This window comes from Nostoc sp. DedSLP04, from assembly GCF_034530775.1.
In the GTDB taxonomy this organism is placed as follows: Bacteria; Cyanobacteriota; Cyanobacteriia; order Cyanobacteriales; family Nostocaceae; genus Nostoc.
Map to the genome: position 1 here is coordinate 1 of NZ_JAVRCL010000013.1, position 93942 is coordinate 93942.

Below are 93942 nucleotides of genomic sequence, written 5' to 3' on the forward strand. Positions count from 1 at the left end.
GAAAGATGATTTAGTCAACGTCTTCAATGATGGGGGTCTAGCCAGTATCGATACTCACTTATCTAATGGTGGGAGTTTTGATAGCCAGCGCTGGGCAACTGGCCAAGGCGGGTTTTGGGATGCTCAAAAATGGCTAGTCGGCGATTTTAACGCAGATGGGAAAGATGATTTAGTCAACGTCTTCAATGATGGGGGTCTAGCCAGTATCGATACTCACTTATCTAATGGTGGGAGTTTTGATAGCCAGCGCTGGGCAACTGGCCAAGGCGGGTTTTGGGATGCTCAAAAATGGCTAGTCGGCGATTTTAACGCAGATGGGAAAGATGATTTAGTCAACGTCTTCAATGATGGGGGTCTAGCCAGTATCGATACTTATATTTGGTAATGATAAGCTTTTATAGCTGTTGCCAGGAAACCCTCTAATATCGTGTCCGGTTAAAGACTTATCATTAAGACGGCAGGGGAGCAGTTCTTGCTGGGGGCAGGGAGAAAGAGGGTTTCCTGGTTTTTGCACAGATGTGGGAATTATAACTAATTAGGCGGACATGATATAAAAACAAAAAACCCGCCGTAGCGGGTTGCACAACAAAACTATGAACAATGAAAACTTGATTTAGCTGGAATACCTCATTTCAGCTTCCAGTTGACGGATTAACTGTTCGTCGCCATTTGCTCTAGCTATTTCCAAGCGATGCTCTAGGCTTTTTTGAATATTCGCTCTGTGAGTTTCTCGTGATTTGCTCAAACTTTGTAGTCTATTTTGACTCATAGTGATTACCTGCTTTAGTTTTTCAATTTATGTCTTGTATTCCTAACATAACACATATTTTGTAGCTGTTGCTACAGAAAATATATTTTTTATATAATTTGGCTAAAATATGTCTAATAACCAGATAGATAAACAACCACTCGTGACTTTACTGAGCGATTTCGGCGATCGCGATGTTTATGTAGGCATAATGAAGGGAGTCATAGCCCAAATCAACCCCAGACTGACGGTGGTAGATTTAACCCACCAAATTCCGCCGCAAGACATCAAAGCAGCCCGGTTTAGCCTGATGAATGCTTATGCCCATTTCCCACTTGGGACAGTGCATCTGGCAGTCGTAGATCCAGGTGTGGGAAGCAAGCGACGGGCGATCGCAGTAGAATTTGCTCAAGGGTTTTTGGTCGGCCCAGATAATAGTATCTTTAGCGGGGTACTCAGTCAAAGCCCCGCGATCGCAGCCGTCGAACTTACAAATCTTAATTATTGGCGCACTCCTCAACCAAGCAAGACTTTTCACGGTAGGGATATCTTTGCACCAGTGGCAGCTAATCTTGCAAGTGGTGTCCCCCTCAAACAGCTAGGGCAAGAAATCGATTTAGGAAGTTTGGTAAACCTGGATATAGGCGACTGCAAGCAGACAACCACTGGTGTAGTGGGTTGCATTCAATATATTGACCACTTTGGCAACTTAGTGAGTAACATTCCAGCCAGTTACGTGCAAGGCAAAAGTTGGTATGTGCAAGTTGCTGGATTGAGTGTACCAGGGTGTGAAACTTACAGTGAGGTGAAAGTGGGAGAGATAATAGCTTTAGTTGGCAGTCACGGTTGGGTAGAAATTGCCATTAATTGCGGAGATGCTCACTCACAATTACAGATTGATTTACAAGATCCGTTAGAAGTGTTGTTTTTTTAAGACAATCAGACCAGTGAATCTTGCTAAAGTTAAGACAGTGAAAAATCACCAGGCTGCAAAGTGCCTGTTGGTAATTTGTAGTCAAGTCAAAAAAAGGGGAAAATTCTAGATATAAAAAGGAGGATGGGCAACTACACACCACTTAAAAACAAGCATTTTCATTCACCGTAGGCAGTGCCAATTTGACAAAAATTTCCAGAAAGCAACTGCTAAAAGATGTAAGTTTAGGAATGGTGACATGAAGTTACCTTATTGCTCATAATAATAAAAGTAACCCTTGAGCAATTTCCTGTTGTACTCTACTAGAGAATCATAATTATATTCTTAGCTATGACTACACAAACACTCTCTGCACCAGAAGTTTATCAAGGTCAGTTTGGGGAATTTACAATTACTCAAAGCGATCGCACTGGCGTAATTATCTATCGCGCTGGGTTAATGGTAGCAGCACTGAGCTTTGCCATAGGCAGCGCCTTGATTTTACTCAACAATAACCCAACAGTTGTAACTTTACTGACACCTTTATATGCTTGTTTTAGCATCGCACTTGGTGTAAGTTTATTTACCATCCATATCTACATGGCATCACTGCACCGAGCATTGCAAGTTTTTTGGGCGATTGGTAGTATCGCATCAGTGATTCTGGCGATCGCTAGTAGTGAACCTTTAGCTCTTGCGATTTACAATCAGCCAATTACCTTATTTGGAGTTGGTTTTATCTTTGTAGCTTTAACAGGTATTTATTTTAAAGAGGCTTTTTGCTTCAATCGCCTGGAAACCAAAGTATTAACCCCAATTGTACCGCTACTGTTGTTAGGACATTTGGTAGGAATTTTACCAACTCAGGGAGAAAGCATTTTATTAGGAACTTGGGCAATATTATTTTTAGTGTTTGCCCTGCGAAAGACAGTCCAAGCAATTCCTGCTGATATTGGAGATAAGTCTGTGTTTACCTACTTGAAAGAACAACGTTTAGCTAAGGTTTAATGCGGATAAAAAATCGTCGGTGTCAAAAATTTCCCAAAATCAAACTAATCAAACGCCAAGAAATGTGGACACTTACGGCTCAAGGGTGGGCGATTGCGATCGCTTTGATTGTTTATTTAATATTTTTCATTTTTAGTCATGTACACTCATTTCTGGCCGTAACTTCCCCGATCCAATCAGCAGAAGTATTAGTTGTTGAAGGATGGCTACCAGATTACGCTATAGAAGAAGCTTTGACTGAATTTCAAAACGGTTCTTATCATCAAATAATTACTACCGGAGGTACATTAGGAAAAGGAAGTTATCTTACTGGATACAAGAACTTTGCAGACGTGTCGGCTGACACCTTCATAAAACTCGGTTTAGAAGCAGAAAAAGTAGTAGCCGTTCCGACACCTTTTGTGGTTAAAGATCGTAGTTATGCATCTGCTGCGGAATTTGAGCGTTGGCTATCCAATTCAAATTTAAAGATAGAATCGATTAATCTTTTTTCCTTGGACGTTCATGCCCGTAGGAGTTGGTTTCTTTTTAAAAAAATACTTACCCCTCAAATTAATGTTGGTGTGATTGCTGCGACAACACAAGATTATAATCCAAACAAATGGTGGAACTCTAGCGAAGGCGTGCGGATGGTTATTGATGAAGGTATAGCTTATCTTTATGCACGGTTTTTGAATTGGAAGGCCTAATAGTTATAATTCGTAATTCGTAATTCGTAATTCGTAATTCCCCAACTTATTTAATAAATCGGGGAGCTATCTAGTGAGCGTTTTATGTTTAATTAACGTGAGTTCGACAAGCCCTTTTTTGACCTCTCCCCCAACCCCTCTTGGACACCCAGAGGAAAGCAAAAACCCTAATTTTTCGTTGCTCCTCCCTTTCCCCGTGGGAGAGGGAGGTTGTCCGGGAGAGGTTCATCGAACTCACATTAATTAGATTGACCTACTTACCCAGGATTTGTAATAATGCTTGCCGATAAATTTTCAAACCCTCTGCATTCAGATGGTCGCCATCACTGGTTAAATTTTCTTTAAGAACATTATTTTCATATAATGGTGCTAGTCCGGCTGCGGCAACTGGTACTTTTTCTGTTTCAGCCACTTGATTAATCAGAACATTAATTTGTTCAACTCTTTTAAGTGGGGCTGCTACTGTTGGATCTGAGCTTGCTGCCACTGTCGAATAAAAAGCCGGAATTAGAAAAATCTCTTTAGTTCCCATTGTGCGGATAAGTGCGATCGCTTCTTGGAGATTTTTGCTAAATAACTCATCACTGATTTGATACAAAGCATCATTTCCACCTACGGCAATAATGGCTTTTTCGCATTTCACCTTGGTAGGAATTAAACTTTTCAGTTGTTCTAGTAATGAGATTGTACTCAGACCGTTTAACCCAAAATTAAAAGTACCACTCCCAAGGGTATTGCCAAGTCCCGCCGAAATAGAATCTCCAAATAAGCAACCTGAGAATTGTTTATCTTGGGCGGCGAGTGTTTGATATTGTAGGGCAACTTTCCCTAAAGGTGAAGAACTTACGTCATCTTTCGGCGGCGCATCAGCAGAACTAGCAGAGGGATTTGCCATACCGACTAGCTTCTGAATTTTTGACACATCAACAACTAATCGATCGCTGGGATAAGCTTGTAGAAAGCTGGCTATCCCTAGACCTTCTGGCGATCTTGCTCCGATGATAATAGCCGATCGTAGTGCTTGTATACTAGCTCGATCGCGACGAGCGATCGCTTGGGATGCAAAAGATAAAATTTGCTTGCCCATTCCTGTGTTTATCAACTTATCTAAAGCCACAATATCAAGCGACATTTTCACCTGAAGGGCTTCTTGAAATTTCTGTTTCTCTTTAGCGCTAAGGTAATCTAGAAAAGACTTCAGATCGGCAGAAACCTTTTGTGTCTTGTCATAGTTGCGTATATCTGCCACCGGGATCGATTGCTCAAACAATCCGTACCTGACGGTAACTTTTTCGGCTGCCAAACTAGGCAACAAACCAAGTCCACTATGCACCAGTAAAAATATTAAGCACCCAGATAGGCTGATTAAAAGACGATAGAAATATTTCATCACAGAAGATAAGAAGATAGATAGTCAATAGTTAATAGTCAAGAGTCAAGAGTCAAAAGTCAAGGGGAATTGGGAATTGGGCATTGGGCATTGGGCATTGGGCATTGGGGATTGGGCATTGGGCATTGGGCATTGGGGATTGGGGATTGGGCATTGGGCATTGGGCATTGGGCATTGAGCATTGGGAATTGGGCATTGGGGATTGGGGATTGGGCATTGGGCATTGGGCATTGGCGCAGCTTCTCGTAGAGAAGTATTAGGTTAGGTATGGAGAAGAGACAAGGGAGAGACTTGTTCAATAATTCCTCCATCTGCCCCTCTGCTCCCTCATCTCACATCAACAGCCACCCCTAATTTGGGAATACTCAATCCAGTGGCGTGAGGATAGAACGGTGGTAGAAGAAGGTGCATATTGGCTAGCTTGGGCACAAATTTCGGGAATTGGGCCAGTATTACTGCGACGGCTGCAACAGCATTTTGGCACGCTGGCAACAGCTTGGAACGCTACTAAGGTACAGTTAGGAGAAGTAGAGGGTTTTGGTTTTCAGACACTAGAAAAAGTAGTACAACAGCGATCGCGTTTGCACCCAGAACAACTATTTACCAAGCACCAGCAGGAAAATTCTCATTTCTGGACGCCAGCAGATGCAGATTATCCCCGTTTACTGCTAGAAACTCCGAGTCCACCGCCAATTTTGTACTATCGCGGTGAAGTCGAACTCCAAGAAAATCTCGGACAAAAACCAATGGTTGGGATTGTCGGAACCCGCCAACCCTCAGAATATGGTATCCGTTGGACTCGCCAAATTAGTACAGCTTTGGCTAAAAATGGCTTTACAGTCGTTTCTGGTATGGCAGAGGGAATTGACACAGAAAGCCACAACGCCGCCAAGAAAGCAGGTGGACGAACGATCGCAGTTTTGGGAACTGGTGTAGATGTCATCTATCCGCATAAAAATCGGGATTTGTACAAGCAAATTTTGACGGCTGGGTTAGTTGTAAGTGAGTACCCGACAAAAACTCCACCCGACCGGACTCACTTTCCCCGTCGCAACCGCATTATTGCAGGCTTAAGCCGCGCCATTCTGGTAATGGAAGCGCCTTTAAAATCTGGTGCCTTAATTACTGCTACCTACGCAAATGAATTTGGTAGAGATGTCTATGCATTACCTGGAAGACTTGACGATTATCCATCCCAAGGATGCTTAAAGTTACTGAGTCAGGGAGCAACTTTCATTCTTAAAGAACTAGACGAACTGTTAACAATGCTAGGAGCAATACCACAAATTGATGCGATTGAAGCTTCTACAGCACCAGAACAGTTAATGCCAACTTTATCGCCAGAATTGCAAACAGTAATGAATGCGATCGCAAGTGATGCTTTACCCTTCGATTTTATTGTCCAACAAACCGGTATGGCTGCTGGCTCAGTTTCCAGTGCTTTGTTACAGTTGGAACTTATGGGTTTTATTTCGCAACTACCAGGTATGCGGTATCAAAAAAGTTAAGAATTAAAAGATAACAACATTATTTAGATTTATTTTTCGCAATTTAATCATCAGATTTATAACAGTTCGTAGTGTTCGCGTAGCGTCTGGCAGAGAGGACTTTAGTCCTCAAAATAAGGGGTACCGCTTACTACAAACTACAAATCCGATTGTTTTGTGACACTTGCGTAAGTCCTAACAATATAAAAATTTTATTTTTTTATATAAAAAAAATTGCAGAAGTGGGGAAAATAGGAAGGTTGAGTCCACTCTGGGGATAAGGGGCGAGGGTAAAAGTATGGAATTTCCCCTTACCCTTTAACCTTTAACATGCACCCCAACCGGAAAGCAAAAGTTACTTTTACAAGATGTCTACTGTCGATCGCAAAGTAACAAAAAATTACATTGCTAGCCAATATATATAGAATAGAGATGCCTTAATTTCGCGTTTCTGCATTTTACTTGTTTTGGCGATCGCAAAAAAATCCCTTAATTCTTATTATTTGTCGTTACCCACATCTTTTTATCTTTAGCTTAGTTGTTATTGTGCCTCGAAATACAATTCCAAGGCTAATAGTTCAAGTTCTCTTAACTGGACTAAACAACAATTCACCTCAAGTTCGGTTAAACACTTATCCGAACATGATTTAAGTCCACTTGAGTGAACAGTAGCTCTGAGCCACAGAACTTAAGTTTTAGACAAGATATGGTTTAGCATAATACTTTAACTGTCACCAAAATGTGGGTAATGACGAGACTTTCAATTATGGGGATTCTCTTTTTGCTTGTTAAAGCCTGAATTGGTTCAAATGACTACGGGGATTATAAGTACGTATAGCCCGGATTTTTTCATAATATTCCCGCTCTTGTTGGCTGAGGTCTTTTGGTGGAACGATCGCCACTTTCACCAACTGATCGCCGCGTCCACCTTTGGAGAGGGGCCAACCTTTGCCACGTAAACGTAGAGATTGACCAGAACGCACCCCTGCTGGTAGTTTGACATTAACTGAACCATCGGGAGTGGGTACATCAATAGACGCTCCCAGAGTCGCTTCATCTGGTGTGATTGGCACTTCGCATACCAAGTTATCGCCTTCCATTTGGAAGAAGGTGTGCGGCTGAAGTTCGACTTTTAAGTATAAATCTCCCCGTTGTTGAGTCATGGGGTTAATCTGACCTTTGCCCCGCACCCGTAGGCGAGTACCAGTTTTAGCTCCAGATGGGATATTGACATCTATTGTTTCATTACCTAAACTGAAGCGCTTTTTCACACCATTAAATGCTTCAGCAAAAGTTAGAGCGATCGCAGCTTCGCTATCCTGCCCAGTACCCGCACCTCCATCTTGAAACCCAAAATCGTTAAAGCTGCTGCTAAAATGAGTTGAGGTACCTGGAGAAGTGCGGTAAGAGTGACTTCGTGCCTGACTTTGGCGCGCCCCACCACGAGGGGGAGGGCCACCAAAGCGTCCTAGCAACTCATTAATGAACTCATCAAAATTGCCATATTGACTGAAGTCAAAGTTACCCATATCGGGAGCAGCACCACCAGATGGGAAACCTTCACCAGCTTGTTTCCAATATTGACCGAATTGGTCGTACTTTTTGCGTTTATCTGGGTCTGACACAACTTCGTAGGCTTCGCTAACTTCTTTGAAGCGTGCTTCTGCCTGTTTGTTGTTTGGGTTGACATCAGGGTGATATTTGCGGGCTAGTTTACGAAAGGCTTGTTTAATTTCTTCTGAACTGGCAGTCTTGCTGACTCCCAAAATAGCGTAATAGTCCTTGAAGTCGGTTGCAGCCATCTACCAGCCTCCTAATTAGAAATTCCCGTTATGTTTATTTTTGAAAATGAGATATTTAATTTGCCTGGTATAGTGCCAAACAAAAGAATATGATTTTAAATTAACAAAAAATATAGAAAATCAAGTGTGGTTCTCGCTCACCAAGGAATCGCAATTCCCGTACTCCGATTTTTCTGATAAGCGGCTCAGGCTGTCTAATCCTTCTCCTCGACTTGGGGGAGCATCCCGGAGTTGACGGTGCATCCGCAAAATAATTTCTTCTGGAACTTGGCGCGATCGCTTTTTATTCCGTGCCAAACACAACCAAACTGGTGTATCCACCCAAATTCCCCCAATGTCGGTAAAGCCCAAGTTACGGGCTAAAGCAATGACTTCACGACGATTGCGGCGCTGGGCATTGGTGGCATCAAAAATAGCTGTATTAGTTGTGGAAATAGCTTGCTGAAATTGCCGTTCAATTTCGCGCCAAATCAGTAGCCACGGCCCTTGAACAGCTTGGGAACCGAACAATTTCCCCCGAATGGCATCGGTAGAAATTAGCGCCATTTCAGGGGATTCTGTCAGTAATTGTTTTGCTAAAGTTGACTTCCCGCTACCTGGAAGACCAATCAGTAAAAAAAGTGAGGAGTGAGAAGTTAGAAGTGAGGAATTAAAAGTGATGAGTGAGGAGTAATCAGAATTTTTAGTCATTAACTCATAACTCCTAACTATCAAAATTTTTAGTCATTAACTCATAACTCCTAACTCCTAACTCTTAACTATCAAATGATAGTTCCATCAGGAATTACAGCATTTTTCAGTACGACAACGATGCCACTACGGATGTAGAAACCTTGACTTTCTCGGTCGGCTTCTTGCACGTTATCTTTATTGATGATTTTGACATCGTGACCGATACTGGCATTTTTATCAATGATCGCACCGCGAATAATTGAGTCAGTACCAATACCTACAGGAATGTCACCTTTTTCTACATTACATTGACGTTCTACAAAAGCTTGATAAAAATCTGCACCCATGAGTAAGGACTCTTCGATGACACAACCAGATTCAATTCGCGATCGCACTCCCAACACTGAATGTTGAATGCGGCAATTTTTCAAAATGCAACCTTCGCCAATAATTGATTCTGTGATTTGGCATTCTAAAAGTTTACTTGGAGGTAAGTAGCGAGCACGGGTATAAATTGGCGCTTCTTCATCGTAGAAACTAAAGGGTGGCTGGGGCTGCTGAGTTAGAGCTAAATTGGCATGATAAAATGCTTCGATTGTTCCAATATCTTCCCAGTAGTCATCAAAAAGGTAAGCTTGAACGTTGTAATCTTTAGAGGCATCAGGAATAATTTCTTTGCCGAAATCAGTCCTTTCTACACCTTCTCTCAACAACTTGAACAAAACCTCTTTTTTAAAGACATAAATCCCCATTGAGGCGATGTAAGGCTGTTGCTGGGCTTGTTCTTTTGATAATCCCAGTACGCTTGTATCAACTTGCATTTGGTGTAACGCTTCACCTTTGGGTTTTTCGCTAAAATCGATGACTCTACCAGAATCATCAATTTTCATCAAGCCAAAATCTGAGGCGCGACGCTCATCAATGGGGATGACTGAGAGAGTAATATCAGCCCCCGTTTCCCGATGGCGCTGGATAAACTGGCGATAATCCATACGGTAGAGGTGATCGCCTGAGAGGATTAGATATTCTTCTACATCCCATTCTTCCATTAACCACAGATACTGACGTACAGCATCGGCTGTACCTTGGAACCAGTTGGGGTTTTCTGGTGTTTGTTGTGCAGCTAGAACTTCCACAAACCCTTCATTGAAGCCAGTAAAGTTGTAGGTACGGGCGATGTGACGATTCAGGGAAGCTGAGTTGAATTGTGTCAGGACGTAGATTTTGAATATTTCGGAATTTATGCAGTTACTAACAGGGATATCGATTAAGCGATACTTCCCCGCCACTGGTACTGCTGGTTTAGCGCGGAGTTTGGTTAGTGGGTAAAGCCGAGTACCCGCGCCACCACCAAGAATGATTGATAATACTTTCTTCACAAAATTTCTCCCGACTGCCTTTCAACTCTCATCTTCAGTTTAGGACTGTCTGCCACCACAGGTAAGGGGGATCGTCTGATTCTTTGGGATGAATTTTACAGAATGCTACTAGTAATGGATAGTGCGGCTGATAAGGAGAAAAGATAGAACATTTGTATTAATATAGGTGAAAAGTATAGTAAGTTTCGACTACACAGCCCTCGCGTAGAATTTTATCTCTATGACAGGCAGCTTGCAAGGCGAAGAGGTAAATCGTCTGTAACAAACCTCGTTATAAAAATAAATCTAAGAAAGTTCTATGTGTAATCCGTAAAATATTGTTTTTATAGTGTATCCACTTACAGTTAGCTAAAAGCCAGCTATTAAGAGGATGTTTGAAAAGTCTAATTTACTACTAGCCTTGGCGACTAAAAGGCGCACGCTAGGTGTTTCAAATCGGCAAAACCGCCCAACGCACTGGATAGGCTACACAGACACAACCCACATCTGGGGGTTAGAAAACTCTTAATTTTGAATTAGTCCACATTCGCGTAGCGTTCCGCAAGAAAAGTGGACTTTGCTTGTGTACTAGGGAATTTTATTTGCCTAATACTTTTCAAACATCCTCTAAGTTAACTTTCTAACTTAATTTAAAAACAGGGTAACAGATATATGCCGAACTTTAGAATGGGTTGGTTGCCAGATCGTCCAGATTTTAGAGACTATTGCCTAGAGAAGATAATCGAAGACTCTAAGAACAAAGAAAGAATTAGACTCCAACAAACAACTTTAGTAAATGATTTCACGTTACAAATAAAGAACAGAACAGTGGTTCAAAAGAACGGGAGGGAAGATAAAAAGCAAACTAGCCTGCTCTTACCCTTCAAAGAAGCAACAGACCAAAGTTCGGCAAGTTTGCAATATCCAATAAATATACATTTACCTTCTCATGTAGATTTGCGGCAATGGTGTTCTCCAATTGAGGAGCAAGGAAACCTCAAGTCATGTACAGCAATAGCTGGCGTTGCGTTGGTAGAATATTTTGAAAGAAAGGTAATGGGCGAAGATATAAATGCTTCCAGCCTCTTTCTCTACAAAGTTGCACGAAATTTGATGCACTTAACTGGAGACACTGGAGCATCGACGCGCTTCGCAATGAAGGCAATGGCACTTTTTGGTATACCTCCAGAGGAGTATTGGCCTTATGAAATTGAGAATTTTGACGAAGAACCACCTGCTTTTTGCTATGCCTATGCCCAGCATTATCAAGCAATTCAGTATTTCAGGCTTGACTTACCTATACTTACAAAAGAACAAGCATTAGGTAATATTAAACATTTTTTAGCTGCTGGCGTTCCTGCCATGTTTGGGTTTACAACCTATAGTTCTATTTTAAATAATAAAACAGTAAAAACAGGAAAAATTCCTTATCCTAACTATGGCGAAAAGATGGTGGGTGGTCATGCAGTTGTTGCCGTTGGTTATGACGACAATAAGTCAATTGACCATCCCAACTATAAGTCAATTAACAATTCCAACAATAAGTCTCTAACTCTAGGAGCTTTCCTAATTAGAAATTGCTGGGGTGAAGATTGGGGTGAAGATGGTTATGGTTGGCTACCCTATGAGTATGTGTTAAAGGGGTTAGCTACTGACTGGTGGTCATTACTGAAGAATGAATGGGTTGACGAAGGGCAGTTTGGTATATCCCAAAATAGTCATATTCTAGGAAGTGATCTAGACCATAAAGTACCAACTACAACTCGAATACCTCCAGAAGACAAACCAAAAACTAAGATAGAAAAGTCAAACAAAAATATAACCATAACAACTGTAAAAAAATGATTCATTGCTTTCATTTATACACACAGGAATCAGAATTTTCATTCAACCAAGCTGGAATATTTTTGCTTGTCCGTAAGTAGTCTTCGAGAAAATTACAGCTGTAATCCAATAAAGTTTTCCATTGAGGATTAGCATTAGTTTTTTGATCCAGTTTCCACCGCCATAATCTGACAGTTCTGTCATCACTAGCAGAGGCAATTACCTCTCCATCGGGACTAAACTCTAATCTATTGACTATGGCGGTGTGTCCTTTTAGAGGCTCACGAAAAGTTTGTCTTAAAGTAGATTTCCTTTCTTTAAAAATTTTGATAGCTTTATCTACCTCCCACACTTTTACAGTTTCATCAGTACCACTAGAAGCAAGATATTTCCCATCATGGCTAAAATCTAATGCAAAAATTTTGTCATCATGTGCTTTGATTATTCCTATATTATTCAACTTTCCATCTTTTAGATCCCATAGTTTTATCCATCCTTTACTATCACCAGAAGCAAGAATATTGTCTTTTATATTGAATCTCACTATTTGTACGACTACATCATGAGCATGAAAGCCAACAGTATTATTATTTTTATCGATATCACTATTTTTCAAATTCCAAAGCCTGACATTACTATCATTACCAGAGTAAAAAATTATTGAATCATCATTAGGATTAAATTCTAAGCTGTATATTTTATATTCAGGTTGTTTAAGAAATTTAAGTCTTATAGTTTCCATACTATCTATATGCCGAATAAAAATACTACCATCAAAGCTAGAAGAAGCAATCAATTTATTTTTTGAGCTAAAGGCAACGTCAGACACAACTTGTTCATGGTCAGGAAAATTTTTCAAAAATTTAACTTTTTTACCTTCTATCTTCCAAAGTTTTACAATTTTGTCTTCACTTCCTGAAGCTAATAATTTGCCATCATCACTAAATCTTATACTTCCATACACTCCTATATGTCCAGGTACAGTGTCCAACAGTTGTCCCTGAGAACTCCAAAATTTAATTTTTTGATCGGAGCTAGCAGAGGCAATATTTTTGCCATCAGGGCTAAAGCTTACACCCCAAACTTTGTCTTGCTTTCCTTCTAGACGATTATGCTCCCGCACTTTATAAATTATTGATTGCAGTTGCCTCATTTGTTCAGGGTCTTTTTCATCTATTTTTTTTAGTCGCTGTATTGCTTGCACACTTGCCATTAATGCTTCGATTTGTCTATTATCTTCAAACAATGATTGAGAAAGTTTAATCCATGTATTGACTTCTCCTCTTTTTACTTCTGCATTATTTTTTTCGGATTTAAACCACAACCATGCTAACGCAATTAATACAACTCCTAAAACTGCAAATGTTTGAGTTCTTTGCCTTTCAGCTTTAACTTTAGCTTTTTCCTGTTTAACTTTTTCCGCTTCTGCATTAGCTCTAGCTTCTGCCACTTCTCGCAATTGACGTTCTTGCTGTAGTTGAGCTTGAATTTCTCTGTCGCGTCTCTCCAAACTCTTATACAAAAATTCTGCTTCTAGTGACGTAAGTCTTGGCTGAGTCTTATTCACCCACTCAGAAATTACAGCCAATTTTGCACCCGCTAACAGTGCTTCATCCGATTTATTAAATCTTTGTAGCCATTCCTGGCAATCTTCCTCTAAAGAACGACTTAGACGAATATTTTCTAGATTTTCGGTAATCCAAGTATTTAATAATTTCCACTCAGATAAAAGTGCTTCATGAGCAACTTCTACAGTATCTCGATCGGTGATAATTAAACGTTGTTGAGAACCTGCCAGTAATCCTACAACCCGTTGTAATTGTTGGGGAGAATCTGAAATTGCTTCTAATCTATCCCAGCTAGCACGCCGTCGCGTCACTTCTCCAGCTTCACCTAACTGTACTAATTCCATAAATAAGCAACGCGCAAAGGCTTGATCTATAGTTGTTAAACTTTGATACAAAATTGTCGCTCGTTTGTCTAAAGCTCCTTTAACGCCGCCAATTTCCTCATAGCCTTCATGAGTTAAAAGTGGTTTTGGCGATTCAGGTTCTTCAATACAAACTCGCCACAATTCTTTAAGCGCATATTGTAGTATGGGTAATGCACCTGGACGGTTGACTACATCAGCGAAAATTTGTGAAACTAAACCATGCTCAAATGTTACACCATGCAATTTTGCTGGTTTTTCAATTGCTTCTTCTAACTCAGTAAAAGACATTATTGGCACGATGAATGATGTCGGAGGGAAACTATTAATGAGAGTAATAATTTCTACATAGTCAGCGCATTTATTTAAAAAATCACCGCGAATAGTCAAAATTATGCGTGTTTGTCTCTCAGCCGTCTTGACTTCTTCTACTATTAAGCGGATAAAAGCTTTGCGTTCTTCATCGTCTTGGCAAAGGGTAAATATTTCTTCAAATTGATCGATAAACAATAATTGGGGTTGATTTTGCTGCTGTTGTTGAGCTAAAATATCAACCAATTTACCTAAAGGATGCTCTCCTGGTGTAAAAGATGCGATCGCCCATTGACTACTTCCAGGCAGGCGATCGCCTTTCAGTTGCGGTAACAAACCCGCTTTTACCAAAGAAGATTTACCACTACCTGAATAGCCAATGACAGCCAAAAATCGACTCTCTGCTAAACGCAAAATTAGTGTGCGAACTGCTTCATCTCGTCCACAAAAATATTGTGCTTGTTCTGATTCAAAAGCATAAAGTCCCCGGTATGGATTTTCTTGATTGAAAGCAATCTTTTCTCCTGTAGGAATATCTAATTGAGGATAAGTAACCAGAGTAATGGAACGTCCCCAACCCATGCGAATCGGCTCCTGTACGGAACCTTTCAATTCGTTGCTGACAAAATCAAATAAGCGATCGCCACTAATTCGCCTACTATTACTACTTGCATTTTCTATTGCCAATCCCTTAACAACTGCGCTTGTGAAAATACTATATTCTTCACTCTTAATTACTCCGGCGCGTTCAAAGCCACGACAAGCTGTAATTAAGTAATAATCTTTTTGCGAACTGAAAGCGTTAAGAGTTCTTTCTATTAATTGTCTTTCTAAGAAATAGCCGCTATGACAGCAATCGAGTAGCATCACTAAACTACTCAATTGCGACTCTTGAATTAAATCGTTGAGGCTATCCAGAGGAATACCATATTTTTGTTCAACATTTTCGTTATCCTTAAATTCAATCTGACAATCGGAACTTGCCAAATATCCCTTTTGTTGCCCTAAATTGTCAGAAATAGTAAAACCGTGTCCGCTAAAATAAATCAGCGCTTCATTATTATCAGCTTGCTCTAGTAAAAAAGTTCTCAAATCTTGCCCAAGTTGAGCGCCAGTAACTTTTGACGCTGCCATTTCATAGCCGTTTTTATCTTTATTCCAGCGCTGAGGTAGTCTTTGCACAGACTGGAAATCACCATACTGCTCTAGGAGTTGTGCTATAGCCTCAGCATCATTTGTAGTCTTCGACAAACGCGATAATGATGGGCTGACATACTCGGCGATGCCAATAACAAGCGCGTATCGTGCCATTTAACACACCTTGGGTTGGTAAATGCGGGATAATCTTGACAGACACAATGATGGCTGTGTTGCTAACAACAACACCATCTGTTATTTTTCCGTAAGCAAACTGAAATTTATTCAGATACGTTACAAAACTTTAATCGAGGTAGCTTATGTCAGAAGTACAGCAAATATTTTTCCAAGCAGATGGAGAGATTGAGCAGATTGAGATTAACGTCACAGCCACCGAAATAACTTCGGAAATTGAGGAGGACGATGATGGCATAGAATACAAGGATGTACGAACAGATGCGATCGCTCGGATGCAACAAGCTCGGCAAATGATTCGCTCTTATACTATCTATGCTCTAAGTGCTTTTAAAGACTTTAATACTGCGGATATTGAGGAGGTAAGTCTTAAATTTGGCATTAAGCTGGGTGGGAAGGCTGGCATTCCTTATATTACCGAAGGCTCTGCTGAAAGTAATTTGGAAATTCAAGTGAAGTGTAAGTTTCCAGAAAAACCAAAACCTGATTCACAGTAACAGCAAAAAATTATCTACACATCATAAGGGTAAGCAATGCCGATTAAACGCCCAACTTCGGTGTATTTATTCTCCTATTAACCAAACCTAATTGCTGCGATCGCTTCAAATACTTCACCCAAGGTTGCTCTGATAACTGGGAAATAGCATTTGGTGAAAGTGTTGCTGTGAAAATATCTTTGCCACTACTAACACCACTGACACCAAAGCTTTCTAAAACAGCAGTTGCAGCAGAGTTTAAAATTGGTTCGGTATGGATAAAAACTGCCAAACTAGTTTCTTCTGAATCTTTAACATCATTTAGCACTGTCGCAAGAGCGGCATCTAGTTTCTGATAATTCACCAGTAACTCCTTGGTAAACAGGGTAGGCAATAATTGTCTACCCTAACTTATCAAATTTATCGGTTGTTGTTACCTACCCTTGTACAGAAATAATATCCATCAGTCTCAGTCTAATTACAGATTCAAAGCGTTAATTACTCCATAACCCCATTTATCATCAAATGTGCCTGCGGGTTTGCCGGGAATTGCACTATTTTTACGTAGTAAGTCTTTCACAGCAACCGGATCGAGTTTAGGATCTCGCTGCAACAGCAGTGCTACTAACCCACTTACAAACGGTGTCGCCATACTCGTACCAGCCTGCACCACAAACTTGGAATTAATCATCGATGAGCGGTCAAAATTTGCATCGGCGGAAAGCGTCGAAACAATCATTGCTCCTGGTGCTGCTACATCGGGCTTCTGTCCATCATTGCGTAGAGGGCCTTCACTACTGAATTCCGAAATAGTGTCCAATTCTAAGCCCATTTCTCGCACTTGGCCATCAATATCTGTGTACTTGGTTTTAGTAGTATAGGCGGCAACTGTAATTGCACTGCTGGCGGCTCCCGGCGAACCAATTTTTAAGGCATCTTTCACACTTTTACCTGTGAAAAACACTGATGAACTATCATCTAGCGTCCACACATTTAAACATGTGTCAGTTGAAGAAGTGTTGCGGACTCGCAGCTGCCAAATACCTCCCATGACTTGCGAGGGGTCAATACCGCGTATTTGCACAAAGAAATTATGGTCGCCGTTGGCTTGGTCTGGTGCTGGTGTCGCTAATTGCACCCGTGCATCTGGTAACTGGTAATCTTGGGCGGCATTACCTTCAGTAATGATTTTTTGGAAGGGAGTAACAAAACCGTTAGGACTCCGCACAGATACTTCCAATTCGCTGTCTTTGGCATACCAAGCGTTTAACCAAACTATGCCTACTTGATTCAAAGGAACATTGAAGCGCATACCACGAGTGCGTCCACTGGGTATGATTGCTTGTCCATGAATGTTATCGTTTCCTTCGTTACCCGCAGCACAACAAACAATTCTTCCTGGCCCAGTTTCGGCATCAATAACTTTAGATAAGGAATCGCTACCATCATGAGCATCAGCGTGTCCGCCCAAGCTGAGATTCACCACTGCTGGGCGTCCCAACTCCCTAGCAACTCGGAAAATATAACGCACACCATCTGCAATGTGGGCATCCTGTAAATCTGACCTGACGACAACTAATTCCGCTTCTGGTGCGACACCGCCATAACTAGCATCAGCACCGGCGGCAATTCCCGCAACGTGAGTACCATGACCGCCAGTATCCTGAGAAACTGTCAGTTGTGCTCCCGTAAATTCAGCCCCATAGCCGCCCTCTGTGACTCCTGGCCCTGGCAATGTTTGATCCCAAATGTGTAAAATTCGTCCAGCAAAGGCAGGGTGTTTCGGATCGATACCACTGTCTATAATGCCGATGATTACTCCTTTACCAGTCAGTCCGGTTTGATTCTTAAATTCCGGCAATTTGACTGTTCCCATTGCAGTGTCCATCCTCAAATGAAGTTTGCGTGATGGCTTAATCCGCCGAATCACATCTTCTTCAGATAAGACATCTAAACTATCTATCGGTAAGAAAGCTGTCCGCACACTCCCAGAGTTTTGATTGACTTCAATATTATATTGTGATAAATAACTTAAGTCTGCATCGGAGTCGCAGTAAATAAAAACGACGCTCTTAGTGGGCTTAACCGGGCTTTTGTGGGCAATGATGCCAAGCGATCGCTTGTGTGTAACTAAAGCTCGATCTCCTTCATTTTGATAGTCTTGATATGCCAAAAGTAGCCCAGGGGAAAGTTTTTCGTGTCTCATTTTTACCTCAAACTCAATTTATTTGCTGTCAACTAAGTAGTGATTTTAGTAGGATAAGTCGCTCTCACATTAATGCAGTCTATGTATTTTTTTAGCCTTGATTATTTGATGCGACTATAGTTATCTATTTTTTTATAGATAACATCAAATAAGCTTAGGAAATGGTAAGTTCTTCCTAAGACAATTGCTAATTCATAACTCATATTTTTGAATTCTGTCTCCCCGATCGTAATTTTCTGTGGCTCGTGATACATTTTTGAGCAGCCGCATCTCAGAATTACCCAAGACTGGAGTCACTAGGAAATTTTATGAAGCTATTAAACTAATCCAGTTTCTCCCGAAATCATTACGGACAAGGTAAATAAAATAAAATTAAGAAGAATTAAGGAATAAGTAAAAAAGATAAATTTAATAAATCTCTGCATTCACCTTTTTGAATGGGTTCTGGTGCTGCTCCTAATCAAACCCCGATGTTCATCCAATTAAGACTGATAACATTTGCGTATAAAACAGCATCAAAAAGGCTAAATCGCTAATGACTACTGAGAAATGACAGATTCTCTATCATAAGTAAGAGTCATAAAGAAGCTAATATTTGCAACGATCGCTTCTGAACGTACAAAGAGTTATTCATGCAAATTCAAACACCAGACTGGGTGAAGCACGCTGTTTTCTACCAAATCTTCCCAGATCGTTTTGCCAGAAGCAAACAGCCGCGCAAACGGTTATTGCAAGAAGCCCGTTGGGAAGATTGGGACTCTATGCCAACCCTCCAGGGCTATAAAGGCGGCGATTTATGGGGCATTATGGAGGATTTAGACTACATCCAGAATTTAGGGATTAACGCGATTTACTTCACACCCATTTTTCAATCCGCCAGTAATCATCGCTATCATACCCACGATTATTATCAAGTTGACCCAATGCTGGGGGGCAACGAAGCTTTTAAGGAATTGCTCGATGCAGCCCATCAACGGAATATCAAAGTCGTTCTGGATGGGGTATTTAACCATTCTAGCCGGGGTTTTTTCTTTTTCCACGACGTTTTAGAAAATGGCCCCCATTCGCCTTGGGTAAATTGGTTCAAAATAGAAGGCTGGCCCCTTTCAGCATACAATGGCGAATTTCCTGCCAACTACGTAGGCTGGGCGGGAAATCGCGCCTTGCCAGAATTTAACCACGATAATCCAGAAGTACGAGAATACATTATGGAAATTGCCGAATATTGGATTAAATTCGGCATTGATGGTTGGCGATTGGATGTACCATTTGAAATAAAAACTCCTGGTTTTTGGCAGGAATTTCGCGATCGCGTCAAAGCCATCAATCCTGAAGCTTATATTGTGGGCGAAGTCTGGGGAGATTCACGCGAGTGGTTGGATGGAACGCAATTTGACGGCGTGATGAATTATCTATTTGCTGGGCCAACAATTGCCTTTGCAGCAGGCGATCGCGTAGTCTTAGAACAAGTCCAAAGCCGCGACTATCAACCCTACCCACCCTTATTTGCTGCCGAGTACGCCACCAAAATCCAAGAAGTACTGCAACTTTACCCTTGGGAAATTCAGCTAACTCAACTCAATTTGCTTGCAAGTCACGATACAGCCCGATTGATGACCATTGCAGGCGGCGATATAGGCAGTATAGAATTGTCAACTTTGCTGTTACTCACCTTTCCCGGCGCGCCCAGCATCTACTATGGTGATGAAGTTGGTTTACCTGGTGCAATAGATCCCGACTCACGCCGTGGTTTTCCTTTAGAGAGTAACTGGAATCAAGAAATTTTCAATACTCACCGCCAGTTAATTGCCCTCCGCCACACTTACCCAGCCTTGCGTACTGGTGATTACCAAGTTCTCTATGCTCAAGGACAACTTTATATCTTTGCGCGAACTTTGGGGACAGAGGAATTAATAATTGCCATCAACGCTGGCACAAGTTCGGCAACAGCGAATGCAGATGTCGCTACTTTGCGTACTCAACCCAACAAGCCTTTATATGGCACTGCTGAAGTTGAGTGGAATAGTAAAGGAGATCGGCAGTTGTCATTGACTGTTCCCGCACGCAGTGGGTGCATTTTGGGGACTGGGGATTAGGTATTGGGGACTGGGGAACTGGGGAGAAGTTGCAGTAAGTTTTTTTCCTCTGCCCCAATGCCCGATGCGCCATGCCCCATGCCCAATTACATTACCTTCCCGCCACCATTGCAGGCACCAACACTGCATCGATAACGTGGATCACGCCATTGTCTGCCAGAATATCTGTTTTTAGGACATTGGCGTTATTTACCTTAAATTTACCGTCGGCAGATTCAATGGCGACAATTGACCCTTCAAGCGTCTCTGCCTCGTTAATCTGTACCAAATCATCAGACCTGACATCCCCACTAGCGATATGATACGCCACAATTTTCTGGAGCTTGGGGATATCTTGTAGTAACGAGTCTAAAGTTCCCTCTGGCAGATTAGCAAAAGCTTCGTCAGTCGGTGCAAAGAGCGTGAAAGAACCAGGGCTTTTCAAAGTTTCTATGAAATTTCCAGCTTCAGCAGCTTTTATTAGAGTATTGAAATTACCTGCTGCGATCGCAGTTTCCACAAGGTCAGCCATGAGGGTGCGTTATTTAATACTACAAGTTACTTATAAAGTGACTAAAATATCTTAGCCTCTATCAATAGAGAGGTTGCTGGCGATTTAACAGACAGCAGTAGACTGATTTAGTACTGTTACACTGGAGAATGACCCCAAGAACCACTGATTATGCTAAAGCGTTCTAAGTTCGAGACAACTCAATCTCAGATTATGCACCGTGCTGAGGATCTGATTAGTGCAGCCTCAAATCGATACCGCATTACGGTTCAGGTAGCAAATCGTGCTAAACGTCGGCGTTACGAAGACTTTGAAAGTAACGAAGATGCGATGATGAAGCCGGTGCTAAGGGCAATAATCGAAATGTCCGATGAGTTGACTCAACCAGAAATTATCGGCGAACTATAAGATTGAGTGCTGAGTGGTAAGTGCTGAATTCTGAATCAGGCAAATTCATCTTTTCACTCAGCAACGCCCAAAATATTGTTCTATGAAAAAGAAAAAATTTCTATTTAAATCAATTTTCTCAAAACTCACAACTCAGCACAAGCGAAACGCCGAGCTACCGCTAACACTACTACTACTTACCTTAATACTAGTGAGTGTAATTGTTTTAGGTTCAGGAGCGGATAAATCAATACATAGAAATTTATTTAGTATCCAACCTGCTTCTGCCCAGAGAATCACGCCTAGCGATGTTTGGCAGCTGGTGTATCAACAATTGCCAGATTTTCCACGGGAAAATAAGTATATCAGTAAAGAAAATGGGAAAGTTGCCGAAAACAACACTTTAGCAAATCGCCTAATTAGATATCACATTTATACCAAAGGGCGGGCCCCCATTTATCGCTTAGATTGGAAGTTGACTTTAGCTGATTACCTGGGTGTGAACGAAATTATGTATGATACTACCTATCCAGGGAATGACTCACTACGGGAAAATCCGATAGAAGGCGATCGCAAAGCTATCAAAAGTCTCACCCGCAGCCAACGAGATGCCCTAGTACAAGTCTTAGTCAATATATTTAATCCTGCTTCCCAAAATACCCTATCCCCTAATTCCAATACCGCACCCAGTCCGACTACATCAACTACCCCACAGCCACCACAACGAGGAGGTGCCGAACTCCTAAAATGATAAATTTTCCTTGTTTTGAAACAACTCGGTTTTGACCGAGAAGGGTGTGGGGTGTGGGGTTGCAGGTATTAGATAAAGAACGTTCTCTCGCACCCAACGGGTACAAGCCCCTGTTTTTAAATATGGAAAAAATCAAAAGATGTATGTAGTGACACGTATGTGCAAGATATACAGCGTCCGTTTTGAAACCCCTGCTTTTAAGTATGGGGTTCCCCACACCCCACACCCTATCCCCTACACCCTTTTCATTCAGCACTCAGCTATATTTGCCAACAATTTGACTCACCTTGATAAAGGTACTGTGCGCCTCTACCCGTTTACCTTATTTAACGTGAGTTCGATAAACCTCTCCCTGCCTTGAACTAAAGTTCAAGGCTGTCCCTCTCCGACTCGGAGAGGGACGATTTTGCCAAGTAAAATCAGGGAGAGGTCTTTTTGATTGAGCGAATTTTGCGGACACTATATAAGCCGTCGAATTCACGTTTATTTAGACAGAAATCGCTATAACTCATTGAGAATGCTAGAAGTTATTAGGCAAAGGTAACAAGTCACAGTAATATAAATGTACTAATATAATTCAAAGCAGAGAAACTCATGCCATACCAAAAAAAACAAGAGGGTGGTTATTGCTGAGAGACTAATGCTACCTTAAAGCCACAAATTGATTCACCATCACTGCCAATGCCAACATACCCAAAATTGTCATTAATCCCGCAGGCATAAACTTGCGTGTTTTTGCCAGTCTCAATGCAAAGAAAACTACTAAAACAGCAGTAACTAACACTGCTAAAATCGCACCCCAAGTTTGTCCTTGGAGTTGAAAGTAAGCGGCCAGTATTAGTAATAAACCGCTAATGCTACCACTTAAGAGTGAAACCTTACTTGTAGCTTGAATGTAGCCAATAACCCCACCAACAATCGCTAATATACCGTAGGCAAAAGCAGCAATTATACTTAAATTCATTGTTAAAACCTATGTAGACTTTGACTTTACTGCCAGGGTCAGCAGACAATTTACCATAGCTATCTAGCTATACCACACAGTTGATTTATGGATAATCAAGCGATGCCAATGGCAAATACTTCTTCATATACAAAGATTCAATATCTCCAGCGTCAAGCAGCCTCACTTTTACTGTACCAATCTGTTCTGCAAGGCGAAGTCGGGATAGCATTTCTGGAACTGTTGCAAGCTATACGTTACACTGACACCGATGCACGGGGTTGTCTCCAAGCTTACGGCAATTACTTTTACGCTTTGGCTGCTAGAAATCAAAACTGGGAAGACTATTTAATTACTCAAATTCTCTTTTGTGAGAATCCTTTTACAAGGCTGGCGGGAGTGCAAGAATTTGAAGATTTGCCCCCAGCTTTAATAACAGCAGTTCAGCATGATTTACAAGTATTGCAAAGCCTCTATGAGTGTAGCAGCGCTTCTTTGAGCGAGTGGGTACAAAACGTAGCTCACATGCCGATTTCACCAGTAGTGTGGTATAAAGAGCAAGAATTGCTAGGAGTAGAGACAAAATTCATTACATATCTACAAGAGTTAGATAATTGGGGTGATGCTGTAGAAGAGTTAGCAGCTTATTATCGGCAATGTGGCTCTGGTTTATTTGCAGAATATCGCGCTTTACGATGGCAATCTGGGCAGTTTATCGGTATTAGATATTCTGACCCGGTTAAACTGAGTGCGCTTGTCGGTTACGAATCTCAAAAAGATGCTTTGCTGAAAAATACAGAGTTTTTATTGTCAGGAGAGATGGCACTGCATGTATTACTTTACGGTAGTCGCGGTTCTGGCAAATCTTCTTTAGTGAAATCTTTGTTGAATGAATATAGCGATGCCTCCGGCAAGGGCAAAGCCCAACGCAGCCTCCGCTTATTAGAAGTGGCAAAATCTGATTTAAAAGACCTACCAGAAATCGTGGAACATTTACGGGGTGTGTCACAAAAATTTATTATCTTTGTCGATGACCTTTCATTTGAAGAAGATGATGATGCCTTTAAAGCCCTCAAGGTAGTTTTAGAAGGTAATTTAACGGCACGGCCGCAAAATGTAGTTGTGTATGCTACTTCCAATCGCCGCCACTTGATTCGGGAGTTTTTTGTGGATAGACCTGCACCAAAGGATAACGAGGAAATCCATGCCTGGGATACGATGCAGGAGAAGCTTTCGTTTAGCGATCGCTTTGGTTTAACCTTAACTTTTGAACCAGCCAATCAGAAAACTTATTTAAAAATTGTACAACATCTAGTGGCACAAGCTGAAATTAATATTACCCAAGAAGATTTAGAATTTCAGGCATTACAATGGGCAACTCGTCATAATGGTCGTTCTGGACGTACAGCACGGCAGTTTGTTGATTTTTTAAAAGCAGATTTAACAATTTTTCATGCAAATAAAAATATATCCAACACTTAACATTAAAATTATTTCATTAATGATTGCGCTTTTTTGTAAATCACAGAACAATGTTATGCAATATTAACTAAAATTAAAGATTTCATAACAATTACGATCCCAAATCTGGGAAAAATATCTTGACTAACAAACAGAACAATAAATTACAAACCACTTACATTAAGTATTTTATGTATATGTGTTGTTTAATTACGAGTTACGTTAGCGTAGCGGTAGCGAGTCCACGTACTCTTTCAGAGAAGCAAGCTACGCTTTTAGCGTCTCGTAGAGAGCGTCATTACGAATTATAAATTACTATGAAAGCTACTTATTCAGATAATTTAACTACGCTAAAAACCAGCAATATGCAATCAGTAACGATCGGCAATAGATTTATACTAGTGATAGTTGCCTTTAGTGTGAGTTTTGGTCTTAGCCTTGTCCCAAGCTGGGATTTTAATAAAGCCTTTCTCACAGGTGTAATTACTGCCGTTACTATCCATACAACAGTATTATTCATAGACAAGCGGCGTAGAAATTATGAAATGTTTGTTTTAGGTTCGCTCCGCAAGCGAATTAAAGATATGGAGGAATTAAAGGCTCGTGTTGTCAGAGAAATAAATCAAATTGAAGAACATCATAATTTACTATATGCTGAATCACAACAGCTGCAAAATCAAGTTATAGAAAGTCGTAGCCAAAGAGATAGTTTACATCGAGAATTAAGAGCATTTGCCGGACAAAAGAAGCAATTAGAAACAGAAGTTAATAGCCTGCAACTTGAAATTAATAATTTGCAGAATAATCAAACTGAATTGAACAATGCTTTTTCTATTCTCACCGCAGAAAAGCGCCGTTTAGAGTCAAATTGTAATGTATCTCGCGCTGAAATCGCCCAATTGCAAAGTCAAATTTCCGAGCTACAACACGAGAAACAAGAAATTGAAAGTAATTTAACTCTTTTAGGCAGACTCAAACCCCAATTAGAAGAAAAATTATACGAACTGCGAATTGCAATTCAAGAGCTAGAAGTTGAGACAACCCAAAATAATCAATTGCTGGTAGCAACGAAAACCGAAAGAGAAAATATCCAAGCTATTCTTAATTATTCACAAACCCAACTCGCAGAACACAAAGCCGAATTACAGCAATTACAAGGCCAAGTTTCATTATTGCAAGAAGAACGAGACTCATTACAAAATCAAGTATGGGAATTACTACAACAAGTAGAAACCTTAAATCCAGAGCCTTTGTCGGATAATTCCCAAGAAGATGATATTGAGTTGTTTCCATTTTCCGAAATAATTGAATCTTCTGATATCATTGAAAAATCGGAAGTTGAGACATCGGAAAATATCTCTGAAGAATGGACTAATTTTCTCGGAAATCTTCCGGGATATGAGTTACAAGTATTAAAAGCTATAATTGAACAAGATAATCCCAATAGTGCTATTAAAAAAATTGCTGAAGCAAATATCACTATGCCAAATTTATTAATCGATTCTATAAATGAACGTGCAAATGATACTATTGGGGAATTAATAATCAATTTTGATTCCGAAAGTCCAAAAGTTTATCAGGAGCATATAACAGATGTCAAAAAAATGATTGCGATGTATGAAGGCCTCATGGCTAGACATACTTCGTCAAATTAAATTGTTATTGCCGTCGTAAGATTTAGTAGTAAGATGATACCCCTTACTTACTTACCGCGTGCTTCTGCGTTTAGAATCAAGTGAAGTGTAATACATGGCAAAGTTCAAAATCTCGAAGAAAATCTCCACTGCTTTAATCAATTCCCTTGGTGCGGGGGTAGTACCAAGAGTGGGAGTTGAATATATCGCAGTAGGTCGAGAAAAAGAACTAACAAGCCTATTACAAAATCTCGATGATATTGCAGAAGGTGTCGCAGCATTTCGCTTCATAATTGGTAACTACGGTTCTGGGAAAAGTTTTTTATTACAACTAATTCGTAATCGAGCGATGGAGCAAGGTTTTGTAGTAGCTGATGCTGATTTATCTCCCGAACGGCGATTAGCTGGAAGCAACAATGAAGGTGTTGCTACCTACCGAGAATTAATGAGCCACCTCGCTACAAAAACTCGTCCTGATGGTGGTGCTTTAGTCTCAATTTTAGAAGGATGGATTAATAAAATTCAACAAGAAGTGGTTAAAGAAACTGAAATGCGTCCCAATGACGATGGTTTTGATGACCAAGTTGAATCGAAAATTAGGGAAGTGGTTCAGTATATTGAAGATTTAGTTCACGGTTTTGATTTTGGTAGCGTGATTATCGCTTATTGGCGTGGCTACCGATTGGATGATGATAATTTAAAAAATGCAGCGATGCGCTGGTTGCGCGGAGAATTTACTACTAAAGTTGAGGCGAAAGCAGCTTTAGGAGTGCGCGTTATTATTGATGATGATAGTTGGTATGACTATATAAAACTGTTTGCGAAATTTGTCGCTGAGATTGGCTATAAAGGACTGTTAATTTTAGTTGATGAAGCTGTTCATTTATATCAAATATCTACTACAGTCACGCGGGAAAAAAATTATAATCGACTCCTGGCAATGTTTAACGATACTATGCAATGTAAAGCAGAACATCTTGGCATTGTCGTTGGTGGAACAACCAAGTTTTTAGAAGACCCCAAACGAGGACTTTTTGCAGACCAAGCTTGGCAAAGACGCACCAAAGAAAGTCGTTTTGTTGCACAAGCTAATGTTCAAGAACATTTAGGGCCAGTGATTCGGCTAAATCCGTTGAGTGAAGCAGAAATATTAACGCTTTTGCAACGTTTAGCTGAGATTCATGCGCTCAATTTTGGCTATGAACAGACTTTGACAAATCGTGAGTTGAAGGAGTTTGTGCAAGAAATTATTAATCGCCTGGGTGCAGAAGCATTACTGACACCAGGAGAAATTGTGCGAGATTTTATGAGTGTGCTGAATATTATTCACCAAAATCCAGGAATTGCGTTTGCTGAATTAATTCATGGTTCTAAATTTAAACCTACTGCTATGGGTAAAGATGCAGATGTGGATGAGGATGGCGCAGCAGAATTTAGTTTGTAGTTTACTCTTTAGTAATTGGTAAGCCTAGCCAATCGCTAAGTTCATAAACTAGCTAGTCAAGTTTTGGGATAGTAATATTAAAAGCACGCCCTAAATCTGTGAAGATTTCAGACTAATTTCTCCCACTCCAAATTATTAAGTAAGGTTGATTAAACATATTTTTAGTTTTTTCTATTCTATTAATATGTGTTTTTAATGATGATAAATCATTTTTGAAGTTAATACCAAAACAATAATAATAGGAATAAAACTCAATAAAACCTGCAATTCTCATCGAATTCATCTGTTTTCAGTATTGGTTAAAATAGCTTTTGGTTGATTAGCATTAAATAGAGAAGCAGACAACAGAATAATCGGCTTGTTTGTTTGGTTTTCTGCATAATGAACCATTCCGGCAGATTCAACTAAAGAATCTCCCACTGTAAGCTGTATAGTTTTCCCTTTTTGAAGAATCAATTCTGCGCCGTTAGCTTTCCTTACTTTGGCTTCTCCTTCCACAACAGTATAAGTTAAACTTCCCGCCTCTACTCGTTCAATCTGCATTCCTGGATGAGTATGAGTAGGGAGTTTTGCTCTTGGTGCGATGGTATAGCGTACAAGCTCAAGAATCTGCTTTTTATCTTGAGTAGGATAACCACTCGCTAAAACTTCACGGGTAACAGATTGAGTGTAAGTATTGGGTGAGGAGATTTCTTGGCTCTTAACAACTACACTGCCAAAAGCTAGGATAGCTAAGGGAAGAATCAGAGACAGTTTTCTCATATTAAAAGTTTTTTGTTTGGGCAATACTTTTAATTACATCATTTTGTGTTTAGTTTGTCTAATAAGCATAAGTAGCTTAATTCACTTTAGAAAATGAGCGAAAATCATTCACTAGCACTCTCTGGAAACAACCGATTCAAGTCTAATAATGCATCTTTAAATCCAGGAATTGCCACTGACTGATTAGATAGAGAAATCTGCTTGCTGAGATAGCTAAACTTAGTTTGAGCGTTTTGATATGGCTGGCTATGACGCTCAAGTTGACGAGCCGGTAAATTTACAATCCAGTAATCAGAAATTTCAGCTTCTGCATACAATGACAACTTGATTGTTTGGTCGTAATCTATGGTTTTATCCGAAATTTCAATTACTAACAAAATATCTTTGGGATAGGGATGATGAGCGAGATAATCTTCATCTCTCCCTTGTGCAATGACAACATCCGGCTCAGGCTCACTCTGATTAGGAAGGGCGATGGGATCTTGTCCACGGATGACTGCTCCATCGCCTAGAAGCCGATCCAATTGACGGCATAAGATAGAACTACAAACTGTATGAGGTGTTCCCTTTGCTGTCATTTGAATCAGTTCTCCGCGAATCAATTCAATACGATCGCCCTCTGTGAGAAATCCGAGTTCAATCAATTGATGGTATTGGGCGATCGTAAATCGCTTAGGTGTTACAGCATTCATGAGACATCTTTCCAAGAGTACTTGTCACTAGCAAAGATTAAACTGACTGCGTTGTTTACCGCCCCAGGTTTTGCAATGCTTCAAATTGCTGCCAACAAAGATACAATGCACGCGGTACGTGAAAACATCCTTTCCATTTGCCGCCTTTGAGGTTCAACAATACTTCCCCACGCCGATTCAGGTAGCCAAACCATTCACCATACTCGGAATCAGCAAAGTGTGACCAGGCGTAATCGTGCATCTTTTGATACCATTCCCAACACACCTCACGCCCTGTCAGCCGATAACCCATCGCTAATGCAACCAATGACTCTAGGTGAACCCACCACAGCTTTTGATCCCATTCTAATTGTTGTGGGGGATGAGCATCTGCATCCATAAAGTAATACAATCCGCCGTACTCGTTATCCCAAGCAAAATTCAGAATATTTAGCACCACCTCAACGGCTTGGTTAATAGTTTTGGTGTCGTTTTTCCGACGTGCGATGTCCATGATAAACCACATCGCTTCGATCCCGTGACCTGGATTAATCACCCGTCCCTCAAAACTATCGATGTGGGAACCGTCAGGGGCAACATTTTCGTACATTAGTCCCCGTTCTTGATCGAGAAAATCGGTCATCACTTCGCGGACTGTCTCAGCGAGGACATTCTCTAGTGTTTCTTTTGGTAGCAACCATTCCATTTCTAGAGTCAGGTTGGCTAAAATCATCGGTACAGCCAATGATTTCATCGGGCGTGTGCCGGGATAGGTTTTATTATATTTGCCCTTGGGGTTATCTTTGCGGCGTAATACGTTGTTATAAGCTTGCATCGCTACATCCTTTGCCCATTCTTCGCCGCCAGCGAGTGCATATTGACTAAATGCCATCGCTGCAAAGCAATCAGAAAAGATGTTGTAAGGGTGAACTAATGGTTTCCCTTCACGAGTGAGGGCAAAGTACCAGTTACCATCGCTATCTCTGCCATGTTGGGCGAGAAAATTAGCACCGTTGCTAGCAATTTTTAGCCAATTTTCGCGCTTTTCTAGCTGGTTGTAAAGCATGGAAAAAGTCCACACTTGGCGGTTTTGCAGCCAGATGAATTTGTCTGTATCATAAATTTTGCCTTCGCGATCGAGGCAGGTAAAATAGCCGCCTTGCTGCCAATCGAGAGAATATTTTTCCCAAAAGGGGAGTACGTCGTTGAGGAGGGCGTTTTTGTAAAGTTCAGCGTTCGCTTGAAAGTCCTTCTCCATAAATTTGCTTCTCTTTTTGTACTAAATCTAACAGCTTAACAGTTATCATATTTTGGCTCTAATATGGAGCGTAGGCGTAGCCCTTCGTAGACATTGTGTCAGGCTTTTACAAGATTTAGTCAACAGAAGTTATACTTCTATCTTGGATCTTGCACCATTCTCAATAACCGTAGGGTAGTTTTTTAGAGATGAGGTTGTTATGAGTCAGATTGAACGAGTTGCGATCGTTGGAGGAAACCACGGTAATGAGCTAACAGGAGTACATTTAGTCAAAAAGTTTCAGCAATATCCTAATTTAATTAACAGGGCAAGTTTTGAAACTCTGGCATTACTTGGCAATCTCAAAGCTATTGAAGAAGGAAAACGATACATTGAAAAAGATTTAAATCGTTGTTTCACTAATCAAGGTTTACAAAATCCCCAACTCTTAAGTTATGAAGATATGCGGGCAAAAGCAATTCAACAGATATTGCAACCGCAAAATCAGCCCTTTGTAGATGTAATTGTTGATTTGCATAGCACAACTGCCAATATGGGGTTAAGTCTGATTTTTTGTGATATGCATCCTTTCTTGCTCCGGTTAGGCGCTTATTTAAGTTCTATCAATCCTTTGGTGAAAGTCTTTATTAATCAGGAATCCAAAGAAAATGGTTTTCTCCGTTCTTTGTGCGAATTGGGTTTTGTTATAGAAGTTGGTGCTGTAGCTCAAAATGTTTTAAACGCCAAATTATTTCAGGAGACAGAACAGCTTATTTATGCAGTTTTAGATTATTTTGAAAGGTGCAATCAGGGTAATATTCCGCAGACAAGCAATCACCTTACACTTTATAAATACATTCAGACTATCGATTATCCGAGAAGCGATGCTTACGGTGGGCTGCCCCTACGTGGGGAAATTCAAGCTATGATTCACCCCCAGCTTCAGTTTAGGGATTATGAACCTTTGCATCCAGGCGATCCAATGTTTCTGACTTTTGAAGGAAAAGATATTTTCTATGAGGGAGCGTCTACTGTTTATCCTATTTTTATTAATGAAGCAGCTTACTACGAGAAAGGAATTGCGATGTATTTAAGTCAAAAACAGGAAGAAATAGTTTAATTTGTTCATCGCCTTTGCCTCACTTTTATCTTTATTTTTATTCCCTAATACTTTTAAACCACAAATCCTAAAACTACATTTAAAAAATAATTTTGAGTATTATTATTTAGTATGACTTTATAATCATACTAAAATTTGCTAGACTTATACACTTGTCCTATATAGGCAAATTACAGTAAAGCGTAGACCCATATTTACTTGCGGTCAGACATCACTTTAGTCGATTTATTTAGCTATCAAAATTAAGCAGACAAATATTTTTAGCAATTAATATTAATTTTCTGCTTGCAATAACCAAAAGCCGCTATAAGTCATACCAGAATCATCGGGTTGAACTAACAAAAAATGCAATCCTCGGCAATGCTTTTTACGTTGTTCAAATGCTTGGGCTGCTGTGGTAACTTCTGGATCTTCAAATGTGGCAACAATCCACCTATCTACCAAGCTAGCTTCTAATATTAAGCCATCCGGTGCGCCAGAAATGTAGTTCAAGCTGACGGCACGGGCTTGCTGCAACCACCGTGCTAGGCGCATTGATTGCCGTCCCCCATAAATTACTACACCAGGAACGGGAACTGTTGATGCCAAACCTAAATTGATGGGTTTGAAATGTTCTGGAACGTGCAAAATGGGAATAGGGCGATCGCTAAATCTCGTTTCTACATCACTAGCAGCTAAACTTGCAAAACGCCATTGTTCTCCCCAAAGGTTTTCTGGTAATGGTGTTGGGGGTGGTTTATCCAGGGTTGAGGGATATTGCTTTTCTTGTAACCACTGCTTTAACGCCAAGGTGTGGCGGGTAGGTTCGACATTTATACTTAAGTTGCGTCCAGCCGCCTCAATTAAGCTTAGAGATTGAGGACGAAATACCTGAATTACATCTGGCAATTTTTCACCAGCAGCTAGCTCAAGTTGAGTCGCAACCCAATTAGAATTTGCTGCTGACTGGAGACAGGCGGCTTCATATTGAAAGTTGCGAGTTGCGTCACAAATCAACAAGTCCCATAAAATTTGTCCAGACGCATCTTGTGAGGGACGACGATAAAAATCAACTTGCCAAATTTTCATAATTATGTGGGCATTGGGCATGGGGCATGGGGCATTGGGCATTGGGCATGGAGGGATGGGAGAGATTGGTAAGAGTTAAAATTGAAAGTTTTAAGTTCAGAGGCTCAACTTCCGAGTTCAAAGGTTTAACTTCCGAGTTCAAAGGCTCAACTTCCGAGTTCAGAGGTTCAACTTCCGAGTTCAAAGGCTCAACTTCCAAGTTCAAAGGCTCAACTTCCGAGTTCAGAGGCTCAACTTCCGAGTTCAGAGGTTCAACTTCCGAGTTCAAAGGTATAATTTCCGAGTTCAAAGGTATAATTTCCGAGTTCAGAGGTTCAACATCCGAGTTCAAAGGTTCAACATTCAAGCTCATCTTCCCATGCCCAATGCCCAATGCCCAATGCCCAACACCAATTTATAAAGCCTGAATCCATTCTTTGACTGAATATTCAGTCCAGATGCCATTTTTCCAGTAAGGATCGTTTTCAATTAACTGGCGCACAGTGGCTTCGTCTTCGGCTTCGTAAATCCCAAAAACTTTTGTAACATCCTTGGTGGGGCCGATAGTAATCAGCACACCGGATTCTTTCTGTTTTGCTAATCCGTCTAAATGAGCTTGACGATAGGGGGCGCGTTTTTCGATAACGTCTTCGCAGTAAGTTCCCCAGAGTACATATTTTGGCATGGTTAAGACTATTTTGGATTTTGGATACTTCGACTTCGCTCAGTACAAGTTTTAGATTTTGGATTTTAGATTTTGCAGCCAGTGCATCGGGGAGTGAGGAATTATATCATGTTCGCTTGGTTACTTATTAAACTTCAAGAACCCCACCCCGCCAAAGCTACGCTTTGTCTCCCCTCCCCGCCTGCGGGGAGGGGTTGGGGGTGGGGTGTAATAATTGTGGAAATCAAACTAATTACCCGGACTTGATATTATTAATTTCTCACTCCTAGCAAATGACAAATGACAAACGACAAATGACAAATGACTAACTTCTCAAGTTAACGCCGAATTTTTCCACCAAAGCTTCGCGGACTTTATTGTGTACTGGTTCAACTTCTGCCTCAGTCAGAGTACGATCGCTAGCCCGATAAATTAAGCGGAATGCTAAACTCCGTTGTCCTTCGGGGACGTTTTCGCCGCGATATTCATCAAATAATTCCACCGATTCGAGTAAATCTTTACCAGCTTTGGTAATTACTTTTTCAATTTCGACAACTGAGATTTTCACGGGTGCGAAAAAGGCGATGTCGCGATCGCTAGCTGGATATGTAGAATAAGGCTGGAATCTGGAGACGAGAATTTCATCTTCTCCCAGAGAATCTAAAAGCACATCTAGATCCAATTGAAAGACATAAACGGAATCTGGTAAACCTTTTTCTCGTCGCAGTTGGGGATGGAGTTGTCCAAAAATCCCTAGTCTGTTACCCCGAATCCACAGGGAAGCAGTACGTCCTGGATGTAAGCGATCGTCGCGGCGATCGGGTTGAAATTCGATTTGCAAGCTCAGTTGCCGAAATACACTTTCTAAAATGCCTTTGGCTTCAAACCAGGTGATAGGTTCTTCGCGTCCACTTTTTGACCATTTGCCAAGGCTGCGATCGCCTCCGATAATTCCCGCCAAGGCTTCTGTTTCTTGCAAACCGTCTTCTTCTTGCCAGAAAATTTGCCCGATTTCAAAACCGTTAAGGGCACCATTACCCTGCTCTAAATTGTATTGAAAGGCATCAATTAACCCAGATATCAAATCGGTTCGCAGCGCTGAATATTCAACAAATAAGGGGTTTGACAGTACTATATTTCTGTCTTCTCCTGGTTTGACTAAAGAATAGTGGATTAATTCTGTCAACCCTTCAGCCCGCAAAAAAGCTCGTAACTTGCGAATCAGTTCCTCGTCTAAAGGCAGATAACCAGCTTCCGCTTTTTCTGGTAAAGTATCGCAGAATTTGTTGTAACCATAGAGACGGGCGATTTCTTCAATTAAATCAATTTCTCGCTCTAAGTCGCGGTAACGATAAGGTGGCACAGAAACAGACCATGTAGGTTGATGGCTGCTATCTTCTCCTGAAGAAGTTAACTGACACCCCAATGCAGTCAGGATGCGCTCAACATCTTGTCCTTGGAGTTCGCCTGTGTCCTCTTCTAAATCGATGGGCCCCAATATCTGATTAACTCGTTCTAAACGCAGGGCGATAGAACGACTCCAAGTAGACGGATCGGGGCGGGTGTCGGCAATTTCTTGCTGGACAATAATTCCACTGGCTAATTCGCTAATTAAGGATAAAGCGCGGCGATTAGCTATTTCCAATTCAGCTCGGTTAACTCCTCGTTCGTATCTGCCAGAAGCCTCACTTCTTAAGCCCACACTCCGAGAAGAACGGCGAATTGCCACGGAATCAAATAAAGCTGCTTCTAAAACTAGGCTTTGAGTCCCTTCATAGACTTCTGTTTCTTCCCCACCCATGACTCCCGCCAGCGCAACGGGTTTTTCGTTAGCGGTAATTAACAAATTTTGGATTGTTAGGATGCGAGTTTGTCCATCCAGGGTTTTGAGCGATTCTCCATTATTGACAAAGCGAACGCCGATGGTTAAATTTTCACTACCTGCAACAGATTTTAGGCGATCGCCATCAAAGGCGTGCAGTGGTTGTCCCCATTCCAACAAAACGTAGTTAGTAATGTCTACCACATTACTGATGGGACGTACCCCAGCCGCCCGCAAACGCTGTTGCAACCATTCGGGAGACGGAGCAATTTTCACCTGTTCAATTACCGTACCGATGTATGCAGGACAAGCTTGGGTATCGGCAATTTTTAAAGCTAAATTTCCGGTATTTTTGGGAATAGATACTTCAGTAGGTTCAGGAATGCTCAACTTTCCACCCGTTAAAGCGGCTACTTCTCTGGCTACACCTACCATACTTAGAGCATCAGCGCGATTGGCAGTTGCGGTCAGGTCTAAAATTACATCATCTAAACCCAACAACGGCCGGACATCACTACCCAATGGTAAATTTTCCTGGGTAAAAATATGAATTCCGTCTACATCGGTGGGCAAACCGAGTTCCTTTAAAGAACAAATCATCCCCTGAGATGGGACACCACGTAGTTTTGCAGGTTTAATTTTTAAATCAATTTTAGGTAAGTAAGTACCCGTAGTTGCCACAGGCACATAGATATCTGCCTTCACATTGGCAGCGCCACAGACAATATTTAAAGTTTCACCTGTACCGATATCCACTTGGCAAACACTCAATTTATCGGCGTTGGGATGGGGTTGACGCTCAAGCACTTTGCCGATCACCACGCCATTTGCCCAAGTGCGGCGGTCTTCAATCTCTTCAACCTCAAACCCTGCCATTGTCAGGGTTTCGGCTAATTCTTCTGGACTAAGTTTTATCTCTACTAGTTCGCGCAGCCAATTTAGAGAAATACGCATGGAGTGTGCTTGTTTTAGGAATCGTCTTTTGCTCTTATTTTAGGGTGCCTGCTAGCGATCGATGGCTACTCGTCCCGCAAGGCGTACCCTTTCACTTGAACAATCCTACTACGTTAGACTGGCAATGTAAAAATAAGTAAATACTGAGAATATATCTACGCAGGGAAGAAATACCGATTATCCAAAATCCGGCTACAGATGTCAAGCTGAAAATCCAGATTCAGTCTAACTTTTTTAATTACGAATTACGAATTACGTAGCTTGCTTCTCGCCAAAGGCGAGTATTACGAATTACGAATTACGAATTACGAATTACGAATTATTTAGTCATCTAATTTTTACTAACAACAATTTTAGCAATGTAGTCTTTGAGTGCGATCGCCTTTTTGCTATTTGGGTACGGGGAAACCCCTATCAATCTCACCGAATACTTATCTAAAAATTGAATTGGTAAAGCATCACGACCTGGGACAAGGGTTAGCGTTAATGTTGAAACTTGCTGACCATTTTTTATGATGTCTAATCCAATAATAACTTGCCCTTGCCAAATACAAGTTACATCAGAAGGACACCGAGAATCCTGGATAACTTTTGAAAATTTGATTTCAATATTGTCAGTGGGGAGGTAAGCTGTCCTTCCATATCTCAGATAAAATGGAGTATTTAAAGTAGTTCCAACTCTAGCCATCAATTGTTGATGATTACCTTGAGCAATTGATTGAACTTCTATGCTTGAAGGCTTGATATTTGATAATATTCCATAGCTAGGAAGACAATTTGCTCCACCAATCAATGTTAATATAACTGCTGGGCTTACTACACTTTTCATTTTTTATACTCCATAATTAGGAAATTTTATTATTAGTTGAGCCAGAAAGCAGGCTGATAAATTGTTCTATGTTCTGCTAGAGTGAAGCTTTAAAAGATAAAACGCAATTAGCTAACTTTTGTGCGTAGGCGCAGCCCTTCTCCTATCGGAGACGCTCTTGCTAGCTTGCTTCCCCGGAGGGATACGGGTGCGCTCAGGAAGCGCCCGTCGTAGACATTGCTTCTTGGATAACCATTACGATTGAGAACCATTTGGTTTCTCACGCTTGAGCTAAAATACCATAAATCGAGCAATCTAAATACACAAGCTTTTTTCTGATTTCAAAAACTTCAACAGCGCTTTTCCAACAATTCGTTGCTTAATTTATCTTGAGGATTCACTCTAGTTTTACTTTCTAGCACTATTAGTCCATAGTTTAGCAATTATTACATTATGTAAAAGGGACATTATTTTTTCTCTATTCTCAACAAGCCCAGCTTATTGAAATGAGCAACGATCGCGATTTCACAAGGCGTAGCCCATCGGAGATATGGCTTTGAGACTTGGAAAATAAATCAAATGAGAAATGCTGATTTTTCTCGTTGGTTCTTAACATTGGTTGCGATCGAGAGTAATTTAGATGCGTTTGCTCTAGCGATCGCAGAACTTGAATCTTTAAAACTCGATAAAACCTCACAAGTAATATTTTCTCACTCAATAGACTACAAAAATTACACTTTTCTCTTTTTTGTAGTGTAATTATATTGCATTGTGTTGTCGAACTCCAAAGAGATAAATTTGCCCCTCTTTGAGCCGAACAAATTACTGTACAAACTGCCTCTAAAGCATTCACTATCAGGATTATCGGACAATTTGCTGAAATTTATCTCAACAATATCGAAAGAATAGACAATCCAATCTAAAGAATAGGCAATCCAATCGAAATTTTGTTCATTTTAAATGTAAATCTGATTTTATATACTTTTACTAAATATGGTGATTGCTGTTTTTATTAGTAATTTTTATTGAAAATAAAAGTAAAAAAAATGCTTTCATTCATGTCGTTAATCTTCCTCTTGATAGAGGTATTTCAGTTTGAGTAATAGGAGTTTAATTCTAATGGCAACTTCTGGCAATAGCAATCAAACAACTGGGTCACAAAGTACTAGTAACAATTTAACTGGTAATAGCAATTTTTCTTTCAGTGATGGCAAATGGCAGTCCAGCGATGGCAGCAGTTTAGATGGTAGCGGTGGCTCCGGTAGCAGTGCCTCCGGTAGCAGTGTCTCTGGTGGCGGTGGCCCCGGTAGCGGTGGCTTTGGTGGCAGTGCCTCCGGTAGCGATGGCTTTGGTGGTGCTGCTAGCGGTAGTAATCCTTTCACTTCCTTCATCGGTGGTGGTAACTCATCCACAACCAGTGAAGATGGAAAGTACAAATATAATTACGAGCGACCACTTGACGAGCGGGCTTTAACTGATACCAATAATCCGTTCAATCAACTCATCGGAGTCCTTGGCGGTGATATTAGTGCATTAGGTGGTGGTAGCGACAACCCCTTTGCTGGTGGCGCATCTGGTGGGAACGCATCTGGTGGTAATGCATCTGCTGGTGGCGCATCTGGTGGTAATGCATCTGGTGGTAGCGGCAACTCCTTTGCTGGTGGCGCATCTAGTGGTAATGCATCTGGTGGTAGCGGCAACCCCTTTACTGGTGGCGCATCTAGTGGTAATGCATCTGGTGGTAGCGGCAACCCCTTTACTGGTGGCGCATCTAGTGGTAATGCATCTGGTGGTAGCGGCAACCCCTTTACTGGTGGCGCATCTAGTGGTAACGCATCTGGTGGTAGCGGCAACCTTCCTGGTAACTTACCATTTGGCAGCACTCCGCCCTCCAAGGAAAGTGGTAGCAACCTACCTGAAACTGGCAACGGTCAACCTGTACCTTATAAGAGCGACAACTGGATATCTGATATTAAAAAATTAGATGGTGCAGATGCGATCGGTAACAGTGGCCAAGGTAACGGTAACTGGCTATATGGTAGTAACAACACAACCGACGGTAATGGTAACTGGGGCTTTGGTAACGAGAACACAACCAACGGTAACGGTAACTGGAACTACGGTGATGGCGGCAAAACCGAAGGTAATGGCAACTGGGGCTTTGGTAACGAGAACACAACCAACGGTAACGGTAACTGGAACTTAGGCAATAACAACGACATCCTTGGTAATGCCAATACACTACCTGGTAGTAAAAACGATATCCTTGGTAGTGGCAACACTGCCAATGTAACTAACAGCAATCTTCTTGGAAACCGGATTGAAGCCAGTGGTGATGACAAAACACTCGTTGGTAATGAAGGCTGGAATTTCTCTGTTAGTGGCGAACTGATATCACTAGGTAGTACTAAGCCTAGCCAAAATATAGGAACTGATGTCAGCAGTTTACTCAGCAGTTCTGACCTTGTAACATCCGCCATATCAAATCCAGGCTACAACAACCCAAATTATGATTTCTCTACCATAGCCTAAAAGTTTGTAGCAGACAGGAGCCAGTTTTGCATCGGTAAGCCTATCTATTGTGGCAATGGCCCTTTTTACCAACTTGAGTTGATTACATTTTGAATACAATACTTCTGGGTTAAGCTTTGCAGTTGACATTGCTATCATTGAGCGGCGCAAGAATCAACCTTCTATAGCAATCCTAAATCATTCGTGAGAGAGAAAATCGCTGAAAGGCTTTAAAACACCCACTTTTAATCTCAGTGTTTTCTCACGTTTCAATTCGGATTGCTATAGTACTTCAAGAATTTCAATCTGTTAGGACTTACGCAAACTCTACGATTCTTGACGTTATTGGCGTTCTTGGCAGTTCGATAAATTAAGCTTTTTAACACTTTTTGCGTAAGTCTAATCTGTAATTAACCCAGAAGTATTACTCTTTGAAATGTAATGGGTAAGGTAGTTAATTTAAGTCAAATGCATAAAGACTATTTTCAGTAATTCGGCGCGAGTAAACGGTTTAGTCAGATATCCAGATGCCCCAACTAATTTCGCTTTTACTTTGTCTACGATTCCTTTATTCCCAGTGACAAAGATAATCGGAGTATTTTGAAATAAGGAATTATTTCGTATAATCCGGCACAACTCATAGCCATCAATTCCTAGCATGTTTAAATCCAACAAAATTAAATCCGGTTTGTGCCTTATAATTGACAAAACTGCTTTCACTGGATCGTTAATAGTCACTACAGAAAAATTTTCATTTTCTAAGAAATAACTGATTTCTTTAAGAATTGTAGGGCTATCATCTACAGAAACGATTTTGTGGACTTTTTTTACTGTCACAGTAGCAGCCGTTACTCTTGGAGAAGCAGAATTTATGTTATTTGATATTGTTGGTTCCTGAAAGTTTTCTTTGGAAGGAGTAGAAATCTGTGGTAATCGCTGAACAGGCACTATTTTCTCTTCAGGAATATTTTGGTAAGAATTGACAGTGTTACTTAGTTCTTGTTTCGTGTCAACTAACCCTGAAATCAATTTTGAGAAAAGCGATTGCTCCTCAAAAATCTTTGGTAACTTATCATAAGGTGGATCGGGTTCATGAAGGATAATCGCACCCTTAAGGATGTAAGGGTATAAATTGCGAGCTAGTTGAATTTCATCTTGATTCAAAATTACAGCCAGATGACACAGGCTAAAACCCTTCATCCAGTTAATTAAATCTGGCTGTAGGTTTGGTAAATCTTGGTCATCAAACTTGCTATTAATCAATAGATATGGACGTTGATATGCAGAAGAAATTTTAGGTATAAAAGCCTGCCAATTCTGTAATCTTACTTGGCAATACTCTAGAATTTTTTCGACACCTAGCCGACAAATTTTTGGCATTCTCTCAATTGGTTCTGTTAATTCATAAGTACCTTCTTTGATGAGCAAAAATGATTCAATTATCTCTTTAACTAATTCTTGAACCAGTACTGCTGCTTGTGTAGAATGTAGATGTTGTTGACTAACAAGCCAGGATATAGCCTGATACTCAGGAGGGTGGCTTCTCGAATTAGTGTCATCTTTGATTAACTGACTGTGTGAGTCAGGTTCAAACATCAGCCGTACTTGAGAGCGAACCTCATTAGTCAGGAGTGGAATTTGCTGGCTGAGGCGTCGCAAATGGCGTTCTAATCGATCGAAGGGTTCCACGGAATGGGTAGCGTAAGTTATTTTGCCCTGTTCTAAGTAAATCGACCAATAAACTGAGTTACTCAATACTTGTAAACAAGTACTGTCTGAACAATTAGATAATTGTCTTAACAAACTTAGAGGACGTAGTTTGGTGAATGTACCTGAGTTATTCATATTTTTCAAGTTTTTTGCGGAATCAACAAGCGAACATTTGTAGATTGAAAATATGAGCTATAAAGTATTCTCTTTTTTGTAATATTTTTCTAACCACAAATTATTTATTTGAAAATATGTACATACATTAAAAATTGTAAGGTTTATAAATTCTTTGTTACATTTAGCACGTTTTACTTAATTTATCTCAAAAAACAAGTAGGTATGAATAAGGGTAAGCATCTATCATAGCGAGATTATCAGTAGATGTTGGTTAATTCTGGATTTTACTAGCTACTGACAACTCTTGAGTGAAGACCTTAATAATGACGTTTATTTATGCGCACTCACTTCAAAAAGCAAATTTAATTCCAAACTTGCGTAGTTACACTGATATACTTATAGAGTTAACAAGTTTAATTATGGTTAATTACTTTTCCTTAAAGAAACGATTCTTCTACATAAAATCTTTAAAAACTTATCTAAAAAAGTTTACGTATTTATTGTACTGTAGGTTTAATGGATATAAATTTTTGGTAGATACATTACAACAGGTAATGCTGGGTTTTGATAAACTCTTTTTTGCTAAACTAAGCTGTACTCAAGTTCATCTAAAATATATAGAGAACTTCATGAAAATAATTTGTTTAATAAAGATTAGAGCATCTACCAATAGATACTATATTCTGTAGTCGCCTCGGCGATTGGAACTATATACTCTGAGCAAAGGGAAATAAAGCTTTGGACTTTAACATAACACAAAAAGTTATGCATGATACATTAAGACTTGATGAAGTAGTAGAATTTGCTGAGAACCCAGAACCCCGTTGTCCTTGTGTACTTTTATTAGACACATCTGGGTCGATGCAAGGAGAGCCGATTGAAGCTTTAAATCAAGGTTTACTAAGCTTAAAGGATGAACTAGTCAAAAATTCCTTAGCCGCGAGACGCGTGGAAGTGGCGATCGTCACTTTTGATAGTAATATCAATGTAGTACAAGACTTTGTGACTGCCGATCAATTCAATCCACCGATTTTGACAGCCCAAGGCTTGACAACAATGGGTGCGGGAATTCATAAAGCTTTGGACATAATTCAAGAGCGGAAATCTCAGTATCGTGCCAACGGGATTGCTTACTATCGTCCTTGGGTATTTATGATTACCGATGGAGAACCCCAAGGTGAATTAGAGCAAGTGGTAGAGCAAGCATCCCAGCGTCTACAGGGAGACGAGGCGAACAAGCGGGTAGCATTCTTTACAGTTGGTGTAGAAAATGCGAATATGACGCGTTTAAATCAAATAACTGTACGTACTCCCTTAAAACTTAAAGGATTAAATTTTATCGAGATGTTTGTCTGGCTGTCAACTAGTATGTCGGCTGTTTCTCATTCTCAAGTAGACGAACAGGTAGCACTACCGCCGATTGGTTGGGGGACTGTTTAATGAAAAATTGCAGCTTGATGTTTACACAGCTAGCTGCTTGAAAAAAAATTTATGAACATATCAAAACAGATTGCTCAATGGCGGATTGTGGCTGCGTCTGTATGTGGTACAAGTCACTTAAAAAACAATCAATTATGTCAGGATGCTCATCACTGGCAGATATTGTCAGATAATGTTTTAGTGGCGGCCGCAGCAGATGGCGCGGGTTCTGCTAGCCTTGGGAAAGTGGGAGCGATGGTTGCTGTGGAGACAGCAATAGAAAACATTTCTGCCAAAGGGCTGACTCGAAAAAGTTTGACTGATGATACATTGGTGCGATCGCTCTTAAATGATGCCATATTCGCCGCCAAAAAAGCTGTGGAAGATGAGGCAGCTACTTGTGACAAACAGCCTCAAGATTTAGCAACTACCTTAATTATGCTGGTTGCCACACCAGAAGTTGTAGCTGTAGTTCAGATAGGCGATGGTTTGGCAGTGGCTAAAGATAGTCTGGGCAACCTATTGGCACTGACGATGCCTGACAGTGGTGAATACATCAACGAAACCACTTTTTTAACTTCACCCAATGCCTTAGATACAGCACAAATGAGATTATGGCGCACAGACATAGTAAACGTTGGTATCATCACCGACGGATTACAAATGCTGGCTTTGAATATGGTTGTTGGCGAACCTCACAAACCATTCTTTTTTCCGCTGTTTGAATTTGTCGCCAATACCGAGGATAAGACAGAAGCGAAGGAGCAATTGGTAAAATTTTTACGCTCAGAGCGGATTACGCAACGCACTGATGATGACTTAACACTCATTATAGCCGCATTCAACGACTCATGAGCAACAAATCTACAGGTTTCACATCTTACAATAACTTCCGTTAGCGGTAATTTCATTATGCAGGTACTACGTTGTTCCCCCAGAAAAGAAATCCTCAGTCTCAATGTCAGTTTGGGACGTGGCGGTGAAGCTTGCGTTTATGCAGTGCCAGCCGATAACGACTTGGTGGCGAAGATTTACCACAAGCCAACCGTTGCCCATGCTGAGAAACTCCAGGCGATGCTTGCCAACCCGCCAGAAAACCCTACGGCGAGTTTAGGGCATATCTCTATCGCTTGGCCAGAGGATTTATTGCGGGCAGCAGATGGCAAAAATAGCATCCTGGGGTTTTTGATGCCACGTATTCAGGGGATGCGTCCAATCATCGACTTTTATAACCCCAGAACTCGTCGGCAACATTGCCCTCTATTCAACTATCAGTACCTGCTCCGCACGGCTCGAAACTTGGCGGCAGCTTTTGCCGCTTTGCACGCTAGTGGATATTGTATTGGTGATGTGAACGAGTCTAATATCCTCGTCAGTGATACGGCACTGGTGACTTTGATAGACACAGACTCTTTCCAAGTAACCGACCCAAACAGCGATGTTGTTTATCGCTGCCCAGTGGGTAAACCAGAGTTTACTCCACCAGAACTACAGAATAAAACTTTTGCCCAGCACGATCGCGAAATTTCTCACGATTTATTTGGATTAGGGGTGCTAGTATTCCAACTCTTAATGGAAGGCACTCACCCATTTTCGGGGATTTTTCAAGGTGCGATTGAGCCACCACCTTACGAAGCACGCATTGCATCGGGTCATTTCACTTACAGCCAAAAGCGTTACGTACCCTACCTGCCGACACCCATTGCCCCCCCTTGGGAAATTCTCCATCCCAGCTTACAGGAATTATTTGTCCGTTGTTTTGAAGAGGGTCATAACAACCCACAACTACGCCCCAGTGCCCAGACTTGGCTCTCAGCCATCGCTGAAGCCGAAGATTCCCTGATTACCTGCACGACAAATCCCCAGCATCGCTACAACAACCACATGCGTAGCTGTCCGTGGTGCGAACGTACCGTGCGATTAGGTGGACGCGACCCCTTTCCATCACATCGGGCTATAGAAGCTAGAGAACATCTCCAACCGCGAGTCAAAGCGAGAAAACGCTACAATCAGACACCGCATTTTCCCCAGCGAGCCATGTCACCGCAGCTAGCTAATTACTGGCAGCCAGTAATGACTCCCAGCGGTTCATATAAACCTTCCAAAAAGTCAAAGTTGTACCCGATTATTTGTTGTTTGCTGGGTTTTGGTTTATTGGGATATGCAGACGTAATGATTAAATTTACTCAGCCGTTAGTTTCCCAAAATGCTTACACCCAACAAACAATCAAGTCTACCCAGCCAAATAATAAACTCAGCTTCGCTGATTCCTATCAGCAAGGTTATATTGCTTATAAAGAGCGAGACTATGACAAAGCAATTGTCAATTTTAGCCAAGCAATTGAACAAGAACCGACACATGCTAGAGCAATTGTAAATCGTGGTAATGCCCGCTATAACCTGAAAGACTACGAAGGAGCAGTTACAGATTATAGCCAAGCTCTGAAAATCAATCCCAATCAAACCAAAGCTCTGGTAAATCGGGGCAATGCCCGCTATATGCTCGCCGAATATAGCAACGATCCCGATCGAGAATATAATCTAGCGATCGCAGACTATAATCGAGCCATTGGTCTGGATAATAATGAAATTGAAGCTTATGTCAGACGGGGGATTGTCCGCGCCCAAATGGCTAAATACAGCGGTGAATCTCAACAAGCTTACAAAAAAGCGATCGCAGATTTTACTCAAGCCATACAACTTAATGTCTCCAAAGCCGAAGCTTACTTCCAGCGGGGTGTTGTCTATTATCAAATTGCTCAATATAGCAGTAATTATCAGCAAGAATATAATCAAGCGATCGCTGACTTTAACCAAGCATTAACTCTCAGCCCTAAACTAGCAAAAGCATATCTCAAACGAGGTATGGTTCGCTATGAAATGGCACAATATGGCGGTAGTGAAGCTAACAAAAACCAAGCGAAAGCTGTCGAAGATATACAGGCATCTGCCAAAATATTTCTTGAGCAAGATGACATGGATAATTATCAACAAGCACTCAGTAATATGTGTGTAGTCATCGAAAACAAATGTGACCCTTTATTCCAAGGCTCAAGTAACATCGAAAAAACTAACTAGAAACAAGTAAGTTTTGTTACTAACATATTGTTGGTTTTGATTTAAAAAATCAAGCATGACTAGGGTTAGCACCAGCTAATCCTAGTTATTTTATAGGTAATATTTTTATTGCATTGAGTAATTTATTTCTGTATTTATAGATATAGCACAAGCCTTCGTGGTTAGGACATTAACAGATGATAAAACTTAGACACAACAAGACTTTTCACCCAATCCCCAGCGATGCACTGAGCTTGTCGAAGTGTCACCAGTCCCCAGTCCCTTGCTATATTCATAGAGCTTTTATATAGAAAAGATTTTAATTTATCTTACCTTTATAATTTCAGCGGAAATTACAGTTAGATTATTGACGGAGAAACAGAAATCAGAAATACATTTTTCTCCCTTTAAGTGCATCCTCTTCATCTCGAAAAAGTCGAATAATCATATCCCTACAAATCTCCGAGGTAATTGCATGAAAGCGGTGATTTTGGCTGGAGGTCTTGGTACACGCCTCAGTGAAGAAACCAGTGTTAGACCCAAGCCGATGGTTGAGATTGGTGGTAAGCCAATTCTCTGGCACATAATGAAAACTTACTCTGCCCACGGCATTAATGACTTTATTATTTGTTGTGGTTACAAAGGTTACATCATTAAAGAGTATTTTGCTAACTACTTTTTACACATGTCAGATGTTACCTTCGACATGCGCTTTAACCAGATGAACGTGCATTCTGGTTATGCAGAACCCTGGCGCGTCACCTTAGTAAATACGGGTGATAATACAATGACAGGCGGACGCTTAAAGCGAATCAGCGAACATCTTGGTAATGAGACTTTTTGCTTTACTTATGGCGATGGTGTCAGTAATATTAATATCACCGAGCTAGTTAAATTTCATAAAGAACAAAATAGCTTAGGAACACTCACAGCCGTTCAACCAGCTGGACGTTTTGGTGCCATTTCTTTAGGATATGAGCAAACCAAAATCACCAGCTTTCGGGAAAAACCTGAAGGTGATGGAGCTTGGATTAATGGCGGTTATTTTGTGTTAGAACCAGAAGTAATCAACTTAATTGCTGATGACTCTACAGTGTGGGAGCAAGAGCCATTAGAAAAGCTAGCTGATATGGAACAGCTATCAGCTTTCAGACATGATGGGTTTTGGCAACCGATGGATACTTTACGTGATAAAAACTATCTCGAAGGGCTGTGGAAAAACAATCAGGCTCCTTGGAAGGTATGGTAAGAGAAGAGTTAAGAGTTAAGAGTTAGGAGTTAGGAGTTAGGAGTCAGGAGTTAAATAACAAATGACAAATGACAAATGACAAATGACTTTATAGATTTACTGTAATTTGAAGTGCGATAATACTAATGTATGATTTTGCGATTATAGGTGGGGGAATAGTTGGACTCTCAACAGCGTTGGCTTTAGGAAAACGCTATGCCAATGCTCGTATTTTAGTACTAGAAAAAGAGAGCCAATGGGCATTTCACCAAACTGGCAATAATAGCGGGGTAATTCATTCTGGTATTTACTATAAGCCAGGGAGTTTCAAAGCTAAATTTTGTCGTGATGGTTCTCGTTCAATGGTAGAATTCTGCCAAGAGCATGGAATTGACCATGAAGTTTGTGGTAAGGTAATTGTTGCAACTGAAGAACAAGAACTACCACGCTTAGAAAATCTCTACCAACGCGGCTTAGACAATGGCATAGAAGTGAAGAGAATTAGCCCCGAAGAAGTCAGGGAAATTGAGCCTCACGTAAGATGCGTAGGTGGGATTCGGGTATCCTCAACTGGTATTGTTAATTACAAGCAAGTTTGTTTAAAATATGCCCAGCTAATTCAACAGCAGGGTGGAGATTTGCACCTGAATACAAAAGTCCTGAAAATCTCTCCAAGTGGTAAAAATCAGGTACTGCAAACAAACAAAGGTAACTTTGAAACCCGCTTTGTAATTAATTGTACTGGATTGCATAGCGATCGCACCGCCAAACTAGGTCAAGTTGAACCCCAAGCCAAAATTGTGCCATTTCGGGGAGAATACTACGAACTCACCCCAGAAAAACGCTATCTAGTCAAGACACTAATCTACCCAGTTCCCAATCCAGATTTCCCCTTCCTGGGTGTCCACTTTACCCGAATGATTGATGGTAGCGTCCATGCAGGGCCAAACGCGGTTTTATCCCTCAAACGCGAAGGTTACAAAAAAACCGACTTTGACTTACGGGATTTTATGGAAGTCATCACCTATCCCGGCTTCTGGAAGTTAGCAGCTAAACACGCTGATGAAGGCATTCAAGAAATCATTCGTTCTTTTAGCAAAGCAGCCTTCACCAGAAGTTTACAAAAACTAATTCCCGAAGTGCAAGCAGAAGACTTAGTTCCCACCCATGCAGGAGTTCGCGCTCAAGCCTTAATGAACGATGGCAAGCTTGTAGACGACTTTTTGATTGTTTCCGGTCAAAACTCCATTCATGTTTGCAATGCTCCTTCTCCTGCTGCCACATCTTCTCTAGAAATCGGCAAAGCACTTGTGGCAGAAATTCCCCAACTTTCGCATCTAGAGAGTGTAGTCACTGCATAGATATCATAGTTGTTATTTCCGGGACTGCTGAATAAAAGGATGAATCTTGTATAGTCGGCATCTTTTCCAGCCTGGAAATACAAGAGACGGGTAAGATACCCATCTCCCAAGAAAAAAGTATAGTGCATCAATTACAGCTATTTTCAAGTAAATAGACCACGCGGTAGGGGCGTAAGGCCTTGCGCCCCTACAACAGATGTGGTTCAAATACATGAAAACTGCTGTAAGAACCGCTATAGAGTCCTGCTACCTAATGGGCTAGTCGGCAACTATGTAATAACTGTTAGCCGTATATATAGCGCTTCTGATTTTAGTCCAATGACCTAACCCCCAACCCCTTCCCTACAAGGGAATGGGAGTAAGATTCAAAGCCTCTCTCCTCTTAGGAGAGAGGAATGGAAGTGAGGTCAAGTTATTGCATACCAACGAAAAATATAGCGGTTTCCTCTTAGATGCAACACCCTATAGGGCAATATCTGTGCGTCCCTACTAAACGAAGAATTTAACTTATCAACACAATACAAAGGAATTAACCACAATGAAAATATTAGTAACTGGTACAGAAGGCTATCTAGGTTCGTTATTACCACCTCTGTTAATCGAACGAGGACATGAAGTTATTGGTCTAGATACCGGCTTTTATAAAGTTGGTTGGCTTTACAACCCTAGTGGAGTGACACCCAAAACCCTCAACAAAGATATCCGCAACATCACCCCTGATGATTTGGAAGGTATTGAAGCCATAGTTCACATGGCGGAACTCTCCAACGACCCCGCCGGACAATTAGCGCCCAATATTACCTACGAAATTAATCATGTAGGTTCAGTTCGTCTGGCTAGTCTAGCTAAGGCTATGGGCGTACGTCGCTTCGTATATATGTCTTCGTGCAGCGTCTACGGTGTTGCTACCGCAGGTGATGTCACAGAAGAATCCGCAGTTAATCCCCAAACAGCCTACGCAGAATGTAAAACTCTTGTGGAAAGAGATGTCAGACCACTCGCTGACGATGACTTCTCTCCCACCTTTATGCGGAATGCAACAGCCTTTGGTGCTTCTCCCAGAATGCGCTTCGATATTGTTTTAAACAACTTAGCAGGGTTGGCATGGACTAGCAAAGAAATCAAAATGATTAGTGATGGCACACCTTGGCGGCCATTAGTCCATGCATTGGATATTTGCAAAGCAATAGTTTGCACCCTAGAAGCACCACGAGACATTGTACATAACCAAATCTTCAACGTCGGAGATACAGCAAATAACTATCGCGTTAAAGAAATCGCAGAAATTATTGCTGATATTTTCCCAGATTGCAAATTGTCCTTTGGTGACAACGGCGCAGATAACCGCAGCTATCGCGTATCCTTCGAGAAAATCAACACAATCCTACCCGGATTTAAATGTGATTGGAATGCCCGACTTGGTGCCCAGCAGCTATTTGATTTATTCAGTCAGATACACATGGCTGAAGATACTTTCTTGTTTAGAGGGTTTACTCGCTTAAAACAGCTAGAGTATCTAATTCGGACAGAGCAAATTGACAAAGATTTCTTCTGGAATAAAAAATAGCTCAAGTTGCCTAGCCGCAACGGAAAAACAATCTAAGCTTCCGAATCAATACTATTTGATTCGGGCTTATTCCATCCATCAAATTATTTGCAATCAGCAAGTTAGATTTTATGGCGCTCACCTTAGCATTAGTAATCGAGTTAGCCATCTGAAAGCTAAATAAATTGCCGCTAGACTGCATCACTACATTTTGAGAAAAAGCTAAAGAAACAAAGCAGAAGATGAATAAATTGCTGACTATCGCAATTCCTACATTCAATCGTGCCCAGATTTTAGATAAACAACTTGCTTGGTTAGCCAAATCTATTAAAGGGTTTGAGTCTGACTGTGAAATATTTATTTCTGATAATTGTTCTACAGATAATACTCAACAAATTATTAAAAAGTGGCAGACAATTCTTAGTAATGTCACATTTAGATCAAATAAGAATAGTGAAAATATTGGTGTAATGAGTAATATTGCTTGTTGCTTAAAAGCTCCAACTAGTAAATATATTTGGACAATTGGTGATGACGATCCAATTCAAGATATAACCCTAGATTATGTGTTAAAAACACTAAAAAAACATTCAGATTTAGCACTAATGTTTTTAAACTTCTCTGGTCGCCAAAAACAAACAGGTCAACTTGTTGTCGAACGCTGGTTGAATAGCGATAACGACGAACTAAAAGTTGATGGTAAAACTGTATTTCAAAGTTACCTGAATGAAAATTTTGGTGGTGTACTTTTTATATCAGCAGCAATTTATCGCACAAATCTAGTGCAACGCGCTTTACAAAAATGGCCGTCTGCTACTAATAATTGGGCATCTCAAGCATATTGGACTGCATTTTGTGCTGCTTATGGAAGTGTCATCGTCACTAAAGACACTTATTTAGAATGTACTATGGGTGCTAGTCTTTTGGATCTCGACCCGACATGGAACTTTAAAATGCGATATGCGTACATACCTGAAGTTTATATAAAACTACTAAAAGTAGGATATCCTCATAAATTTTGTCAGGAAATGATTTGGCAGAATTTCCATCAAAAAACTGACTTGAAAATCCTATTAGGTGCTTTAAAACGTTGGCCTTTATTGACAATCAAGATACTTATTCCTTACCTACGTTTGTTAAGCATATCAGCTTGGACAATTCTTTTTCCACCCAAACAGCTAGAGAGTAACTTGTAACCATTCATATATCAATTTATTAACTACTATTTTTACTATGCAGAAATTACTGACCATTGCTATACCGACTTATAATCGTGCTGAATTGCTGGATAAACAGTTAGCATGGCTAGCTCAAGCTATCAAAGGTTTTGAAGATGATTGTGAAATTTTAGTTTCTGATAATTGTTCAACAGACAATACTCAGGATACGATTAAAAAATGGCAAATGATACTTAGTAATATTCCATTTAAATCAAATAAAAATCCTCAAAATTTAGGCGTCGTCAAAAATATTATGTATTGCCTAAATTCTACTACAACAAAATATGTTTGGACGATTGGTGATGATGACCCAATCCAAGATAGAGCCATTGCTTATGTAATTAGCAAACTTAAGCAATATGAAGATTTATCATTATTGTTTCTCAACTTTTCCGGTCGGAACCAAATTACTGGTGAACCAGTTCATCCACCAACAATTGTTGGTAATCGCTGGTTTGATATAGATAGCGAAGATGGTGATGGTGATGGTAAAGCTATATTTGAGCATTGTTTTTCAAAAAGTGTCGGTGCAGTCATTTTTCTGACTGCGACAATCTACCGCACTGATTTAGTGAAACGCGCTCTACAAAATTGGCAAGATGCTGAGAATAACTGGATATCTTTAGCATATTTAGCCGGGTATTGTGCCTCTAATGGTCGTGTAATTGTCACGAAAGAGACTTATTTGGAATGTGTTGTGGGTGTGAGTTATTGGCAGAAAGAACCAAAATCTGCACTTTTAATGCAATACAAACACATACCCGAAGTAATTTTGAAATTGGAGCAGAGTGGATATTCTAAGCAGTTTTGTCGGCGGATGCTTTTGCAAAACGGTAAAGAAGTCAACTTGAAAGTTTTCTTAGGTGCTTTAAGAAGATGGCCTATGTCTGCTATTCAAACAGTAGTCCCATTTTTGGCTTTAGTCGGTTTATGTGCTTTTGACGTGATGATTTCTAAAGAATTTAGTTTAGCCGAATCAAGTGAAATACCTGCTCAAGAAATACGGAGCTATAAGCCATAAGCTACTAAATTACTGATAAATCGACATTGAAATTAGAAAGAGTTTCCCATATGTTTAATCTAATTAAACGCAAATTATCTACACTATCTGCTGACTTTGAATATTATGTAGCTCGTTGGAAGCATAGCAGAAATCTACCAACATTGGAAGGGCGCGATCGCAATATCCTCAAGGCTCTCAAAAAAGATGGTGTTTGTGTCACAACACTGGCAGATTTAGGCTTCAACTCTAGCTTTGAACTGCTCAAAGCTGCTTATCAGCAATTGTCTCAGATGGAAAATCCCAACAACGACCATCTAGATGAAAAGCTGCCACAAATTTGCACAGTTACAGGTTTACCAGAGTTTTATGCCTGGGCAATGGAGAAAAGACTTCTCAATCTCATCGAAAATTATATTGGTCTACCTATTGCTTTTCATGGTGTACATTTACGTAAAGATTTCCCTAGCAAACATCAGTTTGGCACACTGCTATGGCACAGCGATGCTGAAGACCGCCGCATTATCAAAATCTTTATTTACTTGAATGATGTCGAAGAAAAAACTGGGCCTTTTGAATACATTCCCCGCTCTTTAACTTCCTTGTTTAGTTGGAATTATATTCAGCTTTACTACAAACTTTGGAAATCAGGTTATATGGGCATCGATGATGAAAAAGTAAAACCAGTCATCCCCAAATCAGCTTGGAAATCCTGCCCAGGGCCAGCAGGTACAGTCATTATTGTAGATACGAAAAATGCTTTGCATCACGGCACAGTCCGCACAGAAGAACGCTCAACACTATTCTTTTGTTACACCGCTAACCCTCCTGAAAGACCAGAACTCTGCACCCAATACTGGGATGATACTTATCCCAGAGCAGAGTTAAGGCAGCAAGTAGAAAATAGCCGATAGTCTATTAAAGGTAGTCATGTCATGCTGCTCAAGATTAAACGCAAAATATCTTCACTGGGATCTGAATTAGTTTACAGATTAGCACTTTTAAAACACGCTGCTAATTTGCCTGTACTAGAAGCAAGCGATCGCAAAATTCTTGATGACCTTAAATGTGATGGTATTCATATTACCACACTTGCTGAATTGGGATTCGATTCAACAGCAGAATTGCTCAAGGCAGCTTATGGTTATTCGTCCCAAATGGAATCTGGCAATCATGACGATTCAAAGGAAACATTTCCCCAAGTTTACACAGTTACATATTTACCTGAATTTGCTACTTGGGGAAGCGAAAAAAGGCTCCTAAACATCATTGAAAACTACATTGGCCTGCCAATCATTTTTCATGGTGTACATCTCCGCAAAGATTTCCCTAATAAAAATCAGTTTGGTACACAACTATGGCATAAAGATGCAGAAGACCGCCGCATGATCAAAATCATTATTTACTTAAATGATGTTGAAGAAAAGCACGGGCCATTTGAATATATCCCAGCCTCTTTAACCTCTTTATTTAAATTAAACTATTACCGTACTTACTACAAGCTTTGGCAATCTGGTCATTTAGGTATCACCGATGAAGAACTAAATGAAATTATCCCGAAAGAGGCTTGGAAATCTTGTATAGGATCGGCAGAAACAGTCATTATTGTCGATCCCAAAAAAGCCATACATCACGGTACATCACGCACTGAAGATAGGTTAACTTTATTCTCGTGCTACACTTCTACTTATCCCGATCGTCCAGAAGTTTGTACTCAATATCGAGACAATACTTTTCCCCAACCAAAGTTAACTGAACCAGTCAGTAATAGCGCCATATAGTTCAATACAGTTCAGTTAAGCTTTTTTCTCTCCCCCTGCTTCCCCTGCCTCCCCTGCTCCCCCTGCCTGCCTTAACAGATAAATTTGCTTAACTGAACCGTATTGCCATATAGTTCAGTTAAAGCAAGCTGCTTGTTAATCTAAAAATCTGCTCAAGACTATTTTTGATGAGATTTCTAACAAGTTAAGTTTTCAAATTTGCCAAGTTTTGTTATCGTCAATATTCCTATCAAGGTTATTCATTCATGATCTTCACTCAAACTGCACTCAAAGACGCATTCATCATTGATTTAGAAGAAAAGCCAGATCATCGTGGTTTTTTCGCTCGGTCTTTCTGCGCTCAAGAATTTGCAGCACATGGATTAAAGCCAACAGTTGCCCAATGTAATCTGTCTTTTAATTATAAAAAAGGCACTATCCGGGGAATGCACTATCAAATTCTACCAGCAGCAGAAACAAAATTAATTCGCTGTACTAAAGGCGCAATCTACGACGTAATTATTGATATGCGTCCTGAATCTCCTAGCTTTTTATCACACATTGGTGTAGAGCTAACCCCAGAAAATCGCCGCGCTTTGTATGTTCCAGAAATGTTTGCTCATGGCTATCAAGCGCTCACCGATGAAACTGAAGTTGTATATCAAGTGGGTGAATTTTACACCCCAGGATATGAAAGAGGTTTACGCTATGACGACCCATTTTTTAACATTGATTGGCCTCTAAATGTGACTGAAATCTCCGAGAAAGATTTAAATTGGCCTTTGTTGAGAATGATGACTGTTGGCGGTACAGCTTCCAGATAACTATAGCAAGGGACTGGGGACTGGGTGAAAAGCCTTTTTGTGTCTAAGTTTTATCGTCTGTTGATGTCCTAACCACCTTGACTGTTGCTATATATAGCGATCCTAAATGAGATTGTGAAAATTTTTGTTATGGTCGTCCTTTGTCATTTGTGATTACAAAGAACAAATGACTAATGACTGCCAACTATAACATCTAGCAAAAAACCAGTTAGTAGCTGTCATTAATGAAAATGTACTTAATGTTTAGCCGTAACGAATTATTAAGTGCAAAATTATCGAGAATTTGTAACACAACAAACAGTTCCAAAAAGGAGTTTAGTTCATGATTATTATCGATCGCGCCTTACAAGCCCGTGCAGCAGCAGGAAATCCTATCAAGGTGGGAATGATTGGTGCTGGTTTTATGGGTCGAGGAATTGCCAACCAAATTGTCAATTCAGTGCCAGGAATGGAGTTAGTTGCTATCTCTAATCGTCAGATTGGAGCAGCGAAACAAGCTTATTCGGAAGCAGGAATTGAAGATATTCAAGTTGTTGCAACTATCAGCGAATTAGAAAATGCGATCGCTAACGGTAAGTATGCAGTCACAGAAGACACTAAGTTACTGTGTCGGGCTGAAGGCATCGATGCATTAATCGAAGTCACGGGTGCAGTGGAATTTGGCGCTCAGATTGTTATGGAAGCGATCGCCCACCGCAAACATGTGATTATGATGAATGCCGAACTCGACGGCACCATTGGCCCTATCCTGAAAGTGTATGCTGACAAAGCAGGTGTGATTCTCAGCGCTTGTGATGGCGATCAGCCAGGGGTACAAATGAACCTTTATCGCTTTGTAAAAAGCATTGGTTTAACTCCCTTATTGTGCGGTAACATTAAAGGACTCCAAGACCCCTATCGCAATCCCACTACCCAAGAAGGATTTGCTAAACGTTGGGGTCAAAAGCCCCACATGGTGACTAGCTTCGCCGACGGAAGCAAAATTTCCTTCGAGCAAGCGATCGTTGCCAATGCCACAGGCATGAAAGTCGCCAAACGGGGAATGTTGGGATATGACTTCAGCGGTCATGTCGATGAAATGACCCAGTTATATGATGTTGAACAACTTAAAGAACTGGGCGGCATTGTCGATTATGTAGTTGGAGCAAAACCAGGCCCAGGCGTATATGTATTTGCCACTCACGACGACCCCAAGCAACGCCACTATCTCAACTTATACAAATTAGGCGAAGGCCCACTTTACAGCTTCTATACTCCTTATCACCTCTGTCATTTTGAAGTTCCCTTGTCTGTAGCGCGTGCCGTTTTATTCGGTGATGCCGTTATGTCTCCACTAGCAGGCCCGCTAGTAGATGTTGTTACCACTGCCAAAATCGACCTGAAAGCAGGAGAAACCTTAGATGGCATCGGCTACTACATGACCTACGGACAATGTGAAAATTCCGATATCGTCCAACAGCAAAATCTTCTACCAATTGGTTTAGCTGAAGGGTGTCGCCTCAAACGAGATATTTCTAAAGATCGAGTCCTCACTTATGAGGATGTAGAATTACCTGAAGGCAGACTTTGCGACCAATTACGAGCCGAGCAAAATGCCTATTTCGCTCCAGAGAAAATCTTAGTAGCAGTTGGATAATATCGGTTCTAAAAATATTCACAACAAATGAATTAGCTGTAGGGGCGTACAGCTGTACGCCCCTATATGTTTGTCGCCAGAATTTCATCAAGAGGATAGGAAGTTATACTGCTGAACACTAAAGTTGTTGATAGTAATATCAAGTCCGGGTAATTAGTTATGATTTCCACAGTCATTGCACCCCACCCCCAACCCCTCCCCGCAGGCGGGGAGGGGAGACAAAGCATAGCTTTGGCGGGGTGGGGTTCTTGAGGTTTAATGAGTAACTAAGCGGACAGGATAGTAACTTGCTGGGGAGCGTTTCAACAAACCCGATCGAAACTTTAGGTCAAATTTCATGAAAATTGCTCTCGTCCATGATTATTTAACCCAGCGAGGTGGGGCAGAGCGTGTGTTTGAACTGCTTTGTAAGCGCTATCCCGAAGCAGATATTTTCACATCTTTGTACGATCCCCAAAAAACTATCGATCTAGGCGATCGCATAGTTAATACAACCTTCTTACAAAAGATTCCTGGTGCAGCAAAATATTTCAGGTCGATGGCTCCTCTATATTTTCCTGCCTTTCGTGCCTTGGATTTGCAAAACTACGATTTAATTATTAGTAGTAGCACCAGCTTCGCCAAAGCAGTACGAAAAAATCCTAATGCCCACCATATTTGTTTTTGTCATAACGTCACCCGTTTCTTATGGGATACAGCAACTTATTTAAGAGAGTACGGGGACTATAGATATTTTGCTCCTTTAATCGAACAAGTATTTCAAGTCATGAGAAAGGTAGACTTGAAATATGCACAGGAGCCTGACCTTTACATTGCTAATTCCAGTGTTGTTGCCCGCCGAATTGAAAAGATTTATGGCAAAAAGGCAATGATGGTGAACTATCCAATTGATACTAGTAAATTTGTTTTTTCAGATATAAAAGATGAATATTATCTGGCCTCCGCCCGGATGATCGGTTATAAGCGACTTGATATAATAGTCGAAGCTTTTAATTGGTTGGGGTGGCGGCTATTAATATCTGGTGACGGGCCAGAACTAGCACGGTTAAAATCCAAAGCATTACAAAATATTGTGTTCTTGGGACACGTAAGTGATAGAACCCGCAAAGACTTGTTTTCCAAAGCCAAGTCTATTATTGTCGCAGCCTTAGAAGACTACGGATTAGTTCCAGTAGAGGCTAACGCTAGCGGTACACCAGTCATCGCTTATGGAGCAGGTGGAGTATTAGATACTCAAATACCAGGTGAAACAGGAGTCTTTTTCAAAAGACAAACACCCGAATCTCTACAAATTGCATTACTAGAAGCCAACGGCATTTCTTGGGATTACGATCGCATCCGTAATCATGCAGTAGCAAATTTTTCAGAAAATGCATTCTTTGGCAAGGTTGAGCAAATTATCAATCAAGCTTGTGGCGTGCAGCAATTATTCATTTGATTTCTGAATTTTCCACTATCAGATTACCTATTTATTTGCTCTCTCCTCATTGGCGGTTCGTAAAAAAATAGGTATTTTTCGGAGAATCTCTTAGCGTAAGTCTTGAAGACAAGGATATAAAAGTGGTTCAAACTAGTCTAAATCCTCATCTAGCTCCAGCTTCTGAAAATGAACCAAGTTACGGGCAAATGTTTGCCGTATTTGTGCGGCGATTTCCTTGGTTCTTAGCAGTATTAATTAGTTCTATTGCTATTGCCAGCATAGTAACTGTAAAAACAAAGCCTACTTATAAAAGTTCTATGCAACTGCTAGTAGAACCTAACTATCAAGGGAAAACGGAAGGTGGTGCGGGGGTAGACAATCAGTTTACTGACTCTAACGTGGTCATAGATACTGCCACTCAGCTTAACTTGATGCAAGGTTCAGGACTCATCCAGAAAGCAGTTGATAAACTTCAGTCTAATTATCCAGATATAACTTCAGCTGAAATTAAAGCTTCTTTGGTTTTAACTCAAATCAGGAGCAAAGAAGATAATGTCGCTACTAAAATCTTTCAAGTTGAATATACTGCTGGAGATCCTGAAAAAACCCAAAAAGTTTTGGATGCAATTCGACAAGTTTATCTGGAATATAACAAACAACAACAGACTTCGCGTTTACAAAAAGGTCTACAAATCATCAGGGAACAGTTAAGTAAAGCTAGTGAAGAAGTAAACGCATCTGAGACAAATTTACAAAGATTTCGTAGAAATCAGAACTTAATCGATCCAGAGTCACAGGCCAAAGCAATTGAAACAGCTTTGAATAATCTTTCCCAAGAAAGACAGACAACTCGCGCTCAGTATGGAGAAGCTTTAGCACGCCAAAAATCTTTAGAAGAACAACTTAATCGTTCTCCCCAAAATGCTCTAGTTGCTTCTCGTTTGAGTCAGTCTACTCGCTATCAAGGCTTACTAAACGAAATCCAAAAAAGCGAATTGGCACTAGCACAAGAACGCTTACGCTTTACAGATCAAACTCCGAGCGTGCAAAAACTGAAAGAACAGCTTCAGGGCCAGAAGGAATTATTGCAACAAGAGGTAGGAAGAACTTTAGGCGGAAAATCTGCTGGTGCATTCACGAATGGAGACTCTCTTCTCGAAAAAGGACAGCTGGGCCAAATCGATCTCAGCCTTGCTGGCCAGTTAGTAGAAACGCAGACAACTATAGTTGCTTTAACTGCTCGCGACCAAACTTTGGCTCAGAAAGAAAACGAGCTACGTTTGGAAATCAAACGCTTCCCGCCTCTGTTGGCTTATTACAATCGGATGCTACCGCAGCTGCAATTTAGCCGTGAAAGGTTAGAGCAGCTTTTAAGAGCAGAACAACAATTGCGACAAGAACTTTCCAAGGGTGGGTTTAATTGGGAAGTGGTGGAAGATCCCCAAAAAGGCGCACAATTAGGCCCCAATCTCCAACAGAATTTGCTGTTAGGTGCTGTGGTTGGCTTAATGTTAGGAGGCATTGCTGCCTTTCTTCGCGAATCGGCTGATGATGCAGTTCACACCACTGCTGAATTAGAGAAGCAAATGGCCATGCCGTTGTTGGGAACAACTCCCAAGTTACCGCCGGCCAAACCCAGAGAATCAATGATCAAGTTGCCTTTTGGCAAGCCAGAAGTTCTCGCCCCCTGGACGATTCAGGTATTGCAATCTCCACCGCGTTGGGAATCGCTGGATCTGATTTACAAAAACATTGAACTTTTAAATACTGTTACTAATTTAAAATCTTTGATGATTACCTCGGCTTTAGCCGATGAGGGTAAATCAGCTTTGGCGTTGGGTTTGGCAATGAGTGCTGCTCGTTTACACAAAAGGGTACTGCTGATTGATGCCAACTTACGCGATCCCAGTTTGCACCATCAACTGAATCTTCCTAATGAGCAGGGACTTTCAACTTTATTGGCGAGTGATACAACTCTACCCAACCAAATTAGTCTTCAATATTCAGGTTCCGCCTACATCGATATTTTGACTGCTGGCCCCAAACCTAACGACCCAGCTAATCTGTTGAGTTCCCCGCGGATGATCCAATTAATGACAGCATTTGAGGAAAACTATGATTTGGTTCTGATAGATGCTCCCCCAGTTCTCGGTTTGGTGGATGCCATGCTTACCGCATCATCTTGTCGTAGCGTGATTATGGTGGCAAGCATTGGTATTGTGACGCGAAGTCAGCTTAATCAAGCGACAGCTATGCTGAGTAAGTTAAATCTAATTGGGGTTGTAGCTAACGGGGTATCAAATAGTAGTAATTACGTACCCAATATCAAACAACAGCAATTGGCTCTGCGTCAAGCTGTAGAAAAGTAACTAGTACGGCTAGATGATAAATCCCCGACTTCTTAGAGAAGTCGGGGATTTTGCGTTTTGGATTTTTTCTCGTTTTTAGCCTCTGGTTAGAACCAGATTTTAGATATTGTCTCATTGTCTGGTTCCCAGTCGGAGACTGGGAATGCCGTCCTAGAGGCTTTGCCTCAAGACTTGCGGCAGAGCCGCAATGATGTGCATTTCCAGCCAGAGGCTGGAAACGAGGTTTGAAAAGGGTTTTAGCTTAAGTTGACAACAATGGGAAAAACCAGCCCTAACAACCAGAGGGTCAGAAGCCTTGTCCAACGCTGTCTCCCCCCTACACCCTTCTTTTTCACAGCAATGATTCGTGAATTGCCTCTACGTTTTGATGAACCAAATTGAATTTTGTCGCTATCGGGAAGAATTCAGTATATTTATGCTATCTTTATGAATTTTCAGAGAAATCACTGACTCTTTAAAGAATAAATAAAGAAGTTATTTGAGCGATCGCTATTTCTACAGAGTCTTATATTCTAGAGATTAAAGCACCTTCATAAAGGCTAGAAGACAAGAGCAGACTGGTTTTTAAATCTATCGAGACAATGAACACCTCAGCGTAATTAAACGTAGATATAGATTCATGGGTAATTTCCCTCTACACTTCTCTACTGTCAGTAGTTTCCGGAAAATCAAGATTTGCCCATGAATGTTAATAGTAGCAGTCCTAAATCATTTGTGAAATATTTTTGGAGTTGGCTGTCATTAGTCATTAGTCATTAGTCATTAGTCATTTGTCCTTTGTCCTTTCTTATTTGCAATTACGTAGACGCGCCAGCGGCTTCCCGCAGGGTAGGACAAATGACCAAGGACGACCATAACAAAAATTTTCACAATTTCATTTAGGATTGCTACCTATGTAATTAGTATCTGTCTAATTTGTAAATCTCTACACCAGCAGAATTCTACGCAATATGTGCTTGGCTGAATGGCAAATACTATAGCATATTTTTGCCGTCAATTCTCTCCAACTTTTTGGACTTACAACAAGATTCGGATTTGGGTCTTTGGCATTGATAGCCTTTGATAACGCCTCAGTAATTCACTTTTGTATAAACCCAAAGACATTATGACAACTTCAATAATTCCAACTTTAGAGAATTTATATGATGTAACCCAGTCACACCAAGATAATCGTGGGTACTGCACACTTCTGTGGCGGCGGGGTAAGCTGTTGGTGAAGCCGCTTGGAGGAGTGAAACAACCATACCTGGCTTCATTAGATAATAAGCGATCGCTAGTAGAATGCTTACAACATTCTCCAGTAAGTTTGGTCAGCATAGATCCAAAATTGGGTGAGACTTTACTCAAATTTTGGGCAGATGCCTGTCAAGCAGCTCAAAAACCAATATTCCTAAGCATACCCGCTGACAAAAAACTTCCTAACCAACCTTTGAGACAATTGCAGCGAATAATTGATTGGATTGCTGCTTTCGTATTGCTGCTATTAGTAAGTCCAGTCATGTTGGGATTGATTGTATTAATGCAGGTTTACTCGCCAGGGTCAATTTTTTGTTATGAATGGCATGTTGGGGAACGAGGTAAATTCTTTCAAACGATCGGCTTTTGCACCCACAATACCACACCGCTAGGACGTTGGATGGGTAAATACAATCTCGACAATCTGCCACAGTTATTTAACGTGCTACGGGGTGACATGAGTTTAACCGGATCTCGTTGTTGGACTTTGGAAGATGCAGTACAGCTAAATAAATTACCAGAAATTACAACTTCCTGGGAAGTAGAGGCACAGTCTCATCTGTTACATCTGGATAGCCAAACTCTGTAATTTATCGGTGCGGTAATTGATGATTTCATTTATCGCACTGAGGCTCAAAAAAAATTATTTATGTAGCATCCAATTCTAGATAATTAGTTTTCCAAACGCGATAAATTGCATCTCTACATCAGGGTTTTGTTACTCATTCTGAACTCTGTATCGATTTATAGATGTCTATCTACCTTGCCAAACTATTATGAGAAAATTCATGAATTTACAGCTTCCTCAACCACTCAGTAATCTGCTCAAAGCTAGCAGCTTTTGGCAGGACAACTATTTGATATTGCGAGAATTTAAACACTTTCGCAAAATTGCAGTTTTAGCTCTGATATTCTCAATTTTGGCGGCAACTTTTGAAGGTGTAAGTATTGGTTTCTTACTTTCATTTTTGCAAAGTTTAACTAGTCCCAACGCTCAACCTGTCCAAACAGGAATAGAATGGTTCGATCTTTGGATTTTGGGAGCCAAGACATCAGCAATTAATCGTTTGTATCGCGTATCTTTGCTGATTTTATTGAGTACTTGGTTACGTGCCACCTTTAATTATTTTTCTCAAGTTTATACTGAATTATCTCAACTACATCTTGCCGATCGCTTACGCAAGCAAATTTTTGAACAGTTACAATCATTATCGCTAAGTTACTTTAGTAAAACTCGTTCTGGCGAACTAATTAACACAATTACTACAGAGATTGAAAGGATCAGACAAGGTTTTAGTGGCGGAGCTTTTTTAGTAACTAGAGGACTCACAACCTTTGTTTACTTAATATCAATGTTTTTGATTTCATGGCAATTGACGATAATATCAGCATTACTATTTACACTTTTAGGTGTGGGGTTGTCAAATCTGAATGCTAGAGTCAGAGAATCAAGTTTTGGCATGACAACTGCTAATGCTAATTTTACATCAACAGCCATAGAATTTATTAATGGCATTCGCACTGTTCATTCCTGTGGTACTCAAGAATTTGAGCGTCAGCGTTACTATAAAGCTAGCGATAAGGTAATAAGTAGTACAACAAAGGTTGTATTTACCTGGACACTTGTGAAGCCAATTGCCGAAGGGGTAGCGACTACGGTATTGATTGGAATGATTATTTTGGCATTCACTAGTCTTGTCACTAATGGAACGCTACAAGTTGCTTCTTTGCTAACCTTTTTCTTTGTACTCTTTCGCTTTATCCCATTTGTTCAAGATATTAATGGCACAAGAGCATATCTTAGCACTTTACATGGTTCAGCAGACAATATTAAAAATCTGTTGACAAGTGATGAAAAATATTACTTTCAAAATGGCAGAGTTAAGTTTCAGGGATTAAAGAGGTCAATAGATTTAGTATCTGTGGATTTTGGCTATGATGATGAAAATTTAGTGCTGCATAATATTACCCTGACGATTGAAAAGGGAAAAATGACAGCGTTAGTCGGAGCATCTGGTGCTGGTAAAACAACTCTTGCTGATTTGATTCCTCGATTTTATAATGCTACAGATGGATATATTTACATTGATGAAATCGAAATCCGGCAGTTTGAAATTAACTCTCTCCGTCGCAAAATAGCTGTTGTCAGTCAAGATACTTTTATTTTCAACACTAATGTTTGGCAGAATATTGCTTACGGAACTCCAGAGGCGACAAATGAGGAAATTCAAGAAGCAGCTAAACTAGCGAATGCATTAGAATTTATTTTGGAAATGCCCGAAGGTTTTGATACCCAATTAGGAGATCGGGGTGTTAGGTTATCTGGAGGACAAAGACAGAGAATTGCGATTGCACGAGCTTTACTACGGAACCCAGAAATTTTAATTTTGGATGAAGCAACTAGCGCCTTAGATTCGCTATCTGAGCGCTTAATTCAAGATTCATTAGAAAAGCTATCTGTTGGGAAAACAGTAATTGCGATCGCTCACCGTCTTTCTACTATTTCTAAAGCAGATAAAGTTGTAGTTTTAGAACAGGGACGGATAGTAGAGCAAGGTAAGTATCAAGAACTATTGGAACTAAAAGGTAAGCTTTGGAAATATCATCAAATGCAGTATGAACTAAGGCAGCCAGATTAGAAACAACATCTAATTACCAAAGTCATTACAACATATTCATCGGCTGTATATCTTTACAGCCGTAAATCACTAATATGTATCAATAATTTTGCCAAACTAATAGTCAAATAATAAGATTTCAAACACTTATTATTCCTATAGATAAGTTATTAAAGTTCGTCCTATATACTTAAAAATCATAGAAAATATGTCCCAGGAAATCTTTGACAAAGACCTAATTTATCAATGTTCAAGTTTCGGTGTCGGTGGGAGTGGAGGTGTTGAAACTTATTTAGCTTCTCTGTTTGAACATCGGCCACCTGATGTTAGCGATCGCGTGTTAAAATCGCTTAAAAATATCGATCAAAGTCAGTTCAAACTGCTACACATCCACAGTGCAGATTTGCTATTACAGCTTACAGGCGAATGTCCTGCTATCTTCAGCGTTCATAATCACTCATTTTACTGCCCTAGCGGCACAAAGTATTTAGCAGAACAACGGACAATCTGCGATCGCAACTTCTCTTACTTAGGATGTACCTGGGGTAAATTAGCAGATAAATGTGGTAGCCGTAGACCTTTAAGAACTCTTAGAGAACTTCAAACTACTCATCAGTTTTTAGATGTCTTGAAAAGGCTAAAAATTACTTTCATTGCGAATAGCGAATATGTGCGCCAAGAGTTAATTAAAAACGGTGTATCTCCCGAACAAGTTATAACACTACATTGTGGAATCTCTATACCAGAAACAGCAAGTTCACCCCTAAGCTTGGAAGTACATCAAAATCATCGAATTTTGTTTGCTGGACGAATTGTTTCTGATAAAGGTCTGGAATGGTTACTCAAAACCTTAATACATACAGATCCAAAAATTCAACTTGATATTGCAGGTGAAGGTTGGGAACGACCACGGTTAGAAAAGTTAGCAAGCACACTCGGATTGAATCAACGAATCACTTGGCATGGTTGGTGCGATTCAGATAAATTAGATAAACTTTATCAACAGTGTTTTGCAGTCATCTTTCCTAGTGTTTGGCCTGAACCTGCTGGTCTTGTAACTCTAGAAGCATACTCTCGTTGTCGTCCTGTAATTGGTAGTGCAGTCGGAGGAATTCCAGAACATTTACAAGATGGAGAAACGGGTATTCTTGTTCCCAGCAATAATATCCAAAAGCTGGCTGATGCTATTAATGAATTGTATAGAGATTATCAAAAAAGCCGATACATGGGTGAGCAAGGTCATACTTTATTGATGAAGGAATTTACAATGGCTGCTCATGTAAATAATCTCCAAACAATTTATGCAAAAACAATAGCTGAATTTCCTTCCCAAGCGAACAAACTATATAGTATCTCTTCAGTTCAAGAAGCTGAATTTGTTAAAAATATCAAATAGTGCATCTTTTACTTAGAAAATATCAAGGGAGAAAAATATGTCATTACATCAAGAATGTCAACAACCTTTAGTCAGCGTTGTTATCCCCACCTATAATCGACCAGACTATCTCAAGCAAGCGATCGCAAGTGCAATAAAACAAACTTATCAAAATATTGAAATTATTATTTCTGATAATTGTAGTTCCGAAAATCCCCAAGCAATTGTCGCATCTTTTGGTGATTCACGTATCAAATTTTGGCAGCATCCGCAAAATATGGGAATGTTAGCTAATCAGCAGTATGGCTTTAAAATGGCGCAAGGTAAATATGTTGCTAGTCTACATGACGATGATATTTGGCATGAAGACTTTTTAGCAAAGCTTGTACCACCACTAGAAGCTAATTCTGATTTGATTCTCGCTTTTTCTGACCAATACATTATAGATGCTAATGGTATAATTAATCATACTGGTACTGAAGAAAATACACGCGCTTACAAGCGAGATAAACTAGCAAAAGGAATTTATAAACCTTTTTTCAAAATTGGATTGGTAGATAAAAGTATACCTACTGCTGCATCTTGTGTAATTCGCAATAATTTGGTGGATTGGTATAATATTCCTTCAGAAGTTGGTGGAATGTGGGATTTATATTTAACCTATCTATTTTGTATATCTGGTTATGGTGCTTACTATTGTCCTGAAAAATTGACGCGATATCGCGCCCATGAGCAAACTGATACTATGCTCAGTGGTAGTCGAGATGTGCAAGCAAAAATTCGTAAAGCTAAAAGCGAAATGTTTTGCTATCAAGTATTTATGGAAGACCCTCGGTTACAGGAATTTAGAACTCATTTTCAGCAGAAATGGTTAGAAGCTAATACTACTTTGGGAATTGGTTTGCTACGAAGCGAACAGATAGCCGCAGCACGCCCTTATTTTTGGCAAGCGCTGAATCAACAAAAATTTAATGTGCGAACTATGGCAGCACTTAGTCTTAGTTTTACGCCGCGATTTTTAACAAGTAAGTTAATCGGGGTATCGAAATAATATCTCAATATCTCTGAGTTGAGGAATTTATTTGTTAAAAAGACCTCTTGCATAAGTCGAATAGACCCCACCCCCCTTAATCCCCCCTTATAAAGGGGGGAAACTTGAAATCTTGTCCCCTCCCCAATACATACGGGGAGGGTTGGGGAGGGGTAATTCAAGGATTTTATCCTTAAGGAAATAGTGTATGAAACTTTGTATTGTTACTCATAAAATAAAAAAAGGTGATGGTCAAGGACGGGTAAACTATGAGGTTGCGAAGGAAGCAATTCGTCGCGGTCATCAATTGACATTATTAGCTAGTGAAGTCGCACCAGAACTAGAAGAAAATAGCCAAGTCAATTGGGTTAAAATTCCAGTCAAAGGCTATCCTACAGAATTTGTGCGTAATTTCATCTTTGCCCAAAAAAGTGCAGATTGGTTACGTAAACATCGCTCTGACATTGATTTAGTTAAAGTCAATGGAGCAATTAATCTGGCCGCGGCTGATGTGAATGCTGTACATTTTGTCCACAGTTCATGGTTGCGATCGCCTGTTCATATTTCCCGCAACCGCCGCGATTTATATGGTTTTTACCAATGGCTATTTACGGCTTTTAATGCCCGTTGGGAAAAACAAGCTTTCCAAAAGGCGCAGGTTGTGGTGGCTGTATCTGAAAAGGTAGCCCAAGAATTAGTCAATATTGGTGTACCGCGTTCTCGAATTAAAGTAATTGTTAATGGCGTTGACTTAGAAGAATTTACCCCTGGCCAAAGCAATCGCCAAAAATTAGGTTTACCGGAGAATGTCACCCTAGCCTTGTTTGCTGGAGATATCCGCACACCCAGAAAGAATTTAGATACAGTACTGCACGCCTTGGTGAAAGTACCCGATTTACATTTGGCGGTGGTAGGTCATATCGAAGGTAGTCCCTTCCCACAACTAGCAGCATCCTTGGGGTTAAGTGGACGCGTGCATTTTGTCGGATTTCGCCGCGATATCCCCGAAATTATGCGGTCAGTAGATTTATTTATTTTTCCTTCCCGATATGAAGCTTGTAGCCTCGTATTGTTAGAAGCACTTTCTTCAGGACTACCAGTAATTACTGCCACAGCTACCGGGGGTGCAGAGTTGGTGACACCAGAATGTGGCATCGTCTTAACCGACTCAAATGATATCGAAGCTTTGGCTGTGGCGATGATGTCCTTGGTAAGTGTAGATATGCTCATGCAGCAAATGAGTCAAGCTGCTCGTTCTGTGGCAGAACAACACAGCTGGACTACTATGGCACAAACTTATGTGGATTTATTCGAGGAGTTAAGCAAGAATGCGGAACACCGTTCTGATACCGACTTATCGCCGTCCACAAGACCTCTCACGCTGCCTTTTGGCGCTACAGGAGCAAACTAAACCAGTCGATCAGGTGATAGTGGTTGTCCGCGATACGGATGCAGAAACTTGGCAATTTCTGGCGCAATACACAGCGCACAATTTGCCACTGCATACCGTGAAAGTGACACAACCGGGGGTAGTAGCAGCTCTCAACGCCGGACTCGCAGCAGTGGAGGGCGATATTGTTTCCATTACTGATGATGATGCCGCACCCCACCCGGATTGGTTAGAGCGGATTGCAGCTTACTTTACCTGCGATCGTCGCCTCGGCGGACTAGGAGGGCGTGATTGGATATACCACGGCAGCAAATTAGAAGATGAATCCCGCCCAGTAGTGGGACAGTTGCAATGGTTTGGGCGAGTCATTGGCAACCATCATCTGGGAGTGGGAGAACCCCGCGAAGTCGATATTCTCAAGGGCGTGAACATGAGTTTTCGTACCCAAGCTATCGGACAACTGCGCTTTGACGAGCGGATGCGCGGTACTGGAGCGCAGGTACACTTTGAAATGGCATTCACCCTGGCATTAAAGCGGGCTGGTTGGAAGATCATTTACGATCCTCGCGTTGCTGTAGATCATTTTCCGGCACAACGTTTTGATGAAGATCAGCGAAATAATTTTAATGAAATTGCCTTTATTAATCTAGTCCATAATGAAACCTTAGTTTTATTAGAGCATTTGTCATTTTTCCGCCGGATTGCATTTTTGTTCTGGGCAGTATTTGTGGGTACGTGCGATAGTTTGGGCTTAGTACAATGGCTGAGATTTTTACCTACCCAAGGGCAGTTGGCAGGGAAAAAGTTATTAGCATCTTGGCGTGGACGTTGGCAGGGATATAAACAATTCGTAATTCGTAATTCGTAATTTGTCATTTGTCATTTGTCATTCGTCATTGTAGATTGATTATTTCATTTTGAATTCTTTTGAAGCCATTGGGTTTACTTATGCGTAAATCTAAAATCCAAAATCTAAAATTGAATGAATTCTAAGCAGATACTTTTCAATAGTTTTTTACAAGAAAACTATTCTCCCGAAGAGCGATCGCTACAAGGTTGGATGGCGATCGCAGGCTTTATATTACTAACTGTAGTTTGCTATTTTGGTGGTGTTACTGCCGGATTGCGCCTAATTTTCCCAGCGACAGCTTTAGTAGTAGCCTTATTTTTATACTTGCGGCATCCCATTCTCTACATTGGCTTTACCTGGTGGATTTGGTTTCTCACACCCTTAGCAACTCGCTTAGTTGATTACCGGGTAGGATGGGATGCTAGCCGTCAAATGCTCATAGCACCCTACTTAGTGGTGTTTATTACTATAGCAACATTTTTGCGACACTTTACCCGCGCTTCTCGCCAAGGGGGTTTGCCGTTTGTTTTGGCTTTTATCGGAGTTTTTTATGGCTTTCTCATCGGTCTAATTTACAACGCACCTATTCCTGTAGCACGCGGATTGATGGATTGGCTCAGTCCGGTTATTTTCGCTTTTCACTTATTTATCAACTGGCGAGATTATCCCAGCTATCGCCAGAATATTCAGCGAACATTTCTCTGGTGTGTGTTAATTTTAGGAACTTATGGCGTATATCAATTTGTGGTAGCTCCTGAGTGGGATAGGTACTGGCTCATCCAATCAAAATTATTCATGAGTTCTGGAAACCCTGTACCTTTCGGGATGCGCGTCTGGAGTACATTACACTCAGTCGGCCCCTTTGGTTCTGTTATGCAGGCTGGGTTACTGTTATTATTCACCGGTTCAGGAAGCTTAATTTTTCCGGCTTCAGCTGTTGGTTACTTATCTTTTCTATTAACACAAGCACGTACTAATTGGGGAGGCTGGTTATTTGGAATAATTATGATTATGGGTTCAGTCAAAGCCAAAATTCAAATGCGCTTAATTACCATAATTGTGGTCATGGCTATTTGTGTTGTGCCATTGACAACTATCGAACCAATTGCTGGAGTAGTAGCAGCACGTTTTGAAACTTTTTCTAATATTCAAGAAGATGGCAGTTTTAAAGATAGATCGGGAACTTACGACAGAAATCTTGGTTTAGCCCTTTCTAATGGTCTAGGTAACGGCTTAGGAAATATTTGGAAAGTCAACGAAAAAACTGGTCAAATTGAAGTAGTAGTAATTGATAGTGGCATTTTAGATATGTTTTTCACCCTTGGTTGGTTTGGAGGCATATTTTATATGGGTGGATTAATCTTTTTGATTATTACTGTTAGCAGTTATGGTGAAGGTCGTTTTGATAGTTTTCTCAGTGCTGCCCGCGCCATTGGGATCAGTTCTGCTTCACAGTTAGTTATCGGTAGCGGGATGTTGAGCGTCTCAGGAATGATTCTTTGGGGATTTTTAGCTATGGCTATGGCAGGACATAAGTACTATAGCAATCCTCAGATGTTCTCCAATATTCCTAACTTCTCTAAGAAATCGAGAATCTCATAAATCTTATCACTTAAATAGGACTTTTATAGATTATGAAAGTAATTATTGTTATGCCACTGGCCGAGCAACGAGGCGGTGGTGAAATGATGCTTTGGGATTTGGTGCAGCAGGGACGTAATGCTGGTGTTGAGTGGCTGGTGATATTTTTAGAATCCGGCCCGATGGTCGAACAAGTAAAGTCTCTCGGTATTGATGCGCGAGTTGTAGAAAGTGGACGTTTACGCCAAATCCACCGTTTTATTGGCGCTGTTTTGCGGATAGCTGCGATCGCCCGCCGCGAACGTGCAGATATAATTGTCAATTGGATGTGGATCGTGCATATATCAGGAGGTTTAGCGGCAATGTTGGCAGGGTTGCCTGCTGTGTGGTATCAACTAGAAGTACCTAGCGATAAAACTTGGTTGGTGCGACTCGCAACTTTAATCCCAGCGCGGGCAATTATCACTCTTTCTCAAGATGGCAAGCAAGCACAGGCAGAGATTTGGCCCCACAGACCAACACCTTTGGTTTATCCTGGTGTCGCATTAGACCGATTTGAGCCGAATGCTTTACCAACTCTTGAAGAAGCACGGCGAAAATTAGGCTTACCTTTACACGGGCCTTTGATTGGAATTGTGGGACGATTGCAACGATGGAAGGGAATGCACGTATTGGTGCAAGCAATGCCCAAAATTTTACAGAAGTATCCTGATGCTCATTGTGTAGTGGTTGGCGGTAAGCACGATTTGGAACCAGATTATGAGGACTTCTTGAAAGCCGAAATCACCGCTTTGGGCTTGAAAGACCAAGTAATTATGGCTGGACTACAGCGTAATATCCCGGAATGGGTGCAAGCAATGGATGTATTTGTTCATGCATCGGATAAAGAACCCTTTGGAATTGTGATTATTGAGGCGATGGCGTTGGGTAAACCTGTAATTGCTGGCAGTGCAGGCGGGCCGACAGAGATTATTACCGATGGGATGAATGGACTATTAACACCTTACGGCGATGCGGATAAATTAGCGATCGCAATTCTCCGCTATCTTGACGAGCAAGAATTTGCCCAGAGTGCAGGAATAGCTGCTAGACAACGCGCCCTCGATTTTTCAACGCAGAATTATGCCCAAAATTTTATTAGTGCAATTCGTTCTGCAATGCCTAGCCCTCTATCACAAAAGTTTTGATCGGTTTGTAGTAAGCACTTTAGTGCTTAAAAATTCAGGACTAAAGTCCTTACTACAAACGCATTTATACTTCGTAATTAATACCCTCTATGCATCTGTCCAATATAAAAAATATTTATGCAAAAGGGACTAAATCAATGTTGATTGATAGCCGCAAATTACCAATAGATGAAATTATCAATACGGAAGTTTGTATAGTTGGTGCTGGCCCAGCAGGAATTACACTCGCAAGAGAATTAATTGGGCAAGACTTTCGAGTGTGCTTACTAGAAAGTGGTGATTTGGAATTTAATCAAGAAACTGCATCTCTTGGTGAAGGTGAAACGGTTGGAGATCCTTTTCCACCCTTACAAGATATGCGCCATCGTCAATTTGGTGGAATGGCTAATGTCTGGAATATTGAAATTAATAAAAATCAACTTGGTCTGAGGCACGTGCCGTTAGACGCAATAGATTTTGAAAAACGAGATTGGGTTCCATATAGTGGCTGGCCTTTTAGTAAATCTCACCTCAATCCATTTTATGAGCGCGCGCAAGCAGTCTGTAAACTCGGTTCTTTTGCTTATGAAGCTGAGGCTTGGGAAAATGCTCAATCTCCTCGGATACATTTCACAAGTGACCGAGTTACTACCAGTATGTTTCAGTTTGGCCCGCGCGATATTTTCACCAATGAATATCGCCATCAAATCAATAAATCTCCTAATATAACTACATTCCTCAACGCCAATGTGGTAGAAATTGAGGCAGACGAAACAACTCAAACAGTGAAGCGCGTGCAAGTTGCTTGTTTATCTGGTAATAAATTTTGGGTTGTTGCAAAAGTATTTATTTTAGCCACAGGTGGGATTGAAAACGCGCGTTTGTTATTACTATCAAACAAAATTCAAAAGAATGGATTAGGCAATCAACATGATTTAGTGGGTAGATTCTTCATGGATCATCCATTTATTCGTTGTGGTCTGCTTGTTCCCCAAAATCGCAAAATCTTTAATTCGATGGCTTTGTATGATTTACGCCGCGTGAATCATGTTACAGTCATGGGAAAATTTGCTCTAACGGAACAAGTAATGCGCCGCGATAAATTACTAAATATGACCGCGTTGTTATATCCCAGAGATGAAAGGTATAGATCGGCTGCAAAGGCTTCTGCAAAAATTTTGTTCTCTTCAGTTCGACAAAGACAGTTACCTAAAAATATGTTTCAGCATTTGCAAAATGTCATTACGAATATTGATGATTTAGTAGCTGATTGGTATAAATATAATCTTAAAAAAGAATATTTATTCCCTGATTTAAGTCATGGAGGATGGTCTGAGCGTGAAGGTAATGAACAGAAATATACAAAGTTTGAAGTTCTCAGCCAAACTGAACAAACCCCAAATCCAAATAATCGGGTGACACTCAGTAATCAACTAGATAAACTGGGTTGTCCGCAAGCAAAATTAATTAATTATTGGAGCGAAATAGATATTTGCAGTGTGAAGCGATCGCAGTTAGTATTTGCACAAGAGTTTGCTAGCGCCGGACTGGGTGAGTTGCAGATTGAATTAGATGGAGATCGTCCAGTTGCTTCTCTTAGTACCCATCATAATATGGGAACAACGCGTATGCATCACGACCCAAAACAAGGAGTAGTCGATGCAAATTGTCAAGTTCACGGCATCTCTAATTTATTTATGGCAGGTAGCTCTGTTTTCCCTACAGGAGGCTATGCTAATCCGACGCTGACCATTATCGCCTTGGCAATTCGATTAGCTGACCATCTGAAAGCTGAATTGTCTCACTAAGTATAACTTTGTGTAAAATCGTCACGTTTTAGATGTAGCGATCGCCTGCTTTTAGTTTAAACTCCAGTATAAAGCAACTATACCAGGAGTTGCCTATCTGTTATTATCAGTTCTGTTCAAGTCAGATAGAAATTATTCTCGGAGATCAACAATGGGCAAGAAATATGATGTTTATGGTGTAGGTAATGCTTTAGTAGATATAGAATACGAAGTATCTCCAGAGTTACTACAAAAGCTAAAGATTGATAAAGGTGTAATGACACTTCTAGATGAAGACAGTCAAAATCATATTTTGGAAAATCTCAAAAATCTTCATTGCCATAAGAGTTGTGGAGGGTCAGCAGCAAACACAATAGTGGCAATTAGTCAACTAGGAGGAAAAACTTTTTATTCCTGCAAAGTAGCTAATGATGAATTTGGAGACTTTTACATCGAAGATTTAGTCAACTCTCAGGTAGATACCAACTTAAAAAATGGCGATCGCCAATCAGGAATTACAGGTAAATGTTTGGTGTTAGTAACTCCCGATGCAGATCGCACCATGAATACATTTTTGGGAATTACTGGAGAATTTTCTACACAAGAATTAGTATCATCAGCGATCGCTGATTCAGAATATCTATATATAGAAGGATATTTAGTGGCTTCTCCCACAGGAAAAGAAGCAGCTATAAAGGCTAGAGAAATAGCTGAAAAAGCGGGAGTAAAAACTACCATGTCCCTATCTGATTACAACATGGTGAAATTTTTTAAAGATGGTTTATTAGAGATCATTGGATCTGGTTTAGACTTGATTTTTGCTAATGAAAGTGAAGCATTAGAACTAGCAGATACAGAAGATTTTCAAGTAGCTGTAGACAAACTAAAAACCCTGAGTAAGAAATTTGCCATTACTCGCGGTTCCAAAGGTTCAGTAGTATTTGACGGTCAGAAATTAATCGAAATCGCTGCACCTCAAGTAAAAGCTGTAGATACAGTAGGAGCAGGAGATATGTATGCAGGAGCTTTCCTCTATGGAATTACCCAAGGTATGAGCTATGAAGAAGCCGGAAAATTAGCATCGGCCGCAGCTTCTAAGATTGTTACATCCTATGGGCCAAGATTAAAAACTGAGGAGTTAAAAGCATTAGTTATTGCTTAGAGGATGTTTGAAAAGTATCGTATAGCATATTAAATTTTGACATTACCCCCCCAACCCCCCTTATAAAGGGGGGCTTTAAGAAACTATTTCCCCCTTATAAAGAGAGGCTTTAAGAGACTATATCCCCCTTATAAAGAGAGGCTTTAAGAGACTATATCCCCCCCTTGGAAAGGGGGGGTTAGGGGGGGTATTAGATACTTTGGGTAACAAATATGGGTAAGCTTTTTGAGACTTAACGAGAAAAGTCAGTTAGCGAATGTTGTACCAGCCAGCAATGTAAGCCCACCATTAACAGCGCCAATGGCAGCATCAACATTGGGATGATTTCTAAAGTTGTCCAACTTGCAACCCAGCCTGCTCCAGTGGGTATGATCGCTGCGCCCAAACTGGCAGCACTAGTGGCAATGCTAACAGCCGCAGGAACATGGGGATCTGGTAATCGTTGAGGGATTAACCAAATGGTTGCAGGAAAGATGGCTGCCAACCCAAAGCCAATCAACGGTAAGCTAATCCATTGATCTGGCAGTTGCCACCAAGCAAGCAATCCAATGATTACAAGACTGAGCGACATACTGATTGTGCGCACCGCCCCAAGCGATCGCAAGAAATAACCTAAGATGAAACGTCCCAATGTTAATCCCACCCAGTAAGCACTAACGCTGTAACCAGCAATCAGCGTGGGAGTGTGACGAGCGACAGACTGCACAGTGTATGCCCAGTTACCAATGCAGGCTTCAGTGCCAACATAAACCAGCAAAAGCAGCCCAGTTAGTAGTACTATCGGAGTTTGCAGCGCTCTGCCTAGATTTTCTAAGGCAGTTGTCTTTGATGGCAATATCCGTACTGTCATTGGTGTGTAGTTGAAGATGATAACGCCCAGCACGCTCACAATTAATAGGCTGACAATCCCGGCTAATACCCCATAAACTTGCCGCCAGTTCATGCCAACTGCTAACAAAGTAGTAGCGATCGCGGGGCCTGAAAGAGCGCCAATACCATAGAAAGCATGGAGCAAACCAATCAAACTAGCACTGCGGGAATCTTGCACAATGTAGGTGTTAATGCCTGCATCAATCAACCCAATGCCCAATCCCAACGCCGATCCTGCGGCAACCATGAGAAACCAGGAGGGTGAGATGGCATAGATTGTCAGTGCCATCGTCAGCGCACCCGCAGCAATCAACAGCATTCGCGCTAACCCTAGCCGACTACTCACCAGACTGCTGGTAAATGCTGCCAGAATGTAGCCGCTAATTTGACTGAGAAACAGCAGGGTGACGGTTGCGGGAGTCAGGTTATAAGTAGACAGAATCGAGGGCAGAAGAACTCCTAATCCTGCTTCAGCAATGCCAATGGCAATAAAGGCATAGAAAGCGATCGCCGAACCTATCCACAGAGGCGGTAAGGTGCGTTGATAGTCTGTCATTGGCTGGAATGCTCCTGGATCGGAAAATTTGACTGCTGAGATTTACTCTAATTACAAGAAACTTCTGGTTGTGCAAAGTATGAATAATGAAAAATCTTTTTATAACTACCAAATGGCATTATTAGTAATTATCTCAACATTTCATCACTATCTTGCTAAAAAGTTTGCAATGATTTCTCTCAAACCCTTGTAAAAAATGGATTGCAAATTTTCCGAAAAGTTTATTTATCCTTAATCTTTGAATACTTGAGCTGCTAGGAACGCTAATGCTGCTGTACCAGCGATCGCACCCCACTGAAGAAGCGGATTTTTTTCTAGCCAGTCGGAAATGCTAGGTATAACTAAGTGACCATAATCTCCGTTAACTCTGTCGTCTTCAGCAACAGGTTGGTAAAAATTATTTGGTGCATCTTCAGATTTTGGCTCAGAAGAACGTAGTAAATCGAAGCCAACGAGCAGTAACAGTGAATCTACTAATGATGGTGAGATGCGCTGTACCACATCTAATATTTTAGCTACATCCCCAACTAAGTAGTCACGAGTTGGATGTTCGGCTACGTAGAGGATAGCATCAGCTACAAGTTTAGGGTTGTAGTAAGGTGGTATCCCCGAAGGCTTTACGCCTAATTTCGTCAGACCATTATTCCAAAAGGGAGTGTCGATCACCGCAGGTTTCACACTCGTGACGCTGATGGGCCATTTTTCATGTTGCAACTCAAGGCGCATGGCTTCGATAAAGCCCTCGACTCCGTGCTTGGCTGCCGAGTAAGCACTTTGGTAGGGGAGCGATCGCTTCCCTTCCATTGAAGAGACATGAATTAGTGCCCCCCGTCCCTCACGCTTCAAATGGGGTAGGGCTGCCATTGCACCATACACTTGTCCCATAAGATCGACATCAATGATATGCTTAAACTCTTCTGGTGTTATGTTGTCGAAAGTGGCAAAGATGCCGATCGCAGAGACGTGTACCCATGTATCGAGTCGCCCGTACACTTCCACAGTTTTATCTGCGATCGCTTTAACTTGGTCAAATACTTCCACATCAGCTACGTAAAAAGTTGCCTCACCGCCAAAGCCGCGAATCTCCTCCACTAAAGACTTTAGCTTCGACTCACTCCGAGCCGAGACTACGACTTTTGCGCCGCCTCTAGCAAACTCAAGAGCTGTGACACGTCCGATTCCACTGGAGGCTCCGACGACAGAAACGACTTGCTGATTGATTGGCTTTAATTGCATAAGTGTTACGTTTTAAAATAAATTAGGGATTGGGAATTGGCTTCGAGAATGTTAAAGACTTTAGCTTCAATAGGTAATTCAGGCGCTTTGTTAGTATCAGTTGTTATTAAAAATATTTCTTAATAACTCTTATAGTACATATATATATTAATTATTATTACGGTTGCATTTCTCTGTCTATTGGGGAATCTGAAAGCGCCACAGGAAGTAGATTTCAGGGGGCAGAGGGGCAGGGGGCAGGAGGCAGGGAGCAGGGAGCAGGGGGCAGGGAGCAGGGGGCAGGGAGCAGGGGGCAGGGAGCAGGGGGCAGGGGGCAGGGGGCAGGGAGCAGGAGGCAGGGAGCAGGGAGCAGGGAGCAGGGAGCAGAAGTTCTAAAGGGAGACTGGGAGGGAGAGGTCTGTCGAACTCACGTTAACCAAAATTATTCAGCAGACCCCTAATCTAAAACCCCTATACTTTAGATGTACAGGGGTTATTTCAGCTGGCGCGGAATGCTTGAAGGAAAAGGTTAACTTGTATTTCATCCAATTAAAAACTTAAAAATAGCCATAGACAAAGCTGTACTTATTCAGGATAATATACCCCGGTTAATGTTTGCAATTGTGAACTAACAGCACTTATGTAAGTTCGATCATTTAAAACTTGTGCTGGTAATTTTTTAGCCTTGATCGCAGCTTTGACTAAATCTTTTGCAGTAATATTTCCGCGCTGACCTTGAGAAATCAAAACTCCTCCGCTAGGAACTCCTTGCTGTTTGAAAGCACCTTGGTAAGCAAGATTAACAAGATTAAACGGCTGAATATAGCTGACATTGGTAGAATTACTGCCTAATGCATCAGGATTAACTGCTGTATTTATTGATCTGGCTGTTTGAGCGCTAGCAATGCCAGATGTGAAGGCAAGAGAGGCAATGATAACTGTAGAATTTATCAATGTTGTTAATTTCATCAGGTACTCCTTAAGTAGAGTGAAGTGCAATTAATAGTTTCTACTAATAGATTCCTCTTATTTATAGAAATTAACCTCATACAATTGACTCACCCAAACGGTTGAATTGCCTTTCATCCAAATGGGTGACTTGTTGCTGCCTTCTCGTTTTGGCATATTGGTAACAGTAACCACATCTCACAACTCAACGATGAAACTGTCTCGGAGATGAAAGTCAGCCTCCGCGCCTCGATGAGTTAACGCCCAGTAAGTCACCTCACCATCTCTGTGTTTGATAACGGTAGTAATGCTAATTTCGATGGCTTGGTTTGCCGAGACGATTTTATCTAAATCGACATCTAACGCAAGTACCAAAGCATCGGTTTGATTCTGAACACTAAATGGTAGCTTTTTAAAGGCAGTTTCCTCTTGCATCCCTTGACGATATCCATCAAAGCGATAGACATTCCAGTGTCCGGCGGGGGAGAGGTTAAATTCCCAATATCGTGCAGAATCTTTAATGCCAAGAAAAAACTCGAAGCAGGTATCTTCCCAAAGTTTATGCTTGCGTGATGGTGCATTTGATGTTGGAGCAATTGCAATTTCTTTTAAGTCACCTCCAAGGTTGTAGCAAATAGTAAGTTGATTAACATTTCGGGAGATATTGCCTGTAATTTTCAAATGAGGAAAAGACTCGGTGGAAGAAAAGGATTGCAGGGAAAATGTCTGCTTGTTCATTTCATATCTTGGATAATTTTGCGAATCTGCGTTTCTTGAGATTCAATACTTTCGGTAAGCTTAAACTGAACGATCGCTCTTGCTAAGTTATGTTCTGGGTGCTTAACTTTAAAGTAGACATTCCCGGCTAAATAATCAGCAAAAAATCTCAGTCCTAGTTCAAAAGTAATTAGACGAATGGCATCATAGATATATGCATAATCATTCTCGGTCAGAAATGCCTTAGCCACAGCAAGATAACCTTGGAGGATTTCTTGACACAAATCGGTATCGAAATAAATACTTTCCCAATTCTCGGTTTCTTCGCCAGCAGGATTGCAACCCGATCGCAGACAATCGCCAATATCGTAATGTACTAAACCGGGTTTCACGGTGTCTAGGTCGATGACGCTAACGGCTTGCTGGGTAACAACGTCAAACATCACGTTATTAATTTTTGGATCGCCGTGCATCAGACGCAGGGGTAGCTTGCCTTCAGCTTTAGCATTTTCTAGAATATGTGCAAAGGCTTGGCGATCGCTAACAAACTGTAAGCAATAATTAACTTCCGAAGATTTAGGCGCACTAGTTTTCGGCAAAACTTCCTCGTAATGCTGGAGATAAAACGGTGTAATATGAAACCCTTCCAAGGTGTCAGCAAGTTTTTCTGCTGGCAAATCGCTGATTAGATTGTGGAACATCCCCAAGGCATAACCGATTTCTTTGGCGTGGGAGCGATCGCCCATACTATCAAAGGACTGGGAGCCTGGAATAAAGCTGATTGCCCGCCAAAATGAGCCATCTGCATCCCTCCAGTGGTCTTGAGCGTTTTTGGTCAACAGTACGCGTGGCACTTCCCAGCGACGATTCAGGGGTGTATCCTGCAACCTTTTTTGAACGTGTTCAGTTAAGGTACGCATATTCTGCATAATCAGTTGTGGCTGACGAAACACCTGTGTGTTAATGCGTTGCAGGACAAAATGTTGTTCCTTTGAGGAATCGAGAGTTGCTAAAAAGGTGTCATTTATATTACCACTGCCAAATGCTTTCACGCCTGTAACCTTCCCCAGTGGGGCGAATTGGTTAGCGATCGCCTCTAGATTTCGGGTATCCTGTGTATTGAATTGTTCTATCATCTGTTTCATCTCTACTACTCCTCACGTACATTGCACGAAAGCAATAGGGGATATCGTAGCGCAAGTGTCAAGATAATTTGTAATTCGTAATTCGTAATTCGTAATTCGTAATTGATTAACGAGATGTCAATTATGAATTTTTAAAAGTACTAGAGCAATTCTGAATCCATTCGTGAAAAACAAGCTCCCCAACTTTTCAAATAAGTCGGGGAGTTGCAGATTGCAATTCTCGTCAATCCCGTGTTAATTCAACAGTTAGGAAATCTCATCGCTATCAACCCACTCATCATAAGATGAGTCATAACCAGCGTAGTGAAGATAGTATTGCTGGCCTTGGATTTGCTGAATCGTTGCGGAATACCAAGCCTCTTGGTCATCATCCCAACATTTTACCTTTTGACCTACTGCATATCCATTTTCATCAGTGGAGCGAAGATCGCGAGTCCGAATGTCATCTTCGCCTACCCACTCGTCATAAGATGAACCGTAACCAAGGTAATGAATAAAGAACTGGTCATCTTGGATTTTCTCAATTGTTCCCTGATACCAATCTTCCTCATCATCATCCCAGACTTCTACAGTTTTGCTGACTTCATACTGATTCCGATCTGATTTATCTGATTTAACGGCAGATGAAACATCTTGAATCGGCTTTTGTTCTTCTTGTTTGATTTCCTCTTTTACTAGAGTGTATGCTTGCAAAATCAAACTGCGAGCGACCGTTTGAATTCCTGTATGCTCGTAGTAATTGGTAGTTTGATCTAGGAATGCTGCAACTAAATCTAAATTATCATCAGCAATCTGAATAAAATTACCCAAATTACTAGAAATTGATTGCGGGGTTATGCCCGTCTTGGATACTAAATTATTCATCCAGCCTTGCACAGAGTTGAAACCCTGGCTGATAAAACCAACTTTATCAGAAGGATTATTGCCTGGAAGAAAGTTATTAACGGCTAAGAAAACCGGATTTTGAGTTATTGCACTAGCATCAGTACCACTAATAACTCCGTGAATTTTGCTGAGAAAGTCAGGGCCCAAGGGCAGAATTCCATCTAGACAAACTAAAGCTACCATCCGCATTAGGGATGCATTTTGATAGTTGTTAGTTAGGGAATTAGCAAACTCTTGAGGATTTGGTTGAGGAATGCCGTTTAGTTTGCAAAAGGCAATGATTTCGACGGCGATTTTCAATACCAAGTCAATGGATTGAGTGACATCGGCTTTGGGAGTAACTTTGCCTAAAAAAGAGAGAAAGCCGATTTTTTCACTAACTTTATTCGCTAAAGCCGCCGCCGCCATCGCTGTGTCTGCCTTATCAATTGTTTGATAAAGTTTGATGGCAAACTGGTAGCCTTGTTGAGGATCTATGTATAAACTAGCAGCGCGATCGCGGATTTTCTGAATTACCTTAGCATCGGTAACTCCTGTAATGGCGCGAATATTATTGTCAAACCCCGTCAAATTGCTCCATTCACCTGGAGCTACATAATCAAGAGCCTTTAAAACTTTGACAGTAATATTGTCAGTCGGTAACTCGTCAACCAACTGAATAATCGATTTATCCATCAGCCGATCCTCAAAACTCCAGATATCGTTACAATACGGTTCAGAGCAGCCTACATCTAGCGTTGGCCAATTACTGAAACGTATTTATAGAGTTCCCCAACCCGATCAAAAAATAACGATGTTAGTAACAGACGCTACACCTCAAGATATTGCATAGGCGATCGAGCCGGTAGTCGCTACAGGGAAGACGGTAGTCGCTACAGGGAAGCCGGAAGTCACTACAGGGAAGGCGGTAGTCACTACAGGGAAGACGGTAGTCGCTACAGGGAAGACGGTAGTCGTTACAGGGAAGGCGGTAGTCGCTACAGGGAAGCCGGTAGTCGCTATAGGGAAGACGGTAGTCGCTACAGGGAAGAATATTTTTATCTTTGCTCAGTAATATGTTGTTATTTAACAGAGCATTAAAAATACCCCACCCTAGCCCTCCCCTTGCAAAGGGGAGGGAACTAGATTTTCGGCTTCCCCTTGAAAGATTATTGCAAATATTGTTTGGCATAAACTTGCAAAGGGGAGGGAACTAGATTTTCGGCTTCCCCTTGAAAGATTATTGCAAATATTGTTTGGCATAAACTTGCAAAGGGGAGAGAACTAGATTTCCGGCTTCCCCCCTTTGCAAGGGGGGATTGAGGGGGGTAATTTCAACTTTGCTAGGAGGAGGGAATTGTATTCCTAGTTTCTCCCCTTTGCAATGAGAGATTAAGGGAGGTAATTTGGAATTACCAAAAATCAAGATGTTATGACAGAGCTTTATAACAAAACCTCAGAGAAAGAAAAAAGACGATCGCTCCGTAATAATATGCCATCTGCTGAAAAGATTGTGTGGGAAAGGTTGAAAAATCGGCAAATTGATGGTTGCAAATTTCGTAGACAGTACAGTATTGATGTATTTGTTGTAGATTTTTATTGTCCTGAATTAAAACTTGCTATAGAAATTGATGGTGATAGCCATTTTCAAGAAGGAGCGCAGGTTTATGATTATGAACGACAATGTTTTCTTGAATCTAAAGGCACTTGTTTTTTGAGGTTTACAAATCAACAGGTTTATCAAGAGTTGGAAGGTGCGATCGCAATGATTGCACAAACGGTTTGTCAATTGCGGAAAAATACCCCACCCTAACCCTCCCCGTATGTATTGGGGAGGGAACTAGATTTCTTTTTTCCCCCCAATGCATCGGGGGGACTAAGGGGGGTAATTTGACTTATGTGTACACCTTAGCCAATGCATCGGAGGGTAATTTAATTGCAGTAGCACTAGTTGGACGAATTACCATCCCATCTCAAATCAAATCAAATAAGTAATTTTGATTGGTGATGTGTGCGATCGCTTTCCTCCAATCTACTCACAGTCTATAAACTGTAGCATTCGGCTAATCTCTGTTCACTTGCAAGGTGAGTAATTTATACTGAATAGGCTCTAACAATACAGCAAACGCTTAAGTAATCTATGATCGCACTGGAAGGGTATAAAGTCCTGACAGAACTGCACGCAAGCCCTAATTCTCAGGTTTATCAGGGATATCGAGAGTTAGATCGACAACCAGTAGTACTGAAAGTTCTGTGGCAAGAATACCCATCCCCAGAAGCGATCGCTCGGTTTAAACTTGAATACGATCTCACGCGCCGCGCTCAAGCGCCGGGAATTATCCAAGCTTATGACTTGAAAAAGTATCAAAACACCTTAGTCTTAGTTTTAGAGGATTTTGGGGGACAACCTCTGCGTGAGTTACTCAATCAATCGCCTCTACCGCTAGAGAATTTTTTGCAATTGGCTATACAAGTAGCGGCAGCTTTAGAAGAAATTCATCAGCAACAAATTATTCATAAAGACATTAATCCTGCCAATATTCTTCTCAATCCCACGACTCAACAAACGAAAATAATTGACTTTGGCATTGCTACTTTGCTGTCGCGGGAAAATCCCACGTTGCGAAATCTGAATGTTTTAGAAGGGACTCTCGCTTATATTTCTCCCGAACAAACAGGACGAATGAATCGCTCGATTGATTATCGCACCGATTTTTACTCTTTGGGAGTCACTTTCTACGAACTGTTGACACAGCATTTACCTTTTATTAGCGACGATCCTGTGGAACTGGTTCACAGTCATATTGCCAAACAACCGATTCCGCCCGATCGCATCAATCCTCAAATTCCGCCAGCGCTTTCGCAAATTGTAATGAAGTTGCTGGAAAAGACTGCCGAAACGCGTTATCAAAGTGCTTTTGGATTACAGGCAGATTTAGAGCAATGCCTAAAGATGTTGCACGCTACAGGGCAAATTTCCTTATTTAAACTAGGACAGCAAGATAACTCCAGTAGATTTCAAATTCCTCAAAAACTCTACGGACGCGAGGCGGAAGTGGCAAATTTGCTGGCAGCTTTTGAGCGAGCTAGTCACGGTGAAAGCGAAGTGATGCTGATTGCAGGTTATTCTGGAATTGGCAAATCAGCCTTGGTTCAAGAAATTTATAAACCGATTACCCAACAACGGGGATATTTTATCTCTGGGAAGTTTGACCAGTTCCAACGCAACATTCCCTACAGTTCTTTAATTCAAGCCTTTCAAGCTTTAATTCGCCAACTCTTAACTACAAGTGAAGCAGAAATTACTATTTGGCGCAAAAAATTATTAAATGCTCTTGGTGTCAATGGTCAAGTAATTATCGAAGTGATTGCAGAGGTGGAACTGATTATTGGTCAGCAGCCACCTGTTGTAGAACTATCGCCCAAGGAAGCGCAAACTCGGTTTAATTTAGTCTTGCAAAACTTCATTAAGGTCTTTACCCAAAAGGAACATCCTTTAGTGATGTTCTTGGATGACCTGCAATGGGCGGATAGTGCATCACTCCAGTTGATTCAGTTGTTAATTAGTCAAGCAGACAGTCGATATCTGTTGCTGATTGGTGCTTATCGCGATAATGAAGTCAATAAAAGCCATCCCCTGCGGACAACGATCGCATCCTTAGAACAAGCAGGGGTGGCTATTCAGGAACTCACCTTAACGCCTTTAGCATTGCCCGAAATTCAACAACTCCTGAGCGATACCTTCAACAATGCCGATTTAGCAGAAATTACTCCTTTAGCAGAACTGCTTCAGCAGAAGACTAATGGCAATCCCTTCTTCATGAATGAATTTCTGAAGTCGCTGTATGCAGAAGAATTACTCCAGTTTAATTTCACTCAGCGACAATGGCAGTGGCAATTGGCAAAAATCCAAGCAGCCCAGATTACCGATAACGTCGTTGAGTTGATGGCGCTGAAAATTCAAAAGCTGCCAGTAGCCACCCAGGAAGCATTAAAATTAGCAGCTTGTATTGGCAATTCTTTTGATTTGCATACTTTGGCGATCGCTAGCTCCAAATCCCTTGCAGATGTAGCCGCCCAACTCTGGGAAGCCGTGCAAACCGGACTCATTTTACCACAAGGCAATAACTACCAACTCTTGCAAGTTGCCGACCTAGAAGTAACAGCGTTGACAAATTTGGATGTAGTCTACAAATTCCTGCACGATCGCGTCCAGCAAGCAGCTTATTCACTGATTTCTACTGACCAAAAACAGGCAGTACACTTGCAGATTGGGCAACTGTTATTACAAGGCATTACTCCCCAAAAGCAAGAAGAAAAAATTTTTGACATTGTTAACCAACTGAATTTCGGCATCAACCTGATTACAGACCCTCAACAGCGCCAAAAACTAGCTCAGTTGAACTTAACAGCAGGTAACAAAGCCAAAGCCTCAGCCGCCTATCAGCCAGCCTTAGATTATCTGACAATGGGGATTAACAGTCTAGCAGCTAGTTGTTGGCGGCAGCAGTATCAGCTAGCTTTGGCATTGCACACCGCCGCCGCCGAAGCTGCTTATCTGGGTGGGGACTTTGAGTGCATGGATGCACTCACAGATAAAGTGCTGGAAAAGACCCGCAGCACAGTCGATCAGGTGCAGGTTTATGCCATTAAAATTCAAGCTGCGATCGCCCGCGATCGACTCTTAGCTGCTTCTCAACTCGGTCTGCAAGTTCTGCAACTGTTGGGCATTCCCTTAGCTAGCAACCCCGGTCAACCGCAAATTATGCTGGGATTGTTAAAAACTAAACTTGCTTTGGCAGGTAAGCAGGTAGACACCTTAGTTGACTTACCAAAACTCACCCATCCCAGAAAATTAGCGGCAATTCGCATCCTGGCAAGTATTGCCTCCGCAACCTACCTAGCAGCCCCGAATGTTTTTCCCTTGACGGTCTTTAAACAGGTGGAAATATCCGCCAAATACGGCAATGCGGCGGAATCAGCTTTTGCCTACGCTACTTATGGCTTGATTCTCTGTGGCGTTGTTGGGGATTTGCAAGGGGGATATAAATTTGGTGAATTAGCCTTGCAAGTACTAGACCGCTTCAATGCCAAGCACCTGCAAGCGAGAACTTTATTTGTAGTTAATTCCTTTGTTCGCCATTGGCAAGAACCACTCCAAAATACTATTCCTTCACTGCAAGCAGGATTTCAAATTGGGCGCGATACGGGTGATACCGAATACGCTGCCTTTTGTGCCAATACATCCTCTATGCATTGCTATTTTACTGGTCAAAATCTGGCTGAATTAGATGAATGTTTAGCTATCTACGCAGATGCAATTCAACTGTTTAAGAAAAAACCGATATTTGTTCTCATTCAACTTTATCGCCAAGTAGTTGCTAATTTACAGGGAAAAAATGCTAATCCCTGTCAGTTGATGGGTGAATTTTATGATGCAACGGCGATGTTAGCCCAGCATATCGAGAGTAACTATCGCACAGCTATTTTTTATATTTATACTAATCAATTAACGCTGAATTATTGGTTTGAAGATTATGCTACAGCCGTTAAGAATGCTGATTTAGCAATTCCTTATTTAGATGCGGTTGTGGCTTTATATATTGTCGGATGGTTCCACTTTTATGACTCTTTAGGGCGACTAGCTTTAGCTTCTGTTGTCAGTGCAGCAGAACGTCAAAAGTTACTTCAGCGAGTAGCTGCAAACCGGAAAAAATTGCAAGTCTGGGCAAAATTTTCTCCTGTCAACTATAGCCATAAATTAGCGCTGGTAGAAGCAGAATGGCATCGGGTGCATGGAGAATCTAGTCAGGCGATCGCTTGTTACGATCGCGCCATTGCCTTAGCCCAATCAAACCAATATTTTAATGAAGCGGCTCTCGCCAATGAATTAACTGCCAAATTTTACCTCGCCCAGAACAAATCCAAGATTGCCCAAGTATATCTGCAAGAAGCCCGCTATCTTTATTTGCAGTGGGGAGCGATCGCCAAGGTAAAAGATTTAGAAGCCAAGTATCCCCAAATCTTAACGCGCATTCTCGAAAAAGCTGTTAACTCAACTTTATCAACCACTACTTCTAGCCCGACAGGTTTCACAAGTACCAGCCGCTCCGAATCATTGGATTTGGTGACAGTCATCAAAGCTTCTCAAACCCTATCCGAAGAAATTCAGCTAGATAAACTTTTATCTAACTTAATGCGGATTTTAATAGAAAATGCCGGGGCGCAACGGGGATTTTTGCTGTTGTCAACCAAAGGCAAGTTTTTGATTGAAGCTCAGGGAACCGTTGGTGAGAATACGATTCAGGTATTGGAATCACTCAGTATTGAAGATAACCAAATTCTTTCGACTGCGATCGTTAACTATGTCATTCGCACTAAAATTAATGTAGTCCTAAACGATGCCATCAACGAAGCAGTGGGAATTGGGGAATTTATTAAAGACCCTTACATTCGCCAATACCAACCGCGATCGATTCTGTGTACTGCTTTAATTAACCAAGGAAAGTTAGCAGGAATTGTCTATTTAGAAAATAACTTGACAACCGGAGCATTTACCCCAGATCGCTTGGAATTGCTCAATCTGCTTTCAGCACAAGCAGCTATTTCCATTGAAAATGCCCGTTTGTATACCGATTTAGCCGCACTCAACAAAGCTTATGAGCGCTTTGTCCCTCGCCAATTTTTGCAATTTCTCAACAAGCAAAGCATTATAGATGTGCAATTAGGCGATCAGGTGCAGCGAGAAATGTCAGTCTTATTTACCGACATTCGCGCCTTCACCACTCTTTCAGAAAGCATGACTCCCGCCGAAAATTTCCGATTTATCAACTCCTATCTCAGCCGCATGGAGCCGATCATTCTGGAAAACAATGGCTTTATCGACAAATATATTGGTGATGCGATCATGGCCTTGTTTGCCGGAGATGCCGATGATGCCGTACAGGCGGGAATTGCCATGTTGCAGACATTAATAACCTACAACGAAAAGCGCCAAACCAAGGGCTACTCACCAATTCAAATTGGCATTGGGATTAATACTGGTTCGCTCATTTTAGGGACAGTCGGCGGGTTGAATCGCATGGATAGCACAGTGATTAGTGATGCGGTTAATCTCGCAGCGCGAATCGAAGGATTGACCAAAACATTCAACGCCCCACTTTTAATTACCGACCAAACTTTTGAACGGTTACAAAATCGCGATCGCTATGGTATTCGTGTAGTTGGTCAGGTAAAGGTGAAGGGTAAAACGAATGCTGTGACTGTTCATGAAGTGTTTGCAGCCGATCCCGCAAAAGTTAGTGCAGGTAAAACAGCGACTTTGGAGATATTTGCGTCAGCATTAGCGTGTTACGAACAACAACAATTTGCCGCAGCAGCCGGGTATTTTCAAGATTGTTTGCAGCAAAACCCGTGGGATCAAGTCGCGCAGATGTATCTTGAGCGCTGTCAGTCAGGAAAAGAAATAGCATCAATTTTTACTGACGCAGTTAAATTTTAAGGTATTTACATACTGAGTGCTGATTAAATTAAGAATTACCCCCCTTAATCCCCCCTTGTAAAGGGGGGAAACCGGAAATCTAGTTCCCTCCCCTTTGCAAGTACTTACATACTCGTCTATTCAAGAAAGACGGCTAGGGGAAACCGGAAATCTAGTTCCCTCCCCTTTGCAAGGGGAGGGTTAGGGTGGGGTAAAACTGTTATTTATCAGCTATTTCAGACTTGTGTATACACGGTAGCCCGTTGTAAGCGGTCTTTCAACTCAGCACTCTTCATAGTTGGATTCAAAAATCCTGAAAAAGCTGATGTTTGGACATTTGAGAGCAAAAACTCAACTTTTAAATTAAAACCTAGTGTTATACCTGAGGCAAAACACCAAATTAGAGTGCAATACCAGGGTATCAATTAATGAATCCTAAAATTACCGAACCCCGATTTCCAGAGGCAGCAATGACTGCCAGCCGTCAGGAAATATCGAATTTACCGATGAATGTCATCTATGGAGATGTACCGGCAGATTTATCAGGACATACGTTTATTATTGCGCCTGTAGGTAGTGTTGCCTCTGGGGGCTTACCCAATCCAAATGCAACCCACATTTTTAACGGTGATGGGATGATTTACCGCTTTGACTGGCAAGGTGGACAGGTGACTGTCAAAACGAAACTGGCACGTACACCTTGCTATTATGCAGATCGGGCAACTTTTAACAATCTTGCCTATCGCTCTCATCAATTTCGCGATCGCGGGTTGTTGCGCTTCTCCCCTTCCTTGGGCTTGCGAGATGAGGTGGATATTGCCTTTCTCGCCTTTAATACGGCTAAAGACAGCCAAGAGCGATTAATGATTACTTATGACGCTGGTCGTCCCTACGAAATTGATACCAATAGCTTAGAAGTTGTTACCCCAGTGGGAGGTAATACTGAGTGGAAATCGTTTCTACCTTTGCCCTATCCTTTCCCGCCTGTGTTGAGTACGTCTCACCCAGCCTTTGATGGTTATACCAACGAAGTTTTCTTAGTTAACTATGGGCGATCGCTGAGTAATTTTCTTGAAAGTGCGCGTTTCATTTATGACCTCGAACAACTGCCCCAAGAACTACAGCAATTGCTAAGTGCGATCGCTAAACTTTTAGAGAACAATCCTTTGCAGATTCCCTTGGGAATGTTCTCGAAGTTTTCTCAAAGTTTCTCGCAACTATTGATTGGCTGGATTGAGAAATTGTTAGGAACTGCTATGCCAGATTTTGTTCATCTGATGCGATGGGATGGTGTCGGTAAACTCCAGCAGTGGGAGTTGATACTGCCGGATGGTTCCCCGGTGCGAATTGAACAAAGCATCCATCAGTTGGCAGTTACCAAAGATTACGTGGTGGTAATGGACACCTCCTTGAAGATTGGCCCAGAACAAATCCTCAATAACCCAGTTCCCGATAGTTTGGAAACTGAGCGCTTACTGCGACGATTGTTGACGCGATCGCAGCAGCCCAATTCCCCCATTTACATCGTGCGTCGGGCTGACTTGAAGCCAGATGTGACTACTGTGGTAGTCCGCCCAGCTGTAATTCCTTTAGAAACAGTGCATTTTTTGACCGATTACGAAAACCCTGACGGTCAAATCACAATGCATACAGCCCATCTCTGCGCCACAGATATTGCCGAATGGGTTCGCAAGTATGATATCTCAAAATTTGACGCTCCCAAATCTGCGCCTCTGTGGTTGGGAGGAATGTTATCTAATGGGCAAATGGATGTGGGTCGTTTGGGTCGCTATCAAATAGATGGCGAGACAGGTCAGATTCGAGATGCCAAAGTAATTTACGATACCCGCCGTCATTGGGGTATAGGGTTCTATGCTTGTCAAGAAAAGCTGGCCTCTGGATTGCCTCCTCAACGAATTGATAATATTTATTGGCAATCTCTCGGTTTTTGGCCAGAACTGCTGACTGAGTTTATTTACAACTTGTACGAAGACTATCCCTATCGGGCTGTCCCACTAAAAGAATTACTGGAACGACAAGAAGCATTCCACAATCGCCCTTCTTCTTTGTTTCGGGTCGATACAATCAAAATGGAGGTAGCAGATTTTTATGATGCGCCCCCCGGTTATTTCATCAGTTCGCCCCAGTTTGTACCGAGATTGAACAGCAATGGCAGTTCTACAGATGGCTATATTGTCTGTACGGTATTTGGGGGAAATAACAACGAAATTTGGATCTTCCAAGCCGATCGATTAGAGGCTGGCCCTATATGCAAATTGAGCCATCCCCAACTGGATTTTGGCTTCACAATGCACACTGCTTGGTTATCTGCGATCGCACCTCGCACTGCTAGTTACGATATCCCCGTGCGACAGGATTATGAATCGTTACTTAAGCAGCCAGCCATTCGGCAATTATTCACAGAAGCAGTTTATCCGCATTTTCAGTAGAAGACATTGCGATCGCAAAATTCTCATCAGCGCACATTACTACTAAAAAATCAACAGTGTATGGCTAAAATTTCTAAAGATGCACGAATTTGTATTGTTGGGGCGGGAGCAGCCGGATTATCTACGGCTTACTTTTTGAAAAAGCAAGGCTACCGCAACGTACTTGTCTTAGAAAAAGCTGGACGGGTAGGGGGATTGTGTTATTCTATTACCTACAATTCCCGTTCCTTTGATTTGGGAGCAAATTATCTCACCCCTGCCTACAAAGAAGTCCTAAAAATCGCTGAAGAAGTCGGCGCTCAACTTTACAGTGAAGGCCCAGGGCAAGTCTACAACCCTTTTAAATCTCAACCGGGACAACCTGCCTACACCTCAATTATGAATGCCGTTACCGAGGGAACCGATCGAGTAACGTTTTTGGCAGCCGTTGGGCGCTTTTGCTGGGAGCGTCTTTGCTTAGAGCCAATTATTTCCGTTCCTGGGTTTGCCGGTATCAGTCAACATCCCGAACTGACTCAACCTTTTTCCCAGTGGTTAGCACAGAAAGATTTGTCATGTCTAGCAACTTTGTTTGAAATTCCGATTACCGCGATGGGCTATGGCTATTTAAACGAAATCCCCACCGTCTATGCTTTAAAATACATGACCCTAGAAACCTTTGGGACTTTAGTTACTTACGGTGCAGATATACGCTGCGGTTGGCCTAAACGGTTTATTGATGGTTTCCAACGCTTCTGGGAGCGTGTTGCTTGGGGAATAAATGTGCGCTTGAATATTGACATCAAAGAAATCAAGCGTGGAGCAATTACACGAGTGCGGTTCACCGAGCAAGAGCAGATTCTTGACAAGATTGTTACCCATGAAGAAGTTTTAGAATTTGACTATCTGGTTTTAGCTTGTCCGTTGACGTTGAATGTTCTCAACACTTTTCTCGATTTGTCGCCAGCAGAGAAAGACCTATTTGAGCAGATAATTCTCAATCCCTACAGTTTGATTACTTATCTAATTCCCGAACTGAAAATGCCAACCCCAGTAACTAATGTCATTCCCTTAAATGCAGTGGGGAATCCCTGGTTTATCGCTCAACAGTTTGCTGACAATGACCTGATTGCCTTTTACACTCGCTTAGATCGTGAGGGAAAAATCACTAAAACAGATGTTCTCCAAGGGATTCAAAAGACATTAGAGAATTTGGGAGTGCAGGTAGATGATGATTACTACACCTACGATAAGTGGCCTTACTTTCCTCACGTTACTTCAGAGGCCATGCAAGCGGGATTTTACGATCGCTTAGAAGCCCTGCAAGGTCAACGCAAGACCTTTTACGTGGGAGGCTTATTGAATTTTGAATTGATAGAAACAATTGTCGAGTATTCAAAAAGTTTAGTCGAGAAGAACTTTTAGCCCAGAAAAGATCCAAGAATAATCCAATGGCGATCGCACCTCAGACAAAGCCAAATCAGTAATTTTGGTTGATGATGTATGCGATCGCGTTTAATCGTGCCTACTTACGTCGGCAAAACCACGCTTTGACGCACAGCACGCTTGCGCTCGCTTTTCCGAGTACCTCCAGCCATCTGATATTCGTGGCTATTATTACCATATTTATAAGCAATACCACGCAAAATTTTCTCAGAATAGTCTGCTAATTCTTGTTCGTTTTCGACGAGCTGGGTTAGTAAGACATCGATAGTAGAGAGAGTGGTATTGTATGCTTCTAGAGATTGCCGCACCCTTTCGATTTTCTCATTATAATCTTTGACTGTTAACCCCTCTCCGACATCGAGAGTTTGACTAATAGATTTAACGCTTGCTAGACGTAGTTCAGCTTTGCCAAGAGTACGTGAATTGCGTTTTCGCCTTCCCATAATTAATACTCATTTTCTCAATTTCTCATAACTCTATAGTGGACATTTGTTGAAGAGGTTGCCATACGTGGAATTGTTGATTTTTCTGAAAAAGCCTAAAATTTGTTTGCTTTATACCAATTCGTAATTACGAATTTTGAATTACCAATTGCGAATTGGTTTAACATCAAAGCGGAAGCTGCTACAGCTTGCGCAAAACACGGAAACGTTAAAGCAGAAGTTGCTACAGCTTGCGCAAAACGCGGAAACGTTAAAGCAGAAGTTGCTACAGCTTGCGCGAAACACGGAAACGTTAAAGCAGAAGTTGCTACAGCTTGCGCGAAACGCGGAAACGTTAAAGCAGAAGTTGCTGCAAGCAAAGCGGAAGCTGCTACAACATAAAACTATTGTTCCCTGAGCGACTTGTACTGAGCGTAGTCGAAGTAAGTCGAAGGGAGCAATAGTTTTATCTTAGTGAGAGTTTTTGTGTATTTAAATCTTTTATACCCGATCTGCTCCCTGAGCGGCTTGTCCTGAGCGTTCGCGTAGCGTCTCGTAGAGAAGCCGAAGGGATCTGAAGGAAATCAAAGGGAGCGTTTTTGTGTCAGGGAGGGTTCTTGTGATGGTTGAGCGAAGCAATGCACTGCACCGTCTTTCGACAAGTTCCCTTCGACTTCGCTACCTCGGCTCCGCTCGGCACAAGTCAGGGAACGCCTTCGACTTCGCTACCTCGGCTCCGCTCGGCACAAGTCAGGGAACGCCTTTATTGAAGGGAACTTGTCAAATTGTCTAAGTGTCAAAGCTAGCCAACCTACTGTAATGAGTTTCATTTTGGCATTCGGCTAACTTATGCAACAAATTTGTATTTCCTGAAATTAGAGCTTGCTTCTTTTTTCGACTCCAACCTTGCACTTGTTTCTCACGTTCAAAAGCATCCACCACAGACTCATAATACTCGCAAAAAACTAGCTTCACAGGCAACCGTTTTGCCGTGTGGTTTGCGCCCTCACCTTGTTGATGTTGCCACAGCCGCCGCTCAAGATCCGTTGTACTACCTGTGTAGTAACTACCATCAGCACATTCAAGAATGTAGATATAAGCCATAAGTTGATTTGCGCGATCGCTTTAGTGTTCCCTGAGCGAAGTCGAAGGGAACACTTCGCTCAGGGAACACTCCCCTGCTGAATTTTTATAATTCTTGTAAAACTTGAACAGTAGCCAATTTTAGGTCAGCAAATACAAGTAATGTAGATATAAGCCATAAGCTAATTTATGCGATCGCTTTCTCGTTATAAAGAACGCTCCCTGAGCCACAAGAACGCTCCCTGAGCGACTTGTACTGAGCGTAGTCGAAGTAAGTCGAAGGGAGCAGCCGCAAATACCAGTGAAGCGATCGCCTATTTTAAAAAGTGTATTGTTTGAGTTTTAGAAGCGATCGCTTTGAAAGTTTTCCGCAAGTGTAGATCGCAGTATCAGTAATTGATTTCTGGCTGCAAAGCTAATTGCTCTTGGTAGGAATGCCATCGCAGAGAGTGCGATCGCTCACATTGGGATTTGATTGTAAATAAACCCGTAGCCAATCGCAACTGTAGCTCATCAGATCGTTGAAACTACCAGAAATTATTAAATTCTTAAGGTGATTTGGGTACATATTCCAGAGCTTGACAGTATTGTCAGAACTAGCAGAAGCAATGGTTTTGCCATCGGGGCTGAATGCTACACTATTGACCGGATTGCTATGCCCTTTAAGGGTAGTAATTTCTTTACCTGTAGCCGCATTCCAGAGTTTGACGGTATTGTCAGCACTCGCAGAAGCAATGGTCTTGCCATCGGGGCTGAATGCTACACTATTGACCCAATTGCTATGCCCTTTAAGGGTAGTAATTTCTTTACCTGTAGCCGCATTCCAGAGTTTGACGGTATTGTCAGCACTCGCAGAAGCAATGGTCTTGCCATCGGGGCTGAATGCTACACTATTGACCCAATTGCTATGCCCTTTAAGGGTAGTAATTTCTTTACCTGTAGCCGCATTCCAGAGT

Annotated in this window: 75 protein-coding genes; 46 read left to right on the plus strand and 29 right to left on the minus strand. The window is 41.2% G+C overall.

Translation table 11 applies throughout. From position 1 onward, the window contains the following. The coding region (locus RMX89_RS10040; protein WP_322688823.1) for a hypothetical protein at window positions 1–385 on the plus strand (385 nt) is incomplete at its 5' end. Window positions 386–613: 228 nt separating this feature from the next. Here the strand turns inward: RMX89_RS10040 and RMX89_RS10045 are convergent. Continuing rightward, entirely contained in the window at window positions 614–769 is a 156-nt protein-coding gene (locus RMX89_RS10045; protein ID WP_322688824.1) for a hypothetical protein, read from the minus strand. 109 nt (window positions 770–878) lie between these two features. Between RMX89_RS10045 and RMX89_RS10050 the strand changes: the two genes are divergently transcribed. From RMX89_RS10050 to RMX89_RS10060, 3 genes are all read left to right on the plus strand, one after another. Continuing rightward, complete coding sequence (locus RMX89_RS10050) at window positions 879–1682, plus strand: SAM-dependent chlorinase/fluorinase (protein ID WP_322688825.1); 804 nt, start codon at window positions 879–881, stop codon at window positions 1680–1682. A gap of 330 nt (window positions 1683–2012) precedes the next feature. Continuing rightward, a complete protein-coding gene (locus RMX89_RS10055) occupies window positions 2013–2669 on the plus strand; it encodes a DUF2301 domain-containing membrane protein (RefSeq protein ID WP_322688826.1) in 657 nt (218 codons plus the stop codon). Further along, entirely contained in the window at window positions 2669–3358 is a 690-nt protein-coding gene (locus RMX89_RS10060) for an ElyC/SanA/YdcF family protein (protein ID WP_322673771.1), read from the plus strand. Before RMX89_RS10055 ends, RMX89_RS10060 begins: the two co-directional genes overlap by 1 nt. Window positions 3359–3611: 253 nt before the next feature. On the opposite strand, the gene RMX89_RS10065 is transcribed toward RMX89_RS10060, so the two are convergent. Then, window positions 3612–4748: an alpha/beta hydrolase gene (locus RMX89_RS10065; protein WP_322688827.1), complete on the minus strand. Its 1137-nt coding sequence runs from the start codon at window positions 4746–4748 to the stop codon at window positions 3612–3614. Between the two features lie 83 nt (window positions 4749–4831). Between RMX89_RS10065 and RMX89_RS10070 the strand changes: the two genes are divergently transcribed. Both RMX89_RS10070 and dprA read left to right on the plus strand, forming a co-directional pair. After that, complete coding sequence (locus tag RMX89_RS10070; protein ID WP_322688828.1) at window positions 4832–5008, plus strand: hypothetical protein; 177 nt, start codon at window positions 4832–4834, stop codon at window positions 5006–5008. A gap of 132 nt (window positions 5009–5140) precedes the next feature. Further along, window positions 5141–6256 carry a DNA-processing protein DprA gene (dprA, locus tag RMX89_RS10075; RefSeq protein ID WP_322688829.1) on the plus strand — a complete coding sequence of 372 codons (1116 nt, stop codon included), beginning with the start codon at window positions 5141–5143 and terminating at the stop codon, window positions 6254–6256. Window positions 6257–7023: 767 nt separating this feature from the next. On the opposite strand, the gene RMX89_RS10080 is transcribed toward dprA, so the two are convergent. The 3 genes from RMX89_RS10080 to RMX89_RS10090 all read right to left on the minus strand — a co-directional run bounded on the left by RMX89_RS10080 (window position 7024) and on the right by RMX89_RS10090 (window position 10088). After that, on the minus strand, window positions 7024–8037 hold the full coding sequence (locus tag RMX89_RS10080) for a DnaJ C-terminal domain-containing protein (protein WP_322688830.1): 1014 nt from the start codon (window positions 8035–8037) through the stop codon (window positions 7024–7026). Window positions 8038–8157: 120 nt separating this feature from the next. Next, the gene (locus RMX89_RS10085; protein ID WP_322673775.1) at window positions 8158–8727 is read right to left on the minus strand and encodes an AAA family ATPase; all 570 of its coding nucleotides are present in this window, start codon (window positions 8725–8727) and stop codon (window positions 8158–8160) included. Between the two features lie 71 nt (window positions 8728–8798). Beyond that, window positions 8799–10088, minus strand: a complete 1290-nt coding sequence (locus RMX89_RS10090; protein ID WP_322688831.1) for a glucose-1-phosphate adenylyltransferase — start codon at window positions 10086–10088, stop codon at window positions 8799–8801. Window positions 10089–10739: 651 nt separating this feature from the next. Here RMX89_RS10090 and RMX89_RS10095 point away from each other — a divergent pair. Next, entirely contained in the window at window positions 10740–11912 is a 1173-nt protein-coding gene (locus RMX89_RS10095) for a C1 family peptidase (RefSeq protein WP_322688832.1), read from the plus strand. Between the two features lie 10 nt (window positions 11913–11922). Here RMX89_RS10095 and RMX89_RS10100 read toward each other — a convergent pair whose 3' ends face one another. Beyond that, entirely contained in the window at window positions 11923–15444 is a 3522-nt protein-coding gene (locus RMX89_RS10100; protein ID WP_322688833.1) for a caspase family protein, read from the minus strand. Window positions 15445–15590: 146 nt separating this feature from the next. Here RMX89_RS10100 and RMX89_RS10105 point away from each other — a divergent pair, with 146 nt between their 5' ends. After that, entirely contained in the window at window positions 15591–15962 is a 372-nt protein-coding gene (locus RMX89_RS10105; RefSeq protein WP_322673779.1) for a CU044_2847 family protein, read from the plus strand. Window positions 15963–16005: 43 nt separating this feature from the next. Here the strand turns inward: RMX89_RS10105 and RMX89_RS10110 are convergent, their stop codons facing one another. Continuing rightward, window positions 16006–16305, minus strand: a complete 300-nt coding sequence (locus RMX89_RS10110) for a hypothetical protein (protein ID WP_322688834.1) — start codon at window positions 16303–16305, stop codon at window positions 16006–16008. 114 nt (window positions 16306–16419) lie between these two features. After that, a complete protein-coding gene (locus RMX89_RS10115; RefSeq protein WP_322688835.1) occupies window positions 16420–18147 on the minus strand; it encodes a S8 family peptidase in 1728 nt (575 codons plus the stop codon). Window positions 18148–18779: 632 nt separating this feature from the next. On the opposite strand from RMX89_RS10115, the gene RMX89_RS10120 reads away from it, so the two are divergent. Next, on the plus strand, window positions 18780–20243 hold the full coding sequence (locus RMX89_RS10120) for a glycoside hydrolase family 13 protein (RefSeq protein ID WP_322673782.1): 1464 nt from the start codon (window positions 18780–18782) through the stop codon (window positions 20241–20243). Between the two features lie 91 nt (window positions 20244–20334). Here RMX89_RS10120 and RMX89_RS10125 read toward each other — a convergent pair whose 3' ends face one another. Continuing rightward, window positions 20335–20754, minus strand: a complete 420-nt coding sequence (locus RMX89_RS10125; protein ID WP_322683713.1) for a fasciclin domain-containing protein — start codon at window positions 20752–20754, stop codon at window positions 20335–20337. Window positions 20755–20904: 150 nt separating this feature from the next. Between RMX89_RS10125 and RMX89_RS10130 the strand changes: the two genes are divergently transcribed. Next, entirely contained in the window at window positions 20905–21141 is a 237-nt protein-coding gene (locus RMX89_RS10130; protein ID WP_094351515.1) for a DNA-directed RNA polymerase subunit omega, read from the plus strand. Between the two features lie 82 nt (window positions 21142–21223). After that, window positions 21224–21871, plus strand: a complete 648-nt coding sequence (locus RMX89_RS10135) for a hypothetical protein (RefSeq protein WP_322688836.1) — start codon at window positions 21224–21226, stop codon at window positions 21869–21871. Window positions 21872–22514: 643 nt separating this feature from the next. Here RMX89_RS10135 and RMX89_RS10140 read toward each other — a convergent pair. Next, entirely contained in the window at window positions 22515–22835 is a 321-nt protein-coding gene (locus RMX89_RS10140) for a TMEM14 family protein (RefSeq protein ID WP_322688837.1), read from the minus strand. Window positions 22836–22922: 87 nt separating this feature from the next. Here RMX89_RS10140 and RMX89_RS10145 point away from each other — a divergent pair, with 87 nt between their 5' ends. The 3 genes from RMX89_RS10145 to RMX89_RS10155 all read left to right on the plus strand — a co-directional run bounded on the left by RMX89_RS10145 (window position 22923) and on the right by RMX89_RS10155 (window position 27353). After that, window positions 22923–24296 (plus strand): ATP-binding protein, encoded by a 1374-nt coding sequence (locus RMX89_RS10145; protein WP_322688838.1) that lies wholly within the window; start codon window positions 22923–22925, stop codon window positions 24294–24296. Window positions 24297–24592: 296 nt separating this feature from the next. Further along, on the plus strand, window positions 24593–25930 hold the full coding sequence (locus tag RMX89_RS10150) for a tellurite resistance TerB C-terminal domain-containing protein (protein WP_322688839.1): 1338 nt from the start codon (window positions 24593–24595) through the stop codon (window positions 25928–25930). Between the two features lie 94 nt (window positions 25931–26024). Next, window positions 26025–27353, plus strand: coding sequence for an ATP-binding protein (locus RMX89_RS10155; RefSeq protein WP_322688840.1), 1329 nt, complete (start codon window positions 26025–26027; stop codon window positions 27351–27353). A gap of 279 nt (window positions 27354–27632) precedes the next feature. On the opposite strand, the gene RMX89_RS10160 is transcribed toward RMX89_RS10155, so the two are convergent. From RMX89_RS10160 to RMX89_RS10170, 3 genes are all read right to left on the minus strand, one after another. Then, on the minus strand, window positions 27633–28115 hold the full coding sequence (locus RMX89_RS10160; protein ID WP_322688841.1) for a cupin domain-containing protein: 483 nt from the start codon (window positions 28113–28115) through the stop codon (window positions 27633–27635). A gap of 104 nt (window positions 28116–28219) precedes the next feature. After that, the gene (locus tag RMX89_RS10165) at window positions 28220–28807 is read right to left on the minus strand and encodes a Uma2 family endonuclease (RefSeq protein ID WP_322688842.1); all 588 of its coding nucleotides are present in this window, start codon (window positions 28805–28807) and stop codon (window positions 28220–28222) included. Between the two features lie 55 nt (window positions 28808–28862). Beyond that, a complete protein-coding gene (locus RMX89_RS10170) occupies window positions 28863–30044 on the minus strand; it encodes an AGE family epimerase/isomerase (RefSeq protein ID WP_322688843.1) in 1182 nt (393 codons plus the stop codon). Window positions 30045–30243: 199 nt separating this feature from the next. On the opposite strand from RMX89_RS10170, the gene RMX89_RS10175 reads away from it, so the two are divergent. Next, window positions 30244–31143 carry an aspartoacylase gene (locus RMX89_RS10175; RefSeq protein WP_322688844.1) on the plus strand — a complete coding sequence of 300 codons (900 nt, stop codon included), beginning with the start codon at window positions 30244–30246 and terminating at the stop codon, window positions 31141–31143. Between the two features lie 273 nt (window positions 31144–31416). On the opposite strand, the gene RMX89_RS10180 is transcribed toward RMX89_RS10175, so the two are convergent. The 6 genes from RMX89_RS10180 to RMX89_RS10205 all read right to left on the minus strand — a co-directional run bounded on the left by RMX89_RS10180 (window position 31417) and on the right by RMX89_RS10205 (window position 36710). Next, a complete protein-coding gene (locus RMX89_RS10180) occupies window positions 31417–32211 on the minus strand; it encodes a Tab2/Atab2 family RNA-binding protein (protein ID WP_322688845.1) in 795 nt (264 codons plus the stop codon). Next, window positions 32192–32563 carry a hypothetical protein gene (locus RMX89_RS10185; protein WP_322688846.1) on the minus strand — a complete coding sequence of 124 codons (372 nt, stop codon included), beginning with the start codon at window positions 32561–32563 and terminating at the stop codon, window positions 32192–32194. The genes RMX89_RS10180 and RMX89_RS10185 overlap by 20 nt, the downstream gene beginning before the upstream one ends. A 42-nt stretch (window positions 32564–32605) precedes the next feature. Beyond that, on the minus strand, window positions 32606–32875 hold the full coding sequence (locus tag RMX89_RS10190) for a YciI family protein (RefSeq protein ID WP_289799149.1): 270 nt from the start codon (window positions 32873–32875) through the stop codon (window positions 32606–32608). Window positions 32876–33179: 304 nt separating this feature from the next. After that, window positions 33180–35630 carry a phenylalanine--tRNA ligase subunit beta gene (pheT, locus tag RMX89_RS10195; protein WP_322688847.1) on the minus strand — a complete coding sequence of 817 codons (2451 nt, stop codon included), beginning with the start codon at window positions 35628–35630 and terminating at the stop codon, window positions 33180–33182. Between the two features lie 331 nt (window positions 35631–35961). Then, window positions 35962–36459, minus strand: coding sequence for a hypothetical protein (locus RMX89_RS10200; RefSeq protein ID WP_322688848.1), 498 nt, complete (start codon window positions 36457–36459; stop codon window positions 35962–35964). A gap of 107 nt (window positions 36460–36566) precedes the next feature. Then, window positions 36567–36710: a hypothetical protein gene (locus RMX89_RS10205; protein ID WP_322673796.1), complete on the minus strand. Its 144-nt coding sequence runs from the start codon at window positions 36708–36710 to the stop codon at window positions 36567–36569. A gap of 307 nt (window positions 36711–37017) precedes the next feature. Here RMX89_RS10205 and RMX89_RS10210 point away from each other — a divergent pair, with 307 nt between their 5' ends. Further along, on the plus strand, window positions 37018–37197 hold the full coding sequence (locus tag RMX89_RS10210) for a hypothetical protein (protein WP_322688849.1): 180 nt from the start codon (window positions 37018–37020) through the stop codon (window positions 37195–37197). 360 nt (window positions 37198–37557) lie between these two features. After that, entirely contained in the window at window positions 37558–38970 is a 1413-nt protein-coding gene (locus RMX89_RS10215; RefSeq protein WP_322688850.1) for a hypothetical protein, read from the plus strand. A gap of 438 nt (window positions 38971–39408) precedes the next feature. Here the strand turns inward: RMX89_RS10215 and RMX89_RS10220 are convergent, their stop codons facing one another. Beyond that, complete coding sequence (locus RMX89_RS10220; RefSeq protein WP_322673798.1) at window positions 39409–40794, minus strand: response regulator; 1386 nt, start codon at window positions 40792–40794, stop codon at window positions 39409–39411. A 747-nt stretch (window positions 40795–41541) separates the two neighbouring features. Here RMX89_RS10220 and RMX89_RS10225 point away from each other — a divergent pair. The 24 genes from RMX89_RS10225 to RMX89_RS10340 all read left to right on the plus strand — a co-directional run bounded on the left by RMX89_RS10225 (window position 41542) and on the right by RMX89_RS10340 (window position 73811). Beyond that, window positions 41542–42216 carry a vWA domain-containing protein gene (locus RMX89_RS10225; protein ID WP_322660910.1) on the plus strand — a complete coding sequence of 225 codons (675 nt, stop codon included), beginning with the start codon at window positions 41542–41544 and terminating at the stop codon, window positions 42214–42216. Window positions 42217–42267: 51 nt separating this feature from the next. Further along, entirely contained in the window at window positions 42268–43050 is a 783-nt protein-coding gene (locus tag RMX89_RS10230) for a PP2C family serine/threonine-protein phosphatase (RefSeq protein ID WP_322688851.1), read from the plus strand. Between the two features lie 57 nt (window positions 43051–43107). Further along, window positions 43108–45273, plus strand: coding sequence for a tetratricopeptide repeat protein (locus RMX89_RS10235; protein WP_322688852.1), 2166 nt, complete (start codon window positions 43108–43110; stop codon window positions 45271–45273). 454 nt (window positions 45274–45727) lie between these two features. Next, on the plus strand, window positions 45728–46501 hold the full coding sequence (rfbF, locus tag RMX89_RS10240; RefSeq protein ID WP_094351583.1) for a glucose-1-phosphate cytidylyltransferase: 774 nt from the start codon (window positions 45728–45730) through the stop codon (window positions 46499–46501). Between the two features lie 125 nt (window positions 46502–46626). Beyond that, window positions 46627–47841, plus strand: a complete 1215-nt coding sequence (gene lhgO / locus RMX89_RS10245; protein WP_322688853.1) for an L-2-hydroxyglutarate oxidase — start codon at window positions 46627–46629, stop codon at window positions 47839–47841. Between the two features lie 538 nt (window positions 47842–48379). Beyond that, entirely contained in the window at window positions 48380–49408 is a 1029-nt protein-coding gene (locus tag RMX89_RS10250) for an SDR family oxidoreductase (protein ID WP_322688854.1), read from the plus strand. A gap of 221 nt (window positions 49409–49629) precedes the next feature. Continuing rightward, window positions 49630–50583: a glycosyltransferase family 2 protein gene (locus RMX89_RS10255; RefSeq protein WP_322688855.1), complete on the plus strand. Its 954-nt coding sequence runs from the start codon at window positions 49630–49632 to the stop codon at window positions 50581–50583. A 37-nt stretch (window positions 50584–50620) separates the two neighbouring features. Further along, window positions 50621–51628, plus strand: a complete 1008-nt coding sequence (locus RMX89_RS10260; protein WP_322673804.1) for a glycosyltransferase — start codon at window positions 50621–50623, stop codon at window positions 51626–51628. 50 nt (window positions 51629–51678) lie between these two features. Further along, window positions 51679–52521 carry a phytanoyl-CoA dioxygenase gene (locus RMX89_RS10265; protein ID WP_322688856.1) on the plus strand — a complete coding sequence of 281 codons (843 nt, stop codon included), beginning with the start codon at window positions 51679–51681 and terminating at the stop codon, window positions 52519–52521. 21 nt (window positions 52522–52542) lie between these two features. Continuing rightward, on the plus strand, window positions 52543–53388 hold the full coding sequence (locus RMX89_RS10270) for a phytanoyl-CoA dioxygenase (RefSeq protein ID WP_322688857.1): 846 nt from the start codon (window positions 52543–52545) through the stop codon (window positions 53386–53388). Between the two features lie 245 nt (window positions 53389–53633). Beyond that, on the plus strand, window positions 53634–54191 hold the full coding sequence (rfbC, locus tag RMX89_RS10275; RefSeq protein WP_322688858.1) for a dTDP-4-dehydrorhamnose 3,5-epimerase: 558 nt from the start codon (window positions 53634–53636) through the stop codon (window positions 54189–54191). Window positions 54192–54513: 322 nt separating this feature from the next. Then, the gene (locus RMX89_RS10280) at window positions 54514–55827 is read left to right on the plus strand and encodes an NAD(P)H-dependent oxidoreductase (protein ID WP_322688859.1); all 1314 of its coding nucleotides are present in this window, start codon (window positions 54514–54516) and stop codon (window positions 55825–55827) included. 337 nt (window positions 55828–56164) lie between these two features. Next, window positions 56165–57265 carry a glycosyltransferase gene (locus RMX89_RS10285; protein ID WP_322688860.1) on the plus strand — a complete coding sequence of 367 codons (1101 nt, stop codon included), beginning with the start codon at window positions 56165–56167 and terminating at the stop codon, window positions 57263–57265. 122 nt (window positions 57266–57387) lie between these two features. Then, complete coding sequence (locus RMX89_RS10290) at window positions 57388–59616, plus strand: polysaccharide biosynthesis tyrosine autokinase (protein ID WP_322673810.1); 2229 nt, start codon at window positions 57388–57390, stop codon at window positions 59614–59616. 1105 nt (window positions 59617–60721) lie between these two features. Continuing rightward, window positions 60722–61441: a heterocyst development glycosyltransferase HepC gene (gene hepC / locus RMX89_RS10295; RefSeq protein WP_322688861.1), complete on the plus strand. Its 720-nt coding sequence runs from the start codon at window positions 60722–60724 to the stop codon at window positions 61439–61441. Window positions 61442–61640: 199 nt separating this feature from the next. After that, window positions 61641–63491: a heterocyst formation ABC transporter subunit HepA gene (gene hepA, locus RMX89_RS10300; protein ID WP_322688862.1), complete on the plus strand. Its 1851-nt coding sequence runs from the start codon at window positions 61641–61643 to the stop codon at window positions 63489–63491. A 187-nt stretch (window positions 63492–63678) separates the two neighbouring features. Next, window positions 63679–64866 (plus strand): glycosyltransferase family 4 protein, encoded by a 1188-nt coding sequence (locus RMX89_RS10305; protein WP_322683740.1) that lies wholly within the window; start codon window positions 63679–63681, stop codon window positions 64864–64866. Window positions 64867–64903: 37 nt separating this feature from the next. Next, window positions 64904–65896 carry a glycosyltransferase family 2 protein gene (locus tag RMX89_RS10310; protein WP_322673814.1) on the plus strand — a complete coding sequence of 331 codons (993 nt, stop codon included), beginning with the start codon at window positions 64904–64906 and terminating at the stop codon, window positions 65894–65896. A gap of 187 nt (window positions 65897–66083) precedes the next feature. Then, a complete protein-coding gene (locus RMX89_RS10315; RefSeq protein WP_322688863.1) occupies window positions 66084–67286 on the plus strand; it encodes a glycosyltransferase family 4 protein in 1203 nt (400 codons plus the stop codon). Continuing rightward, a complete protein-coding gene (locus tag RMX89_RS10320; protein ID WP_322688864.1) occupies window positions 67204–68133 on the plus strand; it encodes a glycosyltransferase family 2 protein in 930 nt (309 codons plus the stop codon). The genes RMX89_RS10315 and RMX89_RS10320 overlap by 83 nt, the downstream gene beginning before the upstream one ends. Before the next feature lie 114 nt (window positions 68134–68247). Beyond that, on the plus strand, window positions 68248–69717 hold the full coding sequence (locus RMX89_RS10325) for an O-antigen ligase domain-containing protein (RefSeq protein ID WP_322688865.1): 1470 nt from the start codon (window positions 68248–68250) through the stop codon (window positions 69715–69717). Between the two features lie 32 nt (window positions 69718–69749). After that, the gene (locus tag RMX89_RS10330; protein ID WP_322688866.1) at window positions 69750–70883 is read left to right on the plus strand and encodes a glycosyltransferase family 4 protein; all 1134 of its coding nucleotides are present in this window, start codon (window positions 69750–69752) and stop codon (window positions 70881–70883) included. A 137-nt stretch (window positions 70884–71020) separates the two neighbouring features. Next, window positions 71021–72670, plus strand: coding sequence for a GMC family oxidoreductase (locus RMX89_RS10335; protein ID WP_322688867.1), 1650 nt, complete (start codon window positions 71021–71023; stop codon window positions 72668–72670). A gap of 151 nt (window positions 72671–72821) precedes the next feature. Then, a complete protein-coding gene (locus tag RMX89_RS10340) occupies window positions 72822–73811 on the plus strand; it encodes an adenosine kinase (RefSeq protein WP_322688868.1) in 990 nt (329 codons plus the stop codon). 232 nt (window positions 73812–74043) lie between these two features. Here RMX89_RS10340 and RMX89_RS10345 read toward each other — a convergent pair whose 3' ends face one another. From RMX89_RS10345 to RMX89_RS10370, 6 genes are all read right to left on the minus strand, one after another. After that, a complete protein-coding gene (locus tag RMX89_RS10345; protein ID WP_322688869.1) occupies window positions 74044–75237 on the minus strand; it encodes an MFS transporter in 1194 nt (397 codons plus the stop codon). Between the two features lie 231 nt (window positions 75238–75468). Next, window positions 75469–76473, minus strand: coding sequence for an SDR family oxidoreductase (locus RMX89_RS10350; protein ID WP_322688870.1), 1005 nt, complete (start codon window positions 76471–76473; stop codon window positions 75469–75471). 564 nt (window positions 76474–77037) lie between these two features. Then, on the minus strand, window positions 77038–77421 hold the full coding sequence (locus RMX89_RS10355; RefSeq protein WP_322683749.1) for a hypothetical protein: 384 nt from the start codon (window positions 77419–77421) through the stop codon (window positions 77038–77040). A gap of 177 nt (window positions 77422–77598) precedes the next feature. Next, complete coding sequence (locus tag RMX89_RS10360) at window positions 77599–78138, minus strand: DOMON-like domain-containing protein (protein WP_322673824.1); 540 nt, start codon at window positions 78136–78138, stop codon at window positions 77599–77601. Beyond that, window positions 78135–79253: an aminoglycoside phosphotransferase family protein gene (locus RMX89_RS10365; RefSeq protein ID WP_322673832.1), complete on the minus strand. Its 1119-nt coding sequence runs from the start codon at window positions 79251–79253 to the stop codon at window positions 78135–78137. The genes RMX89_RS10360 and RMX89_RS10365 overlap by 4 nt, the downstream gene beginning before the upstream one ends. A 255-nt stretch (window positions 79254–79508) precedes the next feature. After that, entirely contained in the window at window positions 79509–80822 is a 1314-nt protein-coding gene (locus RMX89_RS10370) for a Tudor-knot domain-containing protein (RefSeq protein ID WP_322688871.1), read from the minus strand. 736 nt (window positions 80823–81558) lie between these two features. On the opposite strand from RMX89_RS10370, the gene RMX89_RS10375 reads away from it, so the two are divergent. From RMX89_RS10375 to RMX89_RS10390, 4 genes are all read left to right on the plus strand, one after another. Continuing rightward, window positions 81559–81939, plus strand: a complete 381-nt coding sequence (locus tag RMX89_RS10375; protein ID WP_322683754.1) for an endonuclease domain-containing protein — start codon at window positions 81559–81561, stop codon at window positions 81937–81939. 327 nt (window positions 81940–82266) lie between these two features. After that, a complete protein-coding gene (locus tag RMX89_RS10380; protein ID WP_322688872.1) occupies window positions 82267–87627 on the plus strand; it encodes an AAA family ATPase in 5361 nt (1786 codons plus the stop codon). Window positions 87628–88034: 407 nt separating this feature from the next. After that, a complete protein-coding gene (locus RMX89_RS10385) occupies window positions 88035–90056 on the plus strand; it encodes a carotenoid oxygenase family protein (protein ID WP_322688873.1) in 2022 nt (673 codons plus the stop codon). Between the two features lie 60 nt (window positions 90057–90116). Beyond that, complete coding sequence (locus RMX89_RS10390) at window positions 90117–91460, plus strand: FAD-dependent oxidoreductase (RefSeq protein WP_322673830.1); 1344 nt, start codon at window positions 90117–90119, stop codon at window positions 91458–91460. 104 nt (window positions 91461–91564) lie between these two features. On the opposite strand, the gene RMX89_RS10395 is transcribed toward RMX89_RS10390, so the two are convergent. Continuing rightward, window positions 91565–91924 carry a hypothetical protein gene (locus RMX89_RS10395; protein ID WP_322683758.1) on the minus strand — a complete coding sequence of 120 codons (360 nt, stop codon included), beginning with the start codon at window positions 91922–91924 and terminating at the stop codon, window positions 91565–91567. Window positions 91925–92026: 102 nt separating this feature from the next. On the opposite strand from RMX89_RS10395, the gene RMX89_RS10400 reads away from it, so the two are divergent. Continuing rightward, the gene (locus tag RMX89_RS10400; protein ID WP_322688874.1) at window positions 92027–92305 is read left to right on the plus strand and encodes a hypothetical protein; all 279 of its coding nucleotides are present in this window, start codon (window positions 92027–92029) and stop codon (window positions 92303–92305) included. A gap of 387 nt (window positions 92306–92692) precedes the next feature. Here RMX89_RS10400 and RMX89_RS10405 read toward each other — a convergent pair whose 3' ends face one another. Beyond that, window positions 92693–93007, minus strand: a complete 315-nt coding sequence (locus tag RMX89_RS10405) for a GIY-YIG nuclease family protein (protein WP_322683759.1) — start codon at window positions 93005–93007, stop codon at window positions 92693–92695. 394 nt (window positions 93008–93401) lie between these two features. After that, a partial coding sequence (locus RMX89_RS10410) for a WD40 repeat domain-containing protein (RefSeq protein ID WP_322688875.1) occupies window positions 93402–93942 on the minus strand: 541 nt, incomplete at its 5' end.

Excerpts from the sequence above, each read along its gene's own strand:
- RMX89_RS10045 (WP_322688824.1), bottom strand. The coding sequence starts at position 769 with ATGAGTCAAAATAGACTACAAAGTTTGAGCAAATCACGAGAAACTCAC.
- RMX89_RS10050 (WP_322688825.1), top strand. The coding sequence starts at position 879 with ATGTCTAATAACCAGATAGATAAACAACCACTCGTGACTTTACTGAGC.
- RMX89_RS10055 (WP_322688826.1), top strand. The coding sequence starts at position 2,013 with ATGACTACACAAACACTCTCTGCACCAGAAGTTTATCAAGGTCAGTTT.
- RMX89_RS10060 (WP_322673771.1), top strand. The coding sequence starts at position 2,669 with ATGCGGATAAAAAATCGTCGGTGTCAAAAATTTCCCAAAATCAAACTA.
- RMX89_RS10065 (WP_322688827.1), bottom strand. The coding sequence starts at position 4,748 with ATGAAATATTTCTATCGTCTTTTAATCAGCCTATCTGGGTGCTTAATA.
- RMX89_RS10080 (WP_322688830.1), bottom strand. The coding sequence starts at position 8,037 with ATGGCTGCAACCGACTTCAAGGACTATTACGCTATTTTGGGAGTCAGC.
- RMX89_RS10085 (WP_322673775.1), bottom strand. The coding sequence starts at position 8,727 with ATGACTAAAAATTCTGATTACTCCTCACTCATCACTTTTAATTCCTCA.
- RMX89_RS10095 (WP_322688832.1), top strand. The coding sequence starts at position 10,740 with ATGCCGAACTTTAGAATGGGTTGGTTGCCAGATCGTCCAGATTTTAGA.
- RMX89_RS10100 (WP_322688833.1), bottom strand. The coding sequence starts at position 15,444 with ATGGCACGATACGCGCTTGTTATTGGCATCGCCGAGTATGTCAGCCCA.
- RMX89_RS10105 (WP_322673779.1), top strand. The coding sequence starts at position 15,591 with ATGTCAGAAGTACAGCAAATATTTTTCCAAGCAGATGGAGAGATTGAG.
- RMX89_RS10115 (WP_322688835.1), bottom strand. The coding sequence starts at position 18,147 with ATGAGACACGAAAAACTTTCCCCTGGGCTACTTTTGGCATATCAAGAC.
- RMX89_RS10120 (WP_322673782.1), top strand. The coding sequence starts at position 18,780 with ATGCAAATTCAAACACCAGACTGGGTGAAGCACGCTGTTTTCTACCAA.
- RMX89_RS10125 (WP_322683713.1), bottom strand. The coding sequence starts at position 20,754 with ATGGCTGACCTTGTGGAAACTGCGATCGCAGCAGGTAATTTCAATACT.
- RMX89_RS10130 (WP_094351515.1), top strand. The coding sequence starts at position 20,905 with ATGCTAAAGCGTTCTAAGTTCGAGACAACTCAATCTCAGATTATGCAC.
- RMX89_RS10135 (WP_322688836.1), top strand. The coding sequence starts at position 21,224 with ATGAAAAAGAAAAAATTTCTATTTAAATCAATTTTCTCAAAACTCACA.
- RMX89_RS10140 (WP_322688837.1), bottom strand. The coding sequence starts at position 22,835 with ATGAATTTAAGTATAATTGCTGCTTTTGCCTACGGTATATTAGCGATT.
- RMX89_RS10145 (WP_322688838.1), top strand. The coding sequence starts at position 22,923 with ATGGATAATCAAGCGATGCCAATGGCAAATACTTCTTCATATACAAAG.
- RMX89_RS10150 (WP_322688839.1), top strand. The coding sequence starts at position 24,593 with ATGAAAGCTACTTATTCAGATAATTTAACTACGCTAAAAACCAGCAAT.
- RMX89_RS10155 (WP_322688840.1), top strand. The coding sequence starts at position 26,025 with ATGGCAAAGTTCAAAATCTCGAAGAAAATCTCCACTGCTTTAATCAAT.
- RMX89_RS10160 (WP_322688841.1), bottom strand. The coding sequence starts at position 28,115 with ATGAGAAAACTGTCTCTGATTCTTCCCTTAGCTATCCTAGCTTTTGGC.
- RMX89_RS10165 (WP_322688842.1), bottom strand. The coding sequence starts at position 28,807 with ATGAATGCTGTAACACCTAAGCGATTTACGATCGCCCAATACCATCAA.
- RMX89_RS10170 (WP_322688843.1), bottom strand. The coding sequence starts at position 30,044 with ATGGAGAAGGACTTTCAAGCGAACGCTGAACTTTACAAAAACGCCCTC.
- RMX89_RS10175 (WP_322688844.1), top strand. The coding sequence starts at position 30,244 with ATGAGTCAGATTGAACGAGTTGCGATCGTTGGAGGAAACCACGGTAAT.
- RMX89_RS10180 (WP_322688845.1), bottom strand. The coding sequence starts at position 32,211 with ATGAAAATTTGGCAAGTTGATTTTTATCGTCGTCCCTCACAAGATGCG.
- RMX89_RS10185 (WP_322688846.1), bottom strand. The coding sequence starts at position 32,563 with ATGAGCTTGAATGTTGAACCTTTGAACTCGGATGTTGAACCTCTGAAC.
- RMX89_RS10190 (WP_289799149.1), bottom strand. The coding sequence starts at position 32,875 with ATGCCAAAATATGTACTCTGGGGAACTTACTGCGAAGACGTTATCGAA.
- pheT (WP_322688847.1), bottom strand. The coding sequence starts at position 35,630 with ATGCGTATTTCTCTAAATTGGCTGCGCGAACTAGTAGAGATAAAACTT.
- RMX89_RS10200 (WP_322688848.1), bottom strand. The coding sequence starts at position 36,459 with ATGAAAAGTGTAGTAAGCCCAGCAGTTATATTAACATTGATTGGTGGA.
- RMX89_RS10205 (WP_322673796.1), bottom strand. The coding sequence starts at position 36,710 with ATGGTTCTCAATCGTAATGGTTATCCAAGAAGCAATGTCTACGACGGG.
- RMX89_RS10210 (WP_322688849.1), top strand. The coding sequence starts at position 37,018 with ATGAGAAATGCTGATTTTTCTCGTTGGTTCTTAACATTGGTTGCGATC.
- RMX89_RS10215 (WP_322688850.1), top strand. The coding sequence starts at position 37,558 with ATGGCAACTTCTGGCAATAGCAATCAAACAACTGGGTCACAAAGTACT.
- RMX89_RS10220 (WP_322673798.1), bottom strand. The coding sequence starts at position 40,794 with ATGAATAACTCAGGTACATTCACCAAACTACGTCCTCTAAGTTTGTTA.
- RMX89_RS10225 (WP_322660910.1), top strand. The coding sequence starts at position 41,542 with ATGCATGATACATTAAGACTTGATGAAGTAGTAGAATTTGCTGAGAAC.
- RMX89_RS10230 (WP_322688851.1), top strand. The coding sequence starts at position 42,268 with ATGAACATATCAAAACAGATTGCTCAATGGCGGATTGTGGCTGCGTCT.
- RMX89_RS10235 (WP_322688852.1), top strand. The coding sequence starts at position 43,108 with ATGCAGGTACTACGTTGTTCCCCCAGAAAAGAAATCCTCAGTCTCAAT.
- rfbF (WP_094351583.1), top strand. The coding sequence starts at position 45,728 with ATGAAAGCGGTGATTTTGGCTGGAGGTCTTGGTACACGCCTCAGTGAA.
- lhgO (WP_322688853.1), top strand. The coding sequence starts at position 46,627 with ATGTATGATTTTGCGATTATAGGTGGGGGAATAGTTGGACTCTCAACA.
- RMX89_RS10250 (WP_322688854.1), top strand. The coding sequence starts at position 48,380 with ATGAAAATATTAGTAACTGGTACAGAAGGCTATCTAGGTTCGTTATTA.
- RMX89_RS10255 (WP_322688855.1), top strand. The coding sequence starts at position 49,630 with ATGAATAAATTGCTGACTATCGCAATTCCTACATTCAATCGTGCCCAG.
- RMX89_RS10260 (WP_322673804.1), top strand. The coding sequence starts at position 50,621 with ATGCAGAAATTACTGACCATTGCTATACCGACTTATAATCGTGCTGAA.
- RMX89_RS10265 (WP_322688856.1), top strand. The coding sequence starts at position 51,679 with ATGTTTAATCTAATTAAACGCAAATTATCTACACTATCTGCTGACTTT.
- RMX89_RS10270 (WP_322688857.1), top strand. The coding sequence starts at position 52,543 with ATGCTGCTCAAGATTAAACGCAAAATATCTTCACTGGGATCTGAATTA.
- rfbC (WP_322688858.1), top strand. The coding sequence starts at position 53,634 with ATGATCTTCACTCAAACTGCACTCAAAGACGCATTCATCATTGATTTA.
- RMX89_RS10280 (WP_322688859.1), top strand. The coding sequence starts at position 54,514 with ATGATTATTATCGATCGCGCCTTACAAGCCCGTGCAGCAGCAGGAAAT.
- RMX89_RS10285 (WP_322688860.1), top strand. The coding sequence starts at position 56,165 with ATGAAAATTGCTCTCGTCCATGATTATTTAACCCAGCGAGGTGGGGCA.
- hepC (WP_322688861.1), top strand. The coding sequence starts at position 60,722 with ATGACAACTTCAATAATTCCAACTTTAGAGAATTTATATGATGTAACC.
- hepA (WP_322688862.1), top strand. The coding sequence starts at position 61,641 with ATGAATTTACAGCTTCCTCAACCACTCAGTAATCTGCTCAAAGCTAGC.
- RMX89_RS10305 (WP_322683740.1), top strand. The coding sequence starts at position 63,679 with ATGTCCCAGGAAATCTTTGACAAAGACCTAATTTATCAATGTTCAAGT.
- RMX89_RS10310 (WP_322673814.1), top strand. The coding sequence starts at position 64,904 with ATGTCATTACATCAAGAATGTCAACAACCTTTAGTCAGCGTTGTTATC.
- RMX89_RS10315 (WP_322688863.1), top strand. The coding sequence starts at position 66,084 with ATGAAACTTTGTATTGTTACTCATAAAATAAAAAAAGGTGATGGTCAA.
- RMX89_RS10320 (WP_322688864.1), top strand. The coding sequence starts at position 67,204 with ATGCGGAACACCGTTCTGATACCGACTTATCGCCGTCCACAAGACCTC.
- RMX89_RS10325 (WP_322688865.1), top strand. The coding sequence starts at position 68,248 with ATGAATTCTAAGCAGATACTTTTCAATAGTTTTTTACAAGAAAACTAT.
- RMX89_RS10330 (WP_322688866.1), top strand. The coding sequence starts at position 69,750 with ATGAAAGTAATTATTGTTATGCCACTGGCCGAGCAACGAGGCGGTGGT.
- RMX89_RS10335 (WP_322688867.1), top strand. The coding sequence starts at position 71,021 with ATGTTGATTGATAGCCGCAAATTACCAATAGATGAAATTATCAATACG.
- RMX89_RS10340 (WP_322688868.1), top strand. The coding sequence starts at position 72,822 with ATGGGCAAGAAATATGATGTTTATGGTGTAGGTAATGCTTTAGTAGAT.
- RMX89_RS10345 (WP_322688869.1), bottom strand. The coding sequence starts at position 75,237 with ATGACAGACTATCAACGCACCTTACCGCCTCTGTGGATAGGTTCGGCG.
- RMX89_RS10350 (WP_322688870.1), bottom strand. The coding sequence starts at position 76,473 with ATGCAATTAAAGCCAATCAATCAGCAAGTCGTTTCTGTCGTCGGAGCC.
- RMX89_RS10355 (WP_322683749.1), bottom strand. The coding sequence starts at position 77,421 with ATGAAATTAACAACATTGATAAATTCTACAGTTATCATTGCCTCTCTT.
- RMX89_RS10360 (WP_322673824.1), bottom strand. The coding sequence starts at position 78,138 with ATGAACAAGCAGACATTTTCCCTGCAATCCTTTTCTTCCACCGAGTCT.
- RMX89_RS10365 (WP_322673832.1), bottom strand. The coding sequence starts at position 79,253 with ATGATAGAACAATTCAATACACAGGATACCCGAAATCTAGAGGCGATC.
- RMX89_RS10370 (WP_322688871.1), bottom strand. The coding sequence starts at position 80,822 with ATGGATAAATCGATTATTCAGTTGGTTGACGAGTTACCGACTGACAAT.
- RMX89_RS10375 (WP_322683754.1), top strand. The coding sequence starts at position 81,559 with ATGACAGAGCTTTATAACAAAACCTCAGAGAAAGAAAAAAGACGATCG.
- RMX89_RS10380 (WP_322688872.1), top strand. The coding sequence starts at position 82,267 with ATGATCGCACTGGAAGGGTATAAAGTCCTGACAGAACTGCACGCAAGC.
- RMX89_RS10385 (WP_322688873.1), top strand. The coding sequence starts at position 88,035 with ATGAATCCTAAAATTACCGAACCCCGATTTCCAGAGGCAGCAATGACT.
- RMX89_RS10390 (WP_322673830.1), top strand. The coding sequence starts at position 90,117 with ATGGCTAAAATTTCTAAAGATGCACGAATTTGTATTGTTGGGGCGGGA.
- RMX89_RS10395 (WP_322683758.1), bottom strand. The coding sequence starts at position 91,924 with ATGGGAAGGCGAAAACGCAATTCACGTACTCTTGGCAAAGCTGAACTA.
- RMX89_RS10405 (WP_322683759.1), bottom strand. The coding sequence starts at position 93,007 with ATGGCTTATATCTACATTCTTGAATGTGCTGATGGTAGTTACTACACA.